General features: G+C 68.0%; 108 protein-coding genes (2 of these 108 running past the window's edge). 49 read left to right on the forward strand and 59 right to left on the reverse strand.

Going from position 1 to position 112,873, the window contains the following annotated elements; genetic code table 11:
• The 18 genes from R9Z33_RS16495 to R9Z33_RS16580 form a co-directional block, all read left to right on the forward strand.
• Positions 1-1,908: the 3' portion of a prohead protease/major capsid protein fusion protein gene (locus R9Z33_RS16495; protein ID WP_318647660.1), read on the forward strand. It extends 195 nt beyond the left edge of the window; only the last 1,908 of its 2,103 coding nucleotides appear in the window; its start codon lies off the left edge, out of view; the stop codon is at positions 1,906-1,908.
• Positions 1,909-1,999: 91 nt separating this feature from the next.
• On the forward strand, positions 2,000-2,347 hold the full coding sequence (locus tag R9Z33_RS16500) for a DUF2190 family protein (RefSeq protein WP_318647661.1): 348 nt from the start codon (positions 2,000-2,002) through the stop codon (positions 2,345-2,347).
• Positions 2,344-2,997, forward strand: a complete 654-nt coding sequence (locus tag R9Z33_RS16505) for a structural protein (protein WP_318647662.1) — start codon at positions 2,344-2,346, stop codon at positions 2,995-2,997. The genes R9Z33_RS16500 and R9Z33_RS16505 overlap by 4 nt, the downstream gene beginning before the upstream one ends.
• Positions 2,994-3,302, forward strand: a complete 309-nt coding sequence (locus R9Z33_RS16510) for a head-tail joining protein (protein ID WP_318647663.1) — start codon at positions 2,994-2,996, stop codon at positions 3,300-3,302. The genes R9Z33_RS16505 and R9Z33_RS16510 overlap by 4 nt, the downstream gene beginning before the upstream one ends.
• A gap of 10 nt (positions 3,303-3,312) precedes the next feature.
• Positions 3,313-3,612: a hypothetical protein gene (locus tag R9Z33_RS16515; RefSeq protein WP_092963389.1), complete on the forward strand. Its 300-nt coding sequence runs from the start codon at positions 3,313-3,315 to the stop codon at positions 3,610-3,612.
• A gap of 3 nt (positions 3,613-3,615) precedes the next feature.
• Positions 3,616-4,341, forward strand: coding sequence for a DUF6441 family protein (locus R9Z33_RS16520; RefSeq protein WP_318647664.1), 726 nt, complete (start codon positions 3,616-3,618; stop codon positions 4,339-4,341).
• On the forward strand, positions 4,338-4,466 hold the full coding sequence (locus tag R9Z33_RS16525) for a hypothetical protein (protein WP_318647665.1): 129 nt from the start codon (positions 4,338-4,340) through the stop codon (positions 4,464-4,466). Before R9Z33_RS16520 ends, R9Z33_RS16525 begins: the two co-directional genes overlap by 4 nt.
• Positions 4,463-4,909 carry a hypothetical protein gene (locus R9Z33_RS16530; RefSeq protein WP_318647666.1) on the forward strand — a complete coding sequence of 149 codons (447 nt, stop codon included), beginning with the start codon at positions 4,463-4,465 and terminating at the stop codon, positions 4,907-4,909. The genes R9Z33_RS16525 and R9Z33_RS16530 overlap by 4 nt, the downstream gene beginning before the upstream one ends.
• Before the next feature lie 21 nt (positions 4,910-4,930).
• On the forward strand, positions 4,931-5,884 hold the full coding sequence (locus R9Z33_RS16535; RefSeq protein ID WP_318647667.1) for a phage tail tube protein: 954 nt from the start codon (positions 4,931-4,933) through the stop codon (positions 5,882-5,884).
• Between the two features lie 377 nt (positions 5,885-6,261).
• Positions 6,262-8,037: an amidohydrolase gene (locus tag R9Z33_RS16540; RefSeq protein ID WP_318647668.1), complete on the forward strand. Its 1,776-nt coding sequence runs from the start codon at positions 6,262-6,264 to the stop codon at positions 8,035-8,037.
• Positions 8,038-8,320: 283 nt separating this feature from the next.
• On the forward strand, positions 8,321-8,698 hold the full coding sequence (locus R9Z33_RS16545) for a hypothetical protein (protein ID WP_318647669.1): 378 nt from the start codon (positions 8,321-8,323) through the stop codon (positions 8,696-8,698).
• Between the two features lie 77 nt (positions 8,699-8,775).
• Positions 8,776-9,015 carry a hypothetical protein gene (locus R9Z33_RS16550; RefSeq protein WP_318647670.1) on the forward strand — a complete coding sequence of 80 codons (240 nt, stop codon included), beginning with the start codon at positions 8,776-8,778 and terminating at the stop codon, positions 9,013-9,015.
• A gap of 29 nt (positions 9,016-9,044) precedes the next feature.
• On the forward strand, positions 9,045-11,198 hold the full coding sequence (locus R9Z33_RS16555; RefSeq protein ID WP_318647671.1) for a tape measure protein: 2,154 nt from the start codon (positions 9,045-9,047) through the stop codon (positions 11,196-11,198).
• Between the two features lie 16 nt (positions 11,199-11,214).
• On the forward strand, positions 11,215-11,901 hold the full coding sequence (locus R9Z33_RS16560; protein WP_318647672.1) for a hypothetical protein: 687 nt from the start codon (positions 11,215-11,217) through the stop codon (positions 11,899-11,901).
• Between the two features lie 2 nt (positions 11,902-11,903).
• Positions 11,904-12,470: a hypothetical protein gene (locus tag R9Z33_RS16565; protein ID WP_318647673.1), complete on the forward strand. Its 567-nt coding sequence runs from the start codon at positions 11,904-11,906 to the stop codon at positions 12,468-12,470.
• Positions 12,467-12,823, forward strand: coding sequence for a DUF6950 family protein (locus R9Z33_RS16570; protein ID WP_404830602.1), 357 nt, complete (start codon positions 12,467-12,469; stop codon positions 12,821-12,823). The genes R9Z33_RS16565 and R9Z33_RS16570 overlap by 4 nt, the downstream gene beginning before the upstream one ends.
• Before the next feature lie 14 nt (positions 12,824-12,837).
• A complete protein-coding gene (locus tag R9Z33_RS16575; RefSeq protein WP_318647675.1) occupies positions 12,838-14,859 on the forward strand; it encodes a phage tail protein in 2,022 nt (673 codons plus the stop codon).
• 12 nt (positions 14,860-14,871) lie between these two features.
• Positions 14,872-16,713 carry a pectate lyase family protein gene (locus R9Z33_RS16580; RefSeq protein ID WP_318647676.1) on the forward strand — a complete coding sequence of 614 codons (1,842 nt, stop codon included), beginning with the start codon at positions 14,872-14,874 and terminating at the stop codon, positions 16,711-16,713.
• A 5-nt stretch (positions 16,714-16,718) separates the two neighbouring features.
• On the opposite strand, the gene R9Z33_RS16585 is transcribed toward R9Z33_RS16580, so the two are convergent.
• From R9Z33_RS16585 to R9Z33_RS16640, 12 genes are all read right to left on the reverse strand, one after another.
• A complete protein-coding gene (locus R9Z33_RS16585; RefSeq protein WP_318647677.1) occupies positions 16,719-16,931 on the reverse strand; it encodes a hypothetical protein in 213 nt (70 codons plus the stop codon).
• A 64-nt stretch (positions 16,932-16,995) separates the two neighbouring features.
• On the reverse strand, positions 16,996-17,625 hold the full coding sequence (locus R9Z33_RS16590; protein ID WP_318647678.1) for an SCO family protein: 630 nt from the start codon (positions 17,623-17,625) through the stop codon (positions 16,996-16,998).
• 9 nt (positions 17,626-17,634) lie between these two features.
• On the reverse strand, positions 17,635-18,129 hold the full coding sequence (locus tag R9Z33_RS16595; RefSeq protein ID WP_318647679.1) for a copper chaperone PCu(A)C: 495 nt from the start codon (positions 18,127-18,129) through the stop codon (positions 17,635-17,637).
• Positions 18,130-18,187: 58 nt separating this feature from the next.
• Positions 18,188-18,580 carry a DUF2946 family protein gene (locus tag R9Z33_RS16600; protein WP_318647680.1) on the reverse strand — a complete coding sequence of 131 codons (393 nt, stop codon included), beginning with the start codon at positions 18,578-18,580 and terminating at the stop codon, positions 18,188-18,190.
• The gene (locus tag R9Z33_RS16605; protein WP_318647681.1) at positions 18,577-18,903 is read right to left on the reverse strand and encodes a YnfA family protein; all 327 of its coding nucleotides are present in this window, start codon (positions 18,901-18,903) and stop codon (positions 18,577-18,579) included. Before R9Z33_RS16605 ends, R9Z33_RS16600 begins: the two co-directional genes overlap by 4 nt.
• A complete protein-coding gene (locus R9Z33_RS16610) occupies positions 18,900-19,397 on the reverse strand; it encodes a M23 family metallopeptidase (RefSeq protein ID WP_318647682.1) in 498 nt (165 codons plus the stop codon). The genes R9Z33_RS16605 and R9Z33_RS16610 overlap by 4 nt, the downstream gene beginning before the upstream one ends.
• A 46-nt stretch (positions 19,398-19,443) precedes the next feature.
• The gene (locus tag R9Z33_RS16615; protein ID WP_318647683.1) at positions 19,444-20,112 is read right to left on the reverse strand and encodes a thioredoxin domain-containing protein; all 669 of its coding nucleotides are present in this window, start codon (positions 20,110-20,112) and stop codon (positions 19,444-19,446) included.
• Between the two features lie 29 nt (positions 20,113-20,141).
• On the reverse strand, positions 20,142-20,645 hold the full coding sequence (gene lspA, locus R9Z33_RS16620) for a signal peptidase II (protein ID WP_318647684.1): 504 nt from the start codon (positions 20,643-20,645) through the stop codon (positions 20,142-20,144).
• Positions 20,642-21,364 (reverse strand): cytochrome c biogenesis CcdA family protein, encoded by a 723-nt coding sequence (locus R9Z33_RS16625; RefSeq protein WP_318647685.1) that lies wholly within the window; start codon positions 21,362-21,364, stop codon positions 20,642-20,644. Before R9Z33_RS16625 ends, lspA begins: the two co-directional genes overlap by 4 nt.
• A complete protein-coding gene (gene lnt, locus R9Z33_RS16630) occupies positions 21,361-22,923 on the reverse strand; it encodes an apolipoprotein N-acyltransferase (RefSeq protein WP_318647686.1) in 1,563 nt (520 codons plus the stop codon). Before lnt ends, R9Z33_RS16625 begins: the two co-directional genes overlap by 4 nt.
• Positions 22,924-23,109: 186 nt before the next feature.
• Positions 23,110-23,679, reverse strand: coding sequence for a copper chaperone PCu(A)C (locus R9Z33_RS16635; protein WP_318647687.1), 570 nt, complete (start codon positions 23,677-23,679; stop codon positions 23,110-23,112).
• Complete coding sequence (locus R9Z33_RS16640) at positions 23,676-25,970, reverse strand: heavy metal translocating P-type ATPase (RefSeq protein WP_318647688.1); 2,295 nt, start codon at positions 25,968-25,970, stop codon at positions 23,676-23,678. Before R9Z33_RS16640 ends, R9Z33_RS16635 begins: the two co-directional genes overlap by 4 nt.
• A 199-nt stretch (positions 25,971-26,169) precedes the next feature.
• On the opposite strand from R9Z33_RS16640, the gene R9Z33_RS16645 reads away from it, so the two are divergent.
• A complete protein-coding gene (locus R9Z33_RS16645; RefSeq protein ID WP_318647689.1) occupies positions 26,170-27,189 on the forward strand; it encodes a YncE family protein in 1,020 nt (339 codons plus the stop codon).
• Between the two features lie 127 nt (positions 27,190-27,316).
• Here the strand turns inward: R9Z33_RS16645 and R9Z33_RS16650 are convergent, their stop codons facing one another.
• The 3 genes from R9Z33_RS16650 to R9Z33_RS16660 form a co-directional block, all read right to left on the reverse strand.
• On the reverse strand, positions 27,317-27,781 hold the full coding sequence (locus R9Z33_RS16650; protein ID WP_318647690.1) for a DUF411 domain-containing protein: 465 nt from the start codon (positions 27,779-27,781) through the stop codon (positions 27,317-27,319).
• Between the two features lie 111 nt (positions 27,782-27,892).
• Positions 27,893-28,351, reverse strand: coding sequence for a cupredoxin domain-containing protein (locus R9Z33_RS16655; RefSeq protein ID WP_318647691.1), 459 nt, complete (start codon positions 28,349-28,351; stop codon positions 27,893-27,895).
• A 58-nt stretch (positions 28,352-28,409) separates the two neighbouring features.
• Complete coding sequence (locus R9Z33_RS16660) at positions 28,410-29,747, reverse strand: Nramp family divalent metal transporter (protein ID WP_318647692.1); 1,338 nt, start codon at positions 29,745-29,747, stop codon at positions 28,410-28,412.
• Between the two features lie 82 nt (positions 29,748-29,829).
• On the opposite strand from R9Z33_RS16660, the gene mntR reads away from it, so the two are divergent.
• From mntR to R9Z33_RS16680, 4 genes are all read left to right on the forward strand, one after another.
• A complete protein-coding gene (mntR, locus tag R9Z33_RS16665; RefSeq protein ID WP_318647693.1) occupies positions 29,830-30,282 on the forward strand; it encodes a manganese-binding transcriptional regulator MntR in 453 nt (150 codons plus the stop codon).
• Positions 30,279-30,719 (forward strand): MerR family transcriptional regulator, encoded by a 441-nt coding sequence (locus R9Z33_RS16670; RefSeq protein ID WP_318647694.1) that lies wholly within the window; start codon positions 30,279-30,281, stop codon positions 30,717-30,719. The genes mntR and R9Z33_RS16670 overlap by 4 nt, the downstream gene beginning before the upstream one ends.
• 501 nt (positions 30,720-31,220) lie before the next feature.
• Positions 31,221-31,754 carry a hypothetical protein gene (locus R9Z33_RS16675; protein ID WP_318647695.1) on the forward strand — a complete coding sequence of 178 codons (534 nt, stop codon included), beginning with the start codon at positions 31,221-31,223 and terminating at the stop codon, positions 31,752-31,754.
• A gap of 459 nt (positions 31,755-32,213) precedes the next feature.
• A complete protein-coding gene (locus R9Z33_RS16680) occupies positions 32,214-38,375 on the forward strand; it encodes a hypothetical protein (RefSeq protein ID WP_318647696.1) in 6,162 nt (2,053 codons plus the stop codon).
• Positions 38,376-38,508: 133 nt separating this feature from the next.
• On the opposite strand, the gene R9Z33_RS16685 is transcribed toward R9Z33_RS16680, so the two are convergent.
• Together R9Z33_RS16685 and R9Z33_RS16690 are read right to left on the reverse strand one after the other, a co-directional pair.
• Positions 38,509-38,901, reverse strand: coding sequence for a hypothetical protein (locus R9Z33_RS16685; RefSeq protein ID WP_318647697.1), 393 nt, complete (start codon positions 38,899-38,901; stop codon positions 38,509-38,511).
• Complete coding sequence (locus tag R9Z33_RS16690) at positions 38,898-39,290, reverse strand: hypothetical protein (protein WP_318647698.1); 393 nt, start codon at positions 39,288-39,290, stop codon at positions 38,898-38,900. The genes R9Z33_RS16685 and R9Z33_RS16690 overlap by 4 nt, the downstream gene beginning before the upstream one ends.
• 121 nt (positions 39,291-39,411) lie before the next feature.
• Here R9Z33_RS16690 and R9Z33_RS16695 point away from each other — a divergent pair, with 121 nt between their 5' ends.
• The gene (locus R9Z33_RS16695; RefSeq protein ID WP_318647699.1) at positions 39,412-39,981 is read left to right on the forward strand and encodes a hypothetical protein; all 570 of its coding nucleotides are present in this window, start codon (positions 39,412-39,414) and stop codon (positions 39,979-39,981) included.
• 133 nt (positions 39,982-40,114) lie between these two features.
• Here R9Z33_RS16695 and R9Z33_RS16700 read toward each other — a convergent pair whose 3' ends face one another.
• The 3 genes from R9Z33_RS16700 to R9Z33_RS16710 are packed head-to-tail and all read right to left on the reverse strand — an operon-like array spanning position 40,115 to position 42,380.
• On the reverse strand, positions 40,115-40,534 hold the full coding sequence (locus tag R9Z33_RS16700) for a hypothetical protein (RefSeq protein WP_318647700.1): 420 nt from the start codon (positions 40,532-40,534) through the stop codon (positions 40,115-40,117).
• On the reverse strand, positions 40,531-41,883 hold the full coding sequence (locus R9Z33_RS16705) for a recombinase family protein (protein ID WP_318647701.1): 1,353 nt from the start codon (positions 41,881-41,883) through the stop codon (positions 40,531-40,533). The genes R9Z33_RS16700 and R9Z33_RS16705 overlap by 4 nt, the downstream gene beginning before the upstream one ends.
• Complete coding sequence (locus R9Z33_RS16710) at positions 41,880-42,380, reverse strand: DUF2924 domain-containing protein (protein ID WP_318647702.1); 501 nt, start codon at positions 42,378-42,380, stop codon at positions 41,880-41,882. The genes R9Z33_RS16705 and R9Z33_RS16710 overlap by 4 nt, the downstream gene beginning before the upstream one ends.
• A gap of 268 nt (positions 42,381-42,648) precedes the next feature.
• On the opposite strand from R9Z33_RS16710, the gene R9Z33_RS16715 reads away from it, so the two are divergent.
• The 5 genes from R9Z33_RS16715 (at position 42,649) to R9Z33_RS24835 (ending at position 48,812) form a co-directional block, all read left to right on the forward strand.
• Complete coding sequence (locus tag R9Z33_RS16715) at positions 42,649-43,530, forward strand: hypothetical protein (protein WP_318647703.1); 882 nt, start codon at positions 42,649-42,651, stop codon at positions 43,528-43,530.
• Positions 43,531-43,672: 142 nt separating this feature from the next.
• Entirely contained in the window at positions 43,673-46,465 is a 2,793-nt protein-coding gene (locus R9Z33_RS16720) for a hypothetical protein (protein ID WP_318647704.1), read from the forward strand.
• A gap of 180 nt (positions 46,466-46,645) precedes the next feature.
• Complete coding sequence (locus R9Z33_RS16725) at positions 46,646-47,941, forward strand: site-specific DNA-methyltransferase (RefSeq protein ID WP_318647705.1); 1,296 nt, start codon at positions 46,646-46,648, stop codon at positions 47,939-47,941.
• Complete coding sequence (locus R9Z33_RS16730) at positions 47,938-48,366, forward strand: hypothetical protein (RefSeq protein WP_318647706.1); 429 nt, start codon at positions 47,938-47,940, stop codon at positions 48,364-48,366. Before R9Z33_RS16725 ends, R9Z33_RS16730 begins: the two co-directional genes overlap by 4 nt.
• 26 nt (positions 48,367-48,392) lie before the next feature.
• Positions 48,393-48,812: a DksA/TraR family C4-type zinc finger protein gene (locus tag R9Z33_RS24835; protein WP_450104014.1), complete on the forward strand. Its 420-nt coding sequence runs from the start codon at positions 48,393-48,395 to the stop codon at positions 48,810-48,812.
• Positions 48,813-49,028: 216 nt separating this feature from the next.
• Here R9Z33_RS24835 and R9Z33_RS16740 read toward each other — a convergent pair whose 3' ends face one another.
• The 3 genes from R9Z33_RS16740 to R9Z33_RS16750 all read right to left on the reverse strand — a co-directional run bounded on the left by R9Z33_RS16740 (position 49,029) and on the right by R9Z33_RS16750 (position 50,859).
• A complete protein-coding gene (locus tag R9Z33_RS16740) occupies positions 49,029-49,730 on the reverse strand; it encodes a recombinase family protein (RefSeq protein WP_318647707.1) in 702 nt (233 codons plus the stop codon).
• Entirely contained in the window at positions 49,730-50,527 is a 798-nt protein-coding gene (locus R9Z33_RS16745; protein ID WP_318647708.1) for a DUF3489 domain-containing protein, read from the reverse strand. Before R9Z33_RS16745 ends, R9Z33_RS16740 begins: the two co-directional genes overlap by 1 nt.
• 95 nt (positions 50,528-50,622) lie before the next feature.
• On the reverse strand, positions 50,623-50,859 hold the full coding sequence (locus R9Z33_RS16750; protein ID WP_318647709.1) for a hypothetical protein: 237 nt from the start codon (positions 50,857-50,859) through the stop codon (positions 50,623-50,625).
• Positions 50,860-51,359: 500 nt separating this feature from the next.
• Between R9Z33_RS16750 and R9Z33_RS16755 the strand changes: the two genes are divergently transcribed.
• Together R9Z33_RS16755 and R9Z33_RS16760 are read left to right on the forward strand one after the other, a co-directional pair.
• Positions 51,360-52,334: a Bug family tripartite tricarboxylate transporter substrate binding protein gene (locus tag R9Z33_RS16755; protein ID WP_318647710.1), complete on the forward strand. Its 975-nt coding sequence runs from the start codon at positions 51,360-51,362 to the stop codon at positions 52,332-52,334.
• Between the two features lie 42 nt (positions 52,335-52,376).
• A complete protein-coding gene (locus tag R9Z33_RS16760) occupies positions 52,377-52,622 on the forward strand; it encodes a hypothetical protein (RefSeq protein ID WP_318647711.1) in 246 nt (81 codons plus the stop codon).
• Positions 52,623-52,658: 36 nt separating this feature from the next.
• Here R9Z33_RS16760 and R9Z33_RS16765 read toward each other — a convergent pair whose 3' ends face one another.
• The 15 genes from R9Z33_RS16765 to R9Z33_RS16835 form a co-directional block, all read right to left on the reverse strand.
• Positions 52,659-55,028: a heavy metal translocating P-type ATPase gene (locus R9Z33_RS16765; protein WP_318647712.1), complete on the reverse strand. Its 2,370-nt coding sequence runs from the start codon at positions 55,026-55,028 to the stop codon at positions 52,659-52,661.
• Positions 55,029-55,042: 14 nt separating this feature from the next.
• Complete coding sequence (locus R9Z33_RS16770) at positions 55,043-55,447, reverse strand: hypothetical protein (protein WP_318647713.1); 405 nt, start codon at positions 55,445-55,447, stop codon at positions 55,043-55,045.
• 62 nt (positions 55,448-55,509) lie between these two features.
• Entirely contained in the window at positions 55,510-55,695 is a 186-nt protein-coding gene (locus R9Z33_RS16775) for a DUF2933 domain-containing protein (protein ID WP_431304032.1), read from the reverse strand.
• A gap of 70 nt (positions 55,696-55,765) precedes the next feature.
• On the reverse strand, positions 55,766-56,362 hold the full coding sequence (locus R9Z33_RS16780) for a Spy/CpxP family protein refolding chaperone (protein ID WP_318647714.1): 597 nt from the start codon (positions 56,360-56,362) through the stop codon (positions 55,766-55,768).
• Between the two features lie 20 nt (positions 56,363-56,382).
• Entirely contained in the window at positions 56,383-56,862 is a 480-nt protein-coding gene (locus R9Z33_RS16785; RefSeq protein WP_318647715.1) for a DUF411 domain-containing protein, read from the reverse strand.
• Positions 56,859-57,272: a CopM family metallochaperone gene (gene copM, locus R9Z33_RS16790; protein WP_318647716.1), complete on the reverse strand. Its 414-nt coding sequence runs from the start codon at positions 57,270-57,272 to the stop codon at positions 56,859-56,861. Before copM ends, R9Z33_RS16785 begins: the two co-directional genes overlap by 4 nt.
• 84 nt (positions 57,273-57,356) lie before the next feature.
• On the reverse strand, positions 57,357-57,569 hold the full coding sequence (locus R9Z33_RS16795; RefSeq protein WP_318647717.1) for a heavy-metal-associated domain-containing protein: 213 nt from the start codon (positions 57,567-57,569) through the stop codon (positions 57,357-57,359).
• 76 nt (positions 57,570-57,645) lie between these two features.
• The gene (locus R9Z33_RS16800; protein WP_318647718.1) at positions 57,646-58,956 is read right to left on the reverse strand and encodes an ATP-binding protein; all 1,311 of its coding nucleotides are present in this window, start codon (positions 58,954-58,956) and stop codon (positions 57,646-57,648) included.
• Positions 58,953-59,705 (reverse strand): response regulator transcription factor, encoded by a 753-nt coding sequence (locus R9Z33_RS16805; protein ID WP_318647719.1) that lies wholly within the window; start codon positions 59,703-59,705, stop codon positions 58,953-58,955. The genes R9Z33_RS16800 and R9Z33_RS16805 overlap by 4 nt, the downstream gene beginning before the upstream one ends.
• Positions 59,706-59,722: 17 nt before the next feature.
• Positions 59,723-60,106, reverse strand: a complete 384-nt coding sequence (locus tag R9Z33_RS16810) for a hypothetical protein (RefSeq protein WP_318647720.1) — start codon at positions 60,104-60,106, stop codon at positions 59,723-59,725.
• 16 nt (positions 60,107-60,122) lie between these two features.
• A complete protein-coding gene (locus R9Z33_RS16815) occupies positions 60,123-63,275 on the reverse strand; it encodes an efflux RND transporter permease subunit (protein ID WP_318647721.1) in 3,153 nt (1,050 codons plus the stop codon).
• Between the two features lie 3 nt (positions 63,276-63,278).
• Positions 63,279-64,946, reverse strand: a complete 1,668-nt coding sequence (locus tag R9Z33_RS16820; RefSeq protein WP_318647722.1) for an efflux RND transporter periplasmic adaptor subunit — start codon at positions 64,944-64,946, stop codon at positions 63,279-63,281.
• Between the two features lie 20 nt (positions 64,947-64,966).
• Complete coding sequence (locus R9Z33_RS16825; protein WP_318647723.1) at positions 64,967-66,250, reverse strand: TolC family protein; 1,284 nt, start codon at positions 66,248-66,250, stop codon at positions 64,967-64,969.
• Positions 66,243-67,673, reverse strand: coding sequence for a multicopper oxidase family protein (locus R9Z33_RS16830; protein WP_318647724.1), 1,431 nt, complete (start codon positions 67,671-67,673; stop codon positions 66,243-66,245). Before R9Z33_RS16830 ends, R9Z33_RS16825 begins: the two co-directional genes overlap by 8 nt.
• A 63-nt stretch (positions 67,674-67,736) precedes the next feature.
• Positions 67,737-68,075, reverse strand: a complete 339-nt coding sequence (locus R9Z33_RS16835) for a hypothetical protein (RefSeq protein ID WP_318647725.1) — start codon at positions 68,073-68,075, stop codon at positions 67,737-67,739.
• Between the two features lie 280 nt (positions 68,076-68,355).
• Here R9Z33_RS16835 and R9Z33_RS16840 point away from each other — a divergent pair, with 280 nt between their 5' ends.
• The 4 genes from R9Z33_RS16840 (at position 68,356) to R9Z33_RS16855 (ending at position 73,353) form a co-directional block, all read left to right on the forward strand.
• Positions 68,356-69,330, forward strand: coding sequence for a site-specific integrase (locus R9Z33_RS16840; protein ID WP_318647726.1), 975 nt, complete (start codon positions 68,356-68,358; stop codon positions 69,328-69,330).
• A 564-nt stretch (positions 69,331-69,894) separates the two neighbouring features.
• Positions 69,895-70,800 carry a LysR family transcriptional regulator gene (locus tag R9Z33_RS16845; RefSeq protein WP_318647727.1) on the forward strand — a complete coding sequence of 302 codons (906 nt, stop codon included), beginning with the start codon at positions 69,895-69,897 and terminating at the stop codon, positions 70,798-70,800.
• 79 nt (positions 70,801-70,879) lie between these two features.
• On the forward strand, positions 70,880-71,740 hold the full coding sequence (locus R9Z33_RS16850; protein ID WP_318647728.1) for a TauD/TfdA dioxygenase family protein: 861 nt from the start codon (positions 70,880-70,882) through the stop codon (positions 71,738-71,740).
• On the forward strand, positions 71,737-73,353 hold the full coding sequence (locus tag R9Z33_RS16855) for a GMC family oxidoreductase (protein WP_318647729.1): 1,617 nt from the start codon (positions 71,737-71,739) through the stop codon (positions 73,351-73,353). The genes R9Z33_RS16850 and R9Z33_RS16855 overlap by 4 nt, the downstream gene beginning before the upstream one ends.
• A gap of 738 nt (positions 73,354-74,091) precedes the next feature.
• Here the strand turns inward: R9Z33_RS16855 and R9Z33_RS24770 are convergent.
• The 8 genes from R9Z33_RS24770 to R9Z33_RS16890 form a co-directional block, all read right to left on the reverse strand.
• Entirely contained in the window at positions 74,092-74,289 is a 198-nt protein-coding gene (locus tag R9Z33_RS24770) for an integrase core domain-containing protein (RefSeq protein WP_404830687.1), read from the reverse strand.
• Between the two features lie 341 nt (positions 74,290-74,630).
• The gene (locus tag R9Z33_RS16860; protein ID WP_318647730.1) at positions 74,631-75,611 is read right to left on the reverse strand and encodes a Bug family tripartite tricarboxylate transporter substrate binding protein; all 981 of its coding nucleotides are present in this window, start codon (positions 75,609-75,611) and stop codon (positions 74,631-74,633) included.
• Positions 75,612-75,662: 51 nt separating this feature from the next.
• On the reverse strand, positions 75,663-76,553 hold the full coding sequence (locus R9Z33_RS16865; RefSeq protein ID WP_318647731.1) for a dihydrodipicolinate synthase family protein: 891 nt from the start codon (positions 76,551-76,553) through the stop codon (positions 75,663-75,665).
• Entirely contained in the window at positions 76,550-77,731 is a 1,182-nt protein-coding gene (locus R9Z33_RS16870) for a sialidase family protein (protein ID WP_318647732.1), read from the reverse strand. The genes R9Z33_RS16865 and R9Z33_RS16870 overlap by 4 nt, the downstream gene beginning before the upstream one ends.
• A gap of 10 nt (positions 77,732-77,741) precedes the next feature.
• The gene (locus R9Z33_RS16875; protein WP_318647733.1) at positions 77,742-78,863 is read right to left on the reverse strand and encodes an iron-containing alcohol dehydrogenase; all 1,122 of its coding nucleotides are present in this window, start codon (positions 78,861-78,863) and stop codon (positions 77,742-77,744) included.
• Positions 78,860-79,906 (reverse strand): 4-hydroxythreonine-4-phosphate dehydrogenase PdxA, encoded by a 1,047-nt coding sequence (gene pdxA / locus R9Z33_RS16880; protein WP_318647734.1) that lies wholly within the window; start codon positions 79,904-79,906, stop codon positions 78,860-78,862. The genes R9Z33_RS16875 and pdxA overlap by 4 nt, the downstream gene beginning before the upstream one ends.
• Complete coding sequence (locus tag R9Z33_RS16885; RefSeq protein ID WP_318647735.1) at positions 79,903-81,015, reverse strand: four-carbon acid sugar kinase family protein; 1,113 nt, start codon at positions 81,013-81,015, stop codon at positions 79,903-79,905. Before R9Z33_RS16885 ends, pdxA begins: the two co-directional genes overlap by 4 nt.
• The gene (locus tag R9Z33_RS16890) at positions 81,012-81,839 is read right to left on the reverse strand and encodes an IclR family transcriptional regulator (RefSeq protein ID WP_318647736.1); all 828 of its coding nucleotides are present in this window, start codon (positions 81,837-81,839) and stop codon (positions 81,012-81,014) included. Before R9Z33_RS16890 ends, R9Z33_RS16885 begins: the two co-directional genes overlap by 4 nt.
• 37 nt (positions 81,840-81,876) lie before the next feature.
• Here R9Z33_RS16890 and R9Z33_RS16895 point away from each other — a divergent pair, with 37 nt between their 5' ends.
• Entirely contained in the window at positions 81,877-82,647 is a 771-nt protein-coding gene (locus tag R9Z33_RS16895; protein ID WP_318647737.1) for an SDR family NAD(P)-dependent oxidoreductase, read from the forward strand.
• Positions 82,648-83,136: 489 nt separating this feature from the next.
• On the opposite strand, the gene R9Z33_RS16900 is transcribed toward R9Z33_RS16895, so the two are convergent.
• Positions 83,137-84,153, reverse strand: coding sequence for a LacI family DNA-binding transcriptional regulator (locus R9Z33_RS16900; RefSeq protein ID WP_318647738.1), 1,017 nt, complete (start codon positions 84,151-84,153; stop codon positions 83,137-83,139).
• Positions 84,154-84,347: 194 nt separating this feature from the next.
• On the opposite strand from R9Z33_RS16900, the gene R9Z33_RS16905 reads away from it, so the two are divergent.
• From R9Z33_RS16905 to R9Z33_RS16945, 9 genes are all read left to right on the forward strand, one after another.
• A complete protein-coding gene (locus tag R9Z33_RS16905) occupies positions 84,348-85,706 on the forward strand; it encodes an LLM class flavin-dependent oxidoreductase (RefSeq protein WP_318647739.1) in 1,359 nt (452 codons plus the stop codon).
• Between the two features lie 23 nt (positions 85,707-85,729).
• Complete coding sequence (locus tag R9Z33_RS16910) at positions 85,730-86,698, forward strand: Bug family tripartite tricarboxylate transporter substrate binding protein (protein ID WP_318647740.1); 969 nt, start codon at positions 85,730-85,732, stop codon at positions 86,696-86,698.
• Between the two features lie 11 nt (positions 86,699-86,709).
• On the forward strand, positions 86,710-88,056 hold the full coding sequence (locus tag R9Z33_RS16915) for an acyclic terpene utilization AtuA family protein (protein ID WP_318647741.1): 1,347 nt from the start codon (positions 86,710-86,712) through the stop codon (positions 88,054-88,056).
• Between the two features lie 2 nt (positions 88,057-88,058).
• Positions 88,059-88,382, forward strand: a complete 324-nt coding sequence (locus R9Z33_RS16920) for a DUF4387 domain-containing protein (RefSeq protein WP_318647742.1) — start codon at positions 88,059-88,061, stop codon at positions 88,380-88,382.
• A gap of 637 nt (positions 88,383-89,019) precedes the next feature.
• Positions 89,020-89,706, forward strand: a complete 687-nt coding sequence (gene lexA / locus R9Z33_RS16925; protein ID WP_318647743.1) for a transcriptional repressor LexA — start codon at positions 89,020-89,022, stop codon at positions 89,704-89,706.
• 994 nt (positions 89,707-90,700) lie between these two features.
• Entirely contained in the window at positions 90,701-91,831 is a 1,131-nt protein-coding gene (locus tag R9Z33_RS16930) for a TRAP transporter substrate-binding protein (RefSeq protein ID WP_318647744.1), read from the forward strand.
• Entirely contained in the window at positions 91,828-94,728 is a 2,901-nt protein-coding gene (locus R9Z33_RS16935) for a response regulator (protein WP_318647745.1), read from the forward strand. The genes R9Z33_RS16930 and R9Z33_RS16935 overlap by 4 nt, the downstream gene beginning before the upstream one ends.
• Complete coding sequence (locus R9Z33_RS16940) at positions 94,709-95,548, forward strand: response regulator transcription factor (protein ID WP_318647746.1); 840 nt, start codon at positions 94,709-94,711, stop codon at positions 95,546-95,548. The genes R9Z33_RS16935 and R9Z33_RS16940 overlap by 20 nt, the downstream gene beginning before the upstream one ends.
• 151 nt (positions 95,549-95,699) lie before the next feature.
• Positions 95,700-96,725 (forward strand): glycosyl hydrolase family 8, encoded by a 1,026-nt coding sequence (locus R9Z33_RS16945; RefSeq protein ID WP_318651664.1) that lies wholly within the window; start codon positions 95,700-95,702, stop codon positions 96,723-96,725.
• A 70-nt stretch (positions 96,726-96,795) separates the two neighbouring features.
• Here R9Z33_RS16945 and R9Z33_RS16950 read toward each other — a convergent pair whose 3' ends face one another.
• The gene (locus R9Z33_RS16950) at positions 96,796-97,620 is read right to left on the reverse strand and encodes a Bug family tripartite tricarboxylate transporter substrate binding protein (protein WP_318647747.1); all 825 of its coding nucleotides are present in this window, start codon (positions 97,618-97,620) and stop codon (positions 96,796-96,798) included.
• Here R9Z33_RS16950 and R9Z33_RS16955 point away from each other — a divergent pair.
• The 4 genes from R9Z33_RS16955 to R9Z33_RS16970 are packed head-to-tail and all read left to right on the forward strand — an operon-like array spanning position 97,619 to position 103,528.
• Complete coding sequence (locus tag R9Z33_RS16955; protein WP_318647748.1) at positions 97,619-99,574, forward strand: hydantoinase B/oxoprolinase family protein; 1,956 nt, start codon at positions 97,619-97,621, stop codon at positions 99,572-99,574. The two genes, R9Z33_RS16950 and R9Z33_RS16955, sit on opposite strands and share 2 nt — an antisense overlap.
• On the forward strand, positions 99,571-101,595 hold the full coding sequence (locus R9Z33_RS16960) for a hydantoinase/oxoprolinase family protein (RefSeq protein ID WP_318647749.1): 2,025 nt from the start codon (positions 99,571-99,573) through the stop codon (positions 101,593-101,595). Before R9Z33_RS16955 ends, R9Z33_RS16960 begins: the two co-directional genes overlap by 4 nt.
• Positions 101,592-102,170: a cysteine hydrolase family protein gene (locus tag R9Z33_RS16965; protein ID WP_318647750.1), complete on the forward strand. Its 579-nt coding sequence runs from the start codon at positions 101,592-101,594 to the stop codon at positions 102,168-102,170. Before R9Z33_RS16960 ends, R9Z33_RS16965 begins: the two co-directional genes overlap by 4 nt.
• Positions 102,167-103,528 carry an FAD-dependent oxidoreductase gene (locus R9Z33_RS16970; protein ID WP_318647751.1) on the forward strand — a complete coding sequence of 454 codons (1,362 nt, stop codon included), beginning with the start codon at positions 102,167-102,169 and terminating at the stop codon, positions 103,526-103,528. The genes R9Z33_RS16965 and R9Z33_RS16970 overlap by 4 nt, the downstream gene beginning before the upstream one ends.
• A gap of 130 nt (positions 103,529-103,658) precedes the next feature.
• Here R9Z33_RS16970 and R9Z33_RS24775 read toward each other — a convergent pair whose 3' ends face one another.
• The 11 genes in view from R9Z33_RS24775 to R9Z33_RS17020 are tightly spaced (at most 14 nt apart) and all read right to left on the reverse strand, a layout consistent with a single transcriptional unit that may run on beyond the window.
• Positions 103,659-104,351, reverse strand: coding sequence for a PilZ domain-containing protein (locus tag R9Z33_RS24775; protein ID WP_404830603.1), 693 nt, complete (start codon positions 104,349-104,351; stop codon positions 103,659-103,661).
• The gene (locus R9Z33_RS16975) at positions 104,278-105,495 is read right to left on the reverse strand and encodes a methyl-accepting chemotaxis protein (protein WP_318647752.1); all 1,218 of its coding nucleotides are present in this window, start codon (positions 105,493-105,495) and stop codon (positions 104,278-104,280) included. Before R9Z33_RS16975 ends, R9Z33_RS24775 begins: the two co-directional genes overlap by 74 nt.
• A 7-nt stretch (positions 105,496-105,502) precedes the next feature.
• The gene (locus R9Z33_RS16980) at positions 105,503-105,871 is read right to left on the reverse strand and encodes a response regulator (protein WP_318647753.1); all 369 of its coding nucleotides are present in this window, start codon (positions 105,869-105,871) and stop codon (positions 105,503-105,505) included.
• Positions 105,868-106,107: a hypothetical protein gene (locus tag R9Z33_RS16985; protein ID WP_318647754.1), complete on the reverse strand. Its 240-nt coding sequence runs from the start codon at positions 106,105-106,107 to the stop codon at positions 105,868-105,870. The genes R9Z33_RS16980 and R9Z33_RS16985 overlap by 4 nt, the downstream gene beginning before the upstream one ends.
• Entirely contained in the window at positions 106,104-108,296 is a 2,193-nt protein-coding gene (locus R9Z33_RS16990) for a chemotaxis protein CheA (RefSeq protein ID WP_318647755.1), read from the reverse strand. The genes R9Z33_RS16985 and R9Z33_RS16990 overlap by 4 nt, the downstream gene beginning before the upstream one ends.
• Positions 108,293-108,679 carry a response regulator gene (locus R9Z33_RS16995; RefSeq protein WP_318647756.1) on the reverse strand — a complete coding sequence of 129 codons (387 nt, stop codon included), beginning with the start codon at positions 108,677-108,679 and terminating at the stop codon, positions 108,293-108,295. Before R9Z33_RS16995 ends, R9Z33_RS16990 begins: the two co-directional genes overlap by 4 nt.
• Positions 108,676-109,539, reverse strand: a complete 864-nt coding sequence (locus R9Z33_RS17000) for a CheR family methyltransferase (protein WP_318647757.1) — start codon at positions 109,537-109,539, stop codon at positions 108,676-108,678. Before R9Z33_RS17000 ends, R9Z33_RS16995 begins: the two co-directional genes overlap by 4 nt.
• Positions 109,536-110,111 carry a HEAT repeat domain-containing protein gene (locus R9Z33_RS17005; protein ID WP_318647758.1) on the reverse strand — a complete coding sequence of 192 codons (576 nt, stop codon included), beginning with the start codon at positions 110,109-110,111 and terminating at the stop codon, positions 109,536-109,538. Before R9Z33_RS17005 ends, R9Z33_RS17000 begins: the two co-directional genes overlap by 4 nt.
• A gap of 3 nt (positions 110,112-110,114) precedes the next feature.
• On the reverse strand, positions 110,115-111,191 hold the full coding sequence (gene cheB / locus R9Z33_RS17010; protein WP_318647759.1) for a chemotaxis-specific protein-glutamate methyltransferase CheB: 1,077 nt from the start codon (positions 111,189-111,191) through the stop codon (positions 110,115-110,117).
• A gap of 7 nt (positions 111,192-111,198) precedes the next feature.
• Positions 111,199-112,692 (reverse strand): chemotaxis protein CheW, encoded by a 1,494-nt coding sequence (locus R9Z33_RS17015; RefSeq protein ID WP_318647760.1) that lies wholly within the window; start codon positions 112,690-112,692, stop codon positions 111,199-111,201.
• A 14-nt stretch (positions 112,693-112,706) separates the two neighbouring features.
• Positions 112,707-112,873, reverse strand: partial view of a methyl-accepting chemotaxis protein gene (locus R9Z33_RS17020; RefSeq protein ID WP_318647761.1) — the final stretch only. The gene runs 1,789 nt beyond the window's last position; the window shows 167 of its 1,956 coding nt (coding positions 1,790-1,956); its start codon lies beyond the right edge, outside the window; its stop codon occupies positions 112,707-112,709.

The following is a 112,873-nucleotide window of genomic DNA, read 5'->3' on the forward strand; positions in this document are numbered from 1 at the left end:
CTCGGTCCCATCATCGAGGAGCTCGACATGCGCCCGGAGGCGGTACGCATGGACGCGCTGCGCTCGGGCCGCGCGCCTGTGCTGGACACCCATCGCCGCGCCGGCACACGTGATGTTCTGGGCCGTGTCACCGCCGCCCGCCTTGAGGCTGGCCGCGGCTACGCCACGCTGCAGTTCAGCGGCGCCGATGACGTCGAGCCAGTCTGGCAGCGTGTCGCCGATGGCACGCTGCAGTCTGTGAGCGTTGGCTATCGCGTGCACCGCTACGACCCGCGGCCCGACGCTGCCACCGGCCAGACCATCCACCGCGCCGTGGATTGGGAGCCCTACGAGATCTCGATCGTGCCCGTCCCGGTGGACGGCCTGGCCGTGATCCGTGGCGAGGAGCCGCAGGGCACTCCCGCCACTGCCATCGAACCCGCCCTGACAGAGGAACCCACCATGACCGAGACGACGCCGGCTTCGCCGGATCCCGCGCCGGCGCCGCCTGCGCCGCCCATCGCACCCACGCCCCAGGAGAACCCCGTGACCACCACCGCCCCGCCCGAGCCGACCCGCGCAGCCCCGCCCGCGCCCGACCTCGACGCCATCCGCGCCGAGGCGGACCGCGCCGCCGTCGAGCGCATCGCCGCCTATGAGCCGGTGCTGGCCGGCGCCCGCGGCCTGGTGACCCCCGACATGCTCGACGCCATGCGCGAAGCCGCCATTCGCGACCGCATCTCCCCCGAGGTGCTGCGCGGCCGCCTGTGGGACGCCTTCGCCAGCCAGGGCCCGCGCCCCTCTCTGCCGGCGCGCCCCGAGACCGGCCCCGGCCAGGACGACCCGGCCAGCCTGCTCGACGCCATGGCCGAGGCGCTCGCCGCCCGCTCCATGCCCGGCTACCAGGCGCCCAGCACGGGCCCCGGCGCCGGCCGCCACGTCGAATTCATGGGCTGGCGCCCCTCCGACATGATGGGCGAACTGCTCCGCGCCCGCGGCGAGCGCAACATCCCCCGCAACCCGACCATCCTGGCCGAGCGCGCCTTCCACACCACCAGCGACTTCCCCGCGCTGCTCTCGGCCGCGGCCAACAAGATGCTGCTCGCGGCCTATGCCCCGGCGCAGCCGACCTATCGCACGCTGTTCCTCCGCCGCGATTTTCGGGACTTCAAGCCGCACCGCCACCTGCGCGTGGGGGATTTCCCCAACCTCGTGGCGCTGTCGGAGAACGGCGAGATCCAGGCCGGCACTATGTCCGAGAGCCAGGAGCTTGTGTTCCTGCAGACCTTCGCGCGGCGCATCCGCGTCACGCGGCAGATGCTGGTCAACGACGACCTCGGCGCCTTCACCGACTTCGCCAGCATGATCGGCCGGCGCGTCGCCGATTTCGAGAACGCCACGGCCTATGCGCTGGTGAACAGCGCCACCGGTGACGGCCCGACCCTGGTCACCGGCGCGGCCCCGGTCTTTGCCACCGGTGCCGCCCGGCTGAACAAGGCCAGTGCCGGCACGCTGCTCGACCTGGGCAATCTCGCGCTCGGCCGTGCGGCGGTGATGCGCCAGCGGACGCTGGACGGCCTGCCCATCGCGGTGGGCTCGCAGATGCGGCTGCTGGTCGGGCCGAACCAGGAGCTTGCCGCGCGGCAGCTCACGGTGTCGGTGCAGGCGACGCAGACCAGCAACGCCAACGTCTATGCGGGCTTCGTGCAGCCGCTGGTCGAGCCACTGATCCCCGCCAACCGCTGGTACCTGTTCTCCGATCCCTTCGCGGCGCCGGTCTACGTCTACGGCTACCTCAACGGAGCCGAGGGGCCGCAGGTCACCACGGGCAATGTCCAGGGCGTGGATGGCGTCGAGGTCTCGGTGATCTTCGACTTCGGCGTCGGCGCCATCGACTGGCGCGGCGCCTGGTTCAACCCGGGCACCTGATCCCCGCCTTCACCCGTCAGCCCAACCATCATCAATCCATGCAGAGGGCGTCCTTCGGGACGCCTTCTGCGTTTCTGGAGACCTCATCCCCATGCGCAACTACGTCCAGCCGGGCAACAGCCTGGCCATCGCCGTTCCCTATGCCGGCGGCATCCTCTCCGGCCAGGGCGTCCTGGTCGGCGCGCTCTTCGGCGTCGCCGCGGTCGATGGCGCGCAGAACGCCATCATCGAGGCTGCCACCCAGGGCGTGTTCGACATCACGAAGGAACCGGCGCTCGCCATCACCGCCGGCGCCCGCGTCTTCTGGGACAACACCAACCGGCGCATCACCACCACTGCGGCGGGCAACTTCCAGGTCGGCATCGCCAGCCTGGCGGCGCTCGCCGCCGACACCACCGTCCGGGTGTGGCTCAACCGCGTGCCGGCGCTCGGCACGTGAGCCCGGTCCGCAAGGCGATGGATCCCAAGGCCACGCGGGGCTATCGCAACCGCAATCCGGGCAACATCGAGCACGTCCCAGCCAACAAATGGCAGGGGCTGGCGGATCCGCCCTCCGACGGGCGCTTCTGCCGCTTCACCAGCCATGAACTCGGCATCCGTGCGCTCGCCGCGCTGCTGGTCACCTATCAGGACCGGCACAAGCTGCGGACGCCTCGCGCGATCATCGAGCGCTGGGCGCCCAAGGTGGAGAACGACACCGCGGCGTATGTCGCGGTGGTGGCGCGGCGCATCGGCGTCGGGCCGGACGAGGCGATCGACCTGCATCGGCACGATCACCTGCGCCCGCTGGTCGAGGCCATCATCCACCACGAATGCGCCGGGCTGTCCTATCCGACCGCGGTGATCGATCGGGCCCTGACCCTGGCCGGGGTCCCGCCTGCGCCGCCGGTAACGCTGCGCGAGGTGGCCGCCATCACCGGCACCGGGCGTGGTGCTGTGCTGGTGGGCGCGGCGGGTATCGCCACCGCCGTGGCGCAGGCGGCGCCGGCCATCCAGGCGCTCGGCACGCTGGCGCCCGCCGTCGCCATCGCGGTCATCGTCGCCGCCGTGATGGGCGTCCTCGCCTGGCGCCTGCGGCGGCCGGCATGAGCGCCTTTGCCGCGGCCATGGACGCCCTGGCCGCGGATCCGAACATCGGTGCGGATGCGAGCTATCGCGCGGGCGGGACCGGGGCGCCGGTCCTGCTCCGCGTGGTCCGCTCGGCGCCGGATCGGCTCGGCGACGCCTTCGGCACCAGCGTGATCCAGGCGACCGACGTGCTGACCGTCGCCATCGCCGTGCTGCCCGCTGTGGATGCGGACGACACCTTCACGCTCGGCGCCGACACCCTGACCGTCCAGCACGCCGAGCGCGACGCCGCCGGCATCGCCTGGCGCGTCTTCTGCCGCCGATAGGAGCACCGCCATGATCGACCCCGAACGCATCGGCGGCATCGTCGGCGAGGCGCTGCTCGCCGGCGCCCTGGGTGCGCTCGGCGCCATGGCGCGCTTCTCCTCCACCGACCGGCCGCTCCTGACCCGCGCCTATCTGCTGCACGCCCTGGCCGGCGGTAGCCTCGGCACCGGCGCCTGGCTCATTGCCCATGCCTTCGAGCTCGACGGCTGGTGGCTCTTCGCGGTGGCGTGGCTGGCCGGCACGCTCGGCTACGCCGCTCTCCACGATCTGCTGCTGCGCATCCTCAGCCGCAAGTTCGGCGGGCGTTGATCCATGCGGCTTGGTGCCAGCATCGTCGGTGATCTTCGCAAGGTGCTGGCCGACGAGATCCGTGCCGGCGAGCGCGCGGCCATGACCGCCATCCGCGCCGAGACGGAGCAGGTGAAGGTCGAACTGCGGCGGCAGGTCACCACCGCCCTCAGCGGCAACGCGCGCGGCATCGCCAATGCCTGGCGGTCGATGATCTTCCCGCGGAGCGGGCAGTCGCTGCGGCCGGCGGGGTTGGTGTTCACCAAGGTGCCGAGCGTCATTGATGCCTTCGAGCGCGGGGCACTAATCCGGGCGAAAGGTGGCGGGAAGTTCCTCGCCATCCCGACCGGCTTCAACGCGGCCCGGGGGCGCCGGGGCCGCGGCGAAAAGGGCATGCGCGTCACGCCCGCGCAGATGGTCGCCTCCGGCCAGGCCTTCCTGCGGCCCTTCAAGTCCGGCCGGGGCTTTGTGTGGTGCCTGCCGTTGCGCCAGGGCGAGCAGACCGGGCGGCGGCGGCGGACCCGCCTCGTGGCGGGCGGCGTGACGGAAGTTGGCACGGCCAATCGCAAGGGCCGCGAGGCCTGGGCGCGCGGGCTGCTGGAGCAGGGGATGGTGCCGATGTTCCTGCTCCTGCCCCAGGTGAAGCTGGCCAAGCGGCTCGATGTGCGCGGTGCGGCGGAGCGCGGGCTGCGTCGCCTGCCGGGGCGCTTTGTCGCGGCGTGGGAACGCGAGAGCGGGAGGGCAGCATGACCATGCGCGCGCGCTTCCTCCTGCTGCTCGGGCTCGTCGTGCTGTCCTGGGCCGCCATTCCATTCGGTCTGGCGGTGACCTGGGTCGCCGGCCGCTTCTTCGCATCGATGCTGGGGTGGGCATGAGCGTCCGCGAGGCCGCGATCGCGGCGTTGCACAGCCGGCTCGCCACGTCCCTGGCCGTTCGGAATCCGGCACCGCTCGTGCTGCGCGGGGAAACCGTGCCGCAGCGCATCCCCGCCGGCGGGCTGGTGGTCGTTCGCGACGGCGAGGCGGTGGAGGAGACGCCCATCCTCTCCCCGCTCGCCTGGCAGATCGAGCATCGAGCCGAGGTCGAGGTCACTGTCGCCGGCGCCACGCCCGCCGCGCGCACCGCCCTGCTCGATGCGCTGCTGGTGGATGTTGCCGCGGCCGTTACCGCCAACCGCACTCTGAGTGGCGCCGTCGAATGGGCACAGCCCGGCAGTGCGTCCTTCGAGGATGTCGAGTTCGAGGGCGCTGCCGCGGCCCGCGCCGCCGCTATCCCCATCACGCTTTGGTTCACCGTCGCCGGCTCGCCGCTGGCCTGATCCCCTTCCAGGAGAAAGCCCATGCCCCGTGCCATCGGCGCGAATTGCCGTCTGCTCATGCTGCCCGAGACCACCTACGGCACCGCGCCCGGCAGCAACTGGCGGCGCATGCCGTTCCTGTCCTGCGACCTCGGCGCGGAGCAGCCACTGCTGGACGCCGATGTCATCGGCGTCGGCAGCAACCGCGATCCGGCCGCGCCTTTCCTGGACACGGTCACGGTCGCCGGCCAGGCGGTGGTGCCGGTGGACCTGATCAACATCGGCCACTGGCTGCGGCTGCTGCTGGGCCCGGCGACCACCACCGGCACCACCAACTTCATCCACACCTTTACCTCGGGCGCGGCGGCGCTGCCGAGCAACGCGATGGAGATCGGCTATCCCGACGTGCCGTCCTTCGACGTGTGCACCGGCATCCGTGCCGACACGCTGGAGATGGATTTTACGCCGACAGGCGCGGCGACGGCGACTTTCGGGCTGCTGGGTCAGGGGTCGGTGCGCACGGGCGCCACGTCAGGTGGCACGCCGACCAGCGCGACTTACACGGCCTTTAACAAGGCGCAAGGCAGCATCACCCGCAGCAGCGTGGCGCTGGCGCAGGTCACCGGCGCGCGGCTCACCTACGCCAACGGCATGGAGGCCGTGCGCACCATTCGCGCCGATCGCCGGGTCGAGGGCGTGGATCCCGGCATCGCCCGCTGCACGGGCCAGATCACAGTGCGCTTCGAGAATACGACGCTGCTCGCCCAGGCGCAGGCCGGCACGTCGGCGGAGTTCGCCCTGGCCTTCACCATCGATGCGAACCGCAGCCTGACGATCACGCTGCACGAGGTCTATCTCGCGCTGGCCAAGACGCCGATCGAGGGGCCGGCCGGGGTCGAGGCGAGCTTCGATTTCCGGGCCGCGTTCAACGCGACGGCCACGCGCATGATGACGGCGGTGCTGCGGAACCAGCAGGCGGGGACGGAGTATGCGTGAGCCAGGTAGACGGCGATGCAAGTCCACTCCGGACGAAATGCAGACGAAGGTTGGTTTTTCCTGGCCCGGACCTCTTGGGTCGTACCCGACACGGTCAACCATACGCGCGGGCACGCGTCCCGTTCCGCGTCTCGCCTCATCAGTCTGAACCGCCCGATCCGTCCTGCGCCCGGGCGCGCGATCGGCATGGCGTGCAACCTCGATCCATGCAGAATGGTCGCGTGGGTCCAACCTTCGGGTCACGCCCGGGAACCGACAGGCCGTGATCGACACGGATCTATGGCTTGCCAGGCGGAGGCAGTCAGATGTGCGTTATTTGCAACCCGGCCTTTGCGGAAGCCTTCAAGAGCAGCACGTTCCCCTCGCGCCGGCAGATCATGCGGTCGGCCGCCGCGGCAACGGCGGGCGCTTTCGTCTGCGAAGCGGCCACGCCCGGCACGGCGCAGGCCCAACAGTCGTCCTTCCAGGACTTGGCCGGCCGGTTCGAGTCCAGGAGCCTGCCGCAGGTCACGATCTTCCGCGCCAGGGAGATCATCACCCTCGATCCCGACAAGCCCTCCGCCACCGCCGTCGCGATTCTCGGCGATCGCATCGTCGCAGTCGGCTCGGTCGCGGAGTTGCAGGCGGCGGCAAACGGCCAGCCCTACCGGGTGGACGAGACCTTCGCGGATAAGGTGATCGCGCCCGGCCTGATCGCGCAGCACGACCATCCGCTGCTAACCGGCCTGACGATGGTCTCGGAGATCATCGCTATCGAGGACTGGGTGCTGCCCGCCGGCGTCGTGCCGGCCGCGAAGACCCCCGAGGCCTATCGCGCACGGCTGGCCGAGGCGAGCGCGAAGCTCCGTGATCCGGCCGCGTTGCTCGTAACCTGGGGCTATCACCCGCTGTTCCACGGAGCCCTGACCCGGGCCGATCTCGATCGGATCAGCACCGCGCGGCCGATCATCGTCTGGCACCGCTCCGCCCACGAATTCATCGTCAACGGCAAGGCGCTCGACACCTACGGCATTGATGCCGCCTTCGTCGCCGGCCTGTCGGAGGCTGCGCGGGCGCAATCCAACCTCGACGAGGGCCATTTCTGGGAAGGCGGCATGTTCGGCGTCATGCCGAAGCTGCTGCCCGCGATCGCGACGCCGGACCGGCTGCGGCGCGGCCTCGAATTCGTGGTGGGCTACTATCACGCCAATGGCGTGACGCTCGGCTGCGAGCCCGGCGGTCTCTTCTCGAAGCAGCTGCAGGACGCCCAGAACGCGGTGCTGTCGCGGCCCGACAGCCCCTTCCGCTTTTTCTTCATCCCGGACGGGAAGTCCATCATCGCGGCCTTCCCGGACACCGCGATCAGCGAGACGGAGAAAGTGCTGGGCTGGGGCGAGGGCATGACGGCCATGGTGCCGCGGGCGATCAAGCTGTTCGCTGACGGCGCCATCTATTCGCTCGCGATGCAGCTGCGCGACCCCTATATCGACGAGGGGCATGGCGAATGGATCATGCAGCCGGATGTCTTCGGGCGCGCTTTCAGGGTCTACTGGGACGCGGGCTACCAGATCCACGTCCACGTCAACGGCGACGCCGGCCTCGACATGGTGCTCGACACCGTCGAGACGAACATGCGCCGGCGCCCGCGCCACGACCACCGGACGCTCGCCATCCATCTCGCGGTCTCGCGGAAGGACCAGGTCGAGCGCATGAAGCGGCTCGGCGTGATCGTCAGCGCCAACCCCTACTACGTGCGCGCGCTGGCAGATGCCTATGCGCAGAAGGGCCTGGGGCCGGAGCGCGCCGACACCATGGTGCGGCTCGGCGACATCGAGCGCGCGGGCGTGTCCTATTCGCTCCACTCCGACATGCCGATGGCGCCCGGCCAGCCGCTGTTCTTGATGCATTGCGCGGTGAACCGCACAACGGAATCCGGGCGCGTCGCGGCGCCAGACCAGCGGGCCAGCCGGCTCGCGGCACTCCAGGGGATCACGCTCAACGCCGCGCATTCGCTGCGGATGGACGCCGAGATCGGCAGCATCGTGCCCGGCAAGCTTGCCAATTTCAGCATCCTTGAGGAGAACCCGCTGACGGTGGACGCGGCGCGGATCAAGGACATCGCGGTCTGGGGCACCGTCCATGAGGGCCGAGTGCTGCCGGTGCGGCGCGGCTGAGCCGCCCGCGCGGAATATCGGCCACGCCGGCCATGCCTCTGCCAGGCTAGCTCTGCATCGCATTGGCCTGCGGGCACCGGTTGCAAGGTGAGGGCAGGCCGCGCGTCGGCAAGCCAAGTCCCCTTCGGGTCGGATGCGGCCCTCTTCTCCCTCCTTGGCGACAGCTCCGATCTGCGCCGGAGGCGAGGATAATGATGGGGCCCGACAGGGCTATTCCATGCTCGCCACCAGGGCTTCGGGTTGGAGCGACTTACCCGCCAACTTCATGCAAATGGAGAACGTCATGCTCACCCTCGACCTCCCGGTCGAGCCGTACTGGCTCGACCTGCCCCGTGGCGTCCGCGTGGAGATCCGCCCCGTCACCACCGCTGTCATGGCCGCGGCGCAGGCTGGCTCCGCCCGCCGCCTCGGCGCGCTGCGAGCCTCCGAGGCCGACCTCGACCCCGACATGGCCCGCGGCCTCGCCTTCGCCTTCCTCGTCAAGGCGCTGGCCCGCCACGCCGTCACCGCCTGGGAGGGCGTTGGCGACGCCGCCGGCAAGCCGCTGCCGCTCTCGCCTGAGGCCGTCGAGCGCCTGATGGACATGGACGAGATGGCCGCCGCCTTCTGGGATCGCGCCACCGGCCCGGTCGCCGCCGTGGCGCTGGAGGGAAACGGCTAAGGGCCCGGGCCGAATGGCATTTCGGCCAGGGCCCTGACTACTGCCGCGGCTGTGCCGCCCTGGACCGCGACTGCGGCATGGCCTGCCCCTACGCCGCCCACGCTCCCGCCAGCGTTGAGGGCGCCGCCGTCTGGACCGCGGGCACCACCTGCGCCACTGCGACGATGACCGGCCTCGACCTCGACATGCCGGCCGCGCTCTCCACCGCCCGCGAGATGGGTGCTTCCGGCTGGGCCGCAGCCGAACTGCTGCTGGCCCTGCGCACGGGCCTCGCCGCCGGCAGCGCCGCGCGCCGCACGGATCCCCCCGGACCCTGACCATCCCACCGACGCAGGAGGCGTGACGCATGGCGGATAGCACGCGCCGCGTCTCGGTCCGGCTGTCGCTCGACGATGCCGCCCGGGTCAAGCAGGAACTGCGCGAGGTCGGCGAGACCGGCCAGCGGAGCCTGGAGCGCATCCAGGGCGGTGCCGATCGCGCCTCTCGCGCGCTGGACCTGCTCGACGTCGCCGTCCGCGGCGTGCAGATCGCCGGCCTTGCCGCCGGGCTGCGCGCCGTGGTGGTGGCCGGCGATGCACTCACTCAGTCCATGGGCCGGCTCAACACCGCGCTGGGCTCCGTCGAACGTGCCGGCGAGATCTACGACCGCCTGTATCGCGACAGCCTGCAGACTGGAGTGGCGGTGCGCGAGAGCGTGGACGCCTTCGCCCGCTTCTCGATCGCGGCCCGCGAGATCGGCGCCACCTCCGACCAGGTCGCCACCCTCGTCGGCGGCCTGCAGCGCATCGCCATCGCGTCGGGCGCCTCGCAGCAGGAAATCGCCTCCAGCACGCAGCAGCTCGCCCAGGCCCTGGCCTCGGGCACGCTGCAGGGTGATGAGCTGCGCTCGATCCTTGAAGGCCTGCCCACCCTGGCGCAGGCACTCGCCCGCGAGCTGGGCGTGTCCATCGGCGAGCTGCGCAAGCTCGGCTCCGAGGGCAAGCTCACCGCCGACACGGTGTTCCCCGCGCTGCTGCGCGCCGTCGAGCGGCTGAATGGCGAGTTCGAGCGCGCGCCGCTCTCCGTCGGACGTGCCTTTGGCCAGCTCACTGCCGCCGCCGACCAATTCCTCGCCCGACTGGACCAGGCGATCGGCCTGTCCAACGCGCTGGCCCGTGCGCTGTCCGGGGCCGCCCGCGTGCTGGACGGCGTGCGCCGCGGCTCCGGGCTGCTGCTGCCCTCCGAGCAGGAGGCGGACCGCCGCGCCCAGGCCGAGGCCCTGCGCGCGCAGATCGCCCGCCTCGAGGCCGAGAGCCAGGGCGACAGCCTGCGATCCCAGCCCCGGCGCGGCTCCATTCGCGGTGGGCTGGTCGGCACCGCCCAGCAGCAGGCCGGCGTCGATCGCGCCGCGCGCCTGGAGGAACTGCGACGGCAGTACACAGAACTCCAGGAGGAGATCACCCGCGGCGAGCAGGCCGCCGGTGAGCGCCAGCGCACCGAGCAGGAGGCGGCAGCCGGCCAGGCCGCCGAGGCCCGCCGCCGCCGGACCGCCGCGGATGCCGAGGAACTGCGCAAGGCACTCGACGACCGCTTCCGCATCAACAGCGAGTACGAGGACCGCGTCCGCCGACTGCGCGAGGCCGAGGCCGCGGGCGGCATCACCGCCGCCGATCGCACCCGCCTCGAAACCCTGGCGCTGCGCGAGCGCGACGAGGCACTGCGTCGCATCGAGGGTACCACCCGCCGCGTGGCCTCCATCCCGCGCCCCGACCGCGAGGCCGAGCGCGAGATCAACGACATCATCCGCGAGCGCGAGCGGCTGATCCAGAACAACGAGAACGCCCAGGAGCGCTACACGCGCCGCCTGGAAACCCTCGGCCGGCTGGTGGAGCGATCGGAGCGCATCGGCCAGCCCATCCCCGACGAGACGGTCTCGCGCGAGGCCAATGCCGCGCTGGAGGAGCTGGAGCGCAGCCAGCAGCGCGTCCAGCAGGCCACGGAGCGCACCAGCAACACGGCGCGGGAACTCGGCCTGACATTCTCCTCGGCCTTTGAGGACGCGATCATCAAGGGCGAGAGTTTTTCCAAGGTGCTGCAGGGCATCCTGCAGGACATCGCCCGCATCGTGGTCCGTCGCACGATCACCGAGCCGCTCGGCACGGCGGTGACCTCCAGCCTGGGCGGCTTTGACTTCGGCTCCATCTTTTCTGGCATCGGCTCTGCGCTGGGCGGGCTGTTCCGCGCCGAGGGCGGGCCGGTCGCGGGCGGCCAGCCCTATATCGTCGGCGAGCGCGGCCCCGAATGGTTCGTGCCGAGCTCCGCAGGCACCGTGCTGCCCAACGGCATGGCGCCAGGCGGGCCGGTGATCAACCAGAGCATCACCATTGACGCCCGCGGCGCCGATGCGGGCGTCGAGGCGCGGCTGCGCGTGCTCTCGGCGCAGATCGTCCGTCAGGCCAGTGCCGCCACGCTGGACGCCATCCGCCGCGGCGGCAGCGCCACCTCCATCGTGCGGGGCTAGGGCCCAGGAGGGCATCATGACGGAATACGCCTGGCCCAGCGTGCTGCGCCCGTCGCGGCTGAGCTTCTACCTCCAGCACAACACCTTGCGCTTTGTCTCGCCCGTGACCCGCGCCACGCAGGTGCTGCGGCGCGAGGGTGCGCGCTGGGTGGCGGAGGCGAGCTTTGAGCCGCTGGGGCGCGTGCAGTCCGGCGTAATGGACGGGCTGCTGGCCGCACTGGCGGGATCCGCCAACACGGTGCGCATCTGGGACTGGCGGCGGGAATACCGCACCGGCGATCCGCGCAGCCAGGGCGATGTTCCGACCGGGCCCTACAGCTTCTCGGACGCGACCATCTTCACCGACGGGACCGGGCTGGTGGTGGGCTCGGGCAATCCGTCGCTGGCGGCCGGCGCGCCACGCGGGGCGCTGTCCATCGTCACGCAGGGCTGGTGGCCCAGCACCGTGGCGGTCGGTGCCGGCGACTACATCGGCCTCGGCGGGCGGCTCTACATCGCCACTGCCGCGGTCGCCGCCTCCGGCGCCGGCACCGCCACCATTGCCATCGCGCCACCGCTGCGCGCCGCGGTGGTGGTGGGCGAGCCGCTGATCCTCTCACTGCCGAGCGTGCCGATGCGGCTGGTCTCGGATGACGAGGCGGCGAACCCGACGCGGCCGGGCCCCTTCGCCGCGGTCACCATTCGCATGGAGGAGGCGCTGTAGTCATGTCCGGCACCCCGCGCCTCAGCAACCAGGCCGCGGCCGCCGCCACCGCGCCGATCGCCACGCCGGTGGTGCTGGTCGAGCTCGACTTCGCCACCGGCCCCTTTCGCGTCTGGACCGGGCTCGGCCCGCTCGACTGGGCGGGGAAGGTGTTCGAGGGCGCCGGCAGCATCGGCGCCATCTCGGATGTCGAGGAGACGGTGGAGCTGCGCGCGGTGCGGCTGACGCTGGCCCTGTCGCCCGTGCCGCAGGAGGTGGTGGATATCGCCCTGGCTGAGCGCAGCTACCGCCTGCGGCCGGTCACGCTGTGGGGCGCGCTGCTCAATGCGCAGGGCGCCTTTGTGGCGGACCCGTTTCCGCTCTGGGCGGGGCAGATGGACACGATGGAGGTGACGGACGGCGCGGAGCCTTCCGTGGCGCTGGCCTGCGAGAGCCGGCTGGTCGACCTCGAGCGGGCGGAGGTGCGGCGCTACACCGATGCCGACCAGCAGGCCGAATACCCCGGCGATCGATTCTTCGAGTTCGTGCCGGCGCTCCAGGAGGCGGAGATCCGGCTGCCGATCCAGTGACGCGGCTGCCCGATTGGCCGGAACGGTTGGCGGCCCTGATCACCGCGGTCGAGCATCGGCCCTTCGATGCGGCGCGCTGGAACTGCGGGCGCTTCGCTCTGGCGGCGGTCGTGGCCTGCACCGGCCAGCGGCCCTCCTGGCAGCATCGCCCCTCCTTGGCGGCGATGGCGGACACCGCCGGCTTCCCCCGTGTGCCAGTGCCCTTCGCCCGCGCTGGCGACGTGGTGCTCGCCGCCCACCCGGAGCGCCTCGGCGTCGTGCTCGACGCCGGCCGCGTGGCCTTCGTCGGTCCCGCGGGATTGCTACGCGCGCCGATCACGACCTGCGTCGTGGCGTGGCGCATCGGCTGGTGAGGGACTGACAGACCATGCCCGTCGCCATCCCCTTCATCGCCGCCGCCGCGGGGGCCGCCGCCTCCGCCGTCATTGGCGGCGGCGTCCTGGGCGCCGTGGCGGCCGCCGGTGCCGCCCTGGTGGTGTCCGCCGTCGGTGCCGCCGTCTTCCGCCCCAAGTCGCCCTCCGCCGCCCGCAGCGCCAATGTCACGCCAGGCACCGACACCGGCCCGGGCTCCGGCTTCGACCCGCGCACGCCGGGCGCCGGCCGTACCCAGTCCTTCCGCCAGCCCATCACCGAGCACCAGATCGTCTTCGGGCGCTGCCGCACCTCGGGCCCCGTGGTGTTCCTGCACTCCGCCACCGACGATGAGGGCCGCGCCGACGGCTTCCTGCATGTCGTCGTGGTGCTGGCCGCGCATCGCGTGCGCGCCATCGGCGAGGTGTTCCTCAACGGCACCGCCTCCACGGACGCGAAGTTCGCCGGCCTGCTGCGGATTGACCGCGCACTGGGCGATCCCGGCCAGGCCGCCAACGCCAACCTTGTGGCGGACACGGGCGGCCAATGGACCGCGGCACATCGTGGCCAGGGCCGAGCCTATCTCGCCGTGCGGCTCAAGTTGCGGCCCGAGGCCTTCCCCTCCGGCGCGCCCAGCCTGTCGGCCATCGTCGAGGGAGCCGACACCATCCTCGACCCGCGCAGCGGCGCCACCGGCTGGTCCGACAATCCCGCACTCTGCCTGGCCTGGTACCTGACTTCTCCTTTCGGGTGGCGCGCGGACTGGGCGGACATCGACATGCCGGCGCTCATGGCGGCCGCCAACATCTGCGACGAGATCATGGGCCGCCGCGATGGCACCGCCGAGCGGCGCTACACCGTCAACGGCGCCGTCACGCTCGGCGAGGGCAAGATCGCCATCACCCGCAAGCTGGTCGCCGCCATGGCCGGTGCGCTGGTGGTGAGCGGAGGGCGCTTCTACATCCATGCCGGGGCGCCGGCGCTGCCGGCCGCGACGCTGACCTCCGACGATCTGCGTGGCGACGTCACCATCGTCGGCTCGCGTCCGCGGCGCGATCTCTTCAACGGGGTGCGTGCGGTCTATGTCGAGCCGGCCGCCGCCTGGCAGCCGACCGATGCGCCGCCGCTGCTCGCCAGCAACTACGTCGCCGAGGATGGCGGCGAGGCGATCTACCGGGACATGGAGTTCCCGCTCACCACCTCGGCGGCGACGGTCCAGCGCCTGATGAAAATCGAGCTGGAGCGCAATCGCCGCCAGCGCGAGGTGGCGATGCAGGCCAACCTCTCGGCGCTGCGCCTGCGGCCCTGGGATGGGGTGACGGTGGCGCTGGAACGGCTGACGCCATTCCCGGCGCGGGTGACGGGCTGGGCGCTGGCGCCGGATGGCGGGGTGAACCTGCAGCTGGCCGAGGAGGATCCCGCCGTCTGGGCGTGGAACCCGGCGACGGACGAGCGCGCGACGGGGCAGAACCCGTCCGTGGTGCTGCCGAACCCGGGCGTCATCGCAGCACCCGCTGCCATCGTGGTGGAGACACCGCTCGGCACTACCTTCACGGCGATCGCGGTCTCCTGGTCCGCGGTGGGCTCCGCATATCTCGCCGGCTACGAGATAGAGTTCCGCCCGGCCTCTGTCGCCGTCTGGCAGGGCTACGCGGGCGGCTTCGGTGCCACCGCCGTTGCCATCCCGACCGCAGAGCCCACCGCCTTTCGTGTGCGAGCCCAGGCGCGCAGCGGGGCGGTGTCGGGCTGGCGCGAGGCGCTGGTGCCGGCCGCCGCCTCCGGCCTGGCGGCAACGGGCATGGCCGGCGGCGTGCGCCTGTCGGGTGGCTTTCCCGCGGACGGGGTGCGGCTGCAGGTGTTCGAGGCCAGCAGCGCCAGCCTCGCCGCCGCCACCAAGCTGGCCGCCGAGCCGACCGCGCTGCCCTGGGATCGCACCGGCCTCACCACCGGCCAGACCCGCTGGTACTGGCTGCGCAGCGTCTCGGCCGAGGGCAACGTCTCCGCCTTCGCCGGCCCGGTCACCGCCACCGCCCTCTGATCGGAGAATGCCATGCCGGCGCGCATCGACGACCTGCTGGTCCTCAACGCCAACCTCAACAAGACCGACTTCGCGAAGTATCTGCGCGATCGCGAGGCGGTGCTGCCGAATGATTTCGGCGGGCTGGGCGATGGCGTGGCCGATGATCGCACCGCCATCCAGGCTGCTTTCGATCGCGCGGGCGCGGACCAGAAATTCGCGATGATCCCGCCCGGCACCTGGAACGTCTCCGGCACCGTCACGCTGCCTGGCGGCGCCCGCGGCCTGATCATGCAGGGGACCATCCGCTACACCGGCACCGCCCCCACCTCCGTGCTGGTGCTGGGCGATGGCGGCACCATCCGCAACGCCGAGAAGCTCTACACTGGCCTGAACGTCATTCGGCAGACGCTGTCGGACTGGTCGTCCGAGGCCGATATCGGCATCACCGTGCGCAACGTGGATGCCAGCCAGATCGAGCTGCGCCGCGTCGAGGGTTTCACCATCGGCATGCGCACGCTGGGCGATGGCCGCGGCGTGGAGGACAGCACCTTCACGCTGGGGCGCATCGTCAACAACCGCATCGGCCTCGACATCTGGTGCGCGACGGCCACCGCCTGGAACACCTCGATCCGCTACTACGGCGGGCACTTCGCCCAGGCGACCGGGGTGAACCCCGCGATGGACCGGTTCGGGGTGCGGTTTGGGAATGAGGCCGGCGCCTATTCCAACCACAACCGCCACGTCTTTGACGCGCCGAACTTCGAGCTGCGCCAGGCCGGCAGCAACATCGCCATCCCCTTCCTGAACCAGACCTCGGGCTCTGCCATCATTGCGCGCAACATGCGCATGGAGGCCTGCTCGCCGATGGCGGCGCGGCACACGGCCGGGGCGCAGGATTGCGAGTACGACATCGCCTGGACCAACACCTACCTGGTCGGCATCGACTACACCGCGACGGCCAACCGCTGCGGCAATGCGGTGCTCAACCGGCACAGGGCGCCAGCGTCGCGCTTCCAGCGCTTCCTCGCTGGGGTGCCGAACACCCGGGCGGCGGCCTTCCGTCAGTCGGCGACGGAGGTCGGCGTGGAAGGACTGATCACCATCGCAACCTCGACCACCACCGCGACCTTCATGGCGGATTTCTGTTTCAACGGGCTGGCGGATGTGACGCCGACCGATCGGGCGGTGACCCTGGCGGCAAACCGTGGGCTGGGCTGGATGCTGGATACCTCCCAGGCGAAGGAATTCGCGCTGGCGCATTGGCTGACGAGCGGCGCCTCGGGCGGCCGGCTCTTCGTGCGGGTGTTCGACGGCGCAGGGAACGTCCGCGAGGACATCGCGGGCGATGTGCTGGCTTCGATCACCACCATGCAGTGGAACGGGCCGGCGAAGGGGTGGAACGCCGGCGCGCCGATGGATGACGCCAACTTCAATCGGCGGCAGACCATTCGCGTCGGCGCTGCCGTCGCCTACGCCCAGGTGGGGGTGATCGGGTTTGACGGGCCGATCGACCTGCAGTCGCTCCGGCTCTACGGGCTGCCGGAGGCCGCGCCCGCGGTGCTGAATGGCACGCCGCTGCTGACGGGGGCGCTGTTCGGCTCGGGGCGGCGGGAGTTTGCCGCGGAGGTGTCCTGGGATCTGCCGAGCCTGGCGCCGGGGGCGACGGCGCTGATCGATGTCACGGTGAACGGGGCACGGGCCGGCGATCTCGCGCAGGCGTCATTGGTGTCGTCGACCCGCTTCATCGAGATGGATGCCGCGGTGTGGTCAAACAACACGGTACGCGTGATGGCGCGGAACATCTCCGCGGCGACGTTCGATCTGGCCGTCGCGACGCTGTCGGTGGCGGTGGAGAAGCGGCGCGTTCCGTGATCGCTTCAGAAGACGCGATCAGTTATCACCAGCGGGGTGTCGGCCGGCACCAGCCCCTGCTCACGCGCCAATTGGCGCGCAAAGAACAGCATCATCTTGCGGCCGTCGTCATCGACATGACCCCAGATCCGGAGCAACTCCTCGCGGTGCTCCGGCTTCAGCTTGCGCCCCGGTAGGCGTCTCACAGCGCCTTCCTGGCTGTCCACAGCGGTCTTCATCGTTCCGAACCTCCGACGCCGTATCTCCAACCTTCCCATGATACCGACCCGCGATTCCAACCTTTCATTGTCGCGTCGTGACCAACATCCGCAGCTTCTCCAAGGCAACCCGATCGCTCTCCTTGTTGTCGACCGTCCCGGCAAAACGCCCCTGGGCGTCCAGCAGGAAGATGCTCGCCGAGTGGTCCATGGTGTAGCCGCCGCCCTCCAGTGGCACGCGCTGGTAATAGACGCGGAAAGCCCGCGTGACCTCCGCCACCTGCGCCTCGGTGCCCGACAGGCCCGTGATGCGACGGTCGAAGGCTTCGAGGTAGCCGGCCATTGCCTGCGGCGTGTCGCGCTCGCTGTCCACGCTCACGAATAACCACTGGATCCGCTCCGCGTCCGTGCCCAACGCCTCGATGAAGCCTGTCATCTCGTTGAGTGTGGTCGGGCAGACATCAGGGCAGTGAGTGAAGCCAAAGAAGATCGCCATCGGCTGGCCGCGGAAGTCTTGTTCTGTCACCGCACGGCCGCGGTGATCGGTCAGTCGGAATGGCCCGCCGATCGCAAGGCTCGTCGGGCCGATTGCGACACGTTGGGGAGCCAAGGGCCCATCGGTTACCAGCCAGCCGCCGGTGGTCGCCAGGAGAGCGAACCCCACAACAGCGACGGCACCCCAGGCGAGCCAGCGCGTCAGTCGCAGGATCTTCATGGCGTGCCCTCAATGTCCGTCATGGCCGGAGCCGCGCGCGCCGGCCGCTTCGACCGCGAGTTCAACGTCGACGCGCCCGGCCCGCTCGAACACCAGCGTGAGTGGAATGCGCGCGCCCTGGGTAAAGCCGCCCTGCGGGCCGATCAGCATCAGATGCAGGCCGCCAGGTGCGAGGCGGACCTCCTGCCCTGGTGGAATGGCGATGCCGCCGGGGATTGGGCGCATACGCATGATGCCGTCGGTCATGGACATCTCGTGCATCTCGGCCCGGTTCACCCGCGACGCCTCGGCTCCAACAAGCCGATCGGCGACGCTACCGGTGTTGCGGATGGTCATGTAACCCGCCGCGGTCGGGGCGCTGGCCGCGACCGCGCGCGTCCAGGGATGGCCGATCTGCAGGTCGCCGGCGCGGAAATCATGCGCGGTGGCAGACCCGGATAGCATGGCAGAGGCAGTGAGGCTCGCGCCGGCCATGAGGGCCGCGCGCAGGAAAGTGCGACGCATGAATGAGAACTCCGAATCGGAATGGAAAGCAGCCGGCGCACGACGCCGGCGATGACGATCAGCCGATATTCGGAGGTGTGGGTGGTGCGCGCGCCGGCGGCGGACCACGCGGTGGCGGCGAGAGAACGAGCCGACGGCCAGGTAAACGATGCTGTTCGAGGCTCACCCAAGTGGGCTGATTCAGAACGACGTCGGCCGGCGGCAGCGCCCAGGCGCCATCCGGCAGACGGCACAATGGGCAATGCCCGACCGGCGCCGCATGCGGAGCCTGTTCTCCCTCCGCGGGTCCGGGCTGTCCGGAGGGCAGGCAGAGCGATGAGCGCAGCAGCGCGTCGAAGGCCGAACGCTCCACCGCCGCGAAGCCCGGCAGCGGCAGCAACAGCCGTGCGATGATCCCGAGCAGCACCAGCGCCGAGACCGGCGCGCGCAGTTCTGCCCAGACGCGCCTCATGCCTGGCGCGGTCCGTAGAGGATGATCAGCGCGCCGGTGACGCTGACGGCGCCGCCGATCAGGTCCCAGCGATCGGGCGCCACACCCTCCACCACCCGCAACCATATCAGAGACGCAGCGATGTAGATGCCGCCATAGACCGCGAAGGCTCGGCCGGCACTCTCCACATCGGTCAGCGAGAGCAGCAAGCCGAACAGGCCGAGCGAGAGGACACCGGCGGCGGCCCAGCCGGTCGCCCCCCCGAGCCGCCACCAGGTCCAGATCGCGTAGCAGCCGGCGATCTCGGCCGCGGCAGCCGCGACGTAGATCGCCAGGGATCTCATCGCGCCGGCCTGGCCTCCGCGACCTCGGTCCAGGGCACGCAGGCACTCCTCGTCAGCCAGGGCCAGGGGTTCTCAGGCCTGCCATCCCGACGAAGCTCGACATGTAGGTTCGCCCCTGTGGTGCGCCCGGTGCGCCCGACGACGCCAATTTCCTGTGCCGCCCGCACGGTCGCTCCACTGCCGATGCCCGGCGCGAAGCGGGCGAGATGGGCGTAGCGCGCGCGGGAGCCGTCCGGATGCTCGATCTCGACCATCAGGCCGTAGTCGAAGTACCGCCCGGCGAACACCACCACCCCGGGTCCGGCCGCAGTCACCGGCGTGCCGACCGGCGCGCGGATGTCGACGCCGGGATGCGGCCGACCATGCCGCGGTCCGTAGCCGGAGGAGAACTCGCCAGCGACCGGCATCGCGACCGGACAGGGGGCCGACAGGGCAGCGGAACCGGTGCCGAGCGTGAGCGCGAGGCCGAGGGCCAGAGGGTGCCGATAGATCATGCCCCGGTCCGTGCCCTGGGCCGAGGCGGAAGGCAACCCCGCATCGTCAGCCGCGCGGGGCCGTGCCCGGCGGCAGCAGCGGGCGGACCAGCGCCGAAAAGCGCTCGAAGCTCTGCACGCCGCGATGCACCTGGCCGTTGATCACGAAGGACGGCGTGGCACTGACGCCGAACTCGCGCTCGCCCTGCAGCCGCATGACCGCGATCAGGTCGGTGAAGCCGCGATCGGTCATGCAGGCGTCGATCCGTTCGGCCGGCATGCCGGCCAGCGTGCCGGCGCGGCGCAGCCAGGCGCGCGCGTCCGGGCTGTGCGCCCAGCTCTCCTTGTTGGCGTAGAGCATGGAGATCAACGCCTCGTAGCGCTCCGGCCCGCCGCAATGGACCATGGCAGCGGCTTCGAGCGCGACACGATCGAGCGGGAAGTCGCGCATCACGAAGCGGACCAGCCCCGGCTCGATGAAGGTCGTGCGGATGCGCGGGAAGATCGTGGTGTGGAAGTTCGCGCAATTGCCGCAGGTCAGGGAGTGGTACTCGATCACCGCCACCGGCGCGTCGGCGCGACCAATGATGCGTTCGCCCGGCAGGGGGCGCGGCGTGTTGGGGCCTGGCGCTGTCGGCTCAAAGGCCTGGGGCCCGGGCGCCTGCGCGAATGCGGCCGCCGCGGGAATGGAGAGCGCGACGGAGAGCGCCGCCCGGCGGGTAGTGACGTGGGACATCGGTGGTTCCTCCAGTTCAGGGATCGTGGTCATTGCGGCTGCGCCTGCGGCGCAGGCGCGCGGAAGCTGGTCAGCACCAGCAGCGTGACACCGCTGACGATGGCAACATCGGCCATGTTGAAGGTCGGCCAGTGCCAACCACCATAGTGCGCGTCGATAAAATCCGTGACCGCGCCAATGCGCAGGCGGTCGACGATGTTGCCAAGCGCGCCACCGATGATGAGGCCAATCGCCGTCGCCTCGGTCCGGCTGGCCGCGCGCCGCAGCCACAGCAGCAGCCAGGCGACAACGGTGAGCTTGATGCCGACGAGCAGCCACACTGCCCCGGCCGCGCTTTCGGCGAACATCCCGAAGGTGACGCCAGTGTTGAAGCCGAGCCGCAGGTTCAGCACTGGCAGCAGCGTGATGCCCTCGCTGTAGGGTGGCCAGAGCGCGTCGAGCGCCCAGGCCTTGCTGCCCTGGTCGATGACCGCGGCGATCGGTGCCGCGATCAGGCCGAAGCGCCGCAGCGCGCGTGGGGCGGGCGTGGTCATCCCAGCCGTGCCAGCCATGGAAATGCCTCCAGGATCCAAATGGCGAGCCGAGTCATCTCGCCGGTTGCGATGGCGAGGCCAGCGGCGACCATGACGGCGCCGCTCGCGACCTGCAGAATGCGCCCTAGCCGCCCGAGCCGCCGCGCGCGGGCCATCACCGCCGGCAGGTAGAAGGCCGCCAGCAGGAAGGGCACGCCCAGGCCGAGCGCATAGGCGGCGAGCAGCCCGACCCCGGCGCCGGGCGTCAGCGCCGCCGCCGTCAGCACGCCAGCCAGCACCGGCCCGATGCAGGGCGTCCAGCCGAAGCCGAAGGCGATGCCGATCAGCGTGGCGGAGACCGGCCCGCCGCCTTCAGACGGTGGGCGGAAGCGCAGGTCGCGCATCAGCGGCGCGGCGCGCAGCACGCCCATCTGCACCAGGCCCATCAGCGCGATCAGGCCGCCCGCGACCATGGTGAGTTCGTAGGACCAGCTGCGCAGCAGCCCGCCGATCGCCGTCGCCCCCAGGCCGAGCAGCACGAAGACCAGCCCGAAGCCGAACACGAAGAAGATGGAAAGCCGCAGCGCGCGCCATCGCTCGGCGCGTGCTGTGGCGAGGTCGGTGCCGGCGACCCAGGCGACGTAGCCCGGCACCAGCGGCAGGACACAGGGTGAAAGAAAGGACACCAGCCCGCCACCGAAGGCCAGGAACAGGCCGAGCAGGCTCAGCTCAAGCGTCACGGCCGCCTCCGCAGGGTCACGGCGGTGACCGCCAGCAGCATCACGGCGAGCGCGAACGGAAGGTCGCCCCAGCGCGCGTATGGCGTGGCCTCCGCGATCGCGCCAGGCAGCGCCACATCCAGGACCCCTGCCGTGGCAAGCGGCAATCGCGCCATCTCGCGGCCGTAGGCATCGGTGACGAAGGAGATGCCGCTGTTTGCGGCGCGCACCACCGGCAGGCCAAGCTCGATGCCGCGCACTCGGGCGGCCAGCGCGTGCTGGTACGGACCCCAGGAGGTCCCGAACCACGCATCGTTCGTCACTGTCAGGATCCAGCCTGGCGCGGCCTCCCCGGCCGGTGGTCGCGTCGGGAAGATCGCCTCGTAGCAGATCAGCGGCCAGGCCGGCGGCAGGCCAACGGCGGACAGCGCGCGGCGCGGTGCGCCGGGGATGAAGTCCACCTCGCCCACTGTCAGCTTCGGCAGGGCCGCGAGGATGCGGCGCAGCGGCTGGTACTCGCCGAACGGGACAAGGCGGATCTTGTCGTAGGCGGCGGTGATTTCGCCGCGGGCGTCGAGTGCAACGATGCTGTTGAGCAGTGCCGGCCGTCCCTCCTGTGTGACGCTGCGGCGCACCGCGCCGGTCAGCAGAGCGCCATCCGGTGGAACCACGGCGGCGAGCCGTGCGCGGATGGCGGGCGCCTCCGCGATCAGGTAGGGCACCGCTGATTCCGGCCAGACGACATGCGTCGGCGGCGCCGTGCCCTCCGCCGCCTGAGCGCTGAGCGACAGCAGGCGCGCCAGGATCGCTTCGCGCTCGCCCTCCGCCCATTTCAGGTCCTGCGCGATGTTCGGCTGGACGATCCGCAGGTGCACGCCCGTCACCGGCTCGGGCGTGACCTCGGCAAGGCGCAACGCGCCGTGGCCCCAGGCGCCTGCCAGCAGCATGACAGCCAGCGCGGCTGGCCAGATCCGCCGTTGGCGGACGGCAAGTGCGGGAAGTATGCCGGCCGCGACGGCAAGCAGCCCGGCGCCGTGGATGCCGATGAGAGCGCTGGCCTGGAGCAGTGCGTCCGAGGCTCCCAATGAATAGCCGGCGATGTTCCAGGGAAAGCCGGTCAGGACCGTGCCGCGCAGCCATTCGCCCGCAGCCCATGCGGCCATAAGCGCGGCCGCGAGCGGTGCGCCCCGGCGATCGCCAGCAAGCAGCCTCGCAGCGGCGAGCGAGAGCGCCGGAAACAGCCCTAGCCCGGCTGCGAGCGCGACCAGAGCCGGCAAGGCAAGGGCGCCGAAGCGCGCCGCGTCGACGGCGAACGCCTCGGTGATCCAGGACAAGCCGACCAGAAACGATCCAACGCCGAACAACCAGCCGAGCACGAAGGCGCCGCGCAGCGACCGGGTCCGCTCCAGCAGCAGGAACAGGCCGCCGAAGGCGATCGGCAGCGCCACCGCCACATGCAGCGGGGCAAAGGCCAGCGCCTGGACCGCGCCGAGGACCGGGGCCAACAGCCACACGGCAGCGCTCACCTGTGCTGGCTGCGCGGCGCCGACCGGCACGGCAGTCAGTGCGGCTGTGGTCATCGCACCGCACCTGACCGGGCTGGGGGCGTCTGGACCTGTTGACCCACCTTCGCGAGAGAGATCGCGTAGAAAAGTCCCGATAGCGCGAACAGGATTACCAGGAGCGCGATGGACCGCCCGCGTCGACGCGATAGCATGCGGCGATGCTCCTCCTCCTCGGTCGGGCCAGGTGCTGCCATGCGACGCTCAGTGGTAGTGGGCGCGGAGTTGCAGCGTCACCGGACCGGCACGCTCAAAGCGCAGCACGATGCGAATGGCGTCGCCAACGCCAAGCGGTTGTTGGATGCCGCGCAGGAACAGGTGCGGTCCGTTCGGTTCCAGCGCGACAACCCCAGCGGCTGGAATGGTCAACCCCTCGGTCATGGTCCGCGCACCATCGGCGACGGCAGGATCGGGCACGCGGATCTCGACTGCCGCGGCCACGGGTGAGAAGGCAGCGAGGAGCCGGTCAGGTTCCTGGCCACGGTTGCGGACCGTGACGAAGGCGTAGGAGAGGTCCCGATCCTGCTCGGCCGCCTTGGTCCAGGCGCCCGTGAGCAGCAGACCGCCGGCCTCGACGTCCTGTGCGGCTGCCGGAACGCCGACGATCGCGCGCCAGGCGAGAAAGATCGCGGCCATCAACAAGCTCGGTCTCAGGGCTTTCATTCGAAGGTCTTCCTCAGCCGAATCCCCCCTGACGGTGTGCGCCGAGATGATCGGTCGCACGTGCACGGCCAGGATGGCTGCGCCGCGTGGGCGGTCGAACGGCGTGGTCATGACGACGCTGTCGTGCGTGCCGTCGGCGCCCAGCGCAGCAGCCGCAGCGCGTTCAGCGTGACCAGCACCGTGGCACCGGTATCGGCGAGGATCGCCGGCCACAGCCCGGTGATGCCCATCAGCGTCGTCACCAGGAACACCCCCTTGAGGCCCACGGCGACCGCGACGTTCTGCTTGACGTTCGCCATCGTCGCACGCGACAGGCCGATCAGTTCCGCCACGCCCATCACGCGGTCTTTCAGCACCGCGGCATCCGCGGTCTCCAACGCCACATCGGTGCCGCCACCCATGGCCACGCCGACATTAGCCGCCGCGAGGGCCGGCGCGTCGTTGATCCCGTCACCGACCATGACGACGCTGCCGCGTTCCCGCAGCTTGCCGATCTCGCGCAGCTTGTCGTCTGGCAGCAGCTCCGCCTTGGCGTCGAGGCCGAGCGAGATGGCAATCGCCTCGCCGGTACGGCGGTTGTCTCCGGTGAGCATGACGGGGCGTACGCCGAGCGCCGTGATCGCCGCGATGCCGGCCACCGCGTCCGCCCTCGGCTCGTCGCGCAGGGCAATCAGGCCGGCGACGGCGCCATCGGCCAGCACCACCGCGACCGTCTTGCCCTCGCCTTCCAGGCGATCGAGTGCCGCCTCGAGCACGCCGAGCGTGGCATTCGCCTCACGCGCATGGCGCGGGCTGCCGACGGACACGGCGACGCCATCCACCGTCCCCGTCACGGCGCGGCCAGGGATCGCCGCTTGCGCGCTCGCCGGCGGCACGGCGATGCCCCGCGCCGCCGCCTCAGCCAGGATTGCCTTGGCGAGGGGATGGGCGGAGCCCTGCTCCACCGCAGATGCGATGGCGAGTGCTTGTTCCGGGCTGCGGCCGTCGGCAGCGAGGATGTCGGTGACCTTGGGCCGGCCTTCGGTCAGCGTGCCGGTCTTGTCGAAGGCCACGGTGCGGGCGGCGCCGATCGCCTCCAGCGCCGCGCCGCCCTTGACCAGCAGACCACGTCGAGCACCCGCCGACAGCCCCGAGGCCATCGCGGCCGGCACCGAGATGACCAGCGCGCAGGGGCAGGCGATCAGCAGGATCGCGAGGCCCCGATAGAGGCTCGTGCTCCAGTCCCATCCAAAGGCGAAGGGCGTGATGACGATGACCAGCAACGAGACGATCATCGCCCCTGGCGTCCACCATTCGGAGAACCGCTCGATGAAACGCTGCGTCGGGGCGCGCGAGGCGGTCGCCTCCTCCACCATGCGGATGATGCGGGCGATGGTGTTGTCGCTGGCGGCGCGCGTCACGCGGACACGCAGCGCGCCATCGGCGTTGATCGAGCCGGCGACCACCGCCTCCCCGGGTCCGCGGGCAACGGGAATGCTTTCACCGGTCACCGGGCTTTCGTCGAGCGCCGACGTGCCTTCCTCGATGATACCGTCGCAGGGCACGCGGTCGCCTGGGCGGATCAGCACCAGGTCGCCGACGGCAAGGCGGTCGGCGGGGATTTCCTCTGTGCTGCCGTCGGCGCGGATGCGCTGCGCAACCCGCGGCATCAGGCTCGCCAGCGCACGGATACCGGCGCGGGCACGGCCGGCGGCGACGTTCTCGAGTAATTCGCCGACCGCGAAGAGCAGCACGACGATCGCGGCCTCCTCGGCGGCCCCGATCACCGTCGCGCCGACGGCCGCGGTCACCATCAGGGTCTCGATACTGAACGGACTGCCGGCACGGGCCAGCGCCCAGGCGCGCCGGCCGAACGGCACCAGCGCGACGGCGGTAGCGGCGAGGAACAGGGGATACGTCAGCCGTTCAGGCAGGACGAGGGAGAGCGCATAGGCGCCGACGACCAGCGCGCCGAGCAGCCAGACGAGCTTCGCCTTGCCCGTCGCCCACCAGGGCTTCGTGGCGTCGGCGGGGTCGTCATGGTCAGCGTGGCTGTGGCCATGGCCGGCGGGCTCCGGGGCCGCGGCCTTGGCCGCGGCGGGCGCGTGGTCGTGACCCTGGTCGTGCTTGTGGCCGTGACTGTGATCGTGGTCATGGCCACACGCGGCCAGCGCCGCGCCCACGGGCGGGGCCGCCACCGTACCACCGAGCCGCTTTGCCACGTAGCCGAGTGCCGTGACCTGCTCCTCGACCGCCTCCGGCCTGCCGGCAGGGTCGAGATCCAGCGTCAGCCGCTCGGCCATCAGGTTGACCTCGACGGCGGAGACGCCGGGCAGCCGCTCCACGGCCTTGGTCACCTTGGCGACGCAGGAGGCGCAATCCATGCCCTCCACCCGCCAGGTCAGTTTCGTCGCTGCGCCCATGATATACGTCCAATGGTCCCGACAGACGTTATGGGACTTCCAGCGACTAGAGGTTCAAGGGGTGATTTGCTTCCTGATGCGATTTCCCCGGGAACCGGACAGCGTGTGCCCCGCGGGATCCTGGCCGCGCGCTTTTCTGCTTGCGCCCCGGCGGTGATGTTCGGAAACACTGCCTCCCCCCAGCGCCAGGACATCGGCCGTGCGACAGTTCGATCCCCAGGAAACCCGTCTCGGCCGCCGACTTCTGGTGGGTGCCGCCTTGGCAGCGCCGCTGATTGCCGGGACGAGCACGGCGAAGAGCCAGCCGCTGGCGCGGGCCATCGCGCCGAGGCCCTCCGGCTCTCTGTTCGTGCTGAACTCACTGGATGCGAATGTGCAGGTGCTGGACCCGGCGAGCAGCGGAGACCAGCGTCGCGTCCCGGTCCTGCGGGAACCGCACCACCTGGTCCTGACGCCTGCGCGCGACCTCATCCTGGTCGGCGATTCGGGTGCCAACGAGATGTTCCTCCTCGACCCGCGCACCGGCGAGGTGCGGCGGCGGGAGCCGATCAGCAACCCCTACAACCTCGGCTTTACGCCGGATGGGCGTCGGCTGGTCGTCACCAGCCTGCGGCGCAACCAGGTGGACATCTACGGCTGGGACGGTGCCGAGCTGCGCTTCGAAGGCCGGCTTCAGGCCGGCCGGAAGCCAAGCCATGTCACCTTCTCCCCGGATTCCCGGTACGCCTTCGTCACGCTCCAGGGCGATGACGCCGCGATCGCGATCGATCTCGACACCAGGACCGAAGCGTGGCGTGCCGATGTGGGCCGGGAACCCGCCGGCATCCTCTGGCATCGCGGACGCATCCTGGTCGGCGTGATGGGCGGGGACTTCGTCGCGGTCATCGATCCGGTGACCCGTCAGGCAGACCGGCGCATCACCGTCGGCCGCGGCGCCCACGCTGTGTTCGAAGCGCCGCAGAATGGGTTGGTGTACGTGACATCGCGTGTCGACAGCCGCATTACCGCGCTCGACCCGGAGACGCTTGAGGTCAAGCGCGTTCACGAAATCGGCGGCGGGCCGGACTGCCTGACCTTTGACGCGGATGGCTTGATCTGGGCAACGCTGCGGTGGTCCGGGCGCATCGCAACGCTTGACCCGCGCAGCGGCGCCGTCAGGACGATACGCGTCGGACGCTCCCCGCACGGCATCCTGTTCGCGCCGACCGCGCTCGCCTGAGGACTGCTGCCAGACCCCCTGAACCTGCAGGGGGCGAGCGGTACTGCTTACCATCCGTCACCAAGGACGGGCCAATGCCCGCCGGATGCGCGTTCGGCGGGGAGCGCGGTTTGTCTCCTCGCCTGCCTCAGGCCGGGTTCGGCCCGTTGAAGCGCATGAAGGGCCTGTGCGGGCCGCTGCCGAACGCGATCACGTCGTAGCTGTCCACAGGCGCGCCGGGCACTTCCATGCCAGGGGAGCCGACCGGCATCTCCGGTACAGCCAGACCACGAACGCCTTCGGGGCGCTCGACCAGCAGGCGGCGGATGGCGGCGGCGGGCACATGGCCTTCGAGCACGAAGCCCTCGATCTCGCCCGCGTGGCACGACAGCAGATCGGCGGGCGTCCCGAGACGGCGCCGTACCGGGGCGACTGAGGGCACCACCTGGTCCGACACGGTGAAGCCCTCGGCGCGCAGATGCGCGACCCAGCCCGTGCAGCATCCGCAATTCGGGTCGCGCCAGACGCTGATGCGCATGACGCGCTGGGCAAGGACGGGGATCGGCAGCGCCGTGAGCAGGGCGGTGGTGAGCAGCGAGCGCCGTGATGTCATGGGTGTTCTCCGTTCTGCTGAACCTGCACCTTGCCTCAAGGGGAAGGTCAATCGGCTTATCAGAGATGATCCCATGTCGCGGGTTCGCAACCTGAAGGTGGCTGCGAGCCGCTACTCGATGAGGATTTCGCCGACCATGCCGTGCTCGGCATGGGTGCGACGATCGGCAGCGACGATGCCGCAGCGGAGGTCCGTGATGCGCCCTGTCGCGACCGGGACGAACCACCATTCGGCAGCATGGCCGGGATAGACCTCGATCTCGCGGATCGAGCCCTTGAACTCGGCGAGCGTCACCTCCCGCCCATCGGGTTGCCGCTGGGTGACCTGGACCTTCCGCGTAAAGATCCGCGCCGCGAACTCGTCTGAGGTGAAGTAGTGAGGATCGCTGCTCACGTTCCGCAGTACGAGCCGGTACAGCTTCCCGGTCTCGAAGCGCAGCCGGTTGGGCTCGAATGCATGGCGGCCGTCGGGGCGTCCGAGTTCCACGACGACGGTGATGGGGTCCTGACGCGAGAGATCTCCCGCTGCGGATGCCCGTCGCGCCGGCTCCATCAGCGGGAAGGCGAGCATTACCGCAAGAACGCTTCTTCGCCGCACCATGGGTCATCTCCGTTGCAACGCGTTGACGTCAGTCTCCGAAAGCAGCGTCGAACAACAGCTTCATGTTCAGCCCGACGATCACCGCCGCCGTCGCCCAGCCAAGCGCGAGCTGCCAAGCCGGTGCCGTGAAGACACCCATGCGGTTTCGGTCCTGCGCGAACAGCATCAGCGGGATCACCGCGAAGGGCAGCTGGATCGACAGGATCACCTGGCTGAGGATCAGCAGCTGCGCGGTGCCGGACGCCCCATACATCCAGGTGACGATCACCGCGGGGATGATGGCGATCAGCCGGGTTACCAACCTCCGCAGCACAGGCGGCAGGCGGAACCGCAGGAAGCCCTCCATCACCACCTGCCCTGCCAGGGTGGCTGTGACGGTGGCGTTCAGCCCGCACAGCAGCAGCGCCACGCCGAAGGCGGTGGCCGCGATGCCGGCGCCCAACAGCGGCGTCAGCAGCTGATAGGCCTCACCAATCTCCGCCACCTCGGTATTGCCGCTGGCGTGGAACGTGGCGGCCGCGGTGATCAGGATCGCCGAGTTGATCAATAGCGCCAGGGTCAGCGCCAGCGTGCTGTCGATGGTGGCGAACTTGATCGCCTCCCGCTTGCCGGCCTCGTCGAGGTTCCATGACCGCGACTGCACGACGGCGGTATGCAGGTACAGATTGTGCGGCATCACCGTGGCGCCGAGGATGCCCATGGCGATGTAGAGCTGCGTCTGGTTCGTCACGATCGAGACGGCGGGAATGTAGCCGTTCAGCACCGCCGCCCAGTCCGGGTCGGAGAGCACGATCTGGATGCCGAAGCAGCCGACGATCAGCACGATGAAGCCGAAGATCAGCGCCTCCAGCCAGCGCACGCCCTTGTTCTGAAGCCACAGGATCAGGAAGGCGTCGAAAGCGGTCAGGAACACGCCGTAGAGCAGCGGGATCCCGAACAGCAGTTCGAGCGCGATGGCAGTTCCTATGAGTTCGGCCAGGTCGGTGGCGCAGATCGCGATCTCGGCGAAGAGCCACAGCGGATAGGCGACCACCTTCGGGAACCGCTCACGGCAGAGCTGCGCCAGATCACGGCCGGTCGAGACGCCGATGCGAACGCACAGCGCCTGCAGCAGGATCGCCATCAGCGAGGAGGTCAGTGCGACCGCCAGCAGCGTGTAGCCAAAGGCCGAGCCGCCGGCGAGCGAGGTCGCCCAGTTGCCCGGGTCCATGTAGCCGACGGCAACCAGATAGCCCGGACCCATGAAGGCAAAGAGCTTGCGGAGGAAACCGCCTGCGTTGGGCACCGTAACCGAGCGGTGGACCTCCGGCAGGCTCGGCAGGCCGGCCGGTGCGGGTGGCGCGGCAACCTCGGATGGCGGGTTCACGCTCGTCCTCCAAAACTTAGTGTCTGCTAAATCATAGTGATCGGGCTATGGCTGATGTCAAGCGGAGGCGCTAATGTCAGGCATGCCTCGCGCCTCGCCACGTTCCCTCCCGCCCCCGGAAGATCACGCAGCGCGCTTCACGCAGCAGCGCGAAGCCGACCGCTCGGCCATTGCCGAAGACTACGTTGAGCTGATCGCCGACCTCCTTCAGGAGGAAGGCGAGGCGCGTGCCGTGGATATTGCCCGACGCATGGGTGTTGCCCAGGCGACGGTCGCCGCGACGGTAGCGCGGCTACAGCGCGACGGCCTGGTGGAGACCAAACCCTACCGCGGGCTTTTCCTGACGCCCGCCGGCCAGGCGGTGGCATCCGCGGCCCGGGCGCGACACGAATTGGTCGTCCGCTTCCTGCTGGCGGTGGGACTCGACCCGGAGACGGCGGAAGCCGATGCCGAGGGGCTTGAGCACCATGCCAGCGAGAAGGCCCTGGCCGCCTTCGCACGCTTTCTTGCCAAGCATGAGGCCGACCGGAAGTGAGCGCGACATTCTCGATCGGAGACCTCGCGCGCGCCACCGGCGTCAAGCCAACCACGATCCGGTGGTATGAGCAGGAGGGGTGGCTCCCGCCGCCAAGCCGAACCGAGGGTGGACACCGAGCCTACGGCGCTGCGCATCTGCGCCGCCTTGGGTTCATTCGCCACGCCCGAGAACTGGGGTTCGAGAGCGAGGCCATCCGCGCACTGCTCGACCTCGCGGACAGGCCAGACGCCGACTGCGGTCAGGCGCATGCGCTTGCGACCGCGCAGATTGGCGAGATCGACGCGCGGCTACGGCGGCTCTCGGCGCTGCGCGCGGAGCTTCAGCGCATGGCGACGAGCTGCGAAGGCGGAGTCGTAGGCGAGTGTCGCATCATCGAGACGTTGGCCGACTTCGGGCACGGGCACTGCGAGGATCCAACACACGGGACGCGGTGACTCAGTGGGCGAGACGCGTCTCACGAACGCCAGCGAAGGTTGGATTCCGGTTCCCACCGCTGCTCCAGTCGGTTTTCCAACCTCACATTTTCCCTTCCCTGGTAGCGCCGTGAACCGCAGGTCTCCTGGGGTTTTGCCGCGTTGGCTTGACGGTTGGAGAACGCAACAACTTCGGAAATCTCTCTCCGGAGGCCCGAAAATCTCCGAAACTCGGGACTTGGGCGATTTAGTCTACAAGCCTTAAGTTACTGAAATATAGATAATTCTTTGTCGAGATACGCGGGACGGTTGCGCATTGCGACCGGCAACCGGTCGAATTCTGGGACCGCAAAACAGCGCACTCCACCCAAGGTATTGCGCCGATGCTTCGCGTTGGGGACCTCGCCGTGAGGCGCAGAAATCGGGCCGCCGTAGCGAACTTCAATTGAGGCGAATCCGTACTCGCAGACTAAGTGTGACGACCGTCGTCAGCGCGCCGCCTTCCCTCGGAACACAACCTACATGAACGAAGAAGATCGCGTCTTCGCCCGCTTCAAAGGCAACAAGCCGGAGGCTTCAGGCCGGCGCGAACAACTGACGATACCAGGTCGCGCCGGGACTTCGGGCAGCAGGGTCGTGGAGGTTGTGCACGTTCGGTCCAACGCAACGATGAAGGACCGGCCACGCCACGTCGACACGCGTGTTCGCGCTGCGCCCTGGGACGGCAGCTTCCTCGCAAAGCAGACCGCCGCGGGTGCTGTGCCGGTCCAGCCGATGGCTGCTGAATCGGCAAAGCCGGTCCGACACATCGTTGCCAAGGAGGAGTTGCCATCGGTGGAGACCGGAGGGGCGCCATTGCCGAGCGTAGGGGAGCCAGTCGTTGCAACGCTCCAGGGACGCGGGAGGCCTCACCAAGAGACGCCCTATACGCCGACGAGGCGCATTGCTGACCCGTTCGACGCAGGCGACGACGGTGCCAACTGCCTGCGCTGCGGCTACTCGATCGAAACAAAGCGGCAGAAACGCGGGCTAATGACCTGCTCCGAATGCGGATAAGTCAGGCCGCCTTCCCGACATTGTCCAAAGTTGGCCAAGAGTCGAAAGCCTTCTACGTTATTCTGCCATCGTAGAAGCTGCCGTAAGGCTGACGGCAACCGCTCAATACTGGGGACATCGGCGCAAGCGGTAAACGGGCCGGCCAGGGTCGAAGCTGAACCGCAACGTCGAAGGCCATGGCGTCAAGTCGCCGGGGACGTTCGGATCATGGTCGTGCTCTCGCGGAATGCCGAGCCGACATTAGCGCCGATCTCCCTCGATGTGGGCGCTCGTCGAATGGTCGCCCCAACTAAGGGCACAAAAAGCTGATCTAGTCATCGGTCAGCTGCAGATTAAGGCTTCCGCTTCGACACAGGTCTGCGCGCGAGCACTAACCACCTATCCGCATGTTCCGCATGCGTCCCCGGGGCGGTATGGTTCGTCTAGATGCCCTCGATTCGCGTAAACCGGCACCTTCCCGTGCCCTTTCACGAGATGCCCTCCGACGGGTTCGAGGCAATGACGGTCTCTCTCTTGGACAAGGAGCCGGGGGTCGTCAGCGCTACCCTTTATCGCACAGCTCGCCAGCTTCAATACGGCATCGATGTCCTCGCACGTCGCCAGGACGGCACTATCGAGGTCGCCTCGTGCAAGTGTTACGCGGCCGTGGACAAGGGCGAGCTGAAGGAGTGGTCGGACGACTTCCTGAAGCACTGGGACGGGCACTGGAAGGACCAGAAGGTTCGCCGCTTCACTCTCGTCGTGGCGGCGAACGTCCACTCGGCACAACGTGACGCGGAAGTCCAGCAGGAACGAGAGCGGTTCCTGCAAATCGGGGTGGAGTACGAGGTGTGGGCCCCTCATCAGATTCAAGAGAAGCTCAGACCACATTCCGGTATCGTCGCCCAGCACCTCGGCATGGAGCACCTGGAGCGGGTCTGCGGCGTCGTCTCCGCACCGTTTAACATGCTCTCGGCGGCTAGCGCGGTCCCGAACGGCCCGTCGGCGGCGGCCCTCGACGACCTGCGGAGGTTGATCTCGCAGTCGGTGGGGCACCGGCTCGATCATCTGCTGGCTCGCTTCCGGACCGGGGAGGTTTCGGCGACGGCCGCTGCACTCCAGGAAATCCGCGGTGGGACGGAGTGGGATGCGCTAGAGGCGGGGACGAAGGCTCGCGTGCTTCGGCTCCAGGCGTCCATTTTTCTCCACGCTGGTCATGACGCGGCCGCCTCGACGCTTGCCGATGAGGCGGACGCCCTCGAGCCACAGACGGAGCCCCGTCTCCGGGCGGTGCTTACCTATCGCCGCGCCGGTGCGTCCGCCGCCCTTGAGGTGCTCGGCGATCCCACGTCCCAGGACGGCGCGCACCTCCGCGCCGCGCTCCTACTCGACCAGGGGAAAGTAGCGGCAGCGGGGGCGGTCCTGGCCGACCATCAGGCGGTCGAGGCGGACCACGCGGAAACGCTGCGGTTACGGGCGCTCGTATCGCTCATGGAGGGTAGCCGAGAGACAGCGCTGCGCTTCGCGGACGCCGCCCACGCGGCAGCGCCGGGGTCGCCCGCGACGATGCGGGTTGCCGCCATCGCCCACTACGCCGTGGCGCTCTCCCCTGCCTTCGGTCCGGAGCACACAATCCAGCCCAACCCCGTTCCCCTCGATCTCGTGCGCGAGGACGCGACTTCACGGGGCCACATCCTTCGCGCCCTCGAGATCCTCGATGCGATGGGCCGCAAGGAGCTAGACGCCTCGGAGCGCCGGGAAACCGAGGTGTTCGCCCTCGCCTGCCTATGCAACTTGCGGGACCGGTCCGCCGACGCTGCCGCACATCTCAAAAGGATGCTCTCCGCAGATCCGGCGTGGGTGGCCGCGGCTCATTGGGGACTGGCGCGGGGCCTGCCCCTGGACCGGGGCGCCCTTCGGGATGCGATCCAGGATCGGATCGTGCGCGGGGATGCCGACGCCGATGGGGTCATTCTCCTCGCGTTGCTAGAGGCGTCCGACGGCAGGGTCGGGGAGGCGATCGCCATCCTGGAGGCCTCGACCGCCTTCCCCACGCCCGAGGCGCTCGCCATTCGGGATGGCTGGCTGTGGAAGTTGCGTCGCACGCAACCCGGAGCGGATGAGGGGGCCGACGAGCCTGACGCGATCTATCTCGAGAGGACGGTGGAGGCGGCGAGCAGCTCGGGCGACTGGTCTGCAGCCGAGGCGCTGTTGGGGCGGCTCGCGGCGCAAACGGGGCGTCCGGACCCGCTTATGCTGCCCCTGGCGCAAGCGCTCGCCGCCTCGGCGCGTTGGACTGCGATCCTCCGCCATAGGGATGCCCTGCTGGCGCTGGGGACGTCGGAGCCGGTCCGGGTCATCGTCTATGCAGCTGTGCACGGGGGCGAGCCCAGGACCGCGCTCGACATCCTCCGCCTTCACCGGGAAGTCTTCCCGGGAGGGCGGCTCCCGTCCGACCTTGCTCGCCTTGAGGTAGATGCCCTCGCGGGGGTGGGCAATCAGGCGGGAGCGATTCGCAACGCGGTGCTGCTGGCGAGCGCCGAGTCCTCGACGGTGGAGGACCAACTCATGGCGGTGGCGGCGCACGTGCGGGCGGGAGATGTCCGAGCCGCCGTGCCCTTTGCCGAGGCGGCCAGGCGTTCCGGCAGGCTCGCACCATTGCATGCCATCCAACTGGCCCAGGCGATCGCACCCGCAGACCAAGCTGTAGCGACTTCCCTGCTCCAGCATGCCCTCACGGGCCCCATCGAGCCCGAACTCGCGCCGGGGGCGATCTCGCTCGCATTCCGCCTCGGGCTCGAGCGCCAGGCCGCGCCCCTGCTGGCCGGGGTGATGCCGCTGGGCGACCAGCCAGGATCGGGCGTGTGGACCGTCGATATGGAGAGCCTTGAAGACTTCCTGCGGCATCAGCACGAGGTAGCCGAACGCCTCTCCCGCATGCACAGGTCGGGCGACGTTCCCGTCCACCTCGCCGCCGACCGAGGCGGAAGCAACCTAGCGCGGCTCTACCTGCTCGAGGACGAGGGACAAGAAGGGCGGGGCGGCTACCCAATGCTTACGCTTCACGGGAGCCGATCGGCGAGGAACGTTGAGTCTCCCGAACTTGGGGATGGGCCAGTACATGTGGACGTCACTGCCCTACTGATCGCCGATCAGCTCGGCCTGATAGACCTGCTGGAGCGGATGGCGGGTCGAGTCCTCCTTCCGCCCTCGTTGCCCCACGCCCTCCTTCAAATGGAGGAGAAATTGCGACCACACCAACCCGCAAACCTCGCGGCGATGCGCGAGGTGGCGCATCTCGCTGGGACGACGACGGTGGGGATCTTAAGCAGGGAAACTACTCCGACGGGCCAGGAGCTCGGAGGGCTGCGGGGCGACGGAGGACTGGGGCAATGGTTCCTAGACTTTGATCGCGATCATGATGATCCACCGCGCTCTATTCCCCACGCCGGGATGGGGACGCTGAACCTTCGGGGCATGGCAGACGCACTGTTGGCAGAAGGAGCGATCGACCCGGATGTTCACCGTGCGGCACTTGATCGCCTCGGCCGCGCAGGGGACAGGCCCGCGATCGGCACGCCCGCCCGGCACGACCAGGTCGTCTTGGCGGATTTCGTAGCCGTCGAGCTCTCGGCGGCAGGAATCCTGGCGAGCGCGGCACGGATATTCCGTCTTCTTCTCGGCGACGACGCCCTTCAGGCGATACGTGCGGAAATCGGCCGTGCGGAGGAACGAGAGGTCCACGCCAACAGGTTGGCCATTCTGCGGGCGCGAATTGCGCGGAACCTCGTGGCCGGTACGTTCAGCACTCTTCCATCGGCCGAGCGGGAAGATGCCGACAACGCCGGCCCCACGACCCGCTGCCTTGTCGAACTCCTCCGCGCGCCGGGGACCGAGGGCGGCATCACCTGGATCGATGATCGGTACATCACAGCCCATGGTCTGTGTGGCGCGAACCGCGTGTTCGACACCACGGCGATGCTGGAGGCGCTTGCGCAAGCCGAATGGATAACACCGGGCCAGCGCTGGACGGCCCAACTCCTTCTACGGGAAGCGAATGTACTGTTCGTCCCGATCACGGCCGATGAGGTCATGCATCACCTTCGCGCCGCCCCGGTCCGGGACGACGCGGTCGTCGAGACTGCTGCCCTCGCCACCCTGCGTCGATATGTCGCGAAGGCGCTGGCGGCGGCGACGGACCTGGATATCCGACCCGTGCTGGCCGGAACTGGTCCCGGGGAGATGCCATTCCTCCTTGCCCTCCGGAGGCTGGTCGAGGACACGTTGCTGGCGATCTGGACTGCCGACGAGGGCACCATCGAGGAGCGTGAGATCCGATCGTCGTGGGTGTGGTCCTCGCTCCGGGTGGACCAATTGCCCGATCTCGGCCTGCCCGGCACTGCGCCGGGCTCCTGGCGATCGCTTCTCACCCTCGGCTATGCGGCACTACTCGCGAATGGGGTGCATATCCTCCTGCAGGTGAAGGGAGCGGACCAGAGGGGCAGGTTGCAAGCTTATATGGCGTGGGTAGGCGGTGCCGCAGTCCCACCGTGGATCACGGCCGACGACGTGTTTGCAAAAGACGTCGCTGACATACTGGCCGGAATGCTTACTGGCCTTGGCGACGAGAGCGAAGGCGGTCGCAAGCTAGGGCGGGAAGGTCGTAAGACCGTACAGGCGCTGCTTGGGGAAGTTGTGATGAACGTGCCGGAGCCGTTCCATGACCACTTACTCGCACTTCCCGTACTATGCCGCGCCGCAGGGATTAGCCGGAGCGAGGTCATCATGGTCGGGGGGCTTCGGTTTATCCCATCCTCCCTTTGGAAGGCCGTCGAGGCGGCGCTCGCTGGAGGAAGGGCCTCGGTCAAAACGAGCGACGGCCGGGGCACGCTACGCCTGAAGACCCGGCAGGGACGAGCCACCGGTTTGGCGTTGTCGGGGGCTCTGGAGGGGGTTCTCGATGACCCCGCGCTTGGGCTCCTCTCGCGGGACCGAGCCGTCAGGCTCAGGACGGCGCGGACTATCCTGGACGGTCTGGGGATGGCACCCGCCGACGCCGCGGCTGCGGTGGAGAAACTCGCCGCGGCTGAGAGGTTAGCGGATAGGATGGATGCGGCCACCCGTCTGAGACAGGCGAGCATCCACGCTCGGCGGAGAGACCTGCAGGAGCGGCTTCGGTCGCGTGCGACTATTCCTTGGAGCGATTTCGGCCCTCCTGATCCGGGATCGCTCCTCCGCTACGTTGGGCTGCTGCCTAACTCCGGCACGCCTGAAGGCGACAGGTTCGCCGATGCCGCCCGCAGGCTGGTTAGAGATTTTGGCACAGCTGAGGCCGTTCGACGGCTCGCCTCCCTTCCGATCCCCCTTTCCGACGAGTTGCTCGCCTCCATTCGGGCTTTGCCGATGCATGATCGCGCGGACCTCCTGGTGGATCTCGGCGGCGCGGCGTCCACGCCGGTGCAACGCCTGCACTGCCTCAGGATCCATCGAGATCTGCGGGGCGCCGGTATCGGCGATCGCGACGCCTTCGCCGAGGCGTTGCGCGCGCTGCCCGCGTTGTGGGACGCGCACGCCCGACTGTTTCTTGTCCTACTCAAGCAGTTCGGTGAGGAGCTGCAACCAGACGGCCCTACGTCACGTGGCTTGAGTGCCGAAGAGGCGATCGTGGCTTCCTGGATGCATGCGGATCACGTGACACGCTCGATCCTGGCGGCCGGATCGGAGCCGGTGGAAGCGGCGCGACGTCTCTCAGGCCGTCGCGTCCGGCGCGAGGCGGCACGCGCAGTTCTCTTCCGCCAGGGTTACGACAATGCGGCCGCGGCACCCGCGTCCATGACCTCAGAGGGGTTGCTGTTCCACGGATTGGGTTACGCGCTCGGAACCGAGCAGCCCCGAGAGGACGCATTGCCGGATGTGCATCTTCTTGACGGGCTCCTAGACATCCTCTCGGCCGGAACCGGGGATCGTCGGATGCCCGCCCCCTGGATATATGCGGACAGAGAAGGCGCGCGTGACGTCCTCGGCACGTGGTTCCGAGAACGGCCATCCTGGCTCTTCCCTGAAGAGGTCGGCGTGACGACCGAGGCCGCCCGTATCACTGTTGGCTCGGCGCTCGGAGAGCTGAACGTTGTCCAGGCAGGCCAAGCACGGCTCTGGCTGGTTCTCAGCATCGTGGCAAGGCCGCACCTGGACGAGGAGCGCCGGGGCATCGCTGCGAAGGCTGTCTCCGCCTTGGACCTTCGGAAACTGGGTGAGAACGACTCGGAGATCGGGATGGTCGCCTTGAGGTGTGCGGCGGAACTCGCCCAGGCTTCCGGCAACGATGCCGCGCGATCGGCCTTCGAAGAGAAGCTCGCCTGCTATGCGGAATGGTTGGCGGAGCGGCGCGGCGGACGATTGCTCCCGGGAGACAAGGAGGATGTTGTGCTGAATATGGTTGAGGCAGCAGCGGCCTGCTCACGGTCCGACAGCACGGCCGATGGCTTCGACCGCTTCGGACGTCTGATGATCGCGTTGGCGACCGCATGGCCAAGCATCGCACCGCATGTCCGCGACGTTATCGGTTCGCTTGCCTCGGACGCTCATCCCACAACGTCGGCTCCGATCCAGGATGCTTGGCTGAAGCTCCGCGCCATGAACTGAGAATAGTCGCTTCTGTTTCGCTACCCCCTGAAGCGGAGTTGCCAAGTCGCAGCGACGTCCGCTTCCGAGGCCCCACGATCGCGCGTTTCATGACCGTTTTGAACTCGAAACAGACACCGCAGACGAGGACCAACTATCCTGCCGCCACGCGCTTGCGCTGCTCTGCCCAATTCTCGGCAACGGACGCGAGCAACCTCAGCAACCCATGATTAGGAAAAGGCCGGTCGTCCAAGATCTCCTCGACGAGGTCCGGGGATAGTAAGGTGAGTCGGAGCAGGCGCCCGAGGTAGCCGCGGTCGATCTTCTCAGCCGACGCGAATTCGGTCACCGATCCGTACCGCCCTTCGTCCAGCAGGCGCTGGTACCGGAACGCCCTAGCCAGCGCCTTCACGACAGCCGGGTCCGCGCGGCTGGCAAGCGCGGCTGGCGTGATCTGCTCACCAGCCGGCATCACTACCACTTTCCGCCCCGGCCTCCGCCGGATAGCCAGCGGCACCCGGACTGTGATGCTGGTCGTCACCGTCATGCCGCCGCCCTCAGAGCATCGGGCCGAATGGCAGTGAGATCGCGGACGAGGCCGCCGAGCCCGTCCAGCCGCAGCCGAATGTCCGCGCCCCCCGGGCCAACCACCACCCGCTCCACCAGCAACCGCACAATGCGCGCCTGCTCCGCCGGGAACAGTTGCTCCCACAGCGGGTCGAGCCGATGCAGCGCGTCGTGGGTCTCGCCCTCGGTTAGGTCCGGCGCCTCCCGGCGCCCCGCCCGCCAGGTGCCGACCACGATCTCCGGCTGGCGCAGCAGCGCCCGCACCTGGTCCACGACCGCGGTCTCGATCTCCGCCGCCGATACCCGGCGGACGATGCTGACTTCGCCCTTCAGCAAGCTGCGGGCCATACGAGAGGTAAAGTCGGCCATTCTCTCAGGCGTTGGCCAGCGACAGCGCCCGGCCATCTGTGCAAAGGCTACCTCCTAGGGCAACACTGCCATCATACTCAGTGCAGCGTGACTGCCGCCGTTTGCTTGGCAATACTCGGGCATGATCGATCCAGCTCTCATCGCCCGACGTCGGGCTTTTAGCCGAAAGCCATACGCCACGCTGTCCGACGTCGGACTGGACGGCGAATACGTTTCCCCACTCCAGATCTTGGCCGCCTCACCAAGTGGCCCGGTTCTGATAGCGTACCACTGGCTTGATGCTGCCACAGCGCGCAAGAAGGCGGCGTGCCTTCGTAATCTCGGCTACCTGCCCACCTTGAACTTCAACAAGGTGGTCGACGCGGCGTTGAGGATCGGCGGACTGACGAGGGCAGACGTTTACATGACACAAGCCTTCCACCTTCTCCCCGCCAAGCGTTCGGCTGCCATTCCGGCAGGCGATGTGGATGCCAGCTTCGCGGCCATAACCCGGTATGAGCTTCAGGGGCGCCGGGTGATAGCCCTAGGCACAGCCGCAGCAAGGGCGTGCAAACGAGGAGGCGTGACACCGGAACAGATTGTGATGCACCCCAGTGCCCGTGGGCTCTCGTTCGATGCAAAAGCGAATGTTTTGGCCAGCGCGATCCTGAAACTCACCGTGCCAGCTAAAGCGCTCGAGAAAGGTATTTGAAGACAATCATCCAATCGATTTCTTCGATTGGGACATATGCCTCCACTTCTTTTACATTCCGCAAAAAGACGGGATTTACTTCCGTTTTACATAGATCGTGAGTAAATCGGAGACCGATGTTGCCCGGATAGCGTCAGGCCGTGCCCACGTGGCGATCGATGCTTCCTCCGCGCAGCAGCAGCCGGTTCCGCTGACACGCCCAGGCCTCGGGGATCGGCTCTATCAGTTTAGGCAATGCGATGCTTGGAGGAGCCTTTCCATCGAGCACCAACTCGACAATGTCTGGCGCCAGCAAGGTCAGCCGAAGCAAGCTGCCTAGGTAGCCCCGCTCGACCTTCTCCGCCGCAGCCATTTCCGTGATCGACGCATAGCGCCCCTCGTCCAGCATCCGCTGATACCTGAACGCTCGTGCCAGCGCCTTCACCAGCGTGGGATCGGCACGCGTTGTAACCGGCGCCACGCCATCCGGCATCGGCGTCACGACCATCTTCCGGCCGGGCCGGCGTCGGATGGCCAGCGGCACCCGGACCGTGATGCTGGTCGCGGTCGTCATGCGGCAGCCCTCAGAGCGCCCGGGGACATGGCGCCTAGGTCGCGGACAAGCCCGTGCAGCCCCTCCACGCGCAACCGGATATCGGCGCCATTCGGACTCACCACCACCCGCTCCACCAGAGATCGCACAATGCGCGCTTGTTCCGCCGGGAACAGGTGCACCCACAGTGGATCAAGCCGATGGAGCGCGTCGTGGGTCTCGCCCTCGGTAAGGTCCGGCGCCTCCACGCGCGCCGCCCGCCATGTGCCGACCACGATCTCGGGCTGCCGCAGCAGCGCGCGGACCTGGGCGATCACGGCCGCCTCGACCTCGGCTGCCGACACGCGCCGCACAATGCTGGCGTCGCCGGCGGCGTCGCCCTTCAGGACCCGCTGGGCCACGTAGTAGCGGTAGAGCCGGCCGTTCTTCCTGGCGTGGGTCGGCGACAGTGCCCGCCCGTCCACCCCAAAGATCAGCCCCTTCAGCAGCGCAGGCGTCTGCGCCCGGTTCTGGTTGGCGCGGACTCGCGGGCTGATCTGCAGGACGGCGTGTGCCCGATCCCAGAGTTCCCGCGGCACGATGCCGTGGTGCTCGCCGGGATAGACCTGCCCCTTGTGCGAGGCCTCCCCGACGTAGGTCCGATTGTTCAGCAGCTTGTAGACATCACCCTTGTCGAGCGGTCGCCCGGACTTGCTGGTGGCGCCCTCGGCCCGCAGGCGGGCCACCGTCGCGATGCCCGACCCGGTCTCGGCAAAGATCTCGAACACGCGGCGCACGCGTGGGGCTTCCTCCTCGTTCACCACCAGCTTCCTGGCTACCACGTCGTAGCCGAGCGGCACCTTGCCCCCCATCCACATGCCACGGGCGCGGGAAGCCGCGAATTTGTCGCGAATGCGCTCGCCGATTACCTCGCGCTCGAACTGCGCGAAGCTGAGCAGGATGTTGAGCGTCAGCCGACCCATGCTGGTGGTCGTGTTGAAGCTCTGCGTCACGGACACGAACGTCACGCCGTGCGCATCCATAACCTCCACCAGCTTGGCGAAATCCATCAGCGAGCGGCTGAGCCGATCGATTTTGTAGCAGACGATCACGTCCACCAGGTCGGCCTTGATGTCTCGCAGCAGGCGCTGCAGTGCTGGCCGCTCCAGGGTGCCACCGGAGAAGCCGCCATCGTCGTAGCGGTCGCGCAGCAGAACCCAGCCCTCGGCCCGCTGGCTGGCCACATACGCCTCGCAGGCGTCGCGCTGCGCGTGCAGAGAGTTGTAGGCTTGGTCCAGCCGCTCATCGGTTGAGACCCGGCTGTAGACCGCGCAGCGAAGCTTCTTAACGGTTGCCGGCATGGCCGGCTCGATGCGGGTTCGGCGGCTCATGCCCCTGCCCTCCACTTCAGCCCAAAGAACGTCCAGCCGTTCCAGCGCGTGCCGGTGATGTGGCGCGCGATGGATGAGAGCGACTGATAGGGTCGCCCTTCGAATTCAAAGTCGTGCTGCCGCACCGTGACCACGTGCTGCACACCTTGCCATTCGCGGATCAGCCGCGTCCCTGGCAGCGGCCGGCTATCGGCCCGGATGCGACGCAGGACGACATTGCCGCCGTCCAATTGCTCACCCAGCGCCACAAGCCGCTCCACCGTCTCGGGCTTTAGCCCGCCGTAGGCCAGCTCTTGAATCCGGTACGCGAGGCGGCTTGTGATATAGCTCCTGCTGAACGGCGGCGGCTCCTTGCCATAGAGCTCGCGCCATTGCTGCTTCAGATCGGCGATGGGCGCGGTGTGCAGGGCGGCTAGCCGGCCCAGCACATCGGCCTTGGGGATCGCCGGAAACACTGGCTGCTCCAGGGCAGCCGCAGGAGAGGTTCTTCGGGTCATTTGCGTCCCTTCGTGGTTGGGCTCGCATGACCGCTCTGGTCGGTGCGGAAGTGTAGCGAACTTTCTCCGTGAACCCCCTGCTCCCGCTCGATATCCTCGATGGTGCGGCTGCGGAGTCGCACCAAGCCCAATGCAAGGTTGGTGCAGACCTCGCGCAGGTGTGGCGGGAGATGGAGCAGGGCGTTGCCTGAGCTCATCGTCCATCTCCCCCGCTGCGAATGAGGGATTGCTTATGAAGAGACCTTCTCAAGTGAGCGGAGCTTCGGCTGTGGAGGTGGCCCCCGCACTTCCGTTGCGCGATGCGGTTCTGAAGTGGTGCAGCCAGCCGCTGGTCTCTGACGTCCAGGTTGCCGAGTGTCGGCTGACCTACGCTGAACATAACCACCTGGGGTTGATCTTGCTGAGCGAGCGCGAGGCGCTGAGGCAGCCAGATCGCTTCGACCACGCGTCGAGCGGCGACTACAACGCCCTCCGCACTGCGTGGGATTGCGTTTTGCAGGATTTGCGCAGGCGGATTGAGAGCAACGCGCTCTTCGTTGATGGCGTCCGACTGGCGCCCGAGCGTGGGACGCTGCCTGAGGAAATCAGCAACCACTGGGCTGCAGACATGAGCTTTGACGTCATGCGGAACACGATATCGCTCGGTCGCGACAGGTTTGGTGCAATTCGTGTCTCGACGACACGAATACCGCTGCGATCTGACAGAGCCGGTATGGAGATTTCGGCCGGCGCGCATCCTGATAGTGAGCCGTCCACCGAGGCCGCGGCTAGCAGTGCTTACCCGGGCCGGCCCTTCAAGCTCACAAAGGCCGGTCTTTACGACTTGGCGCCGGAGGATGTCGTGCGCCTGAGCGACGACACGCTGCTGGCACTCTTGGAGGAACATGCACGACGAGTGATTGGAACACCGGACGCAAAGTTGATCAGCCCAGGCAAGGTCTCCTTCCTGCCAATCATCCTCCGCAAGATGATCCATCGAGCGGAGCGCGGCGAACTGCTGCCCCGCCTTGCTGATGAGGGCGAGTACCTCGCCCAATGGATTGCATCGAAAGTTGAACATCATCACCTGCCGGCTGCTGGCACCATCACCAGGACGCTCGGCAGGAATTATGCAGTGCTGAAAGCGCGATCCACGGCCGCGACTCAATGATTTGATTCCCTGAATCGCGGCTCTGGATCGCGTGGATTCACAGGGCCTTATCTCCGTCCAGTGAAGGCGGAGTGGCGCTGTGCGAGATCACCCTGTTGAAGTCGCTGATGATCGGAAGGGCCTCGAAAGAGGCCCGACGGAGATGCGAACTCGTCGTGAGTTTCGCCTGACCTTCGGAACAGCTGATGACCAAACCGCGCCGTGGACCGACATCCGAAGCCTCACCTGGTCAGATATCTGCGGCCTACTGACGCGCCACCAGATCGGCCCCAAGAAAGGCACCTGCATCGTGCCCGCGTGCTTTCGCGGTAAGCGACGCAAGAAGGTTGACGCAGACCGCATTGAGATTGCGATGCTCGACAGCGATGCGGGCGCAACCCTGGACGAGATTGCAGCTGCCCTACGAGCGCTCGGCTGGGCCGCGATCATCAGCTCGACCCATTCGCACCTGAGCATCCACACAACGGCCAAGAGACTGAACTGGGACAGGTTCAAGCAGGCGCATGGCGACACACCTGACCTCGCCCAGGCATTCCTCCAAGCGGAGCGCAGCTACCTCCCCGGCATCGCGGTCGGCGCCAGGCTGATTACTGAGACCGAGAATGAGGTCGTGCTCGAGCATCAGCCCTGCCCCAAGTTTCGCGTCACCATCCCCCTGCTACATCCGTGGGTCGCCGGGTCCTATCCCGACCAGAACACCGCAAATGCTGCCTGGGCCAATGCTATCGCAGCCCTCGCTCATGCGCTGGGGCTGCGATATGACGAAGCCTGCAAAGACACATCGCGGCTCTTCTACCTCCCGCGGCGACCTGCCGATGCCCCCCCACCCGAAACGATGGTCCTGGATGGCGCCGCGTGCGACATCTTCAGTCTGCCGGCATCTCTTGCTGCGGTCGGCTCCCCGCGCAACAGAACGCACACCGCTCGCGCCGCGGACCAGAAGGCGCAGCACAGGACCTGCACCGGACCGCTCGGCTTTGGTTTCGACTTCGGTCATTTAGAGGTCAGTGACCCAGAGACGGGCGAACTGTTCAACCTCACGACCTGGGCTTCCAGCAGCGCCGCGCACTTCCAGATCGTAGACGCCCTTAAGGAGCGTCGGCCTGACATCCTGCTGGGCAAAGTCGCCGACGGCACCAAGCATCACATCCGCTGCCCCAATGAGGAGGCCCATACCCAGGCAGGGGCAGATCACGCCACCTTCCTCGTCAACGCCAGCGAGAGTACCAGCAGCGGCTTCGTGATCCACTGCCGCCACGCGCACTGCACGGATCGGGACAGGCTGCTCTTCCTCAAGCAGATGATCGAGCAGCGATGGCTCACCATCGAGGATCTGCAGAACCCTGTCTTTCTGCCAGGGCAGCCGGATCCGCTCCCCCTCATCCGTATCAAGGGCGGCGCGCTGCCTGAAGTCATCCAGCAGGTCGAGGACGCGCTGCTGGCCGAGCCATTCCGCATCTATCAACGTGGTGGTGAACTTGTGCGGCCTGGCCGAGCCAGCACCCCGCTAAAGAATGCGGCCAGCCATTCAACACCACGCATCGTACCGGTCGAGGCGCACGCGCTCGTCGAGGTCATGTCGCAGGCCGCCCGCTGGGAACGCTTCGACGGCCGGACCAAGGAGTGGACGCGGATTGATGCTCCACTGACCGTCGCCAGAACCTATCTCGAGCGACGCGGCCTCTGGCGCCTGCCTGCGCTCGCCGGCGTCATCACGGTGCCAACCCTCAGAGCCGATGGCAGCATCCTGCAGGAGCCAGGCTACGACAAAGCCACGGGGTTGATCCTTGAACGCGATCAGGGGGCCTGCGCCAGCATCCCGGACCAGCCGTCCCGCGCCGATGCTTCAGCGGCCCTGGCCCTGCTGAGCCAACTCGTCGAGACCTTCCCCTTCGTCGATGGTGCCAGTCGCTCCGTGGCCCTCTCCGCCATCCTCACATCCCTCATCCGCCGAGGCCTGCCCACCGCGCCGCTCCACGCCTTCTCAGCACCAGTCCCAGGCTCCGGGAAATCCATGCTGGTCGATCTCACCAGCGTGATCACCACGGGGCGCAGCGCCGCTGTCATCGCCCAGGGTCAGGGTGAGGAGGAACTTCAAAAGCGCTTGGGCGCACTCCTCCTGGCGGGCGACCAAGTGATCGCCATCGACAATTGCGAGGCGCCACTGGGCGGGGAGTTCCTCTGCGCTCTCCTGACCCAGCCCGTCGTGCGTGCCCGCATCCTTGGGCGATCTGAGGCACCCGAACTGCCCACGAGCGCCTTCATCACAGCGACGGGCAACAACCTGGTCCTACTCGGCGACATGACCCGGCGCGCGCTGTTCTGCCAGCTCGATCCCCAGGTCGAGCGCCCTGAGCTACGGGAGTTTACGAGCAACCCACTCCGGCAGGCGGAGCAGGATCGCGCCGCGCTAGTGTCCGCAGGTCTCACGATCCTCCGCGCCTACCACGTCGCAGGATATCCCGATGCGCCGACGCCGCTCGGCTCGTTCGAGGCCTGGAGCCGGTGGGTCCGCGGCAGTCTGATCTGGCTGGGCGAGGCAGATCCCGTGCAGACCATGGAGACCGCACGGGAGACAGACCCGAGGCTCGATGCCCTCTCCAGCATCCTTGCTCAGTGGCACGCCATCATCGGTGGCACGGCTGTCAGCGTCCGGGACCTCATCGAGAAAGCTACCCAGATGAACACGCCGCCCGAGCAGGCCTTCCCGCGCACGCCCCGATACGAGTTCCGCCATCCCGACTTTCGCGAGGCGCTCCTCGTCGTGGCCGGAGACAGCGGCGTGATCAGCAGCCGACGCCTCGGGAAGTGGCTCGCTGCCCAAGCCGGCCGTTGGCTGAACGGCCTCTGCATCCAGCGCGGCACCGTCGTCAGCGGCAATCAGCGCTGGACCCTTACGCAACAGAATGGAGGTGAGCATGCGCGCGCAGCGTGATGCCCGTGGTGGGTTTGGTGGATTTAGTGGGTTTCTTTTGACCCTTACGCGAGAAGTGTCAGATGCATTGATTACTATATATCCGTGTCTGACAGTTTTATGGGGGAGGCGGGAACCAACCCACCAAATCCACCAAACCCACCACCTCGCCCCGCGCGCCCTCTGCGCCGGAGGTGCCGCATGAGCGCCGCACCCTTTGCGCAGGCCAGCGCCTTCCCGCGCTACAAACCCGCCCGGGTGGATGAGCTCATCCCCTACGCCCGTAACGCCCGAACCCACTCAGACACCCAGGTCGCGCAGATCGCCGCCTCCATACGGGAGTTTGGCTTTACCAACCCCATCCTGGTCGATGGCGAGCGGGGCATCATTGCCGGGCACGGGCGCCTCATGGCCGCGCGCCTGCTGGGCCTTACAGAAGTGCCAACGCTTGAATTGGCCCATCTCACGCCAATCCAGCGCCGCGCCTACATCCTCGCCGACAACCGCCTGGCCCTCTCCGCCGGCTGGGATGCCGACATGCTCCGCCTCGAGTTGGGCGAGCTCCAGTTCGAGGGCTTCGACCTCGGTCTCACTGGCTTCGATAGCGACGAGATCGCAAGCTTCCTCGCCGAGCCCACCACAGGCCTGACCGACCCCGACGAGGTCCCTCCCCTCCCCAAGACACCCGTGTCCCGATTGGGCGACGTCTGGGTCCTCGGGCGCCATCGCCTGGTCTGCGGCGACAGCACCGACGCCGACACCGTTGCTGCGGTGCTTAGCGGAGTGCGGCCCCACCTCATGGTGACCGATCCGCCCTATGGCGTGAACTACGACCCCGCCTGGCGCAACGCCGCCCTCACCGGCAGCCAAACCCAGCGAACCGGCAAGGTGCTGAACGACCACAGGGCGGATTGGCGCGAGGCCTGGGCGCTCTTCCCAGGGGACGTCGCCTATGTCTGGCACGGCGCGCTCCACGCCACGACAGTGGCCGAGAGTCTCACCGCCTGCGGCTTTGACATCCGAGCCCAGATCATCTGGGCCAAGGAGCGCCTGGTGATGGGGCGCGGCCACTACCACTGGCAGCACGAGCCCTGTTGGTACGCCGTGCGGGATGGCGCCACAGGACACTGGGCCGGCGATCGCAAGCAGACCACGCTTTGGTCCATCAGCTCCCGCGCCCAGGATGCGGACACGGTTCACGGCACCCAGAAACCCGTCGAGTGCATGCGCCGGCCGATCGAGAACAACTCCTCCCCCGGCCAGGCCGTCTACGAGCCCTTCTCCGGTGCGGGCACAACCATCATCGCCGCGGAGACCTCGGGCCGCGCCTGCCACGCCGTTGAGCTCTCCCCCGACTATGTCGATGTCGCTGTGCTCCGCTGGCAGGCCTTCACAGGCCAGCAGGCGCGGCTGCACGGCGATGGCGCCAGCTTTGCGGAGATCGCACAGGCCCGCGGGACTGCGGCGCCTGGTGAGGCCTTGGAGGGCACAGCATGACCCAGGGAGTCCGCTTCGAGCCCACCGACGAGCAGCGCCGCACCGTCCGCGGCATGGCTGGCTACGGTATGCCCCACGTCGACATCGCAACCTTCCTCGACATCGACGCCAAGACACTCCGCAAGCACTTCACGCGGGAACTGGACCTCGGCTCGATCGAGGCCACCACGAAGGTCGCGCAGAGCCTGTTCCGCATGGCGACCGAGGGCAAGAACGTCGCCGCGGCGATCTTCTGGATGAAGGCCCGCGCAGGCTGGCGCGAAAAGCAGCCTGAGGCGCTCATGGAGGACGACAAGCCCATCACAGCGACCGTGAGCATCGTCCGCACCATCATCGATCCCATGGATCCCCAAGCACCGCCTCAGGTCATCGAGGAGGAGCGTCTGCCATTCGAAATCCCCCGCCGATCCGTCAAAAATCCCTGAGGTGCAGTCGGTCGGATCTCGTTGGATTGCATCTGTTCAACACCGACCAACGACCGTTGCTCGGTGGTGAACAGGCTGGGCGCGGTTGCAACGGCGTGGCCTCCATCGCCATGCGCTTGGAAATAGCGATGCAAGCGCCCATCTCATCCAAGAGACGAACGGAAGTCAGCAAGGTAGCGTCCATGGCAAGCGGCTGGGCTCCGGATGGAGCTGTCCAGGATCAGATCGACGACACCGTCGCAGATGGCGTGCTGCGCGCTCGCGCTCGTATGCCGGCTGGCACAGGCGAAACGCACTGCGTCGAATGCGGCGACGAGATCCCGGAGGGGCGGCGCCGTGCGGTTCCCGGTGTCCTCACCTGCGTCAGCTGCCAGACCGCGCGGGATCGCCAACCCGTAAGCTTTGGCATCAACCGCAGGGGCAGCAAGGACAGCCAGCTGAAGTAGATTGAGGCTGGCGTGATAAGCACGGCCGGTCAGCTCCTTCGATCCGTCATGCCTTCGGCACGACCGTCCCGTATGGAAGAGGCGGCAGCTGTCCGCCTGCCGCCGCATCCACAAGGTCCCGACGCCCCCGCGGATCATCACGTGAAGGTGTATCCCGCGACGCCTCGACATGCCCGGCTGGCAGCCAGCCCGCGGCCCCCACCCTCGCCGGCGGCGCTACGCACCTCTGGTCCGCGCCAGCACCCGCGCCACCGTCGTATGGGTCCAGGCCCCTCGACCCTGCGGCGTCGGCACCCCGCGCTTGTTCAGCGCGCGCGCCATGGCAGCCTGGCCCTCGACGCCTTCGGCGTAGAGCCGCTCCACCTCCAACACCAGGCGGTGTGCCGCCCGTTCCGCCGTCTCCCGCCGCACCAGCGCCGCCGCAGCGGCGTCCGGCCCCGCGGCAGGCCGGTAGCCCCGATCCCCGCCCAGCACAGCCCCACGGACCTTGGCGGCCGCCAGCGCGGCCTTGGTCCGTGCGCTGATCAACTCCCGCTCCTTCTGCGCCATAGCCGCGTAGATCCGCATCATAAGGTCATCGGCCCCTGGCATATCCGCAGCACGGATCGAGACCCCGTCCTCCAGCAGTTGCGACAACGTGTGGGCGCGGCGGGTGATGCGGTCGAGACGCCCCGCCACCAGCACAGCGCCAAGCTGGCGGCACTTGAGCAGCGCCGCCTGGAACCCCGGCCGGCGGTCGTCCTTGCCGCTGGCCACGTCGCTGAACTCCGCGACCAGGGTCCAACCCTGGGCTGCTACGAAGGCCCTCACGCTGGCCTGCTGGGCCTCCAGCCCCAGCCCGCTCTGCCCCTGCTCCGCAGTCGAGACCCGATAAAGCCCGACCGCGTAACGCTCGCTCGTCTGACGATGGTGGAACATCAGCCTGCCTCTGCCGCGACCTCGCCTTCCGCGAGGCGGTAGATGGTGTAGCTCCCCTTGGCGCCCTGCTGACCCGGGCCGACCTGCCGCACTCGCTCCAGCACCTCCACCTGATGCCCCTTGCGCTTGAGGCCCGCCAGGAACCCTCGGACCGTATGCGGCGCCCAGCCGGTCGCTTCCATCACCTGAGCGATGGTTGCGCCCTCCTCACGGCCGAGCAGCCCCAGCACCGCCGCCTGCTTGGTGCCCTGCCGTGCCCCCTGGAGGCCGCCAGAGCCAACGGGAGAGTGCTGGCGGGGCAGCGAGGCCTTGAGCACCTCCAGGGCCTCCTCGAGGCCGTCCTGCGCCTCCCAGGCGGCCAGCGTTGCCACGGCCGCGTCGCGCAGGCTGGGGCGGGGTGTGGTGGCGCGCTCGAACCTCGACACCTCATTCGTCGCACCTGCGCACTTGGGCGCCTCGATGGCAGGCGTGGGGTTCCCATCCTCCGGCGCGGTCGACGCCGCCTCGGGGGCTGTGTCGACCACCATGTCGTCTGCATTCGGGTCGATGCCGATGGCGCCCAGCCCCTCGTCCGTGATGCGCGCCACGACCCAGGTGCCGTCCTCATCCTGGCGCCAGCCGAGCCCGACGTGCTCGCGCGGCGCGCTGATCTCGGTGAGCAGGTTGCTCTTGATCAGGCTGCGAAATACCGCGTTGCGCGCCGCAGCAGGCAGAGTCTTCGGAGCGCGGGCCAGGCCCATCTCGTGCTGTGCGGCGGCGCTGAGGATCACGCGCTGGGTGTCGGAAAGCTTGATCATCGTGGTGGTCTCCGGTTCGGGGAGCCAATCATCGGCCCCTACTGCCGGGAGCCCCGCCGGCGTCGCCGGTCGGGGCGGTGCGGGAGTGGGCCGCTTCAGCAGGCGTATTCGCCGCGGCGGAAATGCTGATCCGCAATGTCCTTCAGCTTCGCGGTCGCATCCGAGAGCCAGGCCGCTTCACCCCAAAGCACCTTCTCGGGATCCGCGCCGAAATGGTCCTCGCTCGCCTGGGTGAGTTCCGTGAGGAGGGCGTGGAACTCGGCCTTCTTCGCCAGGAAGGTGGTCAGGCTGTTTTCCTGGTTGCGGGCAGCGCGGGCTTCGCGGTCGGTCATGCTCGTCTCCGTCGTGGTGCAGGGCAGCCCTGCCGGTGACGGACCATTCGCTCCAACTCGGAACCGAGCCAAGCGATTAACGGATCAGCTTATTGCTCTTCGCCTGGGTGAACGTCGCCCTGCCGACGCAGGGGCAAGTGGCCCTCTCCTATCCTCATCAGCGAAGTCGACCTCGGCCCGCTGCTTGGTATCATCGCGGCATCCGCCGTCACCTACATCGACCCCTCACTGCGAGACGCAGGATGGGGGCTGCTCATTGTGGGCGGCGCCGCAGGCCTGTCAGGGGGGCTCGGAACCCGGCTGCTGGATCTGGTCGTCGCAGGGCTGCAGCGGCGCCTGGGATCGTGAAGGCCATGCGGTCAGTGTCCGGAAGCCTCGTGACAGCGCCGTCGGTTCAGATCGCGAAACGGAACGCCACATGACCTCATCCTTACGTTGACAGCCGGGATCACGCCGAGTTGCCTATCATCGCCCCGCGAGAGGGCGAGGAGGAAACGACCATGAAGAAGCGCCAGATCCTGCGCGCTGCGGCCGGCCTTGGACTTCTGGCCACCCCCGCCTATGCACAAGCGCCTTTCCCCAGCTCCGGCATCCGCATGGTGGTGCCGTTCCCGCCAGGTGGAAACACCGACATTTTTGGGCGCATGTTCGCCGAGCCCTTCGGGCGAGCGCTCGGCCAACCCGTGATCGTGGACAATCGCGGCGGGGCGGGCGGTCTCATCGGCTCGGCCGAGGTGCATCGTGCCCGACCGGACGGGTACACCTTGATCTTCCAAAGCCCGACGGCCGGGATCACCGGTCCACTCACACGTCGCGTGCCGCCCTTCGATCCCGTGACGGGGTTCTCGCATATCGCCATCCTCGGCATCACGCCGCTCGCCCTGGCGGTCAACCCGCGGCTCGGCGTGAACAACCTGGCCGAGTTGATCGCGCTCATCCGCGCGCAACCGGGCCGGCTCAGCTATGGCAGCTCGGGCATCGGCGGCGCCCCGCATCTCTCGACGGAGCTGCTGCGGACACGGGTCGGCAACCTCGATGTGGTGCATGTGCCCTACCGAGGCTCGGGGCCGCTCACCCAGGATCTTCTCTCCGGCACGATCTCCTTCGCCGTGGACGCCTTCACGACGCTGCTGCCGCAGCACAACGAAGGGAAGCTCCGGATCATCTCCGTCTTCGGCGAGCAGCGCGCCGCGGTGGTGCCCAACGTGCCGACCGCGCGCGAGAGTGGCTTCGACGTCGTGACCCGCATCGCCAATTACCTGGCCGCGCCCCCCGGCACGCCGCCGGACCGGCTGGAGCGCCTGGCCGCTGCCGCTCGCGCGGCGATGTCCACGCCCGAGATTGGCCGCGCACTGGAGGCCATAGCCTTTGTGCCCGTGACGGATTCCACACCCGAGAGCGCGACGCGCTTCATCGCGGAGGAGGCGGCGCTCTGGGGCCCCGTCATCCGCGCCGCTAACATCGAGATCGAGTGAGTGGTCCTGTCTCGCTTTTGTGGACACTGGTTCGCGGCGGAGGTGTCCTGGGATTTGCCCAGCCTGGCGGCGGGGGCAACGGCGCTGCTCGATGTCACGGTGAACGGGGCACGGGCCGGCGACCTCGCGCAGGCGTCGCTGGTGTCATCGACGCGGTTCATCGAACTCGACGCGGCGGTGTGGTCGAACAACACGGTGCGCGTCATGGCGCGGAATATCTCCGCGGCGACGTTCGATCTGGCGGCGGCGACGCTGTCTGTCGGGGTTGCCAAGCGACGGGTGCCGTGAGGCGCATCGCAGAACCGTCAATGCGCTCCGACTGGGTCAATCCAACCGCGTTGTTCGCAGCCGAAGTGCATTCCCGACCACGCTCACCGACGACAGCGCCATGGCCGCCGCCGCGATGATGGGCGACAAAAGGATACCAAACATCGGATACAGCACCCCCGCTGCGATCGGCACACCAGCCGCATTGTAGGCAAAGGCGAAGAACAGGTTCTGCCGGATATTGCCCATCACGGCCTCCGACAGCCGCCGCGCCCGAACGATCCCCATCAGATCGCCGCCCAGCAGCGTGATTCCCGCGCTCTCGATCGCCACGGCCGTGCCGGTACCCATGGCGATGCCAACCTCGGCCGCCGCCAGTGCCGGCGCGTCGTTCACGCCATCGCCCGCCATCGCCACACGGCGCCCCTCGGCCTTCAGCTTTTCGATGATGCGCTGCTTGTCCTCAGGCAGGACCTCCGCCTCAACCTCGGTGATGCCGAGCCGCCGCGCCACCGCCTCAGCGGTCGTGCGGTTGTCGCCGGTCAACATCACCACCCGCACGCCCTCCTTGGCGAGGCCCGCGAGGGCTGCCGCCGTCGTCTCTTTCACCGGGTCGGCCACCGCGACGATGCCGAAGGCATGGCCATCCACCGCCACGAAGAAGACCGTGGCGCCATCACCGCGAAGACGCTCGGCCTCCGCCGATAGGGCGCCGACATCCACCTTGGTCTCATCCATCAGCCGGGCGTTGCCTACCGCGACCTGGCGTCCTTCGACCGTGCCGGTCACGCCGCGACCCATAGGGGCATCGAAACCCTCGACTGACGGCACGACGATCCCGCGCTTTTCCGCCGCCCGCACGACGGCTTCGGCGAGCGGATGCTGGCTCGGCCGTTCCAACCCCGCAGCGAGGCGTAACACCTCCTCCTCGGCCACGCCTGCTGCCGGGATCACAGCCACGACGTCCGGCCGCCCCTGGGTGAGCGTGCCGGTCTTGTCGACGACGAGCGTGTCAACCCGCTCCATGCGCTCAAGCGCCTCAGCGTTCTTGATTAGCACCCCCGCCTGCGCGCCCCGTCCCACGCCGACCATGATGGACATCGGCGTCGCCAGCCCCAGCGCACACGGGCAGGCAATGATCAGCACCGTCACCGCGGCGACCAGCGCGAAGGCGAGACGCGGCTCCGGTCCCCACACCGCCCAGACTGCGAAGGCGGCCAGCGCGATGCCCACGACTACGGGTACGAACCAGCCGCTGACCTGATCAGCCAGGCGCTGGATCGGCGCGCGGGAACGCTGCGCGCCCGCGACCATGCGCACGATCTGCGCCAGCACCGTGTCCTGGCCAACGCGATCGGCCCGCATGACGAAGCTGCCCTGGCCGTTCAGCGTGCCGCCGACGACCTGATCACCCACTGTCTTGGTGACCGGCACTGCCTCACCCGTCACCAAGCTCTCATCGACGTTGGAGGCACCCTCCAGCACGGCGCCGTCGAGCGGCACCTTGTCACCAGGACGAACGCGCAGCCGATCGCCGACCATAATGACGGCCAGCGGCACCTCCTCATCCGAACCATCGTCGCGCAACCGACGCGCCTGCGCCGGCGCCAGATCGAGCAGGGCGCGGATGGCACCGCCTGTCTGCTCGCGCGCCCGCAGTTCGAGCACCTGGCCGAGCAGCACCAACACGACGATCACCGCAGCGGCCTCGAAATACACCGCCACCGAGCCATCAGCCGCGCGGAAGGCAGCCGGGAAAATGCCCGGGGCGAGGGTGGCCACGACGCTGAACACCCAGGCGACGCCGGTGCCGAGTGCGATCAAGGTGAACATGTTGAGGCTGCGGTTCACCAGGCTCTGCCAGCCGCGGACGAAGAAAGGCCAGCCCGCCCAGAGCACCACGGGCGTCGCCAGCGCCAGTTGGATCCAGTTGCCCACGCGCGGCCCGCCAACAAGGTGCATCATCCCCGTCAGGTGACCGCCCATCTCCAACAGAAAGACCGGGATGGTCAGCACAAGCCCGATCCAGAAGCGCCGGGTGAAGTCCACTAGCTCCGGGTTGGGTCCCGTCTCGGCCGAGGGGGTCTCAGGTTCGAGTGCCATGCCGCAGATCGGGCAACTGCCCGGCCCTGGCTGCCGGATTTGCGGGTGCATCGGGCAGGTGTAGATGGTGCCCGGCGCCACCGCCTCTGCGCGCAAAGGCGCACGCGCCTGCAGATACTTTCCCGGTTCGGCGATGAACTTGGTGCGGCAACCGGCTGAGCAGAAATGGTAGGCATGCCCCGCATGATCGGCGTGGTGCGCGGTCTTTGCCGGGTCCACCGTCATGCCGCAGACCGGATCCTTCACGGTGCCCGATGCCGCCGCAGTCCCTTCAAGCTCAGGATCGTGCTGGCCGTGGGCGGTGTGGGGGCCGTGATGTTCCATGTCCGTTTAACTCCTCAGCGCGCGAAAGGTCGCGCAGGCGGCCGCGCTGCCAGCATCGCCAGTGGCGGCAACAGCAGCCATTGGAGGAAAGGGGCGAGCCCGGTTCCCCACGGCGGAAGGCGCGGCATGGCGGCCGTGTAGGTCCAGGATTGGCGCAGATCGACATTCAGCCACTCGCTGAACACCGTGTAGCCAAGGCCAATCAGGGTCGCGATCAGCGCGACGCTCCCCCATCCCTGGCTCGGCCAATGCCAGGATCGGGTCAGCAGGATCGCCGCCGCCAACGCGACGGCAGCGATCATCGCGTCCCCGCCAGTGCAATGAAGGACGGCGAAGGCGATCTCGCCCGGCATTCCCTCCAGCCACAGCGTGTAGAGGGGGAGCTGCGCGACTTCCCAGGCGAGGTTCAAGGCGAGCATGGCCGCGAGGTAGCGGGCCGCGGGAGCAGCCCATCCAGCCCAACCCCGCGGTAGATAGTGGATCACCTGGCGCCGTTGCCACGATCTGAGGCGGCGTCTTGCCCGCCGCCGCCATGGCCATGCCCGTGATGCATGAAAAGGTGCATCAGCGGGCAGGCGAGGAGGATGAGATAGGGAAGCGCGCCGAACGCGTGGCCCCAATGCTCCCGCAGGATGTAGAAGGCCCCGATCAGCGCGAAGCCGATCACAGCTATTCCAGTGCGAGTACGCCACCAGGAAGGCGTTCCCTGCGTGTGGACTCCGTCCATTTGATCCATGTCACGGCATCCTCATGCTGCGCAGATGTTCGGCCATAAGCTCGTCGGCGGTGCGGCGCTGATCCTCGGACAACGCCGCATAGAGCGGTGTCGCTGCCGAGTTGACCGCGCGCATCGCTTCATGATGGGCGGAGAGCAGGGCGATCCGACGCTCCATCTGTTGTGGCGCCGTCCCGGGGCCGGTGGTGCCGCCCATCGCCTGCTGCGTGACCTGACGAAGCCTGTCGCCCTGGGCGCGGACGGCGTCGGCGAAGGCGGCCCATTGCGGGAGCTGGTCGTCGGTAATGCGCAGCTCGGCCCGGAAGAAGGCGAGCTGCCCCTCAATGCGGCGGAACGGCTGCATCGCGGCCGCGGCCATCCGGCCCTGCATCATCTGCTGCATCATGCGACCCATGTCGCCGCCCATCATGCCGCTCGGGCCGGCCAAGCCGGCTGCCGGCGCCCCAAGCGGCAATACGGGCGGCTGGGCGGCAGGCGGCGCGTCAGGGTGATGGCCCTCGTGTTCCGCACCGGCCGGGAGCGTCGTTTGTGCGAGCGCCGTGCCGGCGAGCCCAACCGCCAGGACTGCCGCTGCGGTGTAGGTGCTGAGCTTCCTCATGGTATTTTCCTTGTTCGTTGTCAGACGGCGCGGGCGCCGGTGAAACGCATGAAGGGCCGCTGCCTGCCGTCAGTGGTCCAGGCAATCACGTCGTAGGTCTCGGGCTCACGCCCGGGCATTTCCATGCCGGGCGAGCCGATTGGCATGGCAGGCACCGCAAGGCCGATCACGCCGGCGGGGCGCTCGGAGAGCGCGCGACGGATCGAAAAGGCCGGCACGTGGCCCTCCAGCGCCAGGCCAGCGACACGGCCGGCATGGCACGAGAGCAGATCGGCCGGCGTCCCCAGCATCCGGCGGAATGGCGCGACGGAGGGAACGACGCGATCTGTAACCCCGAACCCTTCGGTACGCAGATGCTCGACCCAGGCGGCGCAACAGCCGCAGTGGGGGTCACGCCAAACCTCAACATGCTCTTGCCGCTGGGCCACCGCTGGCGCCGCCAGAAGCGCCGCAGTGGCGGAAAACATGCAGCGGCGCTTCATGGCGGCGTAGTCGCTCATCGCACAGGCAGCCGGGCCACGATCGCACGCATTTGCGCGATCTCACGCTCCTGATCCCGAATGATGCTTTCGGCCAGCGCCCGTACTTCCGGGTCGCGTCCAAACTCCAGCGCGACGCGAGCCATGTCGATGGCACCTTGATGGTGCGGGATCATGCTGGCGGCGAAGTCGCGGTCGGCGTTGCCGGTAAAGGTGATCGCCATGTCACGGTGCATCTTGTCGTTCACCGCCATGAACGCCCGCGTTGACGCCGACGCATTAGCGGGCGCGGCGGCGCCATGATTGTGGCCGGCCTGCGGCTGCGCGGCACCATGGCCTGGCCCGTGATGCGGCATTTGGGCCACGGCAAAGCCGGCACCCCCAGCGAGCGCGAGACCAAGGGCGGCAACAATCAGGGTGGAACGGCGCATGGTGGGACCTTTCAATGGATAAAAGTAGTAAGAACGGTACGACCGCAATTGTGACGTTGCTTCTCACGCAGATGACAAATGATGTCAGGACGGTTCCGTCATCTCCTGGTCGGCAACCGGCACGGCTTGCCATCCGTCGCGGCGCAGCTTTGCCAGCACGGGCGCCGCGTCTGGGACGTCCAGGCTGGTTTCCCGGCGCTCCAGGCTGATTTCCACGGTGACACCGGGTGCGACCTCGCTCAAACTGGCGCGAACGCCCTTGGCACAGCCGCCGCAGTGCATGTTGGCAATCGTCATGTGAAGCATGATGCCAGCCCTCCTTGGCTGCAGGACTGGAGGTGGTGTTTGCTATTATGGGAAGGTCAAGGCCTGCCTATCGCCCGACGCCTTGTTGGCGCGGCAGGGCAATGCGCACCGCCAATCCACCCTGGTCTGCATGGCCCAGTTCGATCGTGCCGCCGCTCGCCTCGGCAAAGCGTTGCGCGATGGACAGCCCTAATCCGCTCCCGCCGGCACCGCGCGCCATGTCGAGTTGCTGGAACGGCGCAAGGGCGCGGGCTCGGTCATCAGGCGCGATCCCTGGCCCGCCATCGCTCACATCCACCACCAGGGCGTCGCGCTCGATCTGAACGGTCAGGCGCACCGGCGGCGCGCCGTGCCGCACGGCATTGTCCACGAGGTTGGAAAAGGCGCGCTTCGCCGCCACGCGCCGCAGCGGCAACACGGCGCGGGCCGGTCCGTCATAAATCACGTCATGCCCGGCATCGGATGCGTCCGAGGCTAGCGTCAGCAGGATGGCAGCGAGGTCCGTCGGCACGACCGGCTCGCCGTCGCGCCCCTCGCGGATGTAGTCCAGGGTGCGTGCAACCATGGCTTCCATCTCGGCGATGTCCGCCTCCATCCGCGCCCGGTCCTCGCCTTCGGGGAGGAAGCCCGCGCGCAGCCGCAGGCGCGCAAGCGGGGTGCGCAGATCATGGCTCACCGCCGCCAGCGCCTCGGTCCGGTCCTCCACCAGGCGGCGGATGCGGCCCTGCATGGCGTTGAAGGCGAGGGCCGCATGACGCACCTCGACCGGCCCCTCCGTCGCTAGGGGGCGCGCCGCCAGATCATGGCCGATGCCATCGGCGGCATCGGCCAAGCGCCGCAGCGGGCGCGTGATCCAGCGCACCACCAGCACCGAGACGATGCCAATTCCCAGCGCCATCGCGACCATCGAGACAATGGCGCCGCGCTCCATCGGGTTTGCCGGTGCCGCAAGCCAGCTCGCGCCGAAAACGACCCAGCCAGCGCCATCCGGGAGAGGAATGGCCCCCATGACGCGGTGCCCGGGCTCGGCCTTGGGGTCCCAGGACAGCCTGGCACCGGCGCCAAGCCGCGCGGCCGCCTCCGCGAGAGATGGCGGGGGCTCGCCCTCGGGCACCGGCGGAATGCGGTCCCAATGCAGTTCCACGCCGGGCAGCGACAAGGCATGCGCGGCGGCGTCGCGCGCTGCCTCCGGCACGGCCGCCACCGTTACGGCAGCGGCAGAGAGGCGCTCGGCGAGGCGCTCCAGCCGCGCGCCGCTCTCGGCGCCGTGCAGCGCCCGCTCGTGCACGATCATGGACCCAACGTGCAGCAAGGTCAGGCCACCCAGCATCAGCAGCGTGATCCGCCCCGCCAGCGAACGCGGCCAAGGCACCTTCACGCGCGCGCCACGTCGGCCACGAAGACGTAGCCGGCGCCGCGCACGGTCTTGATCAGCGGCGGGCTGCTGTCGTCAGGCTCGATTTTGCGGCGCAGCCGGCCCACCTGCACATCCACCGTACGATCAAAAGGGTCCACGCCGACGCGCCGCTTCGCCACTTCCAGCAGCTGCTCGCGCGACAGCACACGCTGCGGATGTTCCAGAAATGCTATCAAAAGATCGTACTCGGCGCCGGAGAGATCCACCACGGCACCCTCTGGTGAAGTGAGCTCACGTCGTGCCGTGTCCAAAACCCAGCCAGCAAAGGTAAGGCGGCGGGACCTGGATTCGGCATTGGTCTCTCCCGGGGCGGTGCGGCGTAATAGGGCGCGCACGCGCGCCACCAGCTCGCGCGGTGAGAAAGGCTTCGCCACATAGTCATCGGCACCGAGTTCCAGGCCCAGCACGCGATCCATCTCCTCGCCGCGCGCCGTCAGCATCATCACCGGCATGCGGGACCGCTCGCGCAGGCGGCGCAGCAGGTCGAGCCCGGAGACGCCTGGCAGCATCACATCGAGCAAAAGGATGTCGGGCGGGGCCGCTGGCCCGTCGAGCATTTCCCACATCTCGCGACCGTCCCGCGCGCCGGAAACTCGGAACCCCGCCTCGCGCAGCAGCCGCGTGACCAGATTGCGCATCTCGCCATCATCCTCAACGACCAGGACATGGGCTTCAGGGGCGAGCAACCGGCGTTCGGCGGGGTCAAGCATGGGCGGACAATCCTGGGTTATTCGATCGGCGTGAAGCGGGCCTGACGCTGTGGCTGGCCCGGCAGCGTCAGTGTGGCGACGACGCGCATAGCGCGGTCAGCGCGAAAATCGCCGCGCGCGACCAGAAAGGCGCCACCATCGCCCAGCGCCAGGGGAAGGGTCTGCGACCTGCCCTGCGCCAACACGACGACGCTGCCGCTGGCACCCGCCGCCGTCACCGGGTGATCGTGGGCGTCGAGCACCCAGACCCGGATCTCACCATCTCGCGCCAGCACCTCCACATGACGATCGCCTATTTCGCCAATGACGCCACCGTTGACGCCGCGGCCCCCGCCATGGGCAAGGGCCTGCCCGGTAGAGACCGCGAGGAAGGCGAGGAGAAGAAGCCAACGATGGGTCATGATGATCCTCATAAGGTCAGAAGGTTTCGAGAGCCGTACGTTGCTGTCCGGCGACCGCCTTGCGCTCCGCCGCCTCGGCCCGCAACCGCTCCAACGCGGGCCGCCCGAAGCGGTGGAACAGGATGGGCGTGACGAACGCGTCGAGCAGCGTGGCCGAGACCAGCCCGCCCAGGATGGTGACGGCCACCGGGTGCAGGATCTCCTTGCCTGGCGCATCGGCGCCGATGGCCAGCGGGATCAGGGCGAGGCCGGCAGCGAGCGCCGTCATCAGCACCGGCGTCAGGCGCTCTGCGCTGCCGCGCAGCACCAGCGCCAGTCCCCATCGCTCACCCTCATGGAGGGCGAGGTTGAGGTAATGGCTGACCTTGAGGATGCCGTTGCGCGTCGTGATGCCGGTCAGCGTCACGAAGCCCACCATGGTCGCGACCGAGAGGGGCTGGCCGGCGATCCACAGCGCGGCCACGGCGCCGATCAGCGCGAGCGGCACGTTGCCCATGATGATGGCGGCCAGCATGGCCGAGCGGTAGCGCGAGTACAGCACGACGAAGATGAGCGAGAGGGAAATCAGGGCCAGGACGCCAATGGTCTGCATCGCCTCCTCCTGCGCCTGAAAGGTACCCTCGAGGCTGGTCGTGTAGCCCGGCGGAAGGGCCATGCGGGCGACCTCCTCCCGGATAGCGGCGACCACGGCGGCCATGTCGGCGCCGGGCGTAGTGTTGGCCAGCACCACCATGCGGCGGCGGGCGCCCTCGCGCAGGATCTGGTTAGGGCCGTCGGACTCCTCGACGGTGGCAAGCATGCGGAGCGGCACGCGGCCGCCCGGCGTCTCGACGAGGGCTTCCGCTAGCCGCGCCGTGGTGCGGTCGGCGTCGGAGAGGCGCATCACCACGTCGAAGCGGCGCGGGCCGTCCATGATCTGGCTGATGATTGTCCCGCCCGTCAGTGACTGCAGGGTCTCGGTCAGCGACGCGGCGGAGACGCCGTAGAGCGCCGCGCGTTCGTGGTCCACCGCGATACGCAGCTGCGGCACCCGCACCTGCCGTTCAAGCTGGAGGTCGGCTAGGCCAGGCACATTGGCGGCGAGGCGCGAGCGCAGCGTTTCCGACAGCGTCCGCAGCGTGTCGAGGTCGTCGCCGAACACCTTCAGCGCGATCTGCGCCCGCACGCCGGAGAGCATGTGGTCCAGCCGGTGCGAGATCGGCTGGCCGAGGTTGATCGCGGCCGGCAGGGCTGAAAGCCGGCTGCGGATGTCCGCCAGCACTTCGGCGCGCGGCCTGCCGCTTTCGCGCAGGTCGAGGTCGAGTTCGGAGGTATGGACGCCCTCGGCATGTTCATCCAGCTCGGCGCGGCCGGTGCGGCGGCCCACGCCCTTTACCTCAGGCACGGCCATGACGAGCCGCTCGGCGACGGTGCCCAAGGCATCGGACTGCGCCAGCGAGATGCCGGGCTGGTAGGTCAGGCCGATGACGATGGTGCCCTCGTTGAAGGCGGGCAGGAAGGCGCGCGGAAGATACACGGCGGAAACGCCGGCCACCGCCACACCCGCCGCGGCAAGTCCCAGCACAAGGGAGCGGTGGCCGAAGCCCCAGCGCAGTGCGCGATCATTGCCGGCCTTGAGCTTGCGCACCAGCCATCCGTCGCCATGCGCCATGCGCTTCATGCGCGGCAGCAGATAGTAGCACAGCACGGGCGTCACCGTGATGGAGACCAGCAAGGAACACAGGATGGAGACGATGTAGGCAATGCCGAGCGGCGCGAAGAGCCGCCCCTCTATGCCTGACAGGGCGAAGAGCGGCAGGAACACCAGGACGATGATCAGGGTGGCGTAGACGATACCCGAGCGAACCTCGGAGCTCGCGGCGGCGATCACATGCAGCGCGGAATCGGGGACGGCCTTGTCCCGGTTCTCGCGCAGCCTGCGGAAGATGTTCTCCACGTCCACCACCGCGTCGTCCACCAGTTCCCCCACGGCAATGGCAATACCGCCGAGCGTCATGGTGTTGATCGACAGGCCGAAGGCCGCGAAGAGAATTGCCGTAAGCAGGATCGAGAGCGGGATCGCGGTGAGCGAGATGAAGGTTGTGCGCACGTTCAACAGGAAGGCGAACAACACGATCGCGACGACGATGAACGCCTCCGCCAGCACTTGCTGGAGGTTGGCGATGCTCTGCTCGATGAAGCCGGCCTGCCGGAATTTGATGCGGTCGGCGACCACGCCGCGCGGCATGCCGCGCTGCAGTTCGGCCAGCGCCGCCTCGACGGCGCGGGTGAGGCGGATGGTATCGGCGCCAGGCTGCTTGCCGATGCCCAGGATCACCGCCGGTGCGCCATCCACCCCGGCATCGCCGCGCTTGAAGCGGGCACCGAACTCGACCGTCGCCACCTGGCGCAGCGCGATGGGCTGGCCTTCGCGGAAGCCCACGGTCGCGTTGCGGAGATCCTCCAGCGAGGTGGTGCGGCCGATGTTGCGGATCAGGAACTCGCGCCCCGCCTGGTCGACATAGCCGCCGCCGGCATTGACGCCGAACTGGCGCAGGGCTGCCACCATCTGCTCATGCGTCAGGTCCAGCGCATGCAGCCGCTCCATGTCGGGCATGACGCGGAACTGCCGCACCTCGCCGCCGATGGGGATCACCTGGCTGATCCCGGGAATGGTCAGCAGTCGCGGCCGCATCACCCAATCGGCGATCTCGCGCAGCTGCATCGGTGTGACGCTGCCATCGGCCGGTGCCGTCAGCGCCACCAGCATGATCTCGCCCATGATCGACGAGACGGGGGCCATGGAAGGCAGCACACGCGGCGGCAGCTGTCCCTGGATCTGGTTCAGCCGCTCGCTCACCTGCTGGCGCGCGCGCCAGATGTCCGCGCCCCAGTCGAACTCGACGAAGACGATGGACAGCCCGACAGAGGACACGGAGCGCACGCGCGTGACGCCGGGCAGACCGTTCACAGCCGTCTCAATTGGGAAGGAGACGAGCTGCTCGACCTCCTCCGGCGCGAAGCCCTCCGCCTCGGTCATCAGGGTGACGGTGGGCTTGTTCAGGTCCGGGAAGACATCCACGGGCATGCGGGTGAGCGTCCACGTGCCATAGGCGGAGACGAGCAATGCGGCGACCAGCACGAAGAGCCGGTTGCGCAGCGAGAAGCCGACGAGGGCGTTGAAGAACATGGCTCAGCGCACCTGAGCAATGAGGCCGGCGCCCTGGACGACGACGCGTCGCCCGGCCTCCAGCCCAGCCGTCACGACCACCCGCGTGCCATCCAGCGGCTGCACGCGCACCTGGCGCGGCACGAAGCGCTCGGCCGTTGCATGCTCGAACACAACGGGTGGGCCTTCGGCGGAGCGCACCACCGCATCGGCCGGCAGGACAATGCCCTGCACCTGCCGCGCGGTGCGCAACGTGACCATGACCGAGGAACCGATGGGTGAGTCCGCCGGCGGGCTTTCCACACGGAAGTTCACCGGCACGGCCTGCTGCCGCACAGTCAATCCGCGGCCCATGAACGTGAGCTCCACGGTCCGGCCATCGGCCAGCGTGGCGGTGGCGCCGGCGACGCGGTCCAGCCCCTGGCGTTCGAAGGCCAGCGCCTCCACCCAGAGACGCGAAGGATCGACGATGTCGAAGACAGAGACTTGGCTGTCCACCAGCTGCCCCACCGCGCCTCGCACGACGGAGACCACGCCGGAAACCGGCGCCACCAACGGCTCACGGCCCGATAAGGCCGGCTGGATGGCCAGGCGGCGCTGCCGCGCGCCGGCGAGCTCGGCCTGCGCCTCGGAGATTTCGCGTTCAGAGACGCTGCCGCGCAATGCAACGAGACGACGCACGCGCGCGTCGAGGATCGTGATCTGCGCATCCAGTTCCGCGGCGTTCTGCACCAGCCCGCCGCGCTCGGCCGCGCTGTAGGTCGGCAGCACGAAGGCCAGCACGTCACCGCGCTCGACGCGCTGCCCCAAGATGGGAAAGCCGCGCTCGGTGGGCTCCAGCCGCCCGGGCTGGGAGGATTGCACCCGGCCGGAGGCGTTGGGATCGGGCACCAGCGTGCCGACCATGCGGATGGAGGCCGATGCATCACCGCTGGCCGTCACCTGCGTGCGGATCGTCAGCAGGCGCTGCGAACCCTTGGGCATGAAGATCGCGCCATCCTCCAGACGGCGGGGCGCCTCGAAGGTGGAGGTCGAGCCTGGCGCCGAGCCGTGGCCAGGATCGGCCCAGGCGGGCGCGGCGAGCAGTGCGAGGCCGAGGCCCAGTGCGGCGACGTGCCGCGCGGGTGCTTCCACCGAAACGGGCTTGGTGGGCACGGGCGCCGGGGTCGTTTCATCCTCCTCCACCATCGCGGGCAGCGGCCGGCGGACGGAGCTGCGGCCCAGCAGCACGCCCACCACCAGCAGCAAGGCGCCGAGTGCCAGCTGCGTCGCGGTGCCGCGAAGCAACGCCAACGCCGAAGCCGCCGCGCCCTGGGTCGTGGCGAGTTCGGGCACATCAAGCCGCGCTGTCAGGAGGTCCATCTCCTCGCCGGCGCTCACGGTGAACACCACGTCGCGTGGCCCGGGTCGAGCCAGAAGCGGAGAGCGCACGACAAAGAGGCCGATGCCCTGCCGCTCCGCCGCCACCTCCTGGCCATCGATCGTAAGCGTCACGCTGCCATCCACTGGCGCGTTGTCGGACCAGCGATCCGCGTAGATGGTGAGCACACCACCGGGCTGCAGGACGGAGACGATTTCGAACAGATCACTGTGCGTCTCCGCGCGTGGCAGGGCGGTCGCCACAGCTGTGCTATCGTCATCATGCCCGGGATGGGCCGGGGCGGGACCCATGACGCCGAGGATCAGCGTCATGGCCAGAAAGATGTATCGGATCATTGTGGCTCCAGGCCCAGGGTCTGGTTGATGGTGGAGGCGGCGCGCCCCTGCTCGACGCGGGCGCGGCGGCGCTGCGCGTCGGCCTGGGCGATTTGCGCACGGACGCGGACGACCTCCGCGAAAGGAAGATTGCCGGCCCGGTAGGAGGCTTCACCGAGGCCCGCCTGCTCGGCCAGCGCGCGGTGACGCTGCTCGGCGAGGCCGGCGATGGCGGCGGCGTCCCCGGCCTGAGCGCGGGCGCGTGCATCGGCGCCCGCCAGGGTGCGCGCGACGGTCGCCAGCGTCGCCTCCGCCAGTGTCGCCTCCGCTCGCGCCGTGGCAATGCGTTCGTTCACCTGCGGCGCGTAGGCAAAGGGAATGCGGACGCCGATCAGGAGCCTGTCAACGTAAGGGGCGCCGGTTGCATCGCGCTCTCGGCGCCAGCCGCCGAAGACGGCAGGATTTGCACGATCCCGGACCTGCGCGAGTCGCTCCTCCGCCCGCGCCAAATCCTGCGAAGTGCGGGCCACGATGGCGGCGGGAAGGGCACGTAGGGCCGCCTCGCCCGAGGGTGGCGGGGCCGCGCGTTCGGGTTGCCCCTGCGTGGGGTTGGTGCCGGTGAGCGTGCGAAAGGCGATGGCGGCATCGCGTGCGGCACCGGCCGCGGTCGTCAACATCGCCTCGGCGTCCCGTGCGTCGGCGGCGGCCAGCAGGAGGTCGGCGCGCGGAACCTGCCCCGCGCCGACCTGGCGAGTGAGATCACGCTCCAGCGCCCGCGCCGAAGTGACCCGCGCCTGTGCCGCCTCGCGCTCGGCATTGGCCGCCGCCCAGGCCCAATAGGCCTCCCGCACGAGAGCGGCCAGGGTGATGCGCGCCTCGGCAATTCGGGCATCGAGCTGCGCCGTCTGCGCCTCCACGCTGCCGCGCAGCGCGCGCGATTCGCCCGGGAGCCATACCGGCACCTCGCCGCCGATCTCGAATTCCTGAAAGCCGGTGCGCTGCGTGAACGTGGTGGTGCGCCAGGACGGGCTGATGGAGGGCGCGGCCGGTAGAAATGCCTGCGCCCCCTGCCGACGTGCCTCGATCACCGCGCGCTGGGCGACAAGGCCGCGCAGTTCGGCATTCAACTCGATCGCCGCCTGGAAGCCGGCTCGGATATCCGCGGCATGGCCGGGCACGGCCCATGTGAGGGCCGCCGTGATCAACAGGATGTGGCGCATGTGTGGAACTCCGGACCATCCCTGTTTGCCAAACGAAGTGCGACAAGACCGCTCTGGATCATGACAAAGTGTGTCAGGCATAGCGGAGCAACGTCTCCATGCCGCGCACCTGGTGGTAGAGGTGGTGGCAATGGAACGGCCACGGCCCCGGATTTTCGGCCGTGAAGCCGATGGTCACGCGCTGCATGGGAGGCACCAGAACGGTGTCACGCAATGCGCCGGCGAGGCGGCGGCCCTCGATGGCCACGACTTGAAAGTGATGGCCGTGCAGATGCATAGGATGGGACATCATCGTGGTGTTGCGCATCTCGATCTCAAGGCGTTCGCCGCGGCGCAGCTGAATCGGGCTGCCATCGCCCATGCCCCAGCGATAGGCGGCCATATCCCCTGTCAGCGGCATGATGACCGTGCGCGAGGCGCGCGCCGGCGCTGAAGGGCCGCGGAGACGTGCCTCGAGCTCCAACCCAAGTGCAGGCGTGGCCGCGCCCATTCCATCCAGGCGCGAAATGGCCGCCCCAGGTGGCTGAAGAATCACCCCGGTACGCTCCCGTGCTCCCTCCCGACGGAAGAGGATCGGCAACGCAGCGCCGCCTTCCGGCAGGTAGAGCAGTACGTCGGCGCGCTGTGCGACGGCGAGGGGCAGTGTGGATACCCGGAGGGGTTCGGCTAGGTCTTCGCCATCCACCGCGACGAGGGTCCCCGTGACCGCGCCAAGATCAAGGTGGAAGCCAGTCGCCGACGCGCCATTGATGATCCGCAAGCGCACCCGCCCGCGCCGTTCTACGGCGATCACTTCCGGGTCGTCCAGCGTCCTGTCATTGGCGAGGTAGGCATCGAACTCGATGTCATTGATGTCCATCGCCATGCCGCCACGGCCGAGCCCGACCAGGCGACGGAGCCGGTCCACAATGCCCATGCCCCCCATGGCCGCGTGGGGCGCAGGCGCCGGCATGTGCGCCGCGCCGCCGCCATGAGGTGCCGCCTCAGCCGGGCCACCCAACAGCCGCGCCAGCAATTCGTCGGCCGGAGTGAAGCTGAAATCCTGTAGCAGGATCACGACCTCCTGCTCGTCCCGCGCATTGGTGGGCCGCACAATGAGGGGCGCCGCCATCAGGGCCTGCTTCTGGAGGCCGAGATGGCTGTGCATCCAGTGCGTTGCCGGACGGTCGAGCGGAAAGCGGAACTCCTGGCTGCTACCAGGCGGGATGGGCTCCATCGAGACGCCCGGCACGCCGTCCTGACGCCAGGGCGGCGTCGGCCCGTGCCAATGTATCCCGGTCGGCTCAGTCGTCTCGTTGACGAGGCGCACGGCGAAACCCTCGCCGGCACGGCGGGACCAGCCCGGACGGCCATTCCGGTCCACCAGCCCGAAGACGCGAGCGGAACGGCCTTTCACCTCGATCTGGCGGGTGACGGCCCGGATGATGTCCGGCTCCGTTTGGGCCAAGGCCGGCAGCGGCAGGGCGACAGCGGCCCCGGTGGCGAGGAATTGACGACGATTCATGGACGATACCTGACTGAGGTTTGGGGCGGGCTGGATTCGTATCTGCCCGCCCGGTTGGTGGCGTCAGCGGCTGCGCGCGGGAGCGTTGCTGTGATCCATCACGGGGCGCCCGTCCTCGTTGCCCACAACAGCGCCATGCGCCGGGACACCCAGGTTGCCGCGTCCCGGACCGCTGCGGACGATTGTGCCGTCCTGAGCGCCAGCGGGGTTGCTCGCAACGCCTGCCGAAGCACCCGTGTGCGACGAGGCATCCGGGCGATGGATCTCGGGCCGGCCGTCTCCGGTCGTTCCCGTCACATGCGGAACGAAGTTTCCCTCTTCCGGCCGGCCGGAAGGATCATGCGCGAATGCGCCCGTGGTGAGCATAGCGAGGGCGGCGGCGAGAATGAGTGAGGAGCGCATCGGTTGGTTCCTTGATGGAGCGCCGGATCATTCCGTGCTTCTGGAACCTGTGTGCCGGACAGATGGTGACGTTGCTTCTCCTGCACGTGACAAAGAATGTCGGGGGAGGTGACGCAGCCGGCGAGATATGTCTCACGACGGCCAGAGAAGGTTGGGTTCCGGTTCCCACCGCTGCTCCAGTCTTACCCCCTTGTATTCCTCTCAGAAAATCATCGCAGTTGACCAGCTCCACGCATCGTCGGATTCTGGCCTGTCGGGATTTTTGTCGGGAGTTTTCCGCGTGGCGGTTTACAAGCGAGAGGGAAAGAAGGGCGTCGCCTTCGTTTGCGACTTCATCGTCGCCGGGCAGCGCGTCAACCAAACCATTCCAGGGGTCCGCAACCTCAGAGAGGCAAAGGCCGCTGAGGCTCGGATGCGGGCTGAGGCTGAGGCGCGAATCAACGCGTCCGGCAATCTGGTGAAGATGAGCCTTGAGGTAGCGATGGAGCGATACGTCGCGGAACGCCTCATGCCCCGGTCCAAGCCGGCAGCGGTCGCCAATTACCTCATCTATCTCGGCATGATCCGGGACTACTTCGGACCGTCACGGCCGGTTTCCGCGATCAACAACGCGGCCTGTGCCGAATGGTGGGGCGCCCTTCTGGCCGGGCGGGGTGGCGGCAAGGGTCCCGTCAAGGCGAACACCGCGAAGCGATACCTGGGGCAGCTCAAGGCGGTTCTGGCCTTCGCCGCTGAGGCGGGCGCCGGCAACACGGTCCCGACATTTTCCCCGACAGTGGCGGATGACGCTCGGGTTCGCTGGCTAACGACAGAGGAAGAGGATGCCCTTCTGGCTGCCTCCCCTCCCTGGCTTCAAGACATGATCGTGTTCGTCATCGAGACGGGCGCTCGCAAGGGTGAGATGACGGGCCTGCGGTGGCGCGACGTGGATTTGCAGCAGCAGCCGCGCGGGATCGTGCGACTTTACTTCACGAAGGGCGGCGAGCCCCGGGGCATCCCCATGTCGAAGAGGCTTCGCGCCCTCTTGGAGCGACTGAAGGAAGGGGCGCCGGACACGCGGCCCGACACCCCCGTTTTCCAGTGGCAAGTGCGGGGGGCCGAAATTTGGGCCCCCATGGGTGACTTCAAGAAGTCTTGGGCGGCTGCGCTGAAGGCGGCCGGGATCGCGGATTTGCACTTCCACGATCTGCGGCACACCTTCGCCTCGCGCCTAGTGCAGCGGGCCGTTCCCCTGCTTCAGGTCCCCTACCTCTAACTAAAGCCATGTGCTGCGATCAGCATCTTTGACCCCAACGCCTTGGCCTGGCACGTCGGCCAGCATATAGCGCCAAGCAAGTCTGCCACGTGCCGATCCTGGTCGAGCGACTACTGTGCGGCTGGGATAAGGACTGGTCTACTCGGCTCCCGAGCAAGGCGCGGCGACGTAGCCTGGCAACGAATCGTTCATCGGCAGCCACCGCTGACAGGCGCAGGTATTCCGCGATTCTTGTGCACGGGCTGGCTATGGCGCCGGAGCAACGAGGGCCGAAACAGCCTCACTACGTGCGCGGTCGATCCTCTGTGTCTGCCGGACGAAGACTTCGATCGACGAAGCCTTGGGACCCAGCGCACTGGAACCCGCGGCTGCAGAATAATGGTGCGTCGCCCCTTGCTCAGTCTCCAAGGCTCCAGCCTAGAGACCGCCTGTACCGAGTCGCGCCTCCTCCGCCAACAGTCCGTGCGAAGGACGCTCCCAATCGCCGGACCCACGGTCCTCCTTCGTGCCGTAGAGCGTTCTACCCGGCTTCCTGCGCTGGCACAGTGGCACTAGCATCGCCGCATGGACCGGCTGACCGCTTTCCGGCTTTTCCTGCGCACCCTCGAACGCGGCGGCATCGCGGCGGCGGGACGCTCGCTCGGCTTGTCGGCAACCGCGGCGTCGCGGGCGCTGCGTGAGCTGGAGGACGACCTCGCGCTGCGGCTGTTCGACCGCACCACGCGCCATGTCGCACCGACCGAGGCGGGACGGCGCCTCGCGGCTCGCATGACGCCGCTGCTGGAAGGCCTCGACGCCGCGATGATCGAGGCGCGCGAGATGCACGAGGAAGCCAGCGGCACGCTGCGCATCGTCGCGCGGCGCTCCTATGCGCTGCGTCACGTGGTGCCGCACCTCGCCGGCTTCCGCGCGGCGCATCCGCGCGTGGAGATCGACCTGGCGCTGACCGAGCAGACCGGCCTGGTGCCGACGCACGGCGTGGACCTGGTGATCCGCCTCGGCCTGCCGGGGGGAAAGTCGTTCATCGGGCATCGCCTGGCCTCGGGTCGGCGAATCCTTTGTGCCAGCCCCGGCTACATCGCCCGGCACGGCGCCCCGGCCACGCCAGACGCTGTCCTGCACCACCCCTGCCTGACCTATCGCGAGGCGGATGAGGCGCCGGTCTGGGTCTTCACCACCGCCGAGGGCACGCGACAGGATGTCGCGGTGTCCGGCCCGTTCCGCTCCAACAGCGGGGAGGCGCTGCGCCAGGCCGCGCTGGACGGCATGGGCCTGGTGCTGCTGCCCAAATGGATGCTCCGCGAGGACGTGGACAGCGGCCGCCTGACGCCGCTGCTACCAGGACTTCCCGCCTGGCCGGAACGCTACCAGGCCGAGATTCATGCCGTGCACCTGCGCGCCGACCGCGTGCCGGCCAAGATCGCCGCCTTCGTGGCGTATCTGCGCGCCGTCGCGGATCCTGCCGCCTGACAGCAGGGTGTTTTGCGAAGATGCCGGCTGGCGCGGCACCGCGGCGCGGCGCCATTCTGGACGCAGCAGGAGACGCCCCATGATCGAGACAACCCCGCTCACCCCCATCCTCGGCGCCCGCATCACCGGCATCGACATCGCCCGCGGCGTGGACGCGGCGCGGATGGTCGAGTTGCGGGACGCGCTCGATCGCTTCTCGGTGCTGGTCTTTCCCGACCAGCGGATCGACGACGCAGCGCAGATCGCCTTCAGCGAGGGGTTCGGGCCGCTGGAACGCACCCGCGCCGGCGCCCCCGGGGCGGGCAGCCCGGTGATCATCCTGTCCAATGTCGGCCCGGACGGCGCGATCACGGCGCCCACCGACACGCAGGTGCTGAACAACAAGGCGAACCGGCTCTGGCACCATGATTCGTCGTTCAAGCCTGTGCCGGCGCGCGCCTCGCTGCTGTCGGCGCGGGAGATTCCCTCGGCCGGCGGCGACACCGAATTCGCCTCCATGCGCGCGGCCTTCGCCGCACTCGACCCGGCCGAGCAGGACGCCTTGCGCGGTCGCGTCGCGATCCACGATTTCGGCTGGTCGCGCAGCCGCGTCGATCCCGCGCTGGTGACCGAGGCCGAGCGCCGCCAGCACCCCCCGGTGCGCCAGGCGCTGGTGCTCGAGGAGAACCCGCATGGCCCGGCGCTCTATCTCGGCGCGCATGCCCGCAGCATCGAGGGGATGGACGAGGCGGAGTCCCGCGCGCTGATCGACCGGCTGATGGCGCTGGCGACGCAGCCGGCCTTCACCTACGCGCACACGTGGCGCCCACATGACTTGGTCATGTGGGACAACCGCGCCGTGCTGCATCGGGCCACGCCCTTCGCGACGACGACAGAACGCCGCACCATGGTGCGCACCTGCGTCGCCGGCAGCGCACCGACCCTCGCTGCGGCGGCATGACGGCCGAGCGCTTCGAGGGCGACTGGGACCACATCATCGTCGGCGCCGGCAGCGCGGGCTGCGTGCTGGCCAACCGCCTCTCGGCCGATCCGCGCCGCCGCGTGCTGCTGATGGAAGCGGGCGGCGAGGCGCGACACCCCTACCTCCATGTGCCGGCCGGCTTCCTGAAGACCTTCCGCGATCCGCGCTTCAACTGGAATTTTGCCACCGAACCCGGCCCCGGCGTGAACGGGCGCACGATCCATACGCCGCGCGGGCGCGTGCTGGGCGGTTCCTCGGCGATCAACGGGCATCTCTGGGTGCGCGGATCGGCGCGGGATTTCGACGACTGGGCGCAGGCGGGCTGCCGCGGCTGGTCGCATGCGGATGTGCTGCCGCATTTCCGCAGCCTCGAGGACTACCGCGACGACGCGCATCGCGGCGCCGGCGGGCCGCAGCATATCTCGGACATCCCCGCGCTGCATCCGATCGTGGCGGACTTCCTCGAGGGCGGCGCCGAATGCGGCCTGGCGCGCAACCCGGACTACAACGGCGCGGCGCAGGAGGGCGTCTTCACCTACCAGCGCAGCATCCGCCGCGGCCGCCGCTTCAGCGCGGCGAGCGCCTTCCTCGCCCCGGTGCGCCACCGCGCCAACCTGCGCGTCGTTACCGGTGCGCAGGTGCTGCGCATCGAGACGGCCGCGGGCCGCGCCATCGGCATCACCTTCACCCGCGACGGCCAGACCCTGACGGCGCATGCGGCCGGAGACATCGTGCTCGCCGCGGGGGCGATCGGCTCGCCGCAGCTGTTGCAGGTCTCGGGCCTCGGCCCGGCGGCGCTGTCGCATGCGCTGGGCGTGCCGGTCATCGCCGACAATCCCGGTGTCGGGGAGAACCTCCAGGACCACTACGCCATGCGCGTGGTCCATCGCGTCACCCGCCCGGTGACGCTGAACGAACAGGCGCGCCCGCCGCGCCTGTGGTGGGAGATGGCGCGCTGGCTGCTCACGCGCCGCGGCATGCTCGCCTACAGCCCCGCCCATGCCGGCGCCTTCGTCCGGTCGCGCGACACGCTGGAGGAGCCCGACCTGCAATTCGTCTTCACCCCTGCCTCCTACTCCGAGGAAGGCGTGACGGGGCAGCTGCAGGACGTGCCGGGCATGACCATCGGCGTCTGGCAGTGTCGGCCGGAAAGCCGGGGTTCCGTGCGCGCCACCGGCGCCGATCCGCGCCAGGCACCGGCGATCCAGCCGAACTACCTGATGGCGCCGGAAGATCGCGCGGCGGCCGTCGCGGGGCTGCGGGTCGCACGCCGGCTCATGGGCACGCGCGCCCTCGCGCCGTGGTCGGCGGAAGAGACCGCGCCTGGACCCGCGCAGGTCAGCGACGATGCGCTGCTCGCCTATGCGCAGGCGAAGGGATCGACCGTCTATCACCTGTGCGGCACCTGCCGCATGGGCAGCGACGGCGCACCCGTGACGCCGGAGCTTCGCGTGCGCGGCATCGACGCGCTGCGCGTGGCCGATGCCTCGGTGATGCCGCGGATCGTCTCAGCCAATACGAATGCCACGACGATGATGATCGCCGTGAAGGCCGCTGCGATGATTCTTGGTCAGCCCGCCACGACGCCCTAGGTCGGGCGGGCGCCGCGTTCACGACGGAGGCGCATTAGCGGGGTGCGCGGTCTGGCCGTGCCCTGCTTGATCAGGCGTCCGAAGCCCGGTGGTCGTCTCGGGCGGTGCCATCACCCGAGCAACACCCAGAGAGAGTTGTCTCTCCGGTTCCCACCGCTGCTCCAGTCGTACCCTCGAGAAGTCACCAAATTACAGCACCCAGCCTATAGTCACTTTGTGCGGCTATTGTTCTTTGGGGCCGGATTGGGGGCCGTCGTGATTTGGCTGCCCACGAACTTGGCCGAACGTCGACGAACAAAGCGCAGCCAAGGAGCTAGCGAGATGCCAGATCACAGGACACTTTAAGGCGTCCCTGCCGATTCCCACCGTCGCAGCACGCGGTGCTGCTATTGCGTCAAGCCAGATAGCCGCTGTCAGCCGACTGCGAGGTGCCCGCCAGCATCACCGTGCTGCCGCTGCCTGCGAAGTACTCAGAGTTGAATGTGACGGACGACGTTTGGGTGTTCATAGGCGACAACTGGCTATCCAACAGAATCTTCACTGATCACGACCACCTGGGCAGGCCATGCTGCTTCTGCTGGAACCGCGTGATCGAGCAGCCCTTGCGCATCATGTCCATCGGACTGCCCGGCCGGGTCCACCGATGCTGATCGGCAGGATTTGGTTTTATTCCTCAAGGCGCTGATTACTTTTGCGCGACAGGGTGACCAACCCCCAACATATGATCCATGCGCAGTTTTAGTGGTCCATCGCGACCCGAACTGCTCTTGAGCGGGACTGCGCCCTGGACATCGGCACCGCCTCTCGCATCGGCGGGCGGAAGCCCAGCGATGAATGCGGCCGGAGCCGACTACAGTGCCGGCACGAGTCCTCGATCAGCGCCAGGGCTTCCCTTAGCGTGTTGAACACCTCGCCGTTCGCCAGTTCGCCGCGCAGCTTGTCGTTGCGCTATTCGACACACCGGTTCTCCCACTGGCTCGCCTTCTCGATATAGGCGGAGCGTGCACCAACACCGGCGATCCACGCCTTCACCGCCTCGGCAATGAACTCTGGCCCCTGGGTGCGGGCGCATTAGTGCGGGCGTCCCGTGCGTGAGGAACAACTCTGCCAGCATATCGATCACATCTGACGAGGTCAGCCTCCGCGCCAGACGGATCGCAAGCGCTTCGCGCGTGAACTCACCCACCACGCACGGCATCCGGAACTTCCAGGCGCGTCTGGATGGCGCCCGCTCGCATCGATGTAGCGTATGCGCCTCTTCCGTACGCCTATCTCCCTTACTCAGGCTGGTAGCTAACGCTGCGCAGAAGCTCGGTCGCACGGTTGATCTCCCCGGCGATAAAGCGCCGCGTCTCCTCGATGGTCTCCGTCACAGGTTCGAGGATTTGGCTCTTCAGCCGCTCCACGATGGCGGGCTCGCGCATCGTCTCCTGCATCAGGGCGTTCACGCGCTGGTTGATCTCGGCCGGTGTGCCCTTCGGGGCCCAGACTCCATACCACGACTGGAACTGGTAGCCGGGCAGGCCTGCCTCCCCCATGGTCGGTACGTCAGGGGCCAGGCTCGAGCGTCCTGCCGTCGCGATCCCAAGCGCGCGCACGCGGCCGTCGGCTGCCGCCGGCAGAAGTGCGAAGCTCGGGTCAATAAGAAGCTGCGCATTCCCGCCCATCAGATCGGTCAGTGCGGGCTGGGTACCACGATAGGTCACGGTATCGATCTGTACACCGCTGCGGCGCAGGAACTCGATAGTTGCCAGATGACCGGCCGAACCAAGCGAGGACAGTGCGAAATTCCATTCGCGCGGCCGCTCCTTCGCGGCCGCGATCACCTCGGCCAGTGTGCGCTGCGGGCGCTGAGCGCTCATCACCATGACCAACGGCGCCGCCGCCGTGCGGGCCATCACCTCAAGATCGCGCTGCGGATCAAAATTCGCACCGCGCAGCACCAGTGGCATCACTGCCGTGTTGAAGGCCGAGGCAAGCAGCGTGTAGCCATCGGGGGCCGCCTGGAGAACGGCATTGGTGCCGATCAGTCCGGCGCCGCCGGTCCGGTTCTCGACCACCGCGGTCGCACCCAGTTTTTCTTGCAAGCGCGCCGCCGTCAGCCGCGCCAACGCGTCATTTGCCGCACCCGGCGGCCAGGGACAGATGACGCGGATCGGCCGGCCGCGCGGCCAGGCATCCTGCGCCTGCACAGCGGGGGCCGCCAGCAGCCCGAGGGTGCCGGCGGCGGCACTGGCCAGAAGGTGACGACGATTCATGGTTTGCTTCCTCCGAAATGGCACGCGACGTTGCGCGGCCCGTTGGTGAATTCAATCGTCCAGCAGCGCGCTCCGCTCGGCCGGGGAAAGAGGGAGCAGCGGCGGGCGCAGCCGGTGCCAACCCAGCTCGGCGGTACGATCCGCCAGCAGCGCCTTCAGCGAGGCCATCTGGGCGAACCGGGAGGCCCGGTTGCGCATGGCGACGATGCGCGCCTGCGCCGCCTCCACCTCCGATGCGCGGTCGGGATCGGCGAAGTGGCGGAACACGAAGGCGAGGTCGGCGGCGACAATGTTGGATGTTGCGGTGATGCAGCCCGCGCCGCCCTTTCGCAGCAGCGGCAGCATCAGCGGGTCGGCACCGGCCAGCACCGCAAGACTAGGGAAGGCTTCAACGAGCGCCTCCATATGCGCGAGGTCGCCGGCGGAATCCTTGATGCCGGTGAAGGTGCCGGGAAACGCCGCGCGCAGCCGCGCGATCACCGCGAAGGGAATCGGCACCGCCGACATCTGTGGGATGTGATACAGCACGATCCGCAGGCGCCGATCGGCGAGGCGCTCCACCACCTCGGCATAGGCAGCGAAGAGGCCATCCTCGGTGACGCCCTTGTAGTAGAAGGGCGGCAGCATCACGACCGTGGTGACACCGAGCGAGAGAGCATGCCGCGTCAGCGCCACCGTCTCGCTCAGCGCCGCCACGCCCGTGCCGGGCAGCAGGCGCTCGGCCGGGATGCCGGCGCCGACGACCGCTTCCAGCAGCGCGCGGCGCTCGTCGGAGGTGAAGGAATTTGCCTCGCCCGTTGTGCCGAGCATCGCGATACCGTCGCAGCCTTCCGCCAGCAAGCGCCGGCAATGCGTCACGAACAGCGCATGATCCGGCACGTGCTCCGCCGTGATCGGCGTTAGTGCGGCGCTGAATACGCCGCACGGGTGCAGCGCAGTCATGCGTCGTCCCCCGCAGCCCAGTCGGGTGCGACGCGCACATATTTGATGGCCTGGCGCCAGTAGGTGTAGGCGATGTGCAGTGCTCCATCCGGCGTCTGGCAAAGCGAGGGGTAGGAGAATTCCCGGTTCAGCCGGTCCTTCGAATTGTTGGTCAGGCAGTAGCCGTCGCCGGACTCAAGGTCGCGGCGGATTGGCCAGCTACGCCCCTGGTCGGCGGAGAGCGCCAGCGTCATGGGCGCCCGCGGCGCACCCCAGAAGGCGCCGCGGCCCGAAGGGGGGGCTGCAGGGGCCAGCTCCTCGCCGCCGATGTCGTCGTAGAGTGAAAGACGCCGCCCGGTCGCATCCGCCGCGCTCGAGTGGTTGTACACCAAGGCTAGACGCCCATCGGCGAGCCGGGTCGCCATCACGGACGAATTGTTGTTGGGCAGCTCCGTCGGCACCGGCGCGGACCAATTGCGCCCGCCATCAGAGGAGCGGGCGACATAGATCGAGTCCGCCCAGCGGCTGCGATAGAAAGCGACCAGGGTGCCGTCGCGCACGTCCACAATACTCATATGGACGCAGCCCCTGCTGCCGGGCACCGCATGCTCGGTCCAGGTCGCGCCGGCATCAGAGGAGATCATCACCGAGCTGGTGTCGAGATCGCCCGTCCAGGCACCCACGGGCGGCTTGGTGCAGCGCCAGATCGGCAGCAGCCAGTCGCCATTGTCCAGCACCACGATGGGGCTGCGGATGAAGGTGCCGAACCCTGGCTGCTCGCCGAACAACGTCTCGATGGCCCCCCAGCTGCGCCCGCCATCGGCCGAAATCCGGCGCCGGATGATGGCAGTGTCCTGGTTGCCCGAGACCTGCGCTGTCCAAAGAAGCCAGAGCCGTCCATCCGGGGCATGGAACAGCAGTGGGTTCTGCTCGGAGCGCGTCGGATCATCCGACAAGCGCTCTGCCGGCGACCAGCGATCCGCGCCGGCTGCCAGGCGCGAGAAATGCACCGAAACGTCGGGCACCCCCTCCTGCGTGCCTCCGAACCAGACGCAGCCCATGTCGCCACCGGGCAGCGGCAGCAGGAAGGCGGCATGGTTCTGCACGCAAGGCGTGGGGATGAAGGCCTCGATGCGTGCCGGGTCGCCTAGGGCGGGGGCCAGGACTTCGTGGCGGTCGATCACGCCGGCGTCGGGCATTGGGGCTTCCTCAGAAGGCCGCGCGGTATAGGCCGAGGATGTCGTCTCGGGTCATCTCGCGCGGGTTGTTATCGAGCAAACGGCGGATGGCATGCGCTTCCGTCGCCATGAGGGGCAGGTCGTCCTGCGGCACGCCGAGGGCCGAGAGGCGCATCTCGATGCCGAGCGTGGCACACCACCCATGGCTCGCCGCCAGCACGTCCCGGGCACCGGACAGGCCCAGCGCATCGAGCATCAGCGCGGTCTTGTCGGGCATGACCGACGCATTGAAGGCCAGCGTGTGCGGGAAGATCACCGCGCAGGAGAGACCGTGCGCGACGTGGTGCCGTGTGCCCAACGGATAGGCCACTGCATGCCCCGCGGTGGTGTTCACGGGGCCCAGGCAGAAACCGCCATACAGCGAGGCGAGCGCCAGGCCAGCTCTTGCCTCGCGGTCGCTGCCATCGGCCACGGCGCGCGCCAAAAAGCGGCCAACCAGGCGGATGCCCTCTAGCGCGTAAAGGTCGATCGTGGGGTGCGCCTTGCGACTGGTGAAAGCCTCGGCGCAATGCGCCAGTGCATCGACACCGGTTGCAGCCGTCACCGCGGGAGGCACGCTCATCGTTAGGTCAGGGTCCACCACGGCGAGGTCGGCGATCATGTGGCGGCTTTGCACCGCGAGTTTGTTCTGCGTCGCGGGGTCCGTCACCAGCGCGCGCGACCCGGCCTCGCTGCCGGTGCCCGATGTGGTGGCGACCTGTGCCAGCCCAACGCGGCGGCCCGCGACCTTCTCCGGCCCAACCACCTCTTGCAGCGTCTGTCCGCTGCCCGGTAGCACAGCCACCAACTTGGCCAGGTCCATCGCGCTGCCACCGCCAAAGCCCACGACCAGTTGCGGCCGCACGCGCTTGGCCAGGGCCAGCGCGGCGTCCAGGTTCGGGATATCGGGCTCGGGCTTCACCTCTCCGAAGACCGCAACCTCGCCAGGCAGGTCAAGCAGCGCCACACGGGCGGCGTTGAAGCCGCCGGCGACCACCAAGCAGCGCCTGATGCCCTGCTCGCGCGCCCAAGTGCCCAGGGTAGTGATCTGGCCTGAGCCGAAGGCGATGCGCGCCGGGCGGTCGATGTCGATGGGACGCAGCAGATCCGTCATGCGGCGGCTTCCGGGCCGAGGGTGCGGTGCGCGGCGAGCAGCTCGGCGTATTCGATGGCCTCGATCAGGCTGCGCTCGCTGGCGATGCCTTGGCCCGCGATGTCGAAGGCGGTCCCGTGATCCACGGAGGTGCGGATCACGGGCAGGCCGAGCGTGATGTTCACGCCCGACAGCGCATCCCATTTCCCCGTGGCAGGATCGACATGGAAGCCCAGCAGCTTCACCGGGATGTGCCCCTGGTCGTGATACATCGCGACCACGGCATCGAACTGGCCCGCGCGCAGCTTCACGAAAACGGTGTCGCCCGGCACGGGCCCGGTGACGTGCATGCCATCCGCGACGGCCTGCGCGATGGTGGGCGCGACGACATCAATATCCTGGCGGCCGAACAGCCCGCCCTCGCCGGCATGCGGGTTCAGCGCCGCGACCGCGATGTGTGGATGCTCAATGCCCAGGCCGCGCAGCGCCTGCTGCGTCAGCTCCAGAACCAGGCGGATGCGCTCCGGCGTGACACGCTTCGGGACATCCTCCAGCGCGCAATGCGTCGTGACGTGGCTCACGCGCATGTTGCCGTGGGCCAGCAGCATCACGCTACCCTTTACACCGGTGAGTTCCGCCAGCATCTCGGTATGGCCGGCATAGTGATAGCCGGCCTTGTTCAGCGCTTCCTTGTTGAGCGGCGCGGTGACTATGGCGCCGACCCGGCCGGATTGCGCGAGGCGCACGCCGTGATCGATGGCGAGGTAGGCGAAGCGACCACCATCGGCGCTCAGCACGCCCGGCAGGATCGGCGCGCCTTCGGGCGCAGCCTGGAGAAAGGCCAGGGCGGGCCAATGGCCCTGCTCGGCCGTCACCTCGGGAAAGGCGAACCCCGGTGACAGCGCATCGCGCGCACGCGCCAGCGCAGCGCCGCTCCCGATTACGAGCAGGCGCAGCGCGCCAGTCTCGATGCGATCGCGCAGCGCAGCGCAGGCCTTTACGATGATCTCGGGGCCGATGCCCGCTGGATCCCCCATGGTGATGGCGAGGTGGCGCGTGGTCATGCGGGAATGCTCCGGGACGTCAGAACTGAATGGACCAGCAGGTCGCGCCACAGCGAGTCACCGCCAAAGGCGCCGGACTTCGAGACGACGGGGACATCGTCCCACGCGCCGCCGCGCAGCACGGAACGGGGAACGCCGGGCTGTACGATGCCGACAGCGTCGAGTCCGCGCGCGCCAAGTGCGGCGCACACCGCCCGCAGCGTTTCGCCGCCCGCCACGATGAGTGTCCCGGGGGGCGGCAAGCGATGCGTGAGACCCGCGAATGTCGTGGCGATGCGCCGCGCAGCCTCGGCTCGGTCGAGGCCGCGCGGCAGCGTGACGCTCACCATCGCGACACCGGCCGACCTCAGCCGCTGTCCCACCTGCGAAGCCGATACTTCATCGCCGGCAGTGATGGCCAAGGCCCAGCCTCCACATGCGGCCAATTGCCGCGTGGTGACCGGCTGATCCGAGCCGAACAGGCCAAGCACTGGAGGAACCAGCGCCGTGGTGGCCTGCGCCGCCGCGGGGCCAGCCAGCGCACGCGCAAGGCCGCCGCTGCCACACCACAAAACCGGCCCCGAGGCGGCCCGGCCCAGCGCAGCGATGCGGGCGAGATCGGTATCCTCCGCGGCATCGAACACGGATAGGCCAGGCGGCAGCGCGGCCGCCGGATCGCCCCGTTGCAGCTGCAATCCCTCCGCGGCCAACAAGGCCGCAAGGTCGCGCGCGACAGGCTCAAGCGTGCCGTCCGCGTGCTGCACCAGGACGCGCCCGTCGCGCGTGATCCGGCCCTGCGCGGGAAAGGCCGGCGCGAGCACGACATGCTGCCAACCGCTGCCCTCCATGCAGGCGGCAAGCTCCGCCGCAACATGGCCGCGCAGAAGGCTATCGATCTTCTTGAAGGCGATGTCCGCCCCGCACATCGAGGGCGCGGCCGCACGCACCGCCGCTAAGGCGACGTCGCGCGATACCTCCCGGGAGGCGGTATCGATGGCGAGGCTGCCGATCCCCTCCCCGCCAAGCGCCCAACGCAGGGGAACGGGGCCGCACAGCCCGGTTAGCTCGCCGGCCGAGTCCAGGGCGCCCGTCAGGTCGTCCGCGATCAAGCGCAGGACCGGCCGGTTCATCGCGATGCCCCCCCTGCTCCGATGGTACCGAAGGAGAGGCGCAACCCGGTACCAAGCTCCTCGGCCAAGGCGCACACCCGGGGCGCGGTCAGGCCGATGAATTCGGGCAGAGACAGGCGGTCGCTGCCGATGGTGAGACTGACCCCCGCCGCCGGTGCGCCACGGGCATCGAGCACGGGGGCCGCGACGGTCCTCAGGCCGTAGGCGTTCTCACCGTCCGAAACAGCATAACCCCGCGCCCGCACCTCATCGAGCCGCGCCAGCAGCGCGTCCACGTCTGTCAGCGTGCGGTCGGAAAGCTTCACGCGCGGCACGCTCTCTAGCTGCGCGACCTGCTCCTCCCGCGGCAGCCAGGCCAGGATCGCCTGGCCAAGCGCAGTCGCATAGGCGCCGATCCGTGTGCCGGGGCGACGTACAACACCATGCCGCTCCAACCCAGCCTCGACACGAGCGAGGTAGATCACCTCCCCCTTTTCCAGCACCCCCAGCGAGCCGGCATCGGCCAGGTTCGGAACAAGCTCACGGAGCAGTGGCCGGGCATGCGTCGGCAGATCATCCGCGGAGAGCGCGGCATAACCTAGTTCCAGGCATTTCAGCGTGAGCCGGAATCGACGTGCATCCGGGATCGGGCGGAGGTAGCCGAGATCGACCAGCGTGTGGACGAGGCGAAAGGCCGTGCCACGGTCATGGCCGGTCTGTGCCGCCACCTCGGCGAGGGTAAGTTCCGGCCGGTCGGGCCCGAATGCCTTGAGGACGGCAAACGCCTTGGCAACCGATTGAACCAGGTTCTTCGGGTTCTCGACGCGAGTGTGTGGTCCGTCCATCCTCCCGCCTCCCATCGCTTGTTCGGATTGCGAACACTTGTTCGATTTCTCGTGTGTTGCTATCCGTCAGCCAGCAACGCTGTCAAGCGCATCGCAACCGGCCGAAGGGAGACGCCGCATGCCGCCAGAGGCCAGCCCGGGCCATGCGATCGTCACCGGCAGCAGCTCCGGCATAGGCGCGGCCATCGCTTCCCGCCTGCTGCGGGAAGGGTGGCGCGTCACCGGACTCAGCCGCAACGACCCCGGCGTCACCGACGCCCGCTACGCGCATCGCGCCGTGGATCTCCTTGACGCTTCGGCGCTGCCTGCCGCCATCGCAGACCTCCAACCCACCGCCTTCGTGCATGCAGCCGGGATGATGCGCGGGGGGCTCGTCGGCGCGCTGGATGCGGAAGCGGGGCGCATCCTCTGGCGCCTACATGTCGAGGCAGCATCCCTCTTGGTGGATCTGCTGGTGCCGCGCATGCCCGATGGCGGGCGCGTTGTACTCATCGGCAGCCGCACCGCTGCCGGGGCCGCCGGCCGCAGTCAATATGCCGCAAGCAAGGCCGCACTGGTGGCAATGGTTCGGTCCTGGGCGATCGAACTCGCGCCGCGTGGGATCACCGCCAATGTCGTGGCGCCGGCGGCAACCGACACGGCCATGCTGCGCGACCCGGCACGCAGTGCGATGGTGCCTAAGCTGCCGCCAATCGGGCGCTACATCCGCCCCGATGAGGTCGCGGCACTGACCAGCTTCTTGCTTGGCGCGGATGGGGGCGCCATCACGGGCCAGCAAATACTCATCTGTGGCGGTAGTTCGCTGTGATGGCACCGACGGCGCCAGCCTGACCGCCCAAGCGCAAGATAGCCTGTCAGCCGCACGGCCGCATTCGGTCCGCTGGTTCAAATCTTGGGGCATGTGTCCTCGGCTACGGAGGTACCCCGATAGCAACCTGGGCGTCGGCCAGCGTGCGTGGCCGAAGCACTCACCCGCCTCGTATGCCGGGCCGGAAAGCCACGTTGGGGGGGCGGTTCTGGCAAGAGGCATTCAGGTCGCGAGGCGTCGCCTCATCCGCCGCCGGTGGACACACTCGAGCGGCCGCCCATCGGAGCCCGACATGAGCAAAGCGCGAACAATCAGGCGAGACCGAAACTCCTCAGCACCGAGGGAGACGCTGCGGATCCAATGAACCATGCACCCCTCCCGGGTACGCCCGCCGCCATGCATGCGATCCGTGAGATCAACTGAGCGGGGCGCAGCCTCTCGACAGCGGAGTCCACGCGTGTCTCACGGCCAGCCGCATCAACGGAGCCTTCAACCGCGCCGCGTTGAACCGCGCACAATCAGATGGCCACGCAGGGTAACTGCTTCGTCAGGCAAGCCCGGCTCGAGGATGCGGGCCGCCAGCAGGTCGAGCCCACGCCGCACCATCGCGACGAGTGGCTGCTCGAAGCTCGTGATGTCATAGGCGGCTCGCGCCGCCTCGGGGATGCTGTCGAAACCGCTGACGGATATGTCGCGCGGAACGGCGAGACCCGCTTCGCGCAGGGCGTCCATGGTCCCCATGGCGATGATGTCGCTGACCGCGAAAACACAATCGGGCCGCATCTCCGGGGCCATCGCCGCGATGTCGCGACCAGCTGCGTGGCCGCCCTCGTAGACCGAGCGGCCATCGAAGCGTGAGGTGATTGCGCCTCCACCAGCCTGGAAGACTTCGCTGAATCCACGCTCACGGTCGATGCCGTTCGAACTGGCACCGCCCGTGTGGATGATCGCAGCGCGGCGGTGTCCGCCCTGCAACAGATGTTCGGCCATGCGCGCCCCACCTTCGGCATTGTCGCAGGAGACGGCGCTGGCATGCAGACGCGGTACACGGTTGATCATCACCACGGGAACGCCGTTAGCCGCGCAGATCTCCGCGGCGCGGGAGGACATGTCGGCCGATGTGATGAGACAGCCATCCATCTGATACTGGAGCAGGGCCTCGGTCGTGCGGTCCTCGATTGGACCCGGCCCGGCATGCAGGATCAGGAAACGCAGTCCGCGCTCGGCACTCTGGGCCACCACTTCCTCCAGCAGCATCGCATAGAAGGGGTTGCTGCGCGGGCCAAGCACGAGGCCAAGCAGGCCGCTGCGCCCCGAGGAGAGCGTGCGCGCGAGGGCATTGGGCATGTAGCCGGCGTCACTTGCGAGTTCTGCGATGCGCGCACGCATGGACTTCGAGATCCGCGGATCGCCCTTCAGCGCACGCGAGACGGTGGAGGGAGAAACGCCGGCACTCCGGGACAGGGTCAGGATCGTCGCGCGCGCGCGGCGGGTCGGATGGTCCATATCCTTGGCGTAGCACGCGGCCCGAAGCACGCGCAAACGTCCCCACAAATTATCGACTCTCGACGCGACGTCCTGACAACACTCCAGGGTTAAAGCCAAAATTTTAATGCAACCGTGTGCACAATTCGTCTGGACGAAAGTCGTGCCCACCCGTAACCTCACCGACAATCAAACGCCTGAGGAAACCGATCCGGATGACACAGACACCGCGCCAAATGGCCATGGTGGGCTTCATGCAGGCCCAGAACTGCTCGATCGCCCCAGGCTCCTGGCGGCATCCCGCCAATGCGCTCGATTTCCTGACGCCCGACTACTTCCAGCGGATCGGCCGCGTGCTCGAGGACGGAAAATTCCACCTTGCCTTCTTCGACGATCGCCTGGCCATGCCCGACATTTACGGCCATGACCATCGAGAGGCGGTCGAGAACGGAATCCGGGTGGTGAAGATGGATCCCATCTCCATCCTGACCGCCATCGGCTGCGCCACGAAGAATCTTGGCCTCGGCGCGACCTACTCGACGACGTATTATGAGCCTTTCCACGTGGCGCGCCTCTTCGCGACGCTGGATCTGATGACGCGTGGGCGTTCGGCATGGAACATCGTCACGTCGCTCAATGATTCGGAGGCCGCCAATTTCGGCCGCTCCGAGCATCTCGAGCATGACATGCGCTATGACCGCGCCGACGAATTCGTCGAATGCGTTATGGGCCATTGGGACAGCTGGGAGGAGGGAGCCATCATCGCGGACAAGGCGACGGGCCGCTTCGCAGATGGCTCCCGTGTTAACGCGCTGAACTACAAGGGCAAGTACTTCCGCTCGAAGGGCCCGCTCTCCGTACCACGCTCGCCGCAGGGGCATCCGGTGCTGATCCAGGCCGGACAATCGGGCCGCGGGCGCCGCTTCGCAGGGCGCTGGGGCGAGCTGATCTTCGTGGTCTATCTCAACATCGAATCTGGTCGGAAGCAGTATGCCGACCTCAAGGCCGCCGTGGCCGAAGCAGGGCGCGACCCGGAGAAGGTCTTCGTCGCACCCGCATGCTACGTCTGCGTGGGCGAGACGCGCGCGATCGCGGAGGCCAAGCGGGAAGCCATCCTGGAGCTTTCCAAGCCGGTGGATGGCCTGGTGCTGCTTTCCGAGGTCACGAATTTCGATTTTGCGAGCAAGGACCTGGACAGCGAGTTCACCGACGAGGAACTCCAGAAGATGTCCTGGACCGGCTTCAAGGACCGCGTGGTGATGCTGAGCGGCAAGCCGAACCCGACCGTGCGGGACTTCGTGCATTTCTCAGGCCGCGGCACCATCAAGGAGTTCCCGAACTTCGTGGGCACGCCGAAGGACGTGGCAGACCAGATGGAGGATTGGTTTACGACCCGCGCCTGCGACGGGTTCGTGCTGGCCGCGACCCACACGCCTGGTGCTTTCGAGGACTTCACGCGCTTCGTGGTGCCCGAACTCCAGCGTCGCGGGCTCTATCACAAGGACTATGCGGGCCCGACGCTGCGCGAAAACCTGGGCCTCAAGCGCCCGAATGCGCGAGACTGGCGCACCTGAAACCAAGAACCGGGAGAAAAACGATGCCAGCAACCACCCTCACACGCCGCACCGCACTCGGTGCAGCCATCGTCCTGCCGACTATCGCCCGGGCGCAAGATGTCTGGCCCTCGCGCAGCGTGCGGATCATTGTGCCCTACGCCGCGGGCGGTGGCACGGATGTGACAACGCGCGCCATCGCCGAGCAACTGACCGCCCGCTTTGGCCGCAGCTTCGTGGTTGAGAACCGCCCGGGCGCCAACGGAATCGTGGGCACGGAGGCCGTGGCCCGTAGCGCGCCCGACGGCTACACGCTCGGCGCTCAAACGAGCACGCACATCATGGCCCGTCAGTTGGGGCCCCTGCCCTACGATCCGGTCACGGACTTCACGCTGCTGTCCATCACCGCCAGGTACCCGATGGTGATGATGGCCAGCATGCGCGCGCCGTTCCAGAACGTCGCCGGTCTGATCGCCGCGGCCCGTGCCCAGCCGGGTGGCGTCCCCCAGGGAACATCGGACGCGCAATCCTCCTTCGCGGCACGGCAATTCGCCCTCCGCGCCGGGATCGAGCTGAACGAGGTGCCCTATCGCGGCAGCGGCGCCTATCTGGCAGACCTGACGGCAGGACATCTGCCTGTCGCATGGGGAAGCCCGGCCACGGCTGCGGCGCTTGTCGCCTCCGGCCAGGTGCGTGTAATCGGCGTCACTTCGCCGCAACGCTCGCCCTACCTGCCCGAGGTGCCCACGCTGACCGAGGCCGGCGTGCCGGGGACGGACTTCGTGGGCTGGTTCGCCATTCTCGCCCCGGCGCGCCTGCCGACAGCGATCGCCACCCAGCTCAATACCGCGATCAACGAGATCATCGCCACGCCTGCCATGCGCGCGCGCTATGCCACGCTCGGCAACGAGGCAGCACCGATGGACCTGGAGCAATTGCAGGCCCTGATGCGCTCCGATGACGCAAAATGGGAGCAGGCCACGCGCGACGGTCTGATTCGGCGCGCGCCATGACAGAAGTTCGGATGCTCTCGACCAGCGGTATCCTCGGCTATGGCTATGCCGAGGAATCGCTGAAAATCGGGATGGCGCGGGCGCCGCATGCAATCGGCGCCGATGGCGGCAGCACCGATCCGGGGCCGCACTACCTGGGCGCCGGCACCTCCTTCACCTCGCGCCTCTCGGTGAAGCGCGACCTCAAGCTGATGCTGCTGGCTGCCATGGCGGCGAAGATCCCGTGCATCATCGGGACCGCCGGTGGCGCCGGCGGCGAGCCACATCTGCAGGACACAGCGGCACTGGTCCGCGAGATCGCGCGCGAGGAACAACTCTCCTTTCGGATGGCGCTGATCCATGCCGAGCCGGAGCGTGCCATGCTGCGCGAGGCCGTCACTTCGGGGCGCGTCAAGGCGCTCGCCAAGCTGCCTCCCCTCGACGCAGCCACCATTGATCGCGCTGAACGCATCGTCGCCATGATGGGTCCAGAGCCCATCGCGCGTGCGCTGGATGGTGGTGCGCAAGTGATTCTCTGCGGCCGCAGCAGTGACCCAGCCCAATGGGCTGCCGTCGCGTTGCGCGCGGGCATCCCGCCCGCCGTCGCCTGGTATGCCGGCAAGATGCTGGAGTGCGGCGCCGAGCCGGCTGTCCCAAAGGAGCCAGACTGCCTGCTGGTGACCCTCCGTGACGATCACCTCGTCTGCGAGCCTCCCAACCCGATCCGCCGCTGCACGCCCCTCTCCGTCGCCAACTTTGCCCTGCATGAAAACGCGAGCCCAATTCACCACACGGAGCCGGGCGGCATGCTCGATACCTCGGATGTCACCTTCGAGCCGGTGAGTGACCGCGCAGTGAAGGTCAGCGGCATGCGCTGGGTTCCTTCAGCGCAGTACACGGTCAAGCTGGAGGGGGTTGAGCGCGACGGTTATCGCGCCATCACCATCTGCGGCACGCGTGACCCCGTGCTGATCCGTCAGATCGATGACTACCTGGCCGTCCATCGCGTCAAGGTCTCGGCCAAGGCCGAAGCTTTCGGCGTTCCGCCCTCGGCTTGGCGGATGTCACTTCGCGTCTACGGAAAGGATGGGGTCATGGCCGGCTGGGAGCCAACGCCCGCCGTCACCGGCCACGAGTTGGGTTTCGTGATCGAGGTGGTCGCCGGCACGCAGGAAATCGCCAGTGCCGTCCTGGCCATGGCACGGACATCGCTGCTGCATGCTGATTTCCCGGGCAGGCTCTGCAAGGAGGGGAACATGGCCTTTCCCTTCTCGCCATCCGACATCGAATTGGGCCCCCTTTACCGCTTCAGCGTCTTCCACACGTTGGCGCTGAACGACCCCTGCGCCATCTTCCCCATCGAGTATGAGAGCGTTTGACCATGGCCCGCATCCGTGACATCGCGCAGGTCTGCAAGAGCAAGAATGCCGGCCCTTTCATCGTCACGATCGACGTCCTGTTCGAGGACCACGAGCTTTATCGCCGCGTGAAGGCGACGGGCGTTCTGAACCCGGCACTTTTCGCTCGACTCTACGGCGTGCCCGAAGAGGATGTGCTCTTCACGGCCTATGACGCTGCGGCCGCTTTCAAGGCTAGCTTGCCACGCCTTGTGCCAGCGGGGGGCTTTGGAGACACGGATGTCTACGGCGCCCAACAGCACGCGCCGCTTCTCGATGTGGAGATCCCTCTGAACGATGCACCGTAGCTGTTCCATGGGCTGCCGCCGCAGTTGAGACGCGGTGAGACAGAGATGGCGCCAACCCGACAGCCCAGCGAAGAGCAGCCAGTGTCCTAGCCCTGCTGAGGCCCGAGTCACACCGACCGCTCAAGGGCGCAGTCGGCAAGGACCGGAGGCAGGCCGGATCTCTCGCCGTGGGTGACCGGTGGAGACGGATCAGACGACAGCCGCCGAGCCCGTGATCACGCAGAAGCGACGACTTCCACTGCGTTTCGTCATAGCCGGGTGTCCGGCGCAGCGGACCGATTGTGTCGCGTCAACGATCAACCCGAGTAGAAGTGGGCCCGGCGGGTATTGGCGGGCGGTTCCGTGATCTGCGCGGCCTCCTGAAAGGGGCGATCGGAGGCAGGGAAGCCGCGCTCCACCCGAGCGCCGGGCGCATTGTACGCTTCGCAGCAGCGAGATGGGGCGGTCACCGAGCAACGGAACGGCATCAGCCCAAGAACTCGCGCCGTAGCGCCCGATTGAATCTGGCCGACCCGGCCAACGCCTCGAAAACTCTGTTTGACCTGCCGGCAGAACCTTTGTAGAACAAGCAGAATGTTTATGGTTTGTACCGGCTAGCAGCGCGATCGTGCTGCCAACCCATGGAAGTTGTCATAGCATGCTCACCCGCAAGCAGCATGAGTTGCTCATGTTCATCCATCAGCATCTCGAGACAACGGGGTTTTCCCCCTCGTTCGACGAGATGAAGGATGGCCTTGATCTCAGATCAAAATCGGGTGTGCATCGCCTCATCACTGCATTGGAGGAACGAGGTTTTCTCCGTCGACGCGCCCATCGGGCCCGAGCTCTTGAAGTGGTTCGCCTCCCAACGCAAAAAATGGGTAGCGACCGGCAAGATAAATCGATCTCATCTTTGCGATCCGTTGATCCGTTCATTGAATCTTTCTCGGAGACCAGGGCCCATAAAATTCCGCTTCTAGGCAATATTGCCGCAGGCAGCCCGAAAGAGGCCATCGGCGAGACGAATTCCTATATCGACGTGCCGTCCGATATCCTTCACGCAGGCCCGCACTACGCAGTGAAGGTCACCGGCGATTCGATGTGCGATGCGGGCATACTGGACGGCGACATCGCGGTCATCCGCCTCGGGTCGACCTTCGAGAACGGGGACATTGTTGTTGCCCTGGTCGACAAGGCCGAGGCAACCCTGAAGAAAATCAGGAAGAGAGGCAATTCTATTGCGCTCGAGCCCTGCAACTCTCTCTACGAGACCAAGATTTTCGGCGCTGACCGGGTCGAGGTGCAGGGCACCCTGTCCGGCTTGATCCGGTCCTACCGAAAATAGCTAACAGCAGGAGCGGACCAGTTCTCGATCGGGTCAGCGGATCTGCCTGACAAGGTGGCTGCCGTGACCGAAATGAGTTGTCCTCTCCTTCGAAGCCGCTGCGCCCCTTGAGGCGAGTAGCCCGTCAGCTCCCCCTTCATGCAGGCGCTGTAGAGCAGTCCGGGCGAAGGTCGACCATATCGGTGGCACCGTGTTTCGGATGCTGAATGGGAAAGGGTGAGCGCAGTGTGCCGCCTCGCATCCCGTCGACCCGGCGTTGGACGTGGACCACAAGCCCTCCCACGTGGACTGACGACATGCGAGCCTAGCCAGGTGCTGGCACGACCTCCCGCTATTCCGACCTTCCGGAACTGAACATACCTTGCACGCGGGGGATGAAGCAGCGGTGGGTTGCCATCCCGACTGTGCAGCGCGCGGCTCGCCGGCGCGCTCCATCCATCCGCCCTTCTTCACTGACCACGTGGCGGAGGATCGCGGAAGAGTTGGGCATTTCTCCGTATCAGCACCCCGGCACTCCGGGCGACCCGTGGCGCCCCGAAGTAGATGCAGTGGGCTGAAGTAGTGGCAAGAAGCCCAACTACCCTGGCTGCCTGCCGCCGGTCGAACAGGCCGTCCCGGGGGAAGGGGCTGGGGCCGTTTGACGGTTCGCGAAGCCGTGCGAGTCCGAGAAGGCTCCTCACGACGGCATCCTCACGGTGCAGCAGATTCGCCAGGGAGAAGCCTGACCGCAGATCGCGATCGTGCCCCGACTACGCTTTATCGAAAAAATCTTCTTTTAGTCTCTTTTTCCTCGCATTCTTGTGCGCTTCGTTCCTTCGGCGATCCCCGAAGCACCCGTCTAAGTTCCAGTGCAGGCAGCACCAAAGGGCGAAACATCAACATCTGACTACAAAACTCAACATTTCATTTCTACCGAAGACTGGAACGGCCATCCATCCGCTGATACAACCTTAACGTGTTAAGAGTTCCTTAATACAATCCGAGATGGCAGCAGATGACCGTCAAACCGGGCCACGCCGGGCCTTTGTTGCAGCCAAGCTGGATGGCGGGAGGAAGGCTCCGGCGCATCTGCAGGATTGGGGTCACCATCCTCCTTCTTATCGCCCTCGACGTGACGCCCAAGACAACCTCGGCGCAGGAGGCGCCCATCCAGCTCAAGATCGTGGGCGGGCTCGCCGGCGTGACCCAATATGACCGTTACGAGGTCCCATTCTGGCTCGAGCGCGTCCCCCGCCTGACAGGTGGACGCGTCCAGGCAGAGATCGCCCCCTTCGACCGCAGCGGCATCCGGGGCTCTGAATTCATCCATCTCATGCGCGTCGGCGTGGTGCCCTTCGGGACACTGATCCTCACCATCGCGGGCGCCGACGAGCCCGAACTCATGGCCTCCGACCTTGCGGCTCTGAACCCGGACATGGCCCACCTGCGGCGCAATGTGCAGGCATTCCGTTCCGTCTTCACGCGCATCCTGCGAGAGAATCACGAACTGGAAGTGCTCGCGGTCTATGCCTACCCGGCTCAGGTGCTCTTCTGCGCCCGTCCCTTCTCCGGCCTCGGCGACATCGTGGGCCGACGTGTCCGAACCTCCTCGGCCACCCAGGCCGATCTCATGGAAGCAGTCGGCGCCCTTCCGGTCGTCATTCCCTTCGCGGAGATCGTCGGCTCCATCCGCAGGGGCACGGTGGAATGCGCCATCACGGGCACATTGTCGGGCAACTCGATCGGACTTCATGAGGTGACGAGCCATGTGCACACCATGGCACTCTCTTGGGGTGTCAGCGTCTTCGCCGCGCACGGACCAAGCTGGGCAGCCCTGCCCGACGAGGTACGTAGCCAGATCAGCCTCGGGTTGACCGCGCTGGAAGAGGAAATCTGGACAGCGGCGGAGCAGGACACCTTACAGGGGCTGCGCTGCAATGCCGGTCACGCGGATTGCACGGGCGGCCTCCGAGGGCGCATGCGGGTGGTTCCGGTCAGCGCCGCCGATGAGCAGATGCGCCAGCGCCTCGTGCGCCAGACGGTACTGCCGCGCTGGCTAGACCGCTGTGGCGAAAACTGTGCCCGCGTCTGGAATGACAGCCTCGCTGCCACGACCGGGATCCGCGCCGGGATGCCAACACAATGACCCATGGCCGCCCCCTTCGCATCGGCATTGCCGTTTGCGGCGTCGTGCTCCTCCTCACACAGGCCCTGGCGGTCGCGGCATTGCTTGATGCCTCTCGCCGCACAGCGATGGAGAGCGCGACCGGCTTGACCGAGCGCGCGGGGCACGCCGTCCGCGACGCGATCAACCGAACGCTCTTTCAGGTCGATGCTACACTCGCGAGCCTTCCCGCCCTGCTCGCGCCTGTCCTGAGCAGCCCCGGGACGGCAGCGAATACGACCGAAAGCCGAGATTTGGAGCGCGTAAACGGGCAACTGCGCCATATCAACAGCCAGAACTTTGCCGTCCGTGATCTGTTGCTCGTGGATGGCGCTGGCCGCACCATCGCGGCGGCTCTGCCGGCTTCGCGCCGGCGTCCGCTCCCAGCTCCGATCGGGCCAGGCTATGTCAGCGCAGGCCTCAGCGCCGGCGGGTTGCTGGTGAGCGAGCCGGTCCGCAATGCGGCCAATGGCGAGTGGTCGGTCTTCTTCGCACGGCCGCTGCATCTTCCGGGCCTGGGTGACGTGCATGGCGTGGCCGAGGTGCAGGTTCCCATGCTTGCCAACCTGATGGCGCCGGGGATCGAGACTCCAGGGCTCCGGGTCTGGCTGGAGCGTGCGGGCGGCACCATTCTCGCGGCCACGGCGCAGAGCCAGGGGCTTCGGCTCGCCCCCAGCACAGGGGAAAGGACCACCCCAGCCATCCACGCTTCACGCCTCGATGGGCGCGAGGTGATCGGCACATCATGGCAGACCTTGTACCCGGCACTGCGGCTCTCGACCGAGATGGAGGTGGACGCTGCACTGGCCGCCTGGCGTGCCAACCGCGACCGCACTGTGATGATTTCGGCCGCGTTCGTGGTGCTGACCATCGCCCTCATGATCGCTCTGATCGTGTGGCTCGCCCAGCGTGACCGCGCAGAGGCGGATCGCCTTGCCTGGCGGCGGCAGCTGGAGGATGCGCTGGACAGCATGACGGACGGCTTCGTCATGTTCGACGCGGAGGACCGGCTGGTCGTCTCCAACCGCAGCTACCGCGACATGTACCGGATCTCCGCTCCCTTCATCCAGCCAGGGGCGCGGTTCGACGACATCATTCGCGAAGGCGCCAGGCGCGGCCAATATCCGCAGCTCAAAGGCGAGCCGACCGAGGCCGCGATCGAGGCCTTCCTCCATGATCTGAAGCAGCGCCGCCGCAGAGGCGAACTGCTGCAATTCGAGCGCCTGCTCCCGGATGGGCGCTGGCTGCTACTGACGGAACGCCCGATGCCCGATGGCGGCATCGTGGGCATCCGCACCGACATCACGGAGCTGAAGCGCGCCATGGCGGAGCTCAGCGTTGCGCGCGACATGGCGCAGGGCGCTTCGGCGGCCAAGGGCATGTTCCTCGCCCGCATGTCGCATGAGCTGCGCACACCGCTGAATGCCGTGCTGGGCTTCGCGGAGTTGCTGCTGCAGAACAGCGATCTCGGTACAGGCCAGCGCGAGCAGTTGGGCCTTGTCTACAACGCGGCCGCGCATCTGCGGGACGTGGTGAACACGCTGCTCGATCTCTCCAAGGCGGAAGCACGGAGCCTGGACATGAAGCCCCGCGCTACAGCGCTGCGTCCGCTTGCCGAGGTGTGCGCGGCCCTCGTGGCGCCCGAGGTGGAGCGCCGTCGCATCGCCCTCGCGCTCGACGTGGACGCCGCCCTTCCCGCAACCGTGCTTGTGGACCCGCTATGCCTTCGCCAGATCCTCCTGAACCTGCTGTCGAACGCTGTGAAGTTCACGCCGGCTGCCGGGCGCGTGGTCATGCGGCTGAGCCAGATCCGGCCCGGCTGGGTCCGGATCGAGGTGGAGGATTCGGGCACCGGCATCCCAGAGGAAAAGCGGAGCCTCTTGTTCCGCGACTTCAGCCAGATCGGTGCGCCGGTCGAGCCGGGCGCACCCTCCACCGGGCTCGGCCTCGCCATTTCGGCACAGCTCGTGGCCGCCATGGACGGGCGGATCGGCTGTGACTCCGCTCCCGTCCGCGGCGCACTGTTCTGGGTCGAGCTGCCGGTGCCGGCGGTCAGTGAACCCGAGATTGCCGACGCAGCGCTCGCATCCGAACCATCTCCCGCGGCCGAGCCCGAGGCCACGCGCCAGCTGCGCCTGTTGGTGGCCGACGATATCCTGGTGAACCGCAGCCTGGCGCGCGTGATGCTGGAAAAAGCGGGCCATGTCGTGGACCTGGTGGCCGACGGCATGGCGGCGGTGGAGGCGGTCCAGCGCACGCAGTACGACGTGGTGCTGATGGACGTGCAGATGCCGGGGATGGACGGGCTGGAAGCGACCCGCCGCATCCGCGCTCTGGAGGGTCCGGCCGCCCATGTCGTCATCATCGCGCTCAGTGCCTCGGCCATGATCGACCAGGTCGAGGCCTGCCTGGAAGCAGGCATGGACGGGCACCTGGCCAAGCCGATCAACCGCGCCCAGCTGCTGGACAAGTTGGCCGAAGTGACACGCCGGCGAGGAGAAGCGTCGGCTGGCCCGGCCGACGGGCTGGCCCATGGTGCTGCAAGGCTTCGCGAGCGCATGGGCGCAGCGGCCGAGCCAATCATCCGCGGCTTCATGCAGGAGGTGCGGACCGGGCTGAACCTGCTGCCAGGACACGCCGCACGCGGGGACATGACCAGCCTCGCGGCCGCAGCCCGGCGACTTGCGCCTGTGCTGCGCGAACTCGATGCCGCTTCGGCGGCAGAGGCGACGACACGCCTCGAGCATGTGGCCGTGACCGGCGGCGAGGTTTCACGCGAATTCACCGCCTGGCAGAGGGCCACGGCAGCGCTCGAACGCGAACTCCATGAGGCGGATCCCTCGGTCACGGAGGAAAGGCATGCGCACGAGCGAGGGTGACGCCATGCCTTCCATGGCCAACCGGCCCGAGGCGGCGCCATCCCTCCATGAGCCTATCCAGGCACGCGGGGGCCGGGCCTCGCTGATGGGCGCAAAGACGACCCGGGTCAGCCGGCGCGAGGCCGGCGCACCGCCCGCGCCGCTCGCGGAGCGGATCCTGCTGCTGGATCGGGACACCGAGCATCTGCGCCGGCTCACGCAGTACCTCACCGGCCACGGCTACCGCGTGAGTTCCATTCAGGATCCGGCTGAACTGCCTGTTCGGCTGCAGCTTGAGGCCCCGGACCTGATCCTGCTGGAGCAGCACCTGGGCGACGTGACCGGAACCGAGGTCCTGAGCCGCATTCGCGCCGTGTCCGGCGTTCCCGTGATCATCCTGACCGCCATGTCCGATCCAGTGGACCGGATCATCAACTTGGAGATGGGGGCCGATGACCAGGTCCACAAATCCGTCCCGCAGCGCGAGATCATGGCCCGCATGCGCGCCGTGCTGCGCCGCATGCGTCCCGCCGCGGAGCTGCCCCGATACACCTGGGCGCTGTCAGAAACCCGGCGGGACGTGATCCGCACGGATGGCACCCCCTGCGGCCTCACCACGGCAGAGTTCGGGGTGCTCCAGGAACTGGCGAACGCGGGAGGCACAGCTGTCAGCCGCGCAGACCTCTGCCACCGCGTTTTCGGGCGGCCGCTGCATCCGGGAGATCGGGCGGTGGACACGGTCATCTGCAAGCTGCGGCAGAAGCTCGGTTCTGGCGTCATCGTGACGGTTCGGCCGGCAGGCTACGCCTTTGCAGGATTCCCCACCGCCGCCCCCGGCTGACCGCGGGTGGACGACGCGCGCATCAACACAACTCAACCATTCTCCACGTCATTGCGATGACGATTACAACTATAGGTTGTTAACGCTAAATTAACGCCTTGCCGGAACAACCTGCATGCCCGCTTTCCTCAGCCGACGTGCCGTCCTTTCCATGCCAGCCATCTGTCTGGGGGGCTTTGCGCACGAACCCCAGGCGGCGCCAACGCCATGGGGTCACTTCAAGCAACGGTTTGTTGCTCCCTCCGGACGGGTCGTGGATAACGGCAATGCGGGAATTTCCCATTCCGAGGGCCAGGCCTGGGGAATGCTGCTCGCCACCATCCATGACGACAGGCCCACCTTCGAGCGCATCTTTCGCTGGACCCGAGCCAATCTCGCCATCCGCGGGGACCGCCTCCTGGCTTGGCGCTTCCGCCCGGTGGGCGGGGTGGATGACATCAACTCTGCAACAGATGCGGACATCTTTCACGCCTGGGCCTTGCTGCGCGCGGAGGAACGCTGGCCAGGCGAGGGCTATCGCGCCATGGCACTTGCGATCGCTCAGGACATCATCCGCGTCTCCTGCCGGCAGATCGACGGCCGGGTCGTCCTCATGCCAGGGGCCTGGGGCTTCGACCATGGCAACCACCTGGTCCTGAACCCCTCCTACTACGTCTTCCCCGCGTTGGAGGCCCTGGCCGCCGCCCACCCGCATCCGGCATGGCCGGCCCTGATCGCCGAGGGCGAGCGCCTGATGCTCGAAGCACGCCATGGTCGGTGGTCACTCCCGGCCGACTGGGTGGTACTGCGGCGTCGTGGCGGGGCCGTCGAGCCTGAGCCAGTCCGCGGCGACCGCTTTGGCGATGACGCGGTCCGGCTGCCCATCTACCTCGTCTGGTCGGGCCGCTGGCGGTCACCGCTGGTGCAACGCGTCGGCGCCTTCTGGGAGGATGCTGCCCACCCATACCAGCCTGCCTGGGTGACATTGAGCGACAATCGCATCGCGCCCTATTCGGCCAACCTCGGGCATGCCGCCATCCGCCGGCTGGTCCAGCCGGGCGGTGCCGTGGGGCAAGCCGTCGCTGGCGCCGCAAACGACCAAGGCTATTACAGCAGCAGCCTGGCCTTGCTGGCCGCCGCCGCAGCGGCGGAGGCGCCCGGCCGTGGCAGCGCGCGCCTCGCCGCGCTGCGCCCGTGAGACAGGGGAACAGCGCAGCAGCCTGGCCCCACGAACGCCACCGAGCCAGACCGCTGAAGCCGATACGGCGTCAACCTTCCTCGAAGCGCAGGTTCCGCGCGCGGATCACGGCGCTCCACTTCGCACCTTCTGCGGCCACGATCTGCTGCGCTCGCTCGGCGCTCGTGCCCTCGGCTAGGAAGCCGAACTCCTGGATGCGCGCCTGCACATCGGGCTGCCCCAGCGCGTGCAGCGCCACCTGGTTGAGGCGCCGCACCGCAGGATCGGGCGTCCGGGCCGGTACCCACCAGCTCACAAAGCTATAGGCCTCGAAACCCGGCAGGATCGTCTCGCCCAGCGTCGGCACCTCGGAAATGGCCGGCACACGGCGGCTCGTCGTGACCGCCAGCGCGCGCAGCCCCCCCTGCCGAATCTGCCCCAGCGCTGCGGCGAGGTCGGCGAACATGAAGTCCACCGTGCCAGCGCGGATGTCGGTCAGCGCCGGCGCCGTGCCGCGATACGGCACATGCGTAACTTGCGCGCCGCTGAGGTTGGCATAGAGCTCGGCCGCCATCTGGTGGGGCGTGCCGATCCCAGCCGTGGCATAGGTGAAGCGGCCCGGACTGGCGCGCAGCGCGCGGTCCCACTCAGCCACGTTCTGCGCCGGGAAATTCTCCCGCACAACGAGCACGAGCGGCGTGACGGTGAGGATCGAGACCGGTCGGAAATCCTCAATCCGGTATCCGGGCTCGCGCGACATGAAAGGTGCCAGCACCGCCGAGATGGCGGCCAGAAAGACCGCATGCCCATCGGCCGGTTGTTGCGCCGCGTAGCGGGCACCCACCATGCCACCGGCGCCAGGGCGGTTTTCCACCACCATGGGCTGGCCCAGCATCTGCTGTACATGTGGCGCCATGGCGCGCGCCAGGATGTCAGGGCTACCACCGGGGGCGAAGGGATTGATCAGTCGAACCGGCTGGCTGGGCGCCCACTCCCCTCCCCCCGCTTGGGTAGCGCCCTGGGCCAAGGCCGGGCCGGCCAGAAGGGTTGGCGCGAGCAGGGCGACGCGGCGGGTGATGGGGTGCATCAATGGACTCCATGTCATCTCGCTGGTGCTACTGGAGCGAAGTTCCACGCAATGCAAGCAAGGTTTTCCGGGGGCTTGCACCACGCGGCGGGTCATGACAGTCCCGCCATATGAAACCGCAAGATCCCCGCGCCCGATGACGCCGCCCGATCCCGTGACGCTTGCCATCCTCAAGGGGCGCCTCGAACAGATCGCCGACGAGATGGACGCGACGCTCTATCGCAGCGCCTTCAACCCCATCATCGCCGAGGCGCGCGACGCATGTCATGGAATTTATCACCCTACCAACGGCGACACGCTGGTGCAGGGCACGCAGGGCCTGCCGATCTTCGTCGGCGCCATGTCCTTCGCCGTGCGCGCCGTGATCGATAAGGTCGCGCGCGAAGGCGGCCTCGATGCGGGCGACACCTTCCTCTTCAACGATCCCTATGCCGGCGGCACGCATCTGAACGATTTCCGCCTCGTGCGGCCCGTCTTCCATGAAGGGCAGCTTTTCTGCTGGCTCGCCAGCGTCGGCCACTGGCTCGACATCGGCGGCAATGTGCCCGGCAACTTCAACGCACGCGCCACGGAGAGCCATCAGGAGGGCGTGCGCATCCCGCCCGTGAAGCTGATCCGCGCCGGCCGGCTCGACCAGGACATTCTCGACATCCTCGCCGCCAATTCGCGCGTGCCGCAATCCAATTGGGGTGACCTAAACGGTCAGCTCAACGCGCTCGACCTCGGGCAGCGCAGGCTCGATTCGCTGCTCGGCGAATATGGTGCCGCGGTGCTGGAGGGCGCATGGTCGGCCTTGCTTGACCGCGCCGAGGCGCTGATGCGTGCCGAGATCAAGGCGCTGCCGGACGGATCCTATGCCTTCGAGGATTTCCTCGACAATGATGGCATCAGCGACGTGGCCCTCCGCATCGCGCTCGACATGACAGTGGAGGGAGATGCCCTGCATCTGGATTTCTCGCGCAGCTCGGACGCCTGCGCGGGCCCGCTCAACATTGCGCGTGCCACCGCCATCGCCTGCTGCTATGTGGCGCTCAAGCACGCCTTCCCCGAGGTACCGGCCAATGCAGGCGTGCTGCGCGGGGTACGTTTCACCTTGCCCGGGAGCTCCCTGCTCAGCGCCGAGGCGCCGCGGCCAGTCGGCGGCTATACCGAGACCATCCTGCGGGTGATCGGCGTCGTCTTCGGTGCGCTGGCCCAGGCCGATCCGTCGCGCGCGACGGCGGCACCCTTCGGCACGATCAACGCGCTCTCGATGGCCGGCACGCGCGGCAATGGCTCGCGCTTCGTGCTCTTTTCTTTCTTCGGCGGCGGGCTCGGCGGCAATCCGGAGGGAGACGGTTTGACGCACGCCAACAACCCCATCAGCACCGCAACCATGCCGCCCGCCGAAATCCTGGAGGCCGCGCATCCGGTGATGTTCACGCAATGGGCGCTGCGCCCGGACAGCGCGGGCGCCGGCCGGCATCGCGGCGGCCTTGGCGCGATCTACGAGATCGAAACCCTGGCTTCCGGCACGACGGAGGTCTTCCTCCTGGGCGAGCGTGGCCGCTTTGCGCCCTTCGGCGTCGAAGGCGGTGGCCCAGCCGCGCTGAACCGCTTCAGCTGGACCGAGGATGGCACGACCTGGCACACGCCGCCCCTCGCCAGCAAGATCGTCGGCGTCACACTGCCGAGCGGTGGTCGGGTCCGCCTTGAGACGCCCGGCGGCGGCGGCTGGGGGGACCCGAGCGAACGCGATCCCGAAGCCCGTGCGCAAGACCTTCGCCAGGGTTATGTGGCATGAGTGCGATCATCGGTGTGGATGTCGGCGGTACCTTCACCGACCTCTTCCTCTTCGAGGCCGTAAGCGGCGCATTCCGCATCGCCAAGGTCCCCTCGCAGCGCGGTGATGAGGCGACGGGGTTCCTCCAGGGCCTCTCGGCGCTGGGCGATGTCGCGGCCTTCGGTGCCATCGTCCACGGCACCACCGTCGGCACTAACGCGCTTCTGGAACGCAAGGGCTGCCGCCTCGGCGTCATCACCACCCAAGGCTTCCGCGATGTGCTGGAGATGCGCCGGCGCGATCGCCCGCGCGCCTGGGGCCTCTGGGGCAATTTCACCCCCATCGCAGAGCGCGCTTTCCGCCGCGAGGTGCCCGAGCGCACGCTGGCCGATGGCAGCATCCACACCCCGGTGGACCTAGATGCCGTGCGCGAGGCGGCCGCTGCTCTGCTGGCCGAGGGGGCGGAGGCCGTCGCCCTTGTCTTCATCAACAGCTACGCCAACCCAGCCAATGAGCGCGCGGCGGCCGAGGTGCTGCGCGCCGCCTGGCCCAACGCGCATGTCAGCGTCTCCAGTGAAATCCTGCCCGAGATCCGCGAGTTCGAGCGCGCGAGCACGACAGCGCTGAACGCCTATCTCCAGCCCAAGGTGGCCGATTACCTCGAGCGGCTGGAAGGCGCCCTGGCCAGACGGCATTTCGCCGGGCGCTTCCACATCGTGCAGTCCAATGGCGGCATCATGTCCACCGCGCGAGCGCGCGCGACGCCGGCACGCACAGCCCTCTCCGGCCCCGCTGCGGGGGTAATCGCGGCGGCGGCCATCGCGCGCGCGGCGGGCTTCGCCAATGTCATCACGGGCGATCTCGGCGGCACCTCCTTCGACGTTTCGCTGGTCGTGGAGGGCGAGATGGCGCTGGCCGCGCAGACCACGGTTGATTTCGGCCTGGTGATCCGCAGCCCGATGATCGAGATCACCACCATTGGCGCGGGCGGGGGTTCGATCGCCCGGGTGGATGCGGGGGGCCTCCTGCAGGTCGGCCCAGAGAGTGCCGGCAGCCGCCCCGGCCCGGTCTGCTACGGTCAGGGCAACACGCGGCCCACGCTGACAGACGCGAACCTGGTGCTCGGCCGCATTAACGCGGCGCGGCCGATCGGCGGGGCGCTCGCCCGGCTCGACCTGGAGGCGGCGGAGGCGGCGATCCTCGAACATGTGGGCACGCCGCTCAGCCTGGACGCCGCCAGCGCAGCAGAGGCCATCATCCGCGTCGCCAATGCTCGCATGGCGGGCGCGATCCGCCTCGTCTCCATCGAGCGCGGGCACGATCCAGGCGAGTTCGCGCTGCTGCCCTTCGGCGGCGGCGGCGCACTGCATGTGGGCGCGCTGCTGCGGGATGTGGGGCTGCGTGCGGCGCTGGTGCCGCGCTTCCCTGGCATCACCTCGGCCATGGGCTGCGTGCTGGCCGACGTGCGGCACGACGCGACGCGCACGCTCAACCTCGACCTCCAGGGGCTCGACGCCAATGCACTCAGCCGCCACCTGTCGGACGCCGCAGCAGCCACCCGCAGCGTGGTCGAGGACGCAGGCCTGCCGCTTACCGGCATCGAAAGCGTGTTTGAGCTCGACATGCACTATGTCGGCCAGACCCACACCGTCGCCGTCCCGCTGCCAGGCGCCGAGGTGACGGAGGCGATCATCCGCACCGCGTTCGAGGCCACCTATGGCCGCGCCTTCTCACGCCTGCTGCCCGGCATCGGCGTGCGCATCCTGGGCAGCCGCGTCACCGCCATCGGCCGGCGTCCCGCCTTCGACATGGCTGCCCTCGCTCCGCCCGCCACCGGCCGCACAACGCCGATCGAGGAGCGGCAGGTGCGCTTCGACGGCGCCTGGTGGCCCACACCGGTCTATGCGCGGCTCGAATTACCCGCTGGCCATGTGGTGCAGGGGCCCGCATTGCTCGAGCAGGCCGACACTACCATCCTCGTTGAACCCGGCCTGAGCGCGCGCACCGACACGCTCGGCAACCTGATCCTGGAGCGTGCATGAAGGACACCGCCCTGCTCCTCTGCGATTTGCAGAACGATTTCCTACACGCCAGGGGTGCCTATGGCCGCGCAGGCCAAGGTGCCGCCGCCATCGCAGCCCTGCCGATGCGCCTTGCACCGCTCGCGCGGCACGTGCGCGCGGCAGGCGGTGTCGTCATCTCCACGCATTTCACCCTGGTGCCGGGACGGGATGGCGAGCCAATGGTGGACCCGCATCTCCGGCGGCTGCGCCCCTTCCTCGCGCGCGGGGATTTCGCAGCCGGCGGCTGGGGGCACGCGCTGGTAGATGAATTGCAGCCGGCGGATTTCAGCGTGGAGAAGGTGGCCTATTCAGCCTTTCACCAGACCCGTCTCGAATGGGTGCTGCGCAAGGCTGGCATCACACGGCTTCTTGTGTCCGGAATCGTCACCAATGGCGGCGTCACCTCCACGGCGCGCGATGCCCATGTGCGTGAATACGAGGTGACCATCGTAAGCGATGGCTGCGCCGCCTTCAGCGATGTGCTGCATGAGACGGCGCTCGCCAGCCTCGCCTCGATCGCGGGCATCGCGACCGTCTCGGAGGTGATAGGTTGAGCGTCCTGCGCGGATCGGCAAGGCCGGAATTCACCACGCCCGTGCTCGTGATCGGCGGTGGGGCAGCCGGGCTCGTCGCAGCGCTGGCGGCTGCCGAGCTGGGGGCGGAAGTGGTGGTGCTGGAGCGCGACGCTCTGCCGCGCGGGTCCACCGCGCTCTCGGCCGGACTGATCCCGGCAGCGGGCACGCGCTGGCAGAGGGCTCTCGGCATCACCGATGACGCCGCGAGCTTTGCGGAGGACATCCAGAAGAAAGCAGGCCATGCAGCCGATCCGCGCGCCGTGGCCGCCATCACGCAGGCAGCAGGATCCACCCTCGAATGGCTGGCGGACCGCCATGGGCTCGATTTCTCGCTGGTGCATGACTTCGACTATCCCGGCCATCGCCACCGCCGCATGCACGGCCTGCCGAGCCGCGCTGGCGCCGAGTTGATGGACGCTCTGCTCACGGCAACCGGGCGCGCCGGCGTTACGCTGCTGACCGGCGCCACGGCCACGCAGCTCTACGCGAATGAGAGGGATGCCGTGCGCGCCGTCATCCTCTCCCGTCCCGATGGCAGCACGGAGCTGGTAGGATGCGAGGCGCTGATCCTCGCCTGCTCCGGCTATGGCGGCGATACCACGCTGGTCGCGCAGCACATCCCCGAGCTCGCACAGGCTGTCTATTTCGGCCATGCCGGCAATCGCGGCGACGCGCTGCGCTGGGGTGAGGCGCTGGGCGCGGCAACGCGACACCTGAGCGGCCACCAGGGCCATGGCTCGGTCGCGCATCCGGCAGGCATCCTGGTGACCTGGGCGGTCATCATGGAGGGCGGCTTCCAGGTGAACCAGTTCGGGCAGCGCTTCTGGAACGAAGCCTCCGGATATTCGGAAGCGGCGGCGGTGGTGCTAGCGCAGCCAGGTGGCGTCGCCTGGAACATCTTCGATGCGCGCATCGCCGGCATCGCCAGGCAATTCGAGGATTTCCGGCAGGCCGAGGCACATGGCGTAATCCTCACCGCCGAAACGCCCGAGGCGCTGGCACAACGTATCGGCCTACCGGCGCTGGAGTTGCCGCCTGCCGAAGGAACGGATGCGTTCGGGCGCAACTGGTCGGCCACACTGCCGCTCGCCACGCCCTTCCATGCGGTACGGGTCACGGGTGCGCTCTTTCACACCCAGGGTGGGCTCGTCGTGGATGAAGCGGCGCGCGTATTGCGACCAGATGGGCGCCCGCTCCCCAACCTCTTTGCCGCTGGTGGTGCTGCCTGTGGCGTCTCGGGACCGCTCGCCTCGGGCTATCTCTCGGGCAACGGGCTGCTGACGGCGGTGGTGCTGGGCCGCCTCGCCGGCCAGGCCGCCGGGCGCCTGACAGGATGAGCCAGATGATGCGGCATCGCAAAGAACGAGGGAGCGGCACGTCATGTGACTTGGATGGGATCAGCAACGGCTCCGCCAGCAATCTGCCGCGAGAATGGAAAATAGCACGGGACTAGCGCGGCTCGCTCCCTTACGGCGGCCTGCCCGACAGTCGGTGAGCGCCATTGCAACTCACGGTCAGGGCCTGGAGTTGCTGCTCCAGTTCATCGAGGCCCATACCCTCGAGGTCGAATCGGATATGCAGGCCCGTGGCCGGGCTCGCACCTACGATCGTGAAGGGCACGGGCAGGTTCAGGCCAGGCACAAGAAGCAGGCCACGCCGCCCCAGGGCCTCATGCCTCCCATGCGTCAACCGGGCGCCCCCGCGCGAGAGATCATGCAGCCGCGTCGGCTCACGCACTGCTTGATGCCAGACGATCTCCGCCGGTCTATCCACCGGAATGCGCGGATACCGACGGCGCTCCATCCCCACGCCTAGTGGCAAGCCGGGCAATGGCGCAACCTGTGCCGACCCGACCGACGCGCGTGCCACCGAGGGAGCGGCCCCTGCCTCCGACGGGTCTGGGCGTGAGCGTCGCTGGTGGAGCAACCAAGCTGCCACGCCCGCGAAACCAAGGGTGAGCAGGAGCGAGGCCGTGGCGGAGCCATTCTCCGGGCCCGCAAGGATGATGGTGAGAAGCTGCCCGCCGAAAGCGAAGCAGAGCGTCACCGGAAGCCAGATCGTCCAGCCAATACGCATGCCGCCCCCGTCAGAACAGCTCCACCGCAGGCCCGCCTGAGCCCGAGGTGTTGCCATGCACAAGACGCTGGCCGTGCATGACATAGGATTCCTCCATGCGTCGCAGAAGAGTGCTTTCGACGCTCTCCACGGAGCGCCGCTCGTGCAGAGCTTCTGCGAGCCAGCCAGCGTGCAGGCCAAGTCGCTCGATGGCCTCCCCAACCTGCTCCAGCCGCTGGCGGACAATGTCCTGGAACTGCATGGCGCCGAGGGCCTGCGTGATGTGTCCGCCAATCCCCTGCCCGTGCAGCCCGGTCGATTGGAGGGCAATCGTCGAACCGGATGCCATGCGCTCAAAGGCCAGAACTGCCCCTGCCGCCTGCTGCCGGGCTGTATCCAGCAGCGAATGATCCGCAGCGGTATCCAGCGCGTCCGACATCCGCGCCCGCATCAGATCGCGCAAGCGCGCAAGGCCCGAAGTCACGCCCTCCGCCACCTTTGTCGTCTGGCCGGCAAGCTCACGCACCTCCTGGGCAACGACCGCGAAGCCCTTGCCCGCCTCACCGGCGCGCGCAGCCTCGATGGTGGCGTTCAAGGCCAGCAGCCTCGTCTGCTGTGCGATGCTTCCGATGTCGCTGATGGCCCGCGTGAAGCCCTCTGCCTCCTGTGCGATGCGCTCATAGATTGCACGGTCGCCCTCGATTTGTGCACTGCGGACGGAGAGTCGATCACGCAGTTGCTCCATCGCTTCGCGCATGCCTTCCACATCCTCCTGGCCCGCCTGGTTGAGCCGGGCTCCGGCTTCCTCCGCCTTGGCGAGGTCCTCCATCAAGGCTCTCGTCGCCCCCTCCAGTGCGTTCAGTTCCTGGATCAGGCCGAGGGCGGCGCCCTCGGTGTCGGCGATCGCACCATTCACCTGCGCGTGCAGAATGCCAGCGACCTCCCGGTAGCGTTCCAACTCGGCCGCGACGGCCGGCGCAGAGGGCGGGGGCGGCGGATGCTCGATCGTGGCTGGCGTCCGCTCCGCAATCGCGACAGGCGCCGGCGGCGGGCCGGCGCGTACGAGCAGGGGAAGCATCGCTGTCGCGAAGGCGCCGGCAGCCAACAGATCGGCTAGGATTGTCGGGCCGAACAACGCGCGCGCGGCGCTGGCGGCAGACATGCTCAGAAGCGTGCCGAGCGCCAGCGCTGCCAGAATGCGACTTCGTATCGGGGCTGGGGAGCCCTGGGGCAGCGCGTCGAACAGCATGTTTCGATCAGACCGGCGCGACCTGACGCAGCACCTCAATCAGCTTGTCAGGCGCCACAGGCTTCACGAGCCACCCGGTGGCTCCGGCCGCACGCGCCTCGTCGCGCCGCGTCTGCTCCGACTCGGTCGTCAGCACCAGGATGGGCAGGAAGCGATACGCCGGGAGCTTGCGCATCTCCCGCACCAGCGCGGCCCCGTTCATCCCCGGCATGTGGTAATCCGTGATCATCGCCCGCAGCGGCGGCGCGGCCTTGAGCTTGGCCAGCGCCTCTTCCGCACTCGCCGCCCTCTCAACGGGCTGGCCGGATTGGTTCAGAACGCTGGCCATGCTGGCGAGCATGGTTGGGCTGTCATCCACAAGCATTACGGGCTTCATGCGGGCACCTCGGCAGGAAGTGGGGAAAGCAAAGCAGCGAGGATCGGGTCGGGCGGCGGCGCGGCACAGCGTGGCCGGGACACAAGCAAAACCTGGAGCACAGCGCTGTGAATCGCCTCGCAGGCAGAGAGATCGACCACGGCATCCGCCGTCGTGCGGAGCCATTCCGCCAGCGCTTCCGCTTCCTCGATCGCGACATGGCTGCAGAGGCGCGCTAGCGCGCCGTCCATCATCATGGGCATAGGCCAACGAGCTCCGGCAGGTCGAGGACAAGCAGCACCCGGCCGTCACCAAGCAAGGTGGTGCCGGTGACACCCTGCAGGCCCACAAGGACACCCTCCAGCGGCTTAACGATTGTCTCCATCACCTCCTGGAAGGTGGAAACAACAATACCAAGCCGCTCGCCATTCAGGCGGACAACGAGGATCGCTTCCTCCTCCGGCTGAGGGCCCGCAGGATCGGGCAGGTCGAGGAGGCGCGAGAGGCGCAGCAGGGGCACCACACGGTCGCGCAGCACGAAGACATCCGACCTGCCAATGCGGCGCACCAAGCGGCGGGGCACGCGAACCGTCTCCACAACAAGTGCCATCGGGACCCCAAACAGGCGTTCGCCACAGGCCACCGTCATGATGCGCGTGATCGCCATGGACAGCGGCAACGCAACCTCGACTGTCGTACCCTCGCCCTTTCGCGACGAGAGGCGCACGCGGCCACCTGCCCGCTCAATGGTGCTGCGGACCACATCCATGCCGACACCGCGTCCCGACAGATCCGATATCGCTGCGGCGGTCGAGAAGCCGGGCAGGAAGATCAGATGAAAGGCTTCCTCCTCCGTCATCGTCGCGGCGCGTTCCGCCTCCAGCAGTCCCTTCTCAACGGCCTTCGCGCGCAGCGCGACCGCATCGAGCCCTCGACCATCGTCGCTCACCCGGATCACGACGTGATCGTTCTCCTGTTGGGCGGTGAGGCGCAGAATTCCGTGCTCCGGCTTGCCGGCAGCCTGCCGCTCGGCGGGAGCCTCGATACCGTGGTCGAGGCTATTGCGGACCATGTGAATGAGTGGGTCCGCCATGGCCTCAATCACAGTCTTGTCGGCCTCCGTCTCAGTGCCATCGAGGTGCAGCTCAACCTGCTTGCCGAGACGCCGTGCGATGTCGCGAACCAATCGCGGGAAGCGCTGAAACACGTGATCCACCGGCAACATGCGGACAGACATGATGGCCGCCTGCATATCCTCCGCGATCCGGTTGAACAGGGCGTGGCGATCCTTGATCTCGCGCGCCAGTTGGCGCGGCGGCAGCTCGTCCTCGGCCGCACGGCGCGCCAGCCAGGCGAGGGCGTTCTTCGCCACCACCAATTCGCCGATCAGGTTCATCAGCACGTCTACCTTACCTTGCTCGACGCGCAACATCGCGGGAGCAACGACACGCATGGAATCGGCCGCCGGCATCGGCGGGATTGGTGTTGGCGATTCCTGTGGGGCCAGCATGGCGCGGAGCGCCGCGCGCAGCCCAGCGACATCCTCCGGCAGGCTTGCGGGGCGCCCCGCCGTCGTGAGGGCGCGACGTGCAACCGCGCGTGCCGCTGCAAGGCGCCCTGGCGCGACTGGATCAGGACTGGGAGCAGCGTCAAGCAGGCGAAGCTGCGCGGCAAGGATGGCGCGCCACACCTCGCTCTCGCGCGTCGCAGCCCCCCCGGCTAGAGGAGCGAGGCACACCTGGTCCGGCACATAGCGGAAGAGTTCCGCCGCTTCGGCCGGAAGGCAGCGCGCCAGGGCAAGGTAACGGAGGTTGGAATGGTAGGGATCGAGCGCCTCGAGGTCTGGCCAGGATGCCAGCGGCTCCACATCCATCCAGATAAGGCCGGGCAGCTGACGTACGAGCCCGAGCGGATCCTCACCGCGGAAGAAGCAATGGGCATCCGGAGTATAGGTGACCGCGAGGAGGCCATCGGTGGGCAGGGCTCCGGCGCGCGCAAGCCAATCAGGCGGCGGTGCAAGGAAGAGGCCGGCCGCCGCATCCTTGGTTTTGGTCCCCATCAGCTCAGCAAGCCGATGCACCAGGGTCTCGGCGATGGCGCCTGCGTCGCCACCAAGCAGTCCATCACTTGCCAGGCTATCTACCCAGCGCCCTGTTTGGTCGAGTGTATCGAGCACCACATCGGCCAGCGCCGGGGTCAGCATCACGCGGCCCGCCTGGGCGGCACCCAGCAGGTCCTCCATTGCGTGCAAACTGCGCGTAACGGGCGCGATCTCAAACAGTCCGGAAGTGCCCTTCAGGGTGTGCACCGCACGAAACAGTGCGTTCATCACTACCGGGTCACCGGGCCTCCGCTCGAGCTCGAGAAGGCTGCTGCCCGCCTGCTCCAACAGATCCCGCGCCTCCGGGATGAATTGCGCGAGCAGTGGATTATCGAGCAGCGTCACCGCGGAAGCTCCGCCATGGCGTGAGCGAAGGCCGAAAGCCGCTCGGGCCGGACTGGTTTCACAAGGAACAGGTTGGCGCCCGCGGCGAATCCTCGCTCGGCATCGCGCGGTTCACGCTCGGTACTGATCATAATGACAGGCGTTGCCGCCAGGCTGGCTTCCCCGCGAAGCCGCTCCACAAGCGTGTAGCCGTCCATCCCAGGCATGTTCACGTCCACCAGAAGCAATCCAAACGGCTCCGCCGCAACCAATGCCCTCTCCAGCGCCTCCACGCCGTCCCTCGCTTCCTGCACCGCGAAGCCGGCCTCTTCGAGGACACTGCGGTGGAACTTGCGCATAGTGGTGGCATCGTCCACCACCAACACGGGCGAAGGTGCGGTCATGCGAAGGGCCTCTGATAGACGATGGCATCCACGCATTTCCGGACAGTGAAGAGCGACGACATCCGGCTCATGGATTCCGAGTGCCCAAGGCAGAGGAAGCCGCCGGGGCGCAGGCTGTCGTACAACGCCTCCGCCGCTTGCCGGCGCGAAGAGTCGTCGAAGTAGATCAGCAGGTTTCGGCAGAAGATCACGTCGTAGCGCCCGCGGTGAGCGCGCATGCACGCCGCATCCGCCAGGTTGACCGTAGTGAAGCTCACTGCGTCACGAAGCGCGCGGCCAATCCGCCACCTGCCCTTACCCGTGGTCTCGAAATGCCGCTCCAACATCGCCGCCGGCAGGTTCTGCACCGCGCGCGCCTCATAAACGCCCTGACGCGCCTGAGCGAGCACACGCGTGTCAATGTCCGAGCCAGTGATCTCCACCTCGACCACTTCAAGATCGGGCCAGTTCTCGATCAGATGAAGGGCAATGGAATAGGGTTCCTCTCCGGTCGAGCAGGGCAGCGACCAGATACGTAGCCGCTCGCCAGGGCGGGCCTTCGTCAGCGCGGGCAGCAACTCCTGGGCGAGGCAGCGAAACTGGTACTCTTCCCGATAGAAGTAGGTCTCGTTCACCGTCATCGCGTTGACGACCTGCTGTAACTCAGCTCCATCCGGATCCTCAAAGCGCAGAGCCAGGAGATACGCGCGCAAGCTCGGCGCGCCGGTCGCATCCAGGCGCTCCTGAAGACGCCGGTCCAGGAAGTAGCGCTTCGCATGCCCGAACTGGATCCCTGTTCGGCGATAGAAGAAATCCTGGAACCGCGCGACATCCTCCTCCGGAAAGCCGGATGCAGGTGGCTGTGCCGAGAGGTGGGTCACACCTCCTCTCCGATCGCGTCGATCGCCAGCGCCACGGCGAAGCCGAGGCCAGGTTCATCCACAAAGCGCCCACGAAGCGCCGCCAGCGCCGCCACGTCGTTCGGAGCGCCGATATGCGCCATGGCCTCCACAGCAGCGAGGCAGACATTCGCGTCCCCCTCCTGATCGAGCAGTGCGATGAGAAGGCCACGCGCCGCTGGCGTGGCGATGCCTCCGAGCGCATTGGCGGCAAAGATCCGCACGTCGGGATTCGCGGATTCCAGCGCCGCTCCCAGAGCCGGAAGCCCCACCTCGCCGCATCGCCGCAGCGCCAGGATCGCGTCGTTGCGCAGGGCGGCGTCATCCGAAGCAAGTATGGCCACAAGGCGCACCGCAACTGCGGCTTCGCCGAGCGCACCGAGCCGCGTAAAGATGGCATGTCGAACACCTGCATCTTCCTCGGTCCCCAGGCGAGCGAAGAGACAGTCAGCCTCCATGCTGTCGGCCACGGCAAGCCGCCGCTCGCCCGGATCGACGCTGTCGAGCGCTGGAACAGGTGTGAATCGAGGCTTCGACGGGCGAGCAAACGGCATGGTTCAGCGCCCCCGCCGCGCCCAGGCTTGGAGCTGCGTACTCACGCGCTCCGCCGGCAGCACGACTTCCGCACCTCCGCGCCGGATCAGCTCGGCAGGCATGCCAAAGACCACCGCACTCTCCTGTGATTCTGCGATGGTGCGTCCCCCACGCTGACGCAATTCCGCCATGGCGGCAGCACCGTCATGACCCATGCCCGTCAGCAGCACTCCGGTAAGTTGCGGTGCGGGCATGATCTGCATGGCGGTCATCACCAGCCGATCAGCACTGGGATGCCATAGTGAATCATCGGCCGGGACACTGTTGACGACGATGCGCCCGAGACGCCGCTCCAGCACCACATCAGCATCACCCCGACCGATATAGATGCTGCCGGCAGCGAGCGGCATCGGCGCATCCACCTCCCGTACCGCAAGCGCGCAGACACCATCCATGCGCCGCGCGAAGACGCCGGTGAAGCTGGAAGGCATGTGTTGCGCCACGACGACCGGATACGGATAGTCGGGCGGCAACGTCGGAAGAATTTCCTCGAGCGTGCGTGGTCCGCCTGTCGAGACGCCCACGAGCACGACGCCGGCCACCCCCACGCCCGCCGGCGGCCGAATCACACCGCGACACTCGAGGTCCCGCCGACGCGCAGAGACGCGCGCGCGCAACCCCACCACACGACGCGGCCTGGCGTAGGCTGCAGCGCGCACCTTGCTCAACAGCATGGTCCGGATACGATCAATGGAGAGCGAAACGGTCCCGTCGGGCTTCGGCACGAAATCGACCGCGCCTAGTTCCATCGCGCGCAAGGTGACGTCAGCCCCCTCCTCGGTCAGCGAGGAGACCATGACGACGCGCGCCGGCGCACCGCCCTCCATCAGCCTCTCCAGGCAGGAGATCCCATCAAGCTCCGGCATATTGACGTCGAGCGTCACTACGTCCGGCTCGAAGCTGCGCACTTGCTCCAACGCCTCGCGTCCATTGCGCGCGAAGGCCAGGGTGAATCCTCCCTCTGCCTCGAAGATCTGACGGATGTGCTTGCGCATCAGCGCGCTGTCGTCCACCACGAGAAGACGGATCGCCGGCGTCATAGCTCCCTCATGCCGCCTTGAGCGCCGCGACCTCGCGCGCATCCAGCAAGCAAGACGCCTCCAGGATGAGCACCATGCGCTTCGCTTCGGTCAGGTTGGCCACGCGCGGAATGAGGTCAGTCTGCCGAGCTGACAATGCGGGGGCCGGCGCTATGGCCGAGTGTGGAATTTTCAGCACTTCCAACACCTGGTCCACGATGAATCCAGTTCGGCTTCCGCCAATGCCCAGGACCATGATGCGCTGCCGCTCATTTCGCTCCGCCTGGGCCAGGGCGAAGCGGCGTCGCTGGTCCACCACCGGCAGGACAGCTCCGCGCAGATTGATCACGCCCTCGATGAATTCGGGCGTCTGCGGCACATGGGTGAGTTGCTCAGGTACGCGGAGGATCTCCTGTACCGCCTCGATCGGCAGGCCGTACTCCTCTCCGGCGAGGCGGAATACGACAAACTGCCCCTCTTCCTCCATAGCCATAGGTTGCATCTGCTCCGCCATGCGATCCTCCCGGCCGGCTCCGGCCGCCTCCAGCGCGGACCGCATGAGGCCCGCCTCGAACATGCGCGTGGGGGACAGGATACTGACCAACCGCCGCCCACCCTCCAGCCGGCAGATCGCATCGAGATGACCCGAGCCGCCGGAAAGCAGCGGCGGGAGTGGATCAACCACGGAGCGCTGCACGCGCAGGACCTCCTTGACGCTGTCCATCACGAGGCCGATCGAGAGCTGCGGCTGCCCCGGCACCGCAGTAACCAGCACGCGGGCACTGCTGTCGGGCATAACATCCGGCTCCCCGAACAACACACGCAGCGAGACGAGTGGCAGAAGCCGCTCCCTCAGGGTCATGAGGCCCAGGATGTGGTGGCCCGCCCCCGGCACTCGCACCATATCGAGCGGGAGTTGAACAATTTCCTGCACCTCGGCGATCGGGACCGCATATTCGGCGCCAGCCGACACAAAGCTGACGAGTTGCAATTCCTCCTGTGCCGCCGCTTCAGTACGATCCTCATCACCAAGCACCTGGCCCGCGCGGTCCGAGCCTCCTGCGCGCGGCGTGTTGCCGATCCGCAACAGCCGCGCCACGTCCAGCAGCAACACCATGTGGTCGCTGCGCTTGACCACGCCACGCAAGAGACCTGAGCCTGCGCCCTGCGCGAGTTCCGGCGCGGCCTCGATCTCCTGGGACTCTGCCGTCATCACTCGGCCCATCTGGTCCACGACGAAGCCTAGGGTCGCGCCTGATTGCTGGACGACGACGACGCGCGTCGCTTCGTCAACCGCCTGATCGGCGGCGCCGAAGGTCCGGCGGAGGCTCGTGACCGGCAGGATGCCGCCGCGCAGATTGGCGATGCCATGCAGGGCCGGCGGGCTGTGCGGCACCTCGACCAAGCCGGGCATGCGGATGATCTCCTGCACTTCCGCCATCGGAAGCCCATAGAGTGATCCATCCACATGGAAAGTGACAAATTGGCGCGTCGGATCACCGAGTTCCGCGGTCTCAACCATGGAGCTGCCCCTGCTCAGACGGTGTCGGCGGTCTGCAGCTCATCGGCGAGGGAGGCAATTTCCTCCACGGCCGATGCGAGCTCCTCTGCACCTTTCGACTGCTCACGCGCCGCCTGGGCCGCCTGCTGGGCTCCCTGGGAAGCCTGCGCTGCCGCAGCCGCCACCTGTTCGACGCTGCGCT

Origin of the sequence: Sediminicoccus rosea, from assembly GCF_033547095.1 — a bacterium.
Lineage (GTDB): Bacteria > Pseudomonadota > Alphaproteobacteria > Acetobacterales > Acetobacteraceae > Roseococcus > Roseococcus rosea.

Coding starts and splice junctions, on each gene's coding strand:
- R9Z33_RS16815 (WP_318647721.1), bottom strand. CDS start 63,275: ATGTTCTTCAACGCCCTCGTCGGCTTCTCGCTGCGCAACCGGCTCTTC.
- R9Z33_RS16905 (WP_318647739.1), top strand. CDS start 84,348: ATGACACAGACACCGCGCCAAATGGCCATGGTGGGCTTCATGCAGGCC.
- lexA (WP_318647743.1), top strand. CDS start 89,020: ATGCTCACCCGCAAGCAGCATGAGTTGCTCATGTTCATCCATCAGCAT.
- R9Z33_RS16585 (WP_318647677.1), bottom strand. CDS start 16,931: ATGAAGACCGCTGTGGACAGCCAGGAAGGCGCTGTGAGACGCCTACCG.
- R9Z33_RS16940 (WP_318647746.1), top strand. CDS start 94,709: ATGCGCACGAGCGAGGGTGACGCCATGCCTTCCATGGCCAACCGGCCC.
- R9Z33_RS16725 (WP_318647705.1), top strand. CDS start 46,646: ATGAGCGCCGCACCCTTTGCGCAGGCCAGCGCCTTCCCGCGCTACAAA.
- R9Z33_RS16780 (WP_318647714.1), bottom strand. CDS start 56,362: ATGAGGAAGCTCAGCACCTACACCGCAGCGGCAGTCCTGGCGGTTGGG.
- R9Z33_RS16610 (WP_318647682.1), bottom strand. CDS start 19,397: ATGATCTATCGGCACCCTCTGGCCCTCGGCCTCGCGCTCACGCTCGGC.
- R9Z33_RS16830 (WP_318647724.1), bottom strand. CDS start 67,673: ATGAATCGTCGTCAATTCCTCGCCACCGGGGCCGCTGTCGCCCTGCCG.
- R9Z33_RS16650 (WP_318647690.1), bottom strand. CDS start 27,781: ATGACATCACGGCGCTCGCTGCTCACCACCGCCCTGCTCACGGCGCTG.
- R9Z33_RS16915 (WP_318647741.1), top strand. CDS start 86,710: ATGCTCTCGACCAGCGGTATCCTCGGCTATGGCTATGCCGAGGAATCG.
- R9Z33_RS16820 (WP_318647722.1), bottom strand. CDS start 64,946: ATGACGCTGATCCTCGGCGTCATGGGTCCCGCCCCGGCCCATCCCGGG.
- R9Z33_RS17005 (WP_318647758.1), bottom strand. CDS start 110,111: ATGCCGTTTGCTCGCCCGTCGAAGCCTCGATTCACACCTGTTCCAGCG.
- R9Z33_RS16520 (WP_318647664.1), top strand. CDS start 3,616: ATGCGGCTTGGTGCCAGCATCGTCGGTGATCTTCGCAAGGTGCTGGCC.
- copM (WP_318647716.1), bottom strand. CDS start 57,272: ATGCGCCGTTCCACCCTGATTGTTGCCGCCCTTGGTCTCGCGCTCGCT.
- R9Z33_RS16580 (WP_318647676.1), top strand. CDS start 14,872: ATGCCGGCGCGCATCGACGACCTGCTGGTCCTCAACGCCAACCTCAAC.
- lspA (WP_318647684.1), bottom strand. CDS start 20,645: ATGACCACGCCCGCCCCACGCGCGCTGCGGCGCTTCGGCCTGATCGCG.
- R9Z33_RS16640 (WP_318647688.1), bottom strand. CDS start 25,970: ATGGGCGCAGCGACGAAACTGACCTGGCGGGTGGAGGGCATGGATTGC.
- R9Z33_RS17015 (WP_318647760.1), bottom strand. CDS start 112,692: ATGGTTGAGACCGCGGAACTCGGTGATCCGACGCGCCAATTTGTCACT.
- R9Z33_RS16900 (WP_318647738.1), bottom strand. CDS start 84,153: ATGGACCATCCGACCCGCCGCGCGCGCGCGACGATCCTGACCCTGTCC.
- R9Z33_RS16810 (WP_318647720.1), bottom strand. CDS start 60,106: ATGACCCATCGTTGGCTTCTTCTCCTCGCCTTCCTCGCGGTCTCTACC.
- R9Z33_RS16930 (WP_318647744.1), top strand. CDS start 90,701: ATGACCGTCAAACCGGGCCACGCCGGGCCTTTGTTGCAGCCAAGCTGG.
- R9Z33_RS16885 (WP_318647735.1), bottom strand. CDS start 81,015: ATGAACCGGCCGGTCCTGCGCTTGATCGCGGACGACCTGACGGGCGCC.
- R9Z33_RS16550 (WP_318647670.1), top strand. CDS start 8,776: ATGGCCTGCCCCTACGCCGCCCACGCTCCCGCCAGCGTTGAGGGCGCC.
- R9Z33_RS16850 (WP_318647728.1), top strand. CDS start 70,880: ATGATCGAGACAACCCCGCTCACCCCCATCCTCGGCGCCCGCATCACC.
- R9Z33_RS16575 (WP_318647675.1), top strand. CDS start 12,838: ATGCCCGTCGCCATCCCCTTCATCGCCGCCGCCGCGGGGGCCGCCGCC.
- R9Z33_RS16960 (WP_318647749.1), top strand. CDS start 99,571: ATGAGTGCGATCATCGGTGTGGATGTCGGCGGTACCTTCACCGACCTC.
- R9Z33_RS24775 (WP_404830603.1), bottom strand. CDS start 104,351: ATGTCATGCACGGCCAGCGTCTTGTGCATGGCAACACCTCGGGCTCAG.
- R9Z33_RS16730 (WP_318647706.1), top strand. CDS start 47,938: ATGACCCAGGGAGTCCGCTTCGAGCCCACCGACGAGCAGCGCCGCACC.
- R9Z33_RS16565 (WP_318647673.1), top strand. CDS start 11,904: ATGTCCGGCACCCCGCGCCTCAGCAACCAGGCCGCGGCCGCCGCCACC.
- R9Z33_RS16865 (WP_318647731.1), bottom strand. CDS start 76,553: ATGACTGCGCTGCACCCGTGCGGCGTATTCAGCGCCGCACTAACGCCG.
- R9Z33_RS16890 (WP_318647736.1), bottom strand. CDS start 81,839: ATGGACGGACCACACACTCGCGTCGAGAACCCGAAGAACCTGGTTCAA.
- R9Z33_RS16600 (WP_318647680.1), bottom strand. CDS start 18,580: ATGAGGCGCGTCTGGGCAGAACTGCGCGCGCCGGTCTCGGCGCTGGTG.
- R9Z33_RS16685 (WP_318647697.1), bottom strand. CDS start 38,901: ATGACGGTGACGACCAGCATCACAGTCCGGGTGCCGCTGGCTATCCGG.
- R9Z33_RS16615 (WP_318647683.1), bottom strand. CDS start 20,112: ATGTCCCACGTCACTACCCGCCGGGCGGCGCTCTCCGTCGCGCTCTCC.
- R9Z33_RS16870 (WP_318647732.1), bottom strand. CDS start 77,731: ATGCCCGACGCCGGCGTGATCGACCGCCACGAAGTCCTGGCCCCCGCC.
- R9Z33_RS16675 (WP_318647695.1), top strand. CDS start 31,221: ATGAACGAAGAAGATCGCGTCTTCGCCCGCTTCAAAGGCAACAAGCCG.
- cheB (WP_318647759.1), bottom strand. CDS start 111,191: ATGACGCCGGCGATCCGTCTTCTCGTGGTGGACGACAGCGCGCTGATG.
- R9Z33_RS16835 (WP_318647725.1), bottom strand. CDS start 68,075: ATGCGCTCCTCACTCATTCTCGCCGCCGCCCTCGCTATGCTCACCACG.
- R9Z33_RS16560 (WP_318647672.1), top strand. CDS start 11,215: ATGACGGAATACGCCTGGCCCAGCGTGCTGCGCCCGTCGCGGCTGAGC.
- R9Z33_RS16535 (WP_318647667.1), top strand. CDS start 4,931: ATGCCCCGTGCCATCGGCGCGAATTGCCGTCTGCTCATGCTGCCCGAG.
- R9Z33_RS16635 (WP_318647687.1), bottom strand. CDS start 23,679: ATGACCACGCCGTTCGACCGCCCACGCGGCGCAGCCATCCTGGCCGTG.
- R9Z33_RS16545 (WP_318647669.1), top strand. CDS start 8,321: ATGCTCACCCTCGACCTCCCGGTCGAGCCGTACTGGCTCGACCTGCCC.
- R9Z33_RS16795 (WP_318647717.1), bottom strand. CDS start 57,569: ATGACGATTGCCAACATGCACTGCGGCGGCTGTGCCAAGGGCGTTCGC.
- R9Z33_RS16770 (WP_318647713.1), bottom strand. CDS start 55,447: ATGCTCGCCTTGAACCTCGCCTGGGAAGTCGCGCAGCTCCCCCTCTAC.
- pdxA (WP_318647734.1), bottom strand. CDS start 79,906: ATGACCACGCGCCACCTCGCCATCACCATGGGGGATCCAGCGGGCATC.
- R9Z33_RS16755 (WP_318647710.1), top strand. CDS start 51,360: ATGAAGAAGCGCCAGATCCTGCGCGCTGCGGCCGGCCTTGGACTTCTG.
- R9Z33_RS16555 (WP_318647671.1), top strand. CDS start 9,045: ATGGCGGATAGCACGCGCCGCGTCTCGGTCCGGCTGTCGCTCGACGAT.
- R9Z33_RS16745 (WP_318647708.1), bottom strand. CDS start 50,527: ATGATCAAGCTTTCCGACACCCAGCGCGTGATCCTCAGCGCCGCCGCA.
- R9Z33_RS16975 (WP_318647752.1), bottom strand. CDS start 105,495: ATGCTGTTCGACGCGCTGCCCCAGGGCTCCCCAGCCCCGATACGAAGT.
- R9Z33_RS16860 (WP_318647730.1), bottom strand. CDS start 75,611: ATGAATCGTCGTCACCTTCTGGCCAGTGCCGCCGCCGGCACCCTCGGG.
- R9Z33_RS16515 (WP_092963389.1), top strand. CDS start 3,313: ATGATCGACCCCGAACGCATCGGCGGCATCGTCGGCGAGGCGCTGCTC.
- R9Z33_RS16500 (WP_318647661.1), top strand. CDS start 2,000: ATGCGCAACTACGTCCAGCCGGGCAACAGCCTGGCCATCGCCGTTCCC.
- R9Z33_RS16910 (WP_318647740.1), top strand. CDS start 85,730: ATGCCAGCAACCACCCTCACACGCCGCACCGCACTCGGTGCAGCCATC.
- R9Z33_RS16805 (WP_318647719.1), bottom strand. CDS start 59,705: ATGCTTGACCCCGCCGAACGCCGGTTGCTCGCCCCTGAAGCCCATGTC.
- R9Z33_RS16985 (WP_318647754.1), bottom strand. CDS start 106,107: ATGATGATGGACGGCGCGCTAGCGCGCCTCTGCAGCCATGTCGCGATC.
- R9Z33_RS16750 (WP_318647709.1), bottom strand. CDS start 50,859: ATGACCGACCGCGAAGCCCGCGCTGCCCGCAACCAGGAAAACAGCCTG.
- R9Z33_RS16530 (WP_318647666.1), top strand. CDS start 4,463: ATGAGCGTCCGCGAGGCCGCGATCGCGGCGTTGCACAGCCGGCTCGCC.
- R9Z33_RS16595 (WP_318647679.1), bottom strand. CDS start 18,129: ATGCGTCGCACTTTCCTGCGCGCGGCCCTCATGGCCGGCGCGAGCCTC.
- R9Z33_RS16935 (WP_318647745.1), top strand. CDS start 91,828: ATGACCCATGGCCGCCCCCTTCGCATCGGCATTGCCGTTTGCGGCGTC.
- R9Z33_RS16720 (WP_318647704.1), top strand. CDS start 43,673: ATGCGAACTCGTCGTGAGTTTCGCCTGACCTTCGGAACAGCTGATGAC.
- lnt (WP_318647686.1), bottom strand. CDS start 22,923: ATGACCACAGCCGCACTGACTGCCGTGCCGGTCGGCGCCGCGCAGCCA.
- R9Z33_RS16825 (WP_318647723.1), bottom strand. CDS start 66,250: ATGCCTGACACACTTTGTCATGATCCAGAGCGGTCTTGTCGCACTTCG.
- R9Z33_RS16955 (WP_318647748.1), top strand. CDS start 97,619: ATGGCGCGCGCCAGGATGTCAGGGCTACCACCGGGGGCGAAGGGATTG.
- R9Z33_RS16980 (WP_318647753.1), bottom strand. CDS start 105,871: ATGAAGCCCGTAATGCTTGTGGATGACAGCCCAACCATGCTCGCCAGC.
- R9Z33_RS16540 (WP_318647668.1), top strand. CDS start 6,262: ATGCGGTCGGCCGCCGCGGCAACGGCGGGCGCTTTCGTCTGCGAAGCG.
- R9Z33_RS16695 (WP_318647699.1), top strand. CDS start 39,412: ATGATCGATCCAGCTCTCATCGCCCGACGTCGGGCTTTTAGCCGAAAG.
- R9Z33_RS16845 (WP_318647727.1), top strand. CDS start 69,895: ATGGACCGGCTGACCGCTTTCCGGCTTTTCCTGCGCACCCTCGAACGC.
- R9Z33_RS16700 (WP_318647700.1), bottom strand. CDS start 40,534: ATGACGACCGCGACCAGCATCACGGTCCGGGTGCCGCTGGCCATCCGA.
- R9Z33_RS16945 (WP_318651664.1), top strand. CDS start 95,700: ATGCCAGCCATCTGTCTGGGGGGCTTTGCGCACGAACCCCAGGCGGCG.
- R9Z33_RS16510 (WP_318647663.1), top strand. CDS start 2,994: ATGAGCGCCTTTGCCGCGGCCATGGACGCCCTGGCCGCGGATCCGAAC.
- R9Z33_RS16590 (WP_318647678.1), bottom strand. CDS start 17,625: ATGAAGATCCTGCGACTGACGCGCTGGCTCGCCTGGGGTGCCGTCGCT.
- R9Z33_RS16855 (WP_318647729.1), top strand. CDS start 71,737: ATGACGGCCGAGCGCTTCGAGGGCGACTGGGACCACATCATCGTCGGC.
- mntR (WP_318647693.1), top strand. CDS start 29,830: ATGCCTCGCGCCTCGCCACGTTCCCTCCCGCCCCCGGAAGATCACGCA.
- R9Z33_RS16765 (WP_318647712.1), bottom strand. CDS start 55,028: ATGGAACATCACGGCCCCCACACCGCCCACGGCCAGCACGATCCTGAG.
- R9Z33_RS16965 (WP_318647750.1), top strand. CDS start 101,592: ATGAAGGACACCGCCCTGCTCCTCTGCGATTTGCAGAACGATTTCCTA.
- R9Z33_RS16690 (WP_318647698.1), bottom strand. CDS start 39,290: ATGGCCGACTTTACCTCTCGTATGGCCCGCAGCTTGCTGAAGGGCGAA.
- R9Z33_RS16655 (WP_318647691.1), bottom strand. CDS start 28,351: ATGCTCGCCTTCCCGCTGATGGAGCCGGCGCGACGGGCATCCGCAGCG.
- R9Z33_RS16740 (WP_318647707.1), bottom strand. CDS start 49,730: ATGTTCCACCATCGTCAGACGAGCGAGCGTTACGCGGTCGGGCTTTAT.
- R9Z33_RS16785 (WP_318647715.1), bottom strand. CDS start 56,862: ATGAGCGACTACGCCGCCATGAAGCGCCGCTGCATGTTTTCCGCCACT.
- R9Z33_RS16920 (WP_318647742.1), top strand. CDS start 88,059: ATGGCCCGCATCCGTGACATCGCGCAGGTCTGCAAGAGCAAGAATGCC.
- R9Z33_RS16525 (WP_318647665.1), top strand. CDS start 4,338: ATGACCATGCGCGCGCGCTTCCTCCTGCTGCTCGGGCTCGTCGTGCTG.
- R9Z33_RS16705 (WP_318647701.1), bottom strand. CDS start 41,883: ATGAGCCGCCGAACCCGCATCGAGCCGGCCATGCCGGCAACCGTTAAG.
- R9Z33_RS16950 (WP_318647747.1), bottom strand. CDS start 97,620: ATGGCGCCACATGTACAGCAGATGCTGGGCCAGCCCATGGTGGTGGAA.
- R9Z33_RS16875 (WP_318647733.1), bottom strand. CDS start 78,863: ATGACGGATCTGCTGCGTCCCATCGACATCGACCGCCCGGCGCGCATC.
- R9Z33_RS16995 (WP_318647756.1), bottom strand. CDS start 108,679: ATGACCGCACCTTCGCCCGTGTTGGTGGTGGACGATGCCACCACTATG.
- R9Z33_RS16710 (WP_318647702.1), bottom strand. CDS start 42,380: ATGACCCGAAGAACCTCTCCTGCGGCTGCCCTGGAGCAGCCAGTGTTT.
- R9Z33_RS16605 (WP_318647681.1), bottom strand. CDS start 18,903: ATGAGATCCCTGGCGATCTACGTCGCGGCTGCCGCGGCCGAGATCGCC.